Origin of the sequence: Flavobacterium daemonense (assembly GCF_007341385.1) — a bacterium.
In the GTDB taxonomy this organism is placed as follows: Bacteria; Bacteroidota; Bacteroidia; order Flavobacteriales; family Flavobacteriaceae; genus Flavobacterium; species Flavobacterium daemonense.
Genome location: NZ_VJYD01000018.1, coordinates 1 through 94,428, shown reverse-complemented (window position 1 = coordinate 94,428; position 94,428 = coordinate 1). Strand labels below are relative to the sequence as shown.

Genomic DNA, 94,428 nt, shown 5'->3' with positions numbered 1-94,428 from the left:
GTTTTTGCAGTAATAAAAAACCAAACCTTTTATGAAAAAGATTTGGTTTTATCATAGAAATCGGAATGACAAGATTGCGGGTTAACTTCTATGCTATTAAACGTTTTTTACAAAAAAAATCAGCGTAAACCAGTTCAACCCGTAAAATCCGTGGGCCAACAAAACCACCAATAATACAATCCAAAAAAATGAAAAAAATACTGCTATTAATCTTTTCGATTTCATCCATAAATGTTTTCTGCCAAAGCAAAAACACAAGTGATTTTGTAATCGCAGATTCGAATCACGCAGTAAACATTTTCATCGATAAAAATACAGATCCTTTAATTATTTGGGCAGTAAATGAATTGGCAGATGACGTCAAAGAATTAACCGGAAAACGGCCAGAAATAATTCAGACAACTGCATTTTCTAAAAGCGGAATTTATATTGGAGAAGTTTCAAATGCACTTTTTAAAGCCAGAAAAGAGCAAAAAGAACTTTTAAATCAATGGGAGAAATTCTCCATTAAAAAAGAAAAAGAAAGTCTTATAATCGCCGGTTCTGATGTTCGCGGAACTGTTTATGCGATTTTTGAAATGTCAGATCGTCTCGGAATTTCCCCTTGGAAATGGTGGGCAGATGTGCATCCGATAAAACAAGAAAAACTTGTTTTAAAACTTTCGGAGCAACAAATAATTTCTTCGCCATCGGTTCAATATCGAGGTATTTTTTTGAATGATGAAGATTGGGCACTACAACCTTGGGCTGCCAAAACTTTTGAACCAGAAACAGGTGATATTGGTCCGAAAACGTACGAGAAAATCTTCCAATTATTATTGCGTTTGAAAGCCAACACGATTTGGCCAGCGATGCATCCGTCAACAAAAGGATTTTTCACCATTGCGGGAAATAAAGAAATGGCTCAAAAATATCATATCGTAATTGGTTCTTCGCATGCGGAACCGATGCTTCGAAATAATGTTGATGAATGGAAGCCAAAAATTTACGGCGATTACAATTATTTTACGAATAAAACGCAGGTTGATAAATATTGGCAAGATCGTTTAGATGAATTGAAATTCGCTCAAAATGAAACGATTATGACACTTGGAATGCGAGGCGTTCACGACAGTAAAATGGAAGGGGCAAAGGATCTGAACGAATCTATCTCGATGGTGGAGAAGATTATTGTGAACCAGCGTGAAATGCTTGCAAATACCTTCAAAAAACCTTTAGCAGAGATTCCACAAGCTTTTGTCCCATACAAAGAAGTTTTGGAATTATACGACAACGGACTAAAAGTTCCGAGTGATATTACCTTAATTTGGCCCGATGATAATTACGGATACATTCGCCGTCTAAGCAATGAAGAGGAGCAAAAAAGAGTAGGAGGAAGCGGTGTTTACTATCACATTAGTTATTGGGGAAGACCACACGATTATCTTTGGCTGAGTACAATGCAACCGGGTTTGATTTGGTACGAAATGAACAAAGCCTATCAAAACGGAGCTAAAAAAATGTGGATTGTAAATGTAGGCGATATTAAACCTGCCGAATTTGATACGGAACTTTTTCTAGACATGGCTTGGAACATCAATTCGATTAAATCGGACGGACTTAATCAATATTTGAGAGAGTGGGCTTCAAGAGAATTTTCGCCAAAAATTAGTACCGAAGTAGGTACTGTTTTTGAAGAATATTATCGTTTGGCTTTTCTTAGAAAACCGGAATATATGGGCTGGAGCCAAACGGAACCAACAACGCAAGTAAAACTATCTGATTTTTCGGAAAAGGAAATTTGGAACAGAATAAAAGCATATAATTCTTTAGTTGAAAAAATAGACAGTCTTTCAGCATTTATTCCGCAGGAGCGAAAAGACGCTTGGTTTCAATTGGCGGTTTATCCTGTAAAAGGAGCGGCTTATATGAATGGTAAGTTTTTATATTGGAATTTAGCTGCAATGACTTCAGATGAAAAAGAAAAAGCAAAATACGAGCTTTTGGCATCAGAATCTTTCCATAAAATTGAAGCGCTGACGGATTTCTACAATACTAAATTAAGCGGCGGAAAATGGAATAAAATGATGTCGATGCATCCTAGAAACCTGCCCGTTTTTGATTCGGTTAAAGAACCGGAAACGGTTTTGAAAGAGCAAAAACAAACAGCAAACAGAATTGCAATTCAAGCCAAGGATTTTACTTATCAAAAAGGATTTAAAAATTACTCTTGGAAAACAATAAACGGTTTAGGATACAGCAATAATGCAGTTACTTTGTTTCCTTTAAAACAACAGTATTTTAAAACTGAAAAACCTTTTGTAACTTATGAATTCGAAATTAAAACTTCGGGCGAATATGAAGTTGAATTAAGAATATTGCCAACACATTCCAACAATTTTGATCATGAAGTTGGAATCCAAATCGATCAAAACAGCGCTCAATTTTTGAAAACAAATACAAAAGACCGTGAAAAAACATGGAAAGAAAATGTTTTAAGAAACAGCGCAATTGTAAGAATTCCTGTCTTGCATTTAGAGATAGGAAAACATAAAATCAAGATAGAAGTAAACCAGACAGGCATTGTTCTGGATCAGTTGGCAGTTTATCCTTCAAGTGAAGGAAGTTCGTACGAAATTCCCTTGAAATAAACATTAAATAATGATTATGAAGCCTGTAACGACGGTCGAAAGGAAAAATATTTTAAAAAAAAAAATTTATTTTATTTTTGTAATTCATTGATTTGCAGATTTAAAGAAATCAGATTAAATAATTATTAACTTAAATCGCAAAAAGAGTTATAATTTTAACATTAAACGTGCGTTATAGTTCGTGCAAACATTTATTTTTGCGCCTTAATTTAACAAGTATAAGCATGAAAGATCTATTAGTAAAAATCAACGCCGAAATTGACACATTTAAAGCAGAAGCTGAATCTTTAACTGAAAAAGGTATCAAAGCTGCTGGACCAAGAGCTAGAAAAGCTACTTTAGAAATTGAAAAACTTTTGAAAGAATTCAGAAAAGTTTCTATCGAAGAATCAAAAAAATAATACATTTTGTATTTCAAAAACAAAAACCTCGCTTATGTAATGTAAGCGAGGTTTTTTTTAATTATAAATTGTTAATTATAAATTATAAATTTTGAAAAGCCTATACATTCGACATTTATAATTAATAATTTACAATTAACAATTAACAATTACTTCGGGGTTTCTATATAATCTTTCAGATTACAATCTTTCAATTTCTTAAGACTTTCTGCGACTGAGAGTGCATTAAATGCTGCGCCTTCAGCTCCTGTATGCGTGTGATCTTTTGGGAAAAATGCTTTTACTTTTTCTTTTCCTAAAGCTTCATATTTTGTTGCCACAATATCATTTAAATCGATAAACGGAACTTTTTCTTTTTCGGCAGCAATTTTCGACCAAATTACGTAGCTATCCGTTCTTCGTTCCGCTTTGTCGTTTGGCCATTCGTTTCTTGGCGTCAAGCTTATAACAATCGGAATGGCGCCTTTTTCTTTTGCTTCTCTGATGAATTTCGACATATACCACCCAAATGTATGTACGATTTCTTTTGAGCCGTCAGGACGCGTTACTTCTTGTGTTTCGTCGCCATTTCCTTTTAACGAACCTCTGAATTTTTCTTTGTCAATATCACCAGCATCATTATGTCCGAATTGGATAATGACAAAATTCCCAGGCTGTAATTGATTTTTTACTTCGTCCCAAAGACCTTCATAAACGTAAGTTCTGGTGCTTCGTCCGCCACGTGCTTTATTGATGACTTCAATCCGAGTTGTGTCGCAATATTGCGGAAAAGGAACTCCCCAGCCAACAGCGTCAGGATTATTGTTATTATTTGCCATTGTCGAATCGCCAATTAAAAACAATTTTTTCTTTGGAGGAAGCACAATTTTTGGATTTGGCAAAATGTAATTTTTCAATGAATTTTTACTCGTTTTCAGTTCATTGATAATTACCGAAGCCGAAAGCACAGCACCTTTTGCAGAAGTATGCGTATGGTCTTTTTTATAGAAATAAGTTCCGGTTACATTTGCTTCGCCGAGTTTTTCCATTTCTACAGCCATTTTTTCATTCAAATTGATGAAAGTAACTTTTTCCTTTTCAGCAATTTGTTTGGCCCATAAACCGTATGATTTATCGTTTCTCGGAACTTTTCCTTCTTTCCAGTCGTTTCTTGGAATTGGCGAACAAATTATTGGAATAGCTCCTTTTGATTTAGCTTCGCGAACTACTTTCTGAATGTACCAACCGTAACTGTGAACCGTTTCATGTTTTTTGGTAATTAAATTGTCAATTTCCTGACTTTCATTTCCAATTCCTTTGATCGTCCCGCGTGCGCGTAGCGTATCATTCAAAGGTCCGTCGTCATTGTGTCCAAACTGAATCAGGACATAATCACCCTTTTTAAGTTTGTTTAAAACCTCAATCCATAAACCTTTGTCCTGAAAAGTTCTGCTGCTGGTTCCGCCCAAAGCATGATTTTCGATATTGACTTTTGTAGTATCTAAAAACTGCCCAATATAATCGCCCCAGCCCCAAAGTCCGCCATCGCCTTTGCCACTTCCGTTTTTTACTGTTGAATCACCAATCATGTAAACAGTTGGTTTATTGTTTTTAGTAGATGTAAAATTGAAAAATAATACTGCTAATAGTAAGGCAAAGAGTATTTTTAGTGATTTCATAATTTGTGAAATGTAAAATGTGAAATGTGAAATGTAAAACGAGGCTTTTCCTAAAGCTTTTTTTCGTCTAGTTTGTCATTTCGACGGAGGAGAAATCTTCACAAGCAGTTCTACAAAGATTGGTTTCTCGTTGCGGAGTTACTTGTGGAGATTTCTCCTCCGTCGAAATGACAAGGTTGGGGACAAACCTGAAACTTTAAACCTGAAACAAAAATTTAATTTCTAAAATCAAACCACAAATTCATCTTAATTCCGTCGTCACCGCTTTTGATTCTGATGTTTGTTGGCTGACTTTGTGGTCCTTGTTGTTCTAAAGGTTTGAAATCTCTCATCGCCGGAATTTCATACATAAACGAAATATCGCCTTCTGGAAACGCCGGTTGCGGATTACTTCCTGGGAAAGCATTTTTAGGCAAATCAGGTGTAAATAATCTCAAGAATAAATTATCAGATTCACTGAAAACTTTAAACGAAGAAGTGCCTGCTTTTAAATTTGCACCCATTAAATTCGCGTGATAACCTTTGAATTCTGGGTAAATCAAGTTCTCAAAACTTTCGCCTGTAATCGTATTGTTATAGTCTTTCTCCCAAATACCGTATGTGGTTCCTTTAATTCTGTTCTTCCAAACATGGTAAGGACCTCTTCCAAACCATTTAATTCCGGTAACTTCTTTCTCTGGAAAACTGAACGTAATTCCGAAAGAGTTGATTTTATCTTCGAAGAAAGCGCCGTCAAAACCGTCAAAACCGCTTGGCGCTTTTTCATTTTTAAGAACGACCATTTCCATTTTGAATCTTCCGTCAGCTTCCATAGTCCATTTGATAGAAGAAATTCCACCAATGTATGTCACGTTGCAAACCGCTTTATCGCCTTCTTGAGAAACCTGAATGTCTTTCAATTTAGCTTTCATCCCGATAGGACGCGGACCATTTGTTAACGGAATTGTCGAAGTCGCATTTTTAACCGATGTAATTTCTCCGCTTGCCGAATTTAAAATAACCATAACATCGCCTCCTTTTAAAGTAACATCAGTTCCTGTTTTTACAGCCGATGCTTTTCCTTTTGTGTTTTGAACGGCTAAAAATTTATTGGCATAAAATACAGCTTTATGAATAGGCCAAGTCCAAGTATAAATTTCTTTTCCAAACTGATCAAAAGCCGAAATCGACAACACATCGCCCTCAACAAAATTACTCGGAACAGCAAATTGAATTTTGCGTGTTTCTCCCGGTTCTACACTCGGAATTTCGATTTTTCCACCGCTTATTTCTTTTGCAGTTCCAGTAGTATAAAGCACATTTTTATCCGATTGCAATACTTTGAATTCCATTTTGCAAGTATTCAAGTTACTGAAAAGATAATCGTTTTTGATTAGAAACGAGCCGTCAAAACCTTCTGTAACTTGTTTTGGCGTGAACTGAATTGGCGCCCAAACTTCTTTTACTGTATAATAACTTCCTTCCCTTTCACGGTGCGGACCTAAAATTCCGTCAGCCGCTAAAGAACCTTTTGAGTCAAATTTTGCATCTCCTTTCCAATCAGAGCGAAAAACAGCTTCGTCCAACATCGCCCACATAAATCCTCCTGCAAAAAGCGGACTTTCTTTATAGCGGTTCCAGAAATCTTCTAGCGCCGCGCCATGTCCATTATCATACGTTCCGTGCATAAATTCGGTTGGGAAAAATACATTTTCGCCGGCATTAAAACGGTGCATACCAGTTAAGTAAGTCGGGTAATGGTGTGTGTTCCAGCCATTGAAATCAGACCAAGGATGAATCACAATTCTTTTCTGTGGATCAAGATCTGCGAAGACTTTATCAGTGTCATAATTCCATCCGCCTTCATTTCCATTATCCCAAATAATTACCGAAGGATGGTTGATATCGCGCGTGATCATTTCAGTCGCTAATTTCTTTCCGGTTTCCGTATCATAAGAGTTTTGCCAACCTGCTAATTCGTTCAAAACAAAAAGACCAAGCGAATCACAAACTTCCAAAAAGTGTGTATCTGGCGGATAATGACCACGAACGGCATTCATATTCATATCTTTAATTAACTTTCCGTCCAACTCGCTAATGCGTTTGCTTGTACTTCTTCCGCCTTCTGGCCAAAACGAGTGACGGTTGATACCTTTCATGAGAATTTTAGTTCCATTAAGATAAATTCCGTCTTGTTTTTTGAATTCTAAAGTCCTGAAACCAATTCGTTTGTCATATTGATGAACAACATTTCCGTTTTGTTTTAAAACAAGCTCTAAGTTGTATAAATTAGGATTTTCAGGATTCCACGGTTTTATGTTTTTCCATTGTGCTGCAATAGTTTCTTTGGTAGATTTAGCTTTAAGCGGAAAAGTAAAAGTTTGGAAATTTTCTCCGTTTAAACCTTTTAAAGTGGCTTCTAAAGTTGTGTTTTTAGAAACATTTTTTAAATTGACATCTACCGTAATTGAACCGTCCATTTTCGGATTTACAGCAATATTTTCGATATGCGTTTTTGGCGAAACTTCCAACCAAACTGGACGATAAATACCACCAAATAACCACCAATCTGCTCTTCTTTCTGCCGCATTTACCGATTTATTTGCTGATTGTTTCCAAACATGAACTTCTAAAGTATTTTTCTCACCATATTTAAGCAAAGATGAAATATCATATTTGAACTCATAAAAACCACCTTGATGAATTGCTCCAGCAAGTTTTCCGTTTACTTTTACTTCGGTATCCGTCATCGCACCGCCAAAAGCAATTAAAACATCTTTACCTTTATAATCTGCAGGAACTTCAAATTCATATTTGTACAAACCTTCTTCTTTGCTTGGTTCTTTTTGGTTCAATTCTTTGTACCAACGGCCGTATGTATATTCGCCAAAACCTTCCAATTCCCATTGTGAAGGAACATTTATTTTTGACCAAGTTTTGCTGTTGTTCCCGTCCGTACAATAAAAATCCCATTGCACAGGATGTTCAAAATCTTTTCCAGACAAATAGACTTTGTCGGTTTGTTGTGCATGGCTATTTTGGGTCAGAAAAAGCGAAAATGCAAGAATAGAGAGGTTTTGAATAGTGTTTTTTAGTAGCATAGTAAAGTGATTCTTTGATGGTTATACCAATTGTAAATGTTGTTTCGTCCAATAAATTCTGGTATAATGCCGATGGAACAAAATAATAGTTCAATTTTTTTGGACTATATATTTTGTCCAATCGGTATTAATTACCATCTGGTTTAACAATTTCAAATCGGGCGCTCATAGGCAAAGTCCAGCTTGAAATGAAATTTGGTTTCTTCGGATTATAGTCTGGTGTTTCTTTTTTGATGTGTTTTTTTAGTCCCGAAGCTTCGGGATCAAGTTCGCGAATCCCTTTCAAAACACAAAGTGCAATTTCGTTGGCTCCAAATCCATTAAAATGAGTATTGTCGTCCAATGCTTTTTCCTGTCCCGGAAAAGTATTCGCAGGATATTGTACAAAAGCTTTTCTTGAAGGTTCGTCACCCCAAGTTTCATACAATTCCGTTGTCATTTTTGTAACGTCGATTAAAGCAATATTATTTTTTTGTGCAACCGCTGTCATCGCAGCAGGAAAATCGCCATGTGTTTCTTTTAGAGTTCCATTTTCATTGAAAAAACGGCGCTGTGTTGGTGTTACCAAAACCGGAATCGCACCTTTTTCTTTTGCCGAATTTACAAATTCAGCCAATAAAGTCGAATAAGAACCAAAAGCGCCATTTCCTTCGCCTTTTATTTTTTCGTCATTATGTCCAAATTCCACAAACAAATAATCTCCTTTTTTGATTTCCGAAAGTATTTTTTTCAAACGATTTGAACCTTTAAATGAACTCAAAGAAGAACCAGAATACGCATAATTTGCAACCACAATATTGCTGTCGAAATAATTCGTAATAAATTGTCCCCACGATGCCCAAGGTTCAACATCTTGATCGGTTACGGTTGAATCTCCGGCCAAATAAACCACAGTCAAATTGTCTTTTCGTGTTATTTTGATGCTTTGGATCGAAGCTTCGCCAAGAAATTCAAGCGTCAATTTATGATCCCAGTTTAAAATTTCTTTTTCGCGGTCTTTCAAACTGATATTAGTTTGATCATCAATTTTGATATTTCGAACATTGACATTAAAAGTCTGCGTTACTTTTTGTCCTTTTTTTACAACAAATTCATTCAGCATTAATCGTCTCGATTCTGCTTTTATGGTCACTTTCGAGTCTTTTTCAGCACCTCCAATTGTTACTTCAACTTCATAATTTCCTTCAGAAACTGCCGTCGAAAAGTAAGTTGGTTTTGTTGTAGAAAAAGAATTGGCATTGATTTTTACATTCGAAGCCGAATTAAAATCAAAGCCATAACCTTTTGTATCTGTGTAAACTAATGCGTTATTTATTAAAGTGTTTTTTTTGTCTTTTACAGAAGTTCCAAAAACAAAAAGCTGTGATTCTGTATTGCTTTTTACGCTGTCATTTTTGTTTTCTGAAGAAGAATAAACAACGTTATTGATAGGCAAATTAGAAGGCATAGCAAAGAACTGATTCGGCATTGCCAAACAAATAACCATCGATAAGAAAGTACTGATTTTTACCAATTTTTTGAGATTTTAATTTTTTTATTTTCAAACTTAATGGTTCGTTTTTGATATAGTATCCTGTACTATGATGTTAAAAAGAATTTAAAAACGCTAAAAATTAATATACTTTTTATATTTCGCAAATCAGGAAGGTACAGGATAGTATACCACAAAAAAACAAAGAAATTGCATCATAATTATTGAATTAGCTCATTGGGTGCAATTTTTTAACACATAGAAACATAGAATAAGAATCCTAAAAAAAAAAGGCGTTTCACTTGTTTAAATAAACATAGTTCTATGTGTGGAAACTAGTTTCTTTTGATCTCTTTTTTTCGATATAAAAACCTATGTTCCTATGTGTTAAATCATGATTTTTTGAATTACACATGATGAGTTTAATTATTATTTAGATTGCACCATTTCATTGCTTTATGAGAACAAAAAAATATTCTTTTGCAACGCTTTTCGGTTTGCTTTTTTTATTTCCTGTCTTGATTTTTGGACAAAATAAAGAAGCTCGCAAATTGCATTATGTGCCAGAAGAAAATAGTTTTGTTTTGAAAAATGGAACCCGAAAATTCAATCGCGCGTTGTACGGTTCTAATACCGGATTTCGAGTTGAAACGGGAGATTTGCCAGAATTTGCCATGTACATGCCCGGAATGGGAGGGAACTTCAAACTCGGAATTGCAAACGGAAAGGACAGTAAATGGATTACTGAAGCATCTAAAATTGATACCCGATATGTTTTAGGAACAATGCATTATACAATTGAAGATGCTATTTTAGGAACCGGAAAATTATTTGTTGATGTTGTCGCTCTAAAAGAAAAGGAAGGTTTTATTGTAAAAGTTTATGGAAATTCAGTTTCTAAAAAAACGAATATTATCTGGGCTTTTGGTGGCGCAACTGGAAAGAAATTCAGTCGTGACGGCGATATTGGCGCTGATCCGGAATCGGTATTTTATTTACAGCCTGATTATTGTCTTGGCAATAAATACAGTTTGCAGAAAGAGTCTTTTTTGCTCGAATATGGTTCTGAAAGCAACAAGCAGAAAACAGGAAATAATAAAAGTTTAACTGGATTTTTCCCCGAATCGAAAGTGCTTTTGGCGAATGCAAAAAATCAAAAATCGCCTTTAGAATTGTTTTCTTCAAAAGCAGAAAATCTATCGGTTATTTCGGGTAAAACAAATACTATTTCTGAAAAAGCGATGTATTGGTTTTTTTCTCCAGAAGAAATAAAAACGACTTCTTCGCAGAAAGAAATTACAGAGCTTTATGAAAAAGCAGTTCAAGAAACACAGGTTTTAGCGAATCGTGTTAAAGTAAAAACTCCAGATCCTTATATCAATAATTTAGGTTTTGCACTTTCAATTGCTTCTGACGGAATTTGGGAAAATCCAGCCTATCTTCATGGGGCAGTTGCATGGAGAATGTATCTGAATGCTTGGCGCGGTGCTTATACAGCAGATCCGTTAGGTTGGCACGACAGAGCAAAAACACATTTTACAAGTTACAGCAATTCGCAGGTAACGTCTCCAGAAAGCGGTCCGATTGTTTTTGATGAAGAAAGAAATTTGGCGCGACAAAAAGAAGAAATGGGAACTTCAATGTTCAGCAGTGGCTATATTTCCCGAAATCCAAATAAAAATACGGTAGCACATCATTATGACATGAATTTGGTTTTTATTGATCAGATGTTGCGTCATTTTAAATGGACAGGCGATATTGCTTTTTTAAAAGAAATGTGGCCGACAATTGAACGACATTTGAATTGGGAAAAACGAAACTTTGATCCTGACAACGACGGACTTTATGATGCATACGCCACAATTTGGGCGAGTGACGCATTGCAATACAGCGGTGGCGCAGTGATTCATTCTTCGGCATATAATTATTATGCGAATAAAACGGTTGCTGAATTGGCACGAAAAATTCAAAAAGATCCAACGCCATATGAAAAAGAAGCGGAGAAAATTTTAAAAGCTTCAAATGAACAGCTTTGGCTTTCAAAAAAAGGAATTTTTGCCGAATATAAAGATGCTTTAGGAAACCGATTATTACACGATTCGCCAGGAGTTTGGGGTATTTATCACACGATAGATTCGGAATTGTCGAATCCGTTTGAGAGTTATCAAATGTTGAATTATGTCAATAATCAAATTCCGCATATTCCTGTTACGGCTGATGGATTGGATAAAAAAGATCTTTATGTAATCAGTACAACAAATTGGCAACCTTATACTTGGTCTATTAATAATGTGGCTTTAGCGGAGCAATTACATACTTCGTTGGCTTTTTGGCAAGGTGGACAATCGGATAAAGCATTTAAAATGTGGGAAAGTGCTTTGGTTGAAAGTATGTATTTGGGTGCTTCTCCGGGAGGTTTTGAACAGCTTTTGTATCAGGACAAAATGCGTGGTGAATTGTATCGTGATTTTGCAGACCCAATCGGGATGACGTCAAGAACTTTGGTCGAAGGACTTTTCGGAATTAAGCCTGATGCCGTTTCGGAAGTTTTAACCATTCAGCCCGGTTTTCCTAAAGAATGGGACGAAGCATCTTTAGAAGTTCCAGATATTTCTATTTCTTATAATAGAGATAATAGAAAAGATAGTTATCATATTGAAAATCGATTTGCATCAAAAATGAATTTGAATTTGATTCTGAATGCGTACTATGACGGAATTGAAAGCATCAAAGTAAACGACAAAAATGTATCGTGGAAAGTGATTGCAGAAAGCATTGGAAATCCGAAAATTAGTATTGAAGTTCCGTACAATAAAGTTTATGATGTAGTGATAAATTGGAAAAACAGCACTTTAGAAACAATAAATACTCAAGTTTCATATAATTCTGGCGATGTATTAAATATAAGTATTGATAAAGGAGAAATTGTTTCGGTTTATGATCCGCAGTCAGTTTTGGGTGAAAATCAAAAATCTGAAAAAATATTTCAAACAACTATAAATGGCGAAGGAAATAAAACCTTTTTTATACAATTAAAACAGGGAGATTTTTCTTGGTGGCAACCCATTGAATTTACTTTAAAAAGCAAGAAAGAATCTGAGAAAGTTACAAACTGGGATATTCCTTTGGAGAAATCGGAACGAGCTGAAACCATTTCGCTTTCTTCGTATTTCAATGCAAAAGTTACTGATATTTTTACAAATGAATATCTGTCTCCAAGACCGCAGACGGTGACTTTACAGCTTCCAAAACAAGGAATTGGAAATTGGTGTTATCCTAATATTTCGGTCAAAATTGATGATAAAGGTTTGCGTGAAAAAGCAAAGCAAAATGGAGAAATTAAAACCCCAAATGGGATTCCGTTTAAAACACCTTCAGAGGAAAATCAGAAGAATATTATCTTTACTTCGATGTGGGATAATTACCCAAAAAGCGTTGATATTCCGCTTGACGGAAAAGCTTCGCACGCTTATTTTATGCTGGTTGGAACGACAAACCCAATGCAAAGCCGAATCACAAACGGAGAAATTACAGTAAATTATACAGACGGAACTTCTGAAATTTTAGCATTGAAAAATCCAGAAAACTGGTGGCCAATTGAACAGGATTATTTCGTTGACGGACTCGCTTTTACAACCGATGCGCCAAAACCGCCAAGAGTTTATTTGAAAACAGGAGAAATTTCGAGAGATTTTAAAGATTTCACGATCATAAAAGGATTCACAAATTATGGTGTTGACGGCGGCGCAGGAACAATTTTAGATTTGCCATTGGATAAAAATAAAATATTAAAAAGTTTAACACTGAAATCAATTGCGAACGATGTGGTGATTGGTTTGATGAGTGTGACTTTAATTAGATAATGAGATAATGCGTCAATTTGATAATTTCTAGAACGTGAAACTTTGTCAAAGTTTTCGAGAACCTGAAACCTGAAACCTGAAACCAAAAAATAACCAGATGAAAAAATATCAATTAATTACTTTATTCCTGTTTGCGATTTCGTTGTCAGCACAACAGAAAATCGATCGAAAAGCATTAGTAAACCGCCATAACGTCCAAATTACAGCTATTGATACTTTAGCTTCTTTGACGGTTGGGAACGGTGCTTTCGCTTTTACTGTTGATGCAACCGGATTACAGACTTTTCCGAAGACTTATCAAAACGGGATTCCGTTAGGAACTGAATCGGAGTGGGGATGGGACAGTTATAAAAATACGGAGAATTTCAAGTTTTCTGAAACCTTAAAAGAGTATCAACAATACGGCAGAAATATTTCTTATACTGTTCAGATTAAAGAGCCGAAAAGAAAAGTCGATGCCATAAATTGGTTCAGACAGAATCCGCATTTAGTGCAATTGGGGAATTTAGGTTTTGAAATTTTGAAGAAAGATGGAAGTCAGGCGAAAGCATCAGACATTAAATCAATTTCTCAAAAACTGAATTTATGGACAGGAGAAATCGAAAGTTATTTTGAAGTTGAAGGAACTCCGGTTACAGTTTTGACAGCTTCACACCAAGAAAAAGATGCAATTGGCGTAAAAGTAAAATCAGATTTATTATTGCAAAAACGCTTAAAAATCAGTTTAAGAATTCCATTTCCAACTGGAGATTGGGCAGATTTCGGAACCAAATATGATGGAACGCAAAAGTATACAAGTACACTGACGCAAAAATCAAAAACAGAAGCTGTTGTAACACATGTTATGGACAGTATTTCATACAACGTTGATTTGATGTGGAAAGGAAATGCACAAATTAAAAAATCGGCAGATCATTATTTTGTGGTTGAAGCGTCAAATTCAAATATTTTAGAATTGAGTTGTCTTTTTGCTTTGACAGCTAATAAAACTCAAAATTCATCTTTTGCAGAAATAGAAAACAGCAGTGTAAAAGGTTGGGAGAATTTCTGGAAAAGTGGTGCAGCAGTTGATTTTTCTGGAAGTACAGATCCGCGTGCAAAAGAGTTGGAACGAAGAGTAATTCTTTCGCAGTATTTAACTAAAGTACAATGTACAGGAAAAGTTCCACCACAGGAAACGGGTTTGACTTACAATAGCTGGTACGGAAAACCACACTTAGAAATGCATTGGTGGCATGGCGTTCATTTCGCACTTTGGAACCGTGCAGAATTGTTGGAGAAAAGTCTTCCTTGGTATCAAAAAGTTTTTGATAAAGCCAAAAATATTGCCAAAAGACAAGGTTTTGAAGGCGCAAGATGGCAAAAAATGACGGATCCTGATGGGAATGAAAGTCCGTCATCTGTAGGTTCATTTTTGATTTGGCAACAACCACATTTTATTACATATGCTGATTTGATTTATCGTTCGAAACCAACAACCGAAACATTGAATTTATACAGCGAACGTGTTTTTGCAACTGCTGATTTTATGGCTTCTTTTGCTAATTATGATGCAAAAACGGATCGTTATATTTTAGGCCCGGGCGTTATTCCGGCGCAAGAACGTTTTAAAGCGATGGAAACTTTTAACCCAACTTATGAATTGGCATATTGGAACTGGGCATTGAAAACGGCAATTTCTTGGAAGAAAAAATTAAACCAAAAAGTACCAGAAAAATGGGAAACGGTTTTGGCAAAATTATCTAAACTTCCGGTTTCTGGAGATGTTTATTTAGCGACAGAAAGTGCTACAGATTCATACACAAATCCAGAATTCAAAACCGATCACCCATCAGTTTTAGGAACTTTCGGAATGCTTCCTGAAACTTCTTTATTGGATAAAAAAATCATGAAAAACACTTTTGACTTGGTTTGGAAAACGTGGTCTTGGGACAAAACCTGGGGCTGGGATTTCCCAATGACAGCAATGTCGGCGGCACGATTAAATATGCCAGAAAAAGCTATTGACGCTTTATTTATGAATGTGACCACAAATACATATTTAAAAAACGGACATAATTATCAAGCTGAAAGACTAACGCTTTACCTTCCTGGAAATGGTGGATTATTAACTGCCGTTGCCATGATGTGCGCCGGTTGGGACGGAACGACAGAATCCAATCCGGGCTTCCCAAAAGATGGAACTTGGAAAGTGCAAAGTGAGGGATTTAAGCAAATGTTTTGATTTTTAAAGATGCTAAGGTTCTAAGATACTAAGGCGCTAAGTTTTTTAGTCTTATTGTTAAGTACTGTTTGTCATTCTATGATAAAACGAAATGCATACTCGTTTAGTTTGTCATTCCGAGGAACGAGGAATCTCCGCAAGTAGCTCTACAAAGATTGTCGATTTAGTTTGCGGAGCCACTTGCGGAGATTTGCTTCGCCTGTTCGCTATCGCTCGAGTCTCCTTCGTCGAAATGACAAGAAGACGAGAAAATCAGTATCAGCCCGTCAAAACCCGTGTCATCAGTGTGCCAACAACAATCCAAAATAAAAATAACCAATCATGAAAAATAAAATTCTATTACTATTATTGCTTTTATCGGTTTCCATTTTTGCACAAAGGCAAATGGAAAATCTGGATAGAGGTGTTATTGCGGTCAAAAATAACGGTCAGTTTTTTATTGGCTGGCGTGTTTTAGGAAACGATTCTGATAATCTTGCTTTTAATTTATACCGAAAAAGCGGTACTAAAAAAGCAGTCAAATTAAACGATAAACCAATTTTGGGTGCGACTAATTTTGTTGATGTAAAAGCAAATTCGCAAGAAGAAAATACTTGGTTTGTAAAAACGGTTTTAAAAGGAAAAGAGTCCGATGCAAAAGGAAGTTTTACGATTCCGCCTTCAAGTCCCGACAAAGATTACTTGTCAATTGAATTAAAACAAATTGAAGGTTATACTGCAAATGATCTTTCGGTTGGCGATTTGGACGGCGACGGAAAATATGATTTAATCGTACACATGACCGGAAAAGCGCATGACAATTCGCATACTGGGATTACAGATCCGCCTATATTTCAAGCTTATACTTTGGAAGGGAAATTTTTATGGCAGATTAATTTAGGCAAAAACATTCGCGAAGGCGCACACTACACACAGTTTATGGTGTATGATTTAGACGGTGATGGAATTGCAGAATTGGTTTGCAAAACGGCTGATGGAACTACGGATAGTCAAAATAATGTTGTGGGAGACGCTTCAAAAGATTGGGTGGATCGCGATCCGAATTTGGGGACTTATGGGAAAATTTTGAAAGGCCCAGAATATCTTTCTGTTTTTGATGGAAGAACCGGAAAGCTCGTTACAACTGTTGATTATATTGCCGAAAGAGGTGATCTTGCCGGCTGGGGAGGACATGGCGGAAGCGGTGGAAATGATACAAAAGGAAACAGAATTGATCGTTTTACGGCTTGTATTGCATATTTAGATGGAATTCATCCGAGTGTTGTAATGTGTCGAGGCTATTACGGAAGAACGGTTTTAGCAGCTTGGGATTTTAAAAATGGTAAACTGACTTCAAGATGGGTTTTTGACAGTAAAGATTCCGAAAATCCATATTCTGGAATGGGAAATCATAATTTAACTGTTGCCGATGTTGATAATGACGGCAAAGACGAAATTATTTACGGATCGATGTGTGTAGATCATGATGGAAAAGGATTATACACAACTGGTTTTAGACACGGAGATGCGATTCATGTTTCAGATTTAGATCCTGATCTTCCAGGTCTTGAAGTTTTTGGAATTCATGAAATCGAAAACGGAACAACAGGGCCTGGCGCAACTATTTTTGCTGCAAAAGATGGAAAAGTATTATTTACTGGTTCTATAAATGAAGATGTTGGAAGAGGCGTTGCAGATAATATTGATCCAGAGCTGAAAGGAGCACAATTTTGGTATTCAGGTTCACCGGATTTATACGATATGAAAGGAAAAGTGGTTGGAAAAGCACCAAATTCAATCAATTTTTTAATTTATTGGGATGGCGATACTTCTAGAGAATTATTAGATTCTAATCATATCGATAAATACAATAAAGGAAGATTGTTTACTGCAACGGGAGCAGTTTCTAATAATGGAACAAAACAAACTCCAGGACTTTCTGCCGACATTCTAGGAGATTGGCGAGAAGAACTGATTTTAAGATCTGAAGACAATAAAGAATTGAGAATTTATTCGACTACAATTCCGACGGATGTTCGTCAATATACTTTAATGCACGATCCACAATATAGATTGAGTATTGCTTGGCAAAATGTAGGTTATAATCAGCCTCCACATACGAGTTTTTATATGGGAAAAGATATGAAACCGGCACCAAAACCGAGTATTTCTTTGGTAGTTAAGAAATAGTTTTCTTTTAGGTGCTATCCCGAGGCTTCGGGACTAAGGGACTGAGGTTCTAAGGTTTTTTTACGCACTGTTTGTCATTTCGAGGAACGAGAAATCTCCGCAAGAAACTCCGCAAAGAAAATCAAGTCTTTGTCGAGCTACTCGTGGAGATTTCTCGTTCGAAATGACAAATCATATGTTCATAATATGCGAAAGACGCACTGCTGTGCGCCTTTACGATAAAACCTTTTGAAAAAAAAACTTAGAACCTTAGCATCTTAGATAGAATTTCTATCAATAAAATTAAAAGGTACTTTAACGTCTCCTTTTTCTTTATTTAAAATCATTCGGGCTGCTGTTTCACCCATTACATTAAAGTCGGTTGACATAACGGTGATGCCTAATAATTCTTTTAGTGGTGTATCGTTGTATGAGATTACGCCAATTTCTTTTCCTAAAATAAACTCTTCATCGCGAATTTGTTTCATTAAATTCACCAAGTCTGATTCTTCGATGGTAATAAATAAATCACCTTTTTTCAGAATCATATCATCGTAAACTTCGCTCAGAATCTCAAAATTGATTTCGTGCTCTACACAAAATTTCCTGAAACCGTGAAGAATTCTTCTCGGATACGGATAAACCGCTTTTTCAGGATAAACCAAAATCAGTCTTTTGTATTTGCTGATTTTCGAAAGACCTTCTTTTAAAGCATTATAAATATCATTCTCAAAATCCTGATAAATCTTAATAATTTCGCCTTCCATTCCGAGTTTGATATTGTCCATAATTACCAATTTCTCTTTCGGAATGCGTTCGATTGCTTTTACAACATCATCGGTAAAACTCAAATGTTTCAATTCATCAGTTTTGAAATGTGTTGTGATAACATAATAATCATAAGCGCCTTCAAATTTGTCAAGAAGATTTAGAAATAAAGTTTCATCGCAATGATAAATATGCAGATCAGTATGCGCATTTGCACCAACAGTATTAATAAAAGAACTGTAGGTTTTCATTTTATAAGCGCTTAGTTTATTGAATAAAAACAGCACATTTACCTTCGATTCCAGTTTTGTTCGGGTAATATAATAGCCTTTTCCTCGAATAGAAGAAATGATTTTTCGCTCTTTTAAGATGTTGTAAGCCTTTTCGACAGTATCACGAGACATATAAAACTCTTCGCTGAAACTGTTTATAGAAGGTATTTTTTGATTTATTTTTAGATTTCCGTTGGCAATATTCTGTAAAATTGAATCTACAATTTGCTTGTATTTTGGAACCCTTGAATCTTCATCAATTTTAATAAGTTTAATCATTTTGCAGGTATTGAAAATTATGCCGAAAAAATTAGAAGCATAATTCTGAATTAAAATTTGGATAAAAAGCTTTATTCAAAATTCAAGCAAACACTTGTATTTGCTACTTTTCTCACAAAGAAGAAAAAATAAATAAGGCGAATTTTATATTTCTTAAGATTTGCTTAATTATTGTAAAATTGAGGATGCAATAATTACGAAATCGATTGCTAAAATAGAAATTTTAAATTTATTTATTGCCTTAAAAACCATTCTTCTTCCTAATATTCTTTGGTTTTAACATAATTCCTAAAATCATAAAGGATAGTACAGGACAGTTTTCTTTTTTACATTCTCTTATTTTACACAACCAGATTAACTATCAATAACCACAAACTAAAATTATTAAATGGAATCATTACTTGGTATTATTTTTCACTCCATTGGAGGTTTCTCTTCGGGCAGTTTTTACATGCCTTTCAAGAAAGTAAAAAATTGGGCTTGGGAAAGCTACTGGCTAGTTGGAGGTTTTTTTTCTTGGCTTATTGTGCCACCGGTTGCTGCTTATTTGACGATTCCAAATTTTACCGAAATTATTGCAAATGCTGCGCCACAAGTTAAAGCATTGGCATTTACAATGGGACTGATTTGGGGAGTAGGCGGACTTACTTATGGTCTTGGCGTTCGTTATTTAGGAATGTCGTTAGGAAACTCAATTACTTTAGGATTCTGTTCTGCTTTTGGCGCTTTAATTCCGCCAATTTATTACAATTTCAATGCTGTAGAAGGCAAAGAATCAATTAGTGACATGTTTGCGAATTCTGGCGGACAAATGGTTTTGGCCGGAGTATTAATATGTATTCTGGGAATTGCTATTTTAGGAAAGGCTGGAATGCTGAAAGAAAAGGATTTTGCTACTGGTCATGAAGATAAAGACAAAGATTTTAATCTGACAAAAGGATTAATCATTGCTATCGTTTCAGGTATTTTGAGTTCATTCTTTAACTTCGGAATTGAAGCGGCTAAGCCAATGGCTCATGTTGCAAATGAGGCTTGGAAATTAGCAAACCCAAATCAAGGCGAATTTTTATTCCAAAATAATGTTAGCTATATCATTATTCTTTGGGGCGGTTTGACAACTAATTTTATCTGGTGTCTGTACCTTAATTTCAAAAACAAAACTTTTTCAGATTATACAAATACAAATACGCCAATTGCTAAAAACGTTCTGTTTTCTGCAATTGCGGGTACAATGTGGTTTTTGCAGTTCTTCTTTTATGGTATGGGAGAAAGCAAATTAGGAAATGGCGCGAGTTCTTGGATCTTGCACATGTCGACCATTATTTTGACTGCCAATTTCTGGGGATTCTATCTAAAAGAATGGACGGGAGTTTCTAGGAAAACAATGCGAACTTTTGTGTGGGGAATTGCATTAATGATGCTTTCGATTGTTTTAGTCGGAATCGGGAATTCATTATAAATATCAACTAAAATCAAAACAACCAAATGTCGAATATAAATACAACTAATATGAATTTTAAGCACGTAAGCTATCTTTGGGATGAAGCTAAAGCAAAAGAATTAGCTGGTGATGAAGTAGCGCTTTTTATTTATCGCTCGAATCTGCTTGGAGCCGATTTAAGATTGACAAACTACGGAGGTGGAAACACTTCTGTAAAAATAACAGATAAAGACCCATTAACAGGCGAGAGCTCTGAAGTAATGTGGATCAAAGGTTCTGGTGGAGATATTGGAACATTAACAAAATCAGGATGTGCAGCCCTTTATTTAGACAGATTGCGCAATCTTGAAAATGTGTACAGAGGAATTGAGTTTGAAGATGAAATGGTAGAATTATTCAACCACTGTATTTTTGATTTGGCATCAAAAGCGCCTTCAATCGATACTGCTTTACATGGTTTCTTGCCTTTCAAACACATCGATCACTTGCATCCAGATGCGGCAATTGCAATCGCTGCTGCAAAAGATGGAAAGCAAATTACAGAAGAATTGTTTGATGGTGAAATTGGATGGGTTGGATGGCAACGCCCTGGTTTTGACCTTGGGCTTCAATTAAGAAGCTGTTTGGAAGAAGCTGAGAAAAAAGGGAAAAAACTTCGTGGTATCATGTTAGGTTCTCATGGTTTATTCACTTGGGGCGATACTGCATACGAAAGTTATATTAATACGCTGGAAGTAATCGAAAAATGTGCTGAATATCTTGAAAGTAATTACGGAAAAAAACGCCCAGTTTTTGGAGGTAAAAAAATTGATAGTCTTCCAGAAGCGGATCGTAAATTAAAAGCGGCAAAAGTAGCTCCAATCTTAAGAGGTTTCTGTTCGTCTGAGCGTCAAATGATTGGACATTATACAGATGATGCGAGAGTTTTGGAATTCATTAATTCTAATGATCTTTCAAAATTAGCGCCGCTTGGAACTTCTTGTCCGGATCACTTTTTAAGAACAAAAATCAGTCCGCTGGTTTTAGAATTAGATCCAAACGAAGATTTATCTGATGTTGATGCAATTAAAGCAAAATTAACACCAGCATTTGAAGCGTATCGTGCAATGTACAAAGACTATTACAATGCATGCAAAAAATCAAATTCACCTGCAATGCGTGACCCAAATCCAGTTGTGATTTTATATCCAGGAGTTGGAATGTTCACTTTTGCAAAAGATAAAACAATGGCGCGTTTGGCATCTGAATATTATATCAATGCCGTAAACGTAATGAAAGGTGCTGAAGCAGTTTCAGAATATACATCATTGCCTCACCAAGAAGCATTTGACATTGAATATTGGTTATTGGAAGAAGCTAAATTACAGCGTATGCCAAAACCAAAAGCATTATCTGGCAGAGTGGCTGTAATTACAGGTTCTGCTGGCGGAATTGGTAAAGCTATCGCTAAGAAATTTGCTCAAGAAGGTGCTTGTGTGGTTATCAATGATATCAACGAAGAGCGTTTAGAATCGGCTACTGCTGAGTTTGTGAAATTGTTTGGTAAAGATGCTGTTTCAAGTACTTTATTGAATGTTACGGATCCTGATAGTACGGAAAAAGCGTTTGATCAGGCGTCTCTAGCTTTTGGAGGTGCTGATATTATTGTAAACAATGCCGGAATCAGTATTTCAAAATCTATTGCAGAACATACTTTAGAAGAGTGGGACAGATTATACGATATTTTGGTGAAAGGACAATTTATTGTTTCTAAAGCCGGAATCGAAGTAATGCGCAAACAAGGTTTTGGCGGAGACATTGTAAATATCGTTTCTAAAAATGCAGTAGTTGCAGGTCCAAATAATCCTGGTTACGGTTCTGCAAAAGCAGCTCAAGCGCATTTGACACGTTTAATGGCGGCTGAACTTGGAGCGGATAAAATTCGTGTGAATACGGTAAATCCAGATGCTGTGATTTCAGATTCAAATATCTGGTCTGGCGGATGGGCAGAAGGACGTGCAAAAGCATACGGAATCACAGTTGAAGAATTGCCGGCTTACTATGCAAAACGTACCTTATTAAATGAAATTATATTGCCAGATGATATCGCAAATGCGTGTTTTGCTTTCGTTGGCGGTTTATTAGGTAAATCTACAGGAAACGCTCTAAACGTTGATGGCGGTGTCGGAATGGGCTTTTACAGATAGATTGTAAGTTTTTTTAAGTTTGTTTAAAACAAAGGTGGTTTTTTGTAATCTAACGTTCGGAGATTTTCGAACGTTAGATTTTTTTAAAATTTAAAAGTCAAGATTTAAATAAAAATCTTTTGATTGTGGTTATTTCTAACACATAGAAACATAGTTTCTGTAAATGCAAAAAAAGGCGTTTCACTTATTTAAATTCACATAGTTGGCTATGTGAAAGAAATTGGTTTCTCTTTGGAATCTTTAAATAGGGAATAAAATCTATGTTTCTATGTGTTAAAATTAATTTGCAAATCAAATTTGCCCAATGGCAAAATAAAATAATTAAGATTAACCAAGAGCGCAATCGATATAATGTGTTACATTGTGCGCTATTAAAATAAAATGCTATGTTAATTGAATCAAACAATATTGCATCTCATAATGAGGGATTGCTGAAAAAACATCAAAATAAATTTGCTTTTACAGCATCAGAAATAGAAAATGCAGAATCAATCATTCAAAAATTAATTGATTTTCAAATTGCAATTCCATCTTGGGCTTTAGGAACTGGAGGAACTAGATTTGGACGTTTTGCAGGTGGAGGAGAACCTCGTTCATTAGAGGAAAAAATTGAAGATGTAGGTTTGCTTCATAAATTAAACAATGCTTCGGGCGCGATTTCGCTTCATATTCCGTGGGATATTCCAACTGATTATAAAGCTATCAAAACGCTTGCAGCACAGCACGGATTAAAGTTTGATGCCATGAACTCGAACACGTTTCAGGATCAGGCAAATGCAGAACATACGTATAGATATGGTTCATTGCAAAACGTAAATAAAGCAGTTCGCAAACAAGCAATTGCTCACAATATCGAGGTTATCAAACACGGAATTGAATTAGGTTCTGATTCGCTAACAGTTTGGTTGGCAGACGGATCTAACTTTCCGGGACAATTAAACTTCCGTAAAGCGTATCAAAATACATTAGAAAGTTTAGAGGAAATCTACGACGCATTGCCTTCAAACTGGAAATTATTCTTAGAATACAAATGTGCTGAACCAAATTTTTACTCTACAACAGTTGCCGATTGGGGACAATCGTATTCATACGTTCAAAAATTAGGAGACAAAGCAAAAACACTGGTTGATTTAGGACACCATTTGCCAAATGCAAACATTGAGCAAATTGTTTCTATTTTATTGATGGACAATAAATTAGGAGGTTTTCACTTTAACGATTCAAAATACGGAGATGACGATTTAACTGCTGGAGCTTTAAAACCTTATCAATTATTCTTGATTTTCAATGAATTGGTTGAAGGAATGGATGCAAGAGGAATGAATCACGCCAAAGATTTAGGTTGGATGATTGATGCTTCTCACAATATTAAAGATCCTTTAGAAGATTTATTGCAATCTGTTGAAGCGATTATGATTGCGTATGCACAAGCACTTTCTGTTGACAGAAAAGCATTGGAACAAGCTCAAGAAGAAAATGATGTGGTTAAAGCACAGGAAATTCTTCAAAATGCTTTCCGTACAGATGTTCGCGCATTAGTTGCAGAAGCTCGTTTGCGTTCTGGAGCAGCTTTAAATCCAGTTGAATTATATCGTTCTCTTGCAGTTAGAAATAATTTGATTGGCGAAAGAGGATTAAAAACAATGGCAACAGGACTATAATTATAGATTATTAATTGTTAATTATAAATTATGAATCTAAAATTAACAATTGATAATTAACAATTTACAATTAAAAAAAAAAATGAATGTAGTTGCAATTTTTGATATTGGTAAAACAAACAAAAAAGTTTTTTTATTTGACGAAAATTATAAGATTGTTTGGGAAAAATCAGTAAATCTTGATGAAACCACAGATGAAGATGGTTTTCCTTGTGAAGATATTGATGTCCTGAAAAACTGGATACTCGATCGATTATCAGAAATAAAAGAGTTGACCAACTATGTTTTAAAAGCAATCAATTTTAGTACATACGGCGCTAGTTTTGTGTATATTGATGAAAACGGAAAAGTTTTGACTCCTCTGTATAATTATTTAAAAGATTATCCAGAGGAATTAAAAAAAGAATTTTACGCCAAGTATAAAGGTGAAGAAAAATTTGCTGTCAAAACGGCTTCTCCGGTTTTAGGAAGTCTGAATTCTGGAATGCAGATTTACCGACTTAAGGAAGAAGAACCAGAGTTGTTTGAAAAAGTAAAATATTGCCTTCATTTACCGCAATATTTGAGTTTTCTGTTGACAAATGAGGCTTTCGCCGATATTACAAGCATTGGCTGTCATACGAATTTGTGGAATTTTAAAAAGATGAAATATCACAAATGGCTTCAAAACGAAGGCATTTCAGCTAAAATTCCGCCGTTGCATTACGGAAAAGATGTCTTAAAAAAAGAGAATGATTTGGCAATTGGAGTTGGCCTTCATGACAGTTCATCGGCAATAATTCCTTATACCATTAATTTTACGGAGCCTTTTGTTTTATTATCGACAGGAACTTGGAGCATTTCGCTGAATCCTTTCAATAATAAACCTTTGACTTTTGAGGAGTTGCAGCAGGATTGTTTGTGTTACATGCAATACACTGAAAAACCGGTAAAAGCAGCGCGATTATTTTCGGGCAATGAACATGAAATTCAGGCTAAAAGATTAGCCGCACATTTTAATGTTCCGTTTGACAGTTTTAAAGATGTTTATTTTGATAAAAAGATTGTAGCGACTTTGCGATCACTCAATTTTCAGATTATTTATCCAAAGAAATACGATTTTGATATTCTGAAAGAATGTCCATTCCAAAAGAGAGATCTTTCAACTTTTAAAAGCTACGAGATCGCGTATCATCAATTGATGTTGGATTTGGTTGAACAACAAGTTTTTTCGACTAACTTAGTGATACACAATAGTCCTGTAAAGAAAATTTTTGTAGATGGAGGTTTCAGCAAGAATTCGATTTTTATGAATTTGCTTGCAGAGGCCTATCCAGATATTGAAGTATATGCAGCGTCGATGGCACAGGCGAGTGCTTTAGGCGCGGCGCTGGCGATCCATGAAAACTGGAACCCGAAACCAATTCAGAATGATTTAATCGATTTGAAGTTTTATAAGCATTAGGTTTTTAAACACATAGAAACATAGCTTTTATGTGTTAAATAAGAATATAAAAAGAAATACATTTCTTCACATAGTACTATGAGTTTTATTTAAAGTGAAACTTCTTTTACAGGCTATGAAAACTATGTTTCTATGTGTTTAAAAGAATTACCAAGAATATGAAAATCGGACTTTTTATACCGTGTTATGTCGATCAATTTTACCCAAAAGTGGGAATCGCAACCTATGAACTTTTGCAGAAATTGGGCTGTGATGTTCATTTTCCAATGGGTCAAACTTGCTGTGGCCAACCAATGGCAAACAGCGGGTACGAACATTTAACGAAAGGCTGTAATGCAAATTTCATCTCTAATTTTGCCGGATTTGATTACATTGTTTGTCCTTCTGGTAGTTGTGTTTTGCATGTAAAAGAGCATCTGCACGATGAAAAATTGGAAGTTGTAGCTTCAGAAATGCGCAAAAAAGTTTTTGAACTGACCGAGTTTATTACCGATATTCTGGACATTCATGAAATAAATGGTAATTTTCCATATAGAGTCGGAATGCATCAAAGTTGTCACGGTCAGCGTGGTTTGAAGCTTTCGCAGATGACCGAATTAAACGCACCATTTTTCTCAAAACCACAACAATTGCTTTATAAAATAAAAGGCCTGGATTTAGTTTCTTTATCCAGAAAAGACGAATGTTGCGGTTTTGGAGGAACATTTTGTGTTACTGAAGAAGCGGTTTCTGTAAAAATGGGTCAAGACCGAATCAAAGATCATGAAAACCATAATGTCGATTATATTACTGGCGGTGATATGTCATGTTTAATGCATTTAGAAGGAATTCTAAAAAGACAAAACAGCCAAGTAAAAACCATTCATATTGCTGAAATATTAAATACAATGGCATAAATTAAAATTTAAAACACATAGAAACATAGATTTTCTTTGTGTAAAAAGATTAAAATAAATGATCATATCATTTACACATAGCTATGTTTGTTTAAAAAAGTGAAACGCCTTTTTTAAAGCTGTAAAAACTATGTTTCTATGTGTTTAAATAAAATATACAACATGAAAAAAATTACACTTTTTTCTATTCTATTACTCTCAATCCTTTTTTTATCATTTAAAAAAGACCCATCTACAGTGATGCAAACAGAAGTTGTGATAAAAGCGCCTTTTGAAATGCCAGCAATTAAAATTCCAGATTTCAGCAATTGCAAAGAATTCTCGATTGTTGATTTTGGTGCTGTAAAAGGCGATAAAAACAAAACTTCTGAAGCCATTTCAAAAGCCATTTCCAAGGCAAATAAAGCAGGAGGAGGAACTGTTGTAATTCCGGAAGGAGAATGGCTGACAAAGAAAATTCATTTTAAGAGCAACGTAAATCTGCATTTGAATAAAGGTGCGGTTTTGCTTTTTTCTGAAGATCCAAAAGATTATCTGCCTGCAGTTCGTTCTACTTGGGAAGGTTATGAGTGCTACAATTATTCACCATTGATTTATGCCTACCAATGTAAAAATATTGCCATTACAGGCGAAGGCGAACTAAAAGCAAAAATGGACGTTTGGACAAAATGGTTTGCACGCCCAAAAGCCCATATGGAAAGTCTGAAAAGATTATACTATCTAGCTTCGTATGAAAAGCCAATGAAAGAAAGACAAATGGTAAATGATACGGCAAATTTGCGTCCGCATTTTATTCAGTTCAATCGTTGCCAAAATGTATTGATGGATGGCGTTAAGATAACAAATAGTCCGTTTTGGACGATTCATCCATTTTTATCAAAAGATGTTGTATTAAGAAATCTTCAAGTTTATGCACACGGACATAATAATGATGGTGTTGATCCCGAGATGTCTCAAAATGTATTGATCGAAAATTGTGTTTTTGATCAAGGCGATGATGCAATTGCGATTAAATCAGGATGTGGGAAAGATGCTTGGAATTTGCACACGCCTTCAAAAAATATTGTTATGCGCAATTGTACCGTGAAAAATGGTCATCAATTAGTTGCAATTGGAAGCGAACTTTCGGGCGGTATCGAAAATGTTTTTATTGATAATTGCACGGTCGTGGATGGTGCAAAACTGAATCATCTTTTGTACATCAAAACTAACGAAAGACGAGGCGGTTTTGTCAATAATATTTATATGACAAACATTACAGCGGGTAAAATTGACGCTGGAATTTTAGGGATAGAAACTGATGTTTTGTACCAATGGCGTGATTTGGTTCCAACTATTGAACGACGTTTGACGCCAATAAAAAATGTGCATTTAGAAAATATAAAAGCGACCGATGTAAAATTCATTTCGAGAATTCAGGCTCAAAAAGAACTTCCTGTAGAAAATATTTTCTTGACAAATGTGAGTGCTGATAATGTTCAGGGAGAGAAAGCAATTCACGAAAATGTAGTGAATTTTGTCAGTAAAAATTAAAAAAAAAAAAACATTGGGAATATTTATAAAAATAGTATCTAATACATAGAAACATAGATTTTTCTTTTTCCTAAAGATTGAAATAAACGACATATCTATTTACACATAGCCTATGTTTATTAATGCAAATGAAATGCCTTTCAACAGTATTATAACCTATGTTTCTATGTGTTTAAATTAACCAACAGGATTAAATGATTAAAAAGATGTCTTCAAAAAAAACAATAGAACATAGTGAAGCTGCGGCGCGTTTTAATAAAGATGTGGAGCGTGTAAACTGGCATGATGAAACGCTTTGGTTTGTACGTGAAAAACGTGATAAATCGGCGCATCAGATTCAGGATTGGGAATTGCTGCGTGAAACAGCTTCTAAAATCAAGAATAATGTCCTTTCAAATATTCATGATTATTTGATTGAATTTGAAGCAAATGCCCAGAAAAACGGAATAAAAGTGCATTGGGCAGCTGATGCAAAAGAACATAATGAAATTGTGCATTCTATTTTGGTAAAACACGATGTCAAGCAAATGGTAAAATCAAAATCCATGCTTACAGAAGAATGCCATTTGAATGAATATTTAGCTGAAAATGGCGTCGAAGTTATCGATTCTGATTTAGGAGAATATATTGTACAGCTTCGCAAAGAACCGCCAAGCCATATTGTTTTGCCGGCAATTCACCTTAAAAAAGAAGATGTAAGCGAAACTTTCCATGAACATTTAGGTACAGAAAAAGGAAATTTTGATCCGCAATATTTAACTGAGTCGGCGCGCCAACAACTTCGAGATACATTTTTAACCCGAAAAGCAGCTTTGACTGGAGTTAATTTTGCGATTGCAGAAACGGGCGAATTTGTGGTTTGTACCAATGAAGGAAATGCTGATATGGGTGCGCATTTAGCCGATGTTCATATTGCCTGTATGGGTTTTGAAAAACTGATTCCGAAAAGAGAACATTTAGGTGTTTTCTTAAGATTGTTAGCCAGAAGCGCCACAGGACAGCCGATTACCACTTTTTCAAGCCATTTTAAAAAACCAAGAGACGGCAAGGAAATTCATATTGTAATTGTCGATAATGGACGAAGTACACAATTAGGAAGAGAAGATTTTAGAAATTCGCTGAAATGCATTCGTTGTGGCGCATGTATGAATACATGCCCGGTGTACAGAAGAAGCGGTGGACACAGTTATCATAATGCGGTTGCGGGACCAATTGGCTCTATTTTGGCACCAAATCTCGATATGAGCAAAAATGCCGATTTGCCTTTTGCTAGTACGCTTTGTGGTTCGTGTACTAATGTTTGTCCGGTAAAAATTGACATTCATGATCAATTGTATAAATGGCGTCAGGTTTTGGTGAAAGAAGGATATACGCCAACTTCAAAAACCATTGCAATGAAAACAATGGCAACGGTTTTAGCGAATCCGACGGTTTTTAATATCGCCGGAAAATCAGGCCGATTTGTAATGAAAAATGCTCCCGGTTTAGTCAATAATAAAATGAATAAATGGTACGATCAGCGCGAAATGCCTGCCGTTCCAGAAGAATCATTCAGAGAGTGGTACAAGAAAAATTCAAGAGAAGCAAAAGGAAAAAACAATGAGCAGTAAAGCTGAAATATTAAATAAAATAAAACAGAATCAACCTGCTTCTGTTACCGCTTTGCCAGACTTAAAAGTTTTAGGTTCTGAAACATTTGATGTTTTAGAAACGTATAAAACAGTGCTGAAAAACATTGGAGGAAACACAGTAGAAGTTTCTAGTTATGATGATATAATTTCATACATCAAAGAACATTATAATATTGAAAAGCGCATTGTAACAACGCTCCCAGAACTTTCAGAAATTGCAAGTTTAGATTGGACAAATGACGATCCGCATTCGCTTAAAAATGTGGAATTGACGATTGTAAAAGCGCATTTTGGCGTGGCAGAAAACAGTGCGCTTTGGGTAACCGATGATATTTTAGGACAACGTGTTGCTCCTTTCATAGCACAATATTTGGCTATTATTGTAAATAAAGAAAACATATATCCAACGATGCATCAAGCGTATGAAAAAATAGAAAATCAAGATTATGGTTTCGGAACTTTCATCGCTGGGCCTTCAAAAACGGCTGATATTGAACAATCTTTAGTTTTGGGTGCGCACGGGGCTAGGGGATTGGTTGTTTATGTGATGGGATAAAATTTTAGTTTAAAAATATACTAAACTGTATAAAGACTTTTGTGGTTTTTATGCAGTTTTTTTTGTTTCTTGAATTATCTATGTTTCAAAGACATTATCGTTAGCGCAGATTTGCAATCTGTGCCCTCAAAGATTGGACATAATTTTTTTATTAAAGTAAGAGCTTTACTTTACGGCACGGATTGTAAATCTGCGCTAACGATTGTGGGTCGAATAAATTTTTCTTAGAATAAGAAGCGCTGCGCAAATGTCACTGATTTTGCGCTTTTTTTAATTATATACATCTCAAAAACCACCTTTTCTTAAATTTTAAATCAATCTTTCTGTTTTTTTGATTAACACTGAGGTTAATGTGTATTATGTCAAAAAGTTTTATATATTTACAAGTGTAATATTCACATTTATTTATATTAAAATGAAAGTAAAAAACAGAATTACCCTTACTTTAGGAATTGTTTTGGCATCAATCTCTTCTAATGCACAGACCAAAACAGTTGGAAAAGAAGAATTTAAAGAATGGGCGCAAACACCGCCAATGGGCTGGAACAGCTGGGATTGTTACGGACCAACTGTAGAAGAACACGAAGTAAAAGCCAATGCCGATTATATGGCAAAAGAGCTTAAAAAATATGGTTGGGAATATGTTGTTGTGGATATTAGATGGTTTGTAGAAAATGACAAAGCGGGCGGTTACAACCAGAAAGACCCACGTTATGTGATGGATAAATTTGGAAGATATTTGCCAGCTGTCAACCGATTTCCTTCTGCAAAAGACGGGCAAGGTTTTAAGCCTTTAGCCGATTATATTCATAAAAAAGAATTGAAATTTGGAATTCACATTATGCGTGGCGTTCCTAAAAAAGCAGTTGAAGATAAACTGCCAATTAAAGGTGCAAACGGAATCACGGCAGACCAAATTTATTCAACAGCTCTCCAATGCGAATGGCTGAAAGATAATTATACCGTTGTTGCAGACAAGCCTGGAGCTCAGGAATATTACAATTCTATATTTGAATTATACGCACAATGGGGTGTTGATTTTATCAAAATTGATGATTTGTCAAGACCTTATCATGAGGGAGAAATCAACTTGATCAGAAATGCGATCGACAAATGCGGACGTAAAATTGTATTGAGTACCTCTCCGGGGGAAACGCCAATTTCGGCTGCGCCACATGTGAGCACGCATGCCAATATGTGGAGAATGGTTGACGATGTTTGGGACACTTGGCCGCACATCACACATTTAATGGATGTGGCTCAAAAATGGTATCCTTACATTGCGCCGGGAACGTGGCCAGACTGCGATATGATTCCGCTTGGACGTATTTCAGTGCGTGGAGAACGTGGTGTAGACCGCATGACGCGTTTGACAAAAGACGAGCAATACACATTAATTACGTTTTTCAATATTTTCAAATCACCTTTATTTTTTGGTGGCGATTTGCCGAGCAATGATGCTTTTACGCTTTCGTTATTAACGAATAAAGAAGTTGTAAAAATGCACAACGAGAGCACGGCTGTAAAACAGCTTTTCCAAAAAGATGGAAAAATTGCGGTGACTTCAAAAAATGCAAAAGACGGCAGTGTTTATCTGGCTTTATTTAATATTTCAGATGCTTCAGAAAAAGTTTCAGTAAATCTTTCAGACCTTGGACTTTCTGGTTCAATTGAGGTTTTGAATATGTGGACGAGTGAAAAATCTAAATTGTCTTCAAAAGAAATTTCGGCAGATTTAAAAGCGCATGCTTCCGTTTTATATCAATTAAAAGGTAAAAAATAATGAGAACATTTTTGCTGCGCTGTCTTTTTAGCTTGATTTTACTTTTTACGATTATTTTTATAACGTCCGGATTTGGCATAAAGCCAATGGAAAAGCCAGATAAAGTCTATCTATTTGCCTATTCGACCTTGAAGAATAATGGCAAAAACGGACTTCATTTTGCATGGAGTACCGATCAGAAAAACTGGTTTCCGATTGGGCCCGAATTCAGTTTTCTGAAATCAGATTTTGGAAGCTGGGGACCAACAGGAAAAAGCATGTCTGAACCTTTTTTGATTCGTGATAATGCTGGAATTTTTCACTGTTTCTGGAGCGTAAAAGACAATGTTTTTGCACATTCCGAAAGTAAGGATTTAGTGAATTGGGGAAGACAAAATTACATTCAAGGAATGAAAAGTTTTGTTGGAAAAGCCCAAGATAAATCGATTATTCAAAATGTTCAGGTGAGTCAAAAAGAAGGTCAATATTTAGTGCACTTCAGCGAAAGCGGAAAAAATTATGCTACAGCAACAAAAGATTTCAAAAATTACAGTCCGACAACAATTGACGCCGATGATTCTTCGATCAAACAGAAAAAAGAAATCACAATTCAAGGCGTAGTTGTGCAAGGGACTTTGCATCAAGTAGATTGGAGTTTGGTCGATTCTATGATTAAAAATATGGAATCGGTTAAATTTAGAGACAAAAAAGACAATACGTCTCCAAAAAGTGACAGTTTATTATTTGCAGGTTTGAAACCGGTAAAGGCCGAAATTAAAATAAATGGCGAGCAGTCCAAAAAAATCAGTAATATGCTTACCGGCGTTTTCTTTGAAGATATTAATTATGCCGCTGACGGAGGTTTGTATGGCGAATTGATTCAAAATCGTGACTTCGAATATGCCTTGCACGATAAAAAAGAAAGAGACGAAAAATGGAACGCAACAATGGCGTGGAGCGGTGATTTTAAAATTGCCAAAGAAAATCCAATTCACGCTAACAATCCAAATTATGCAATAATTTCAAAAGGCAGCATCAGCAATTCTGGTTTTGACGGAATTGCTTTGAAAGCTAATGAAAAGTACGATTTTAGTGTTTTTGCAAAAGGTTCAAAAGCAATAGTTCGATTAAAATCTTCAAACGGAGAAATTTTAGCCGAAACATCTTTTACGCCAACGTCTTCTTGGAAGAAAATCAACTTGATTTTAAAGGTTTCAAAAACAGTAAACGATGCGCATTTAGAAATTAGTACAAATGGAGAAACTGAAGTTGATATGGTTTCGCTTTTTCCTCAAAAAACTTTCAAAAATCGCAAAAACGGACTTCGTTTGGATCTTGCTGAAGCAATTGCGGACATGCATCCAAAATTTGTTCGTTTCCCTGGCGGATGCGTGGCGCATGGCGATGGATTACACAATATTTACAAATGGAAAAACACAATTGGTCCGCTTGAAGGCCGAATCCCAATGCGAAATATCTGGGGTTATCATCAATCAATGGGATTAGGATATTTTGAATATTTTCAGTTTTGCGAAGATTTAGGTGCCGAGGCGGTTCCGGTTTTAGCGGCCGGAGTTCCGTGTCAAAATTCATCTGACGGAGGTTCGGGACAGCAATTCGGAATCCCGATGGAAGATATGGACGAATACGTTCAGGATGTTTTGGATTTAATCGAATATGCCAACGGAAGCGTGAATACCGTTTGGGGTAAAAAACGCGCCGAAGCGGGACATCCAAAACCTTTCAATTTAAAATATATTGGAATTGGAAATGAAGATTTGATCAGTGATGTTTTTGAAGAAAGATACCGAATGATCGTAAAAGCCGTTCAGCAGAAATATCCCGAAATTACTATAATAGGAACCGTTGGACCCTTTTTTGAAGGAACAGATTACAATGAAGGCTGGAAAATTGCCGATGATTTGAAATTGCCAATGGTTGATGAGCATTATTATCAAACGCCGGGCTGGTTTATCAATAATCAGGATTTCTATGACAGCTATGACCGCTCAAAATCAAAAGTATATTTGGGCGAATATGCTTCACGCGGGAATAAATTTTATAATGCTTTGGCGGAAGCTTTATATTTAACGGGAGTAGAACGAAATGGTGATGTGGTCGCAATGGCTTCGTATGCACCTTTATTAGCAAGAGAAAAACACACACAATGGAATCCCGATTTGATTTATTTTACAGGAAGTGAAGTGAAGCCAACCGTAAATTATTTTGTGCAAAAATTGTATGGGCAAAATCCGGGCGATATTTATATTGAAAGTTCGGTTAAAGTTTCAGATAATGACGAAGTAAATAAACGCATTGGACTTTCTGTTGTAAAAGATCAAGCTTCTGGAGATTTGATTATCAAGTTGGTCAACGTGCTTCCGGTTGCTGTAACGCCGTCAATTGAATTATCGAATTTTTCATTGTTGGAAAATGCTGATTACACGATATTATCGGGTTCGCCAGAGAATACAACAGCAAGACCAGTTACTCAGAAAATTGGAATTAAAGAAGCTTTTTCAAGAGAATTGCCTCCGTATTCCTTCGTTGTAATACATGCCAAAACAAAATAAATTGCTTTTAGAAGTAGTTTTAAGGACAATAAAAAAGCTGTTTCTAAAATAATTAGAAACAGCTTTTTTTATTTATAAATAATAAGCCTTAAGCCGTCTGATCGTCAGTTTCAGCATCAGGAGCATTTTTCTTTACAGATTCGATTCCGTTTTCTCTAGCGGCAACACTTTCGTACATTTCGCTTGATCCAATAATTTGTCCGTTGCTGGCTTTTAAATTGAAATACGGTTTGCCATTGCTTGACTCTTTTCTGTCAAAACGGCCATCATCTTGCGAATTTGTTTTCACAGATTCGATTCCGTTCGTGCAAGCAGCTTTAGTAGTATAACCTTCACTTGTTAAAATCGTTTGTCCATTTCCGGCTTTTAAATTGAATTGAAATTCTCCGTTGGCTCTTTTAGTAATTACAAATTTTCCCATGCAGTTTATTTTTAAGTTAACTAATTTATTTTGCTACAGATAAAAATACAAAACTTCGAGATATAAATGATATTGCTAGAAAAAATAATTGTTTCGATATTGTTAAATACGCACTCATTTTTTAAACTTAAATGATTTTCCAACGCTTAATTTTATAATATTTTTTAATTTTAGACAGTCAAAGAATCATCAGAAGTTTGTTTTGCTGGTTAATTATTATTTTATGAAGGAAATCAGCCAAATTCTACAAGCATATTCAGAAGCAAAAACAGCAGGTAAAAAGACAGCTCTGGCAACAGTTGTCAAAGTCGAAGGCTCTTCATACAGACAGCCCGGCGCGCGAATGCTCGTGACCGAAGACGGTTTGCTGACTGGAGCAATAAGTGGAGGGTGTCTTGAAGGCGATGCGCTCCGAAAAGCGCTTCTTTCCATCAATCAAAAACAAAATAAATTAGTTACTTATAATACCAGCAATGAAGACGACGCCGAAATTGGTCTTCAGCTGGGATGTAACGGAATTGTTCATATTTTGTTTGAATACATTGACAATGAATTAGAAAATAATCCTATTCAGCTTTTAAAACAATTAAAAGCAGATAGAAAAGAAGCCGTAATTATTACGATTTTTTCTTTAAAAAGAGGAGCGCCACAAATAGGAACGAGCTTGTTTTTTAGAAAAGACAGTCCGGTTTTACATCATAACAATAATGCTTTGAATTTAATTTCGGATGCTAAAGAAGTGCTTCTGACCAAAAAATCGGCTGTAAAAAAACTTCAGGAAAATCCAGAAGACGAAGCCTTGATTGAATATGTAAATCCGCCGATTTCGTTAGTCATTGCGGGAGCTGGAAATGACGTTCAGCCAATCGTAAAAATGAGCGCTTTGCTTGGCTGGGAAGTTACTATTGGCGAAGGCCGAAGCACACACGCAACTAAAAAACGTTTTCCAGAAGCGAGTCAGGTTTTGGCCGTAAAACAAGAAGATTTTTTGAATTCGATTACGATTGACGATCAAACGTATTTTGTTTTAATGACGCACAATTATAAATATGATTTGGCTGTTTTGAAATTATTATTGGATACAGATTGCCGTTACATCGGAATTCTAGGTCCAAAATCAAAATTTAATAGAATGCTGGATGATCTTCAAATGGAGGGAATTACGTTGAATGAAGAGCAGTTAAATAGAATTCACAGTCCGGTTGGGCTTGATATTGGCTCCGAAACTTCAGAAGAAATTGCGTTATCAATTGTTGCGGAAATAAAGGCTTTTGAATCGGCTAAAACAGGAACTTCTTTAAAATACAAGTCGGGAAAAATTCACGACGAAATTCATTATGGAATCTAAAAATAAAACCGGCATTGTAATCTTGGCGGCAGGAAATTCATCTCGATTAGGACAGCCCAAACAACTTTTGGGTTATAAAGATTCAACGCTTCTTAAAAATACAATTGCTGAAGCTTCCTTGGTTCATGACTTAAAAATAATTGTCGTTACTGGTGCAAATAATCAATTGATAGAAGAAGAACTTGATCCGTCAAGAATTAAGATTGTTTTTAATCCAGAATGGGAATCCGGAATGTCGTCTTCTATTGTTTACGGACTTAAAAAACTAATAGACTTATATCCAGAAACCGAAAATTGCATTTTTGCAGTCTGCGACCAGCCGTATGTTTCAAGTTTAATTTTTGAAAACCTGATTGAAGAACATTATAAAACCGGAAAAGGAATTGTTGCTTCTGCTTATTCTGAAACGCTTGGAACTCCAGTGCTTTTCAATAAAAAATATTTCACCGAATTATTGGAATTAAAAGGTCAAGAAGGAGCAAAAAAAATAATCAATAGATTTTCTGATGATGTTGCTTCGGTTTTATTCGAAAAAGGAAATATTGATATTGATACTGAAGAGGATTACAATAAATTGATGTCTGAGTTTTAAGTTGCTAAGATTCTAAGTTGCTAAGGCTCTAAGTTGCTAAGGCTCTAAGTTTTTCATCTTTGTAAAAAAAAACTTTGTGGCAATAAATCTATTGACGTAATTGTCGAACTAAAGCCAGAACGCGCTCAATAGTTTCTTCGATTTCTTCAGAAGTTGTAAATTTTCCCAAGCTAAAACGAATCGAACTCAAAGCATTTTCATCAGACAATCCTAAAGCTTTTAAAACATGTGAAGGTTCAGAAGTTACCGCTGAACAAGACGAGCCATTTGAAACTGCAATATGCTGTAAAGCAATAATCAATGTTTCAGAATTAACACCCGGAAAACAGATATTTGTAGTATTGTAAATTCTTTCAGAAATTGCTCCGTTTACAAAAGAACCTTCAAATTGAAGCAAACCTTTTTCGAGTTGATCTCTCAATTTTGAAATCTCTTCTTCGTCGCTTTTCATTTCGTTAAGCGCAATTTCACTCGCTTTGCCTAAACCAATAATTCCGGGAACATTGAGCGTGCCGCTTCGTAATTTTCGCTGTTGGTTGCCTCCATGAATTTGCGGAGTCAGTTTGATTTTGGCTTTCGCCGAAATATAAAGCGCGCCAATGCCTTTTGGACCATAAAATTTATGTGCCGAAAAAGGCAAAAGATCAATTCCAAGCGAAGTAACATCAACTGGAATTTTCCCGACAGACTGCGTTGCATCACTCATGAAAAGTGCATTTTTAGCGTGAGCAATTTCAGAAATCGCTGTTATATTTTGTTGAACGCCTGTTTCATTATTCGTCATCATAACGCAAACTAAGAGCGTTTCATCAGTTATTGCTTTTTTTAAAACAGAAAGATCTAAAAATCCACTTGAAGTGACAGGCAAATACGTAACCTCAAAATCAAAAGATTCCATGAATTCACAGGTTTTTAAAACTGCTTTATGTTCGGTTGAAATCGTGATGATATGTTTGCGTTCTTGATTTGCTAAACCTTTAATGGCGAGATTAATAGATTCTGTCGCGCCTGATGTAAAAATGATTTCGTCTTCCTTCGCGCCAATGAGATTTGCGGTTTGCCAAGCAGCATTTTCAACTGCTTCATTTACCGTCAAACCAGCAATATGACTACTTGAAGCATTTGCATAAATATCCGAAAAATATGGAAGCATAGCATTCAAAACTCGTTCATCAACACGGGTTGTGGCGTTATTATCGAGATAAATGATTTGTTGTTGAGACATACTTTTGAGTTGATTTTGTAAAAATAAAAAAATAAACCTGCTATATCTTTTTTTTAACCGCAAAGCACGCAAGTTTTTTTGATCTTCGTTATGCTAAATAAACGCAATTCGCAAAGCTGGAATTGATAAAGCTTTGCGTTCTTTGCGCTTGCTTTACACATGAAAGATAAAAAAAACTTGCGTTCTTTGCGTTTAAAAAAGTGGTATGGTTTTTTTAACGCAAAGCGCACAAAGATTTTTTTTAAAGTTAGTAATCTAGATTACCGCAAAGAACGCAAAGCTAGAATTGATAAAGCTTTGTGTTCTTTGCGTTTGCTATACACAACGAATATAAAAAAACCTTGCGTCCTTTGCGTTAAAATAGAAATTGTAATTATTCTAAATAAAGCTAATGTTTGAATTTTATAATTTTTTGTTCTCTAAGATTGTTAAATTTGTTAGGATGATAAGGGTGTTTTCCTAATTTAAAAATAGACTGAATGGCTTCTAAAAAAACAAATGAGAATAAGGCAGCGAATGAAGATGCAAATTCTCGTCGGGACTTTATAAAAAAATCGGGGCTTTTTACCGCTCTTGCTTTGGCGCCGCCCTCATTGGTAATGGCTTCAGAGAAAAAATGGGATGAAAAAATCGCCGAATATTTAGAGACAGTACCACTTTCTATTGAAGTAAACGGAAAAAAACACAATCTTAACATCGAACCAAGAACTACGCTTCTTGATTTATTGCGAGAACAATTGCAGCTCACAGGAACTAAAAAAGGCTGTGATCACGGGCAATGCGGCGCGTGTACCGTTCATGTAAACGGAACCCGAATTTTGTCTTGCCTGACTTTAGCTACCATGCAGCAAAATGCGCAGGTAACAACAATCGAAGGACTTTCGAAAGGAAAAAAACTGCACCCAATGCAGGAAGCTTTTATCAAAAATGATGGTTTTCAATGTGGTTATTGCACTCCGGGACAAATCATATCCGGAATTGCCTGCATAAAAGAAGGCCATGCCAACAGCAGAGAAGAAATTAGAGAATACATGAGCGGCAATATCTGCAGGTGTGGCGCTTATCACAATATAGTCGATGCAATTACTGAAGTTAAGGAAGGAGGGAAGGAAATATGAAAAACTTTCAGATAATTAGAGCCTTGTCATCGGCCTCGGCGGTTACAAGCATTAGTAAAGAATCATCTGCTAAATTTATTGCCGGCGGAACCAATCTGGTTGATTTAATGAAAAAAAATGTCGTGGCTCCAGATAAATTGGTTGACATTACTGCTTTAGATTTAAAGAAAATCGAATTTTTAAACGGAAAAGTTTCGATTGGCGCTTTGGCAAAAAACAGTCAAGTTGCCGAAGATACTTCTATAAAAGAAAAACATCCTTTGTTGGCATTGGCTTTAGCGGCTGGCGCCTCTCAACAAATACGACATATGGCAACTGTTGGCGGTAATATGCTGCAAAAAACGCGTTGCTCTTATTTTTATAATACCGATATGCCTTGCAACAAAAGAGCTCCTAAAAGCGGTTGCGGCGCTATTGGCGGTTCAAACAGAATGCACGCAATTTTTGGGGCTTCTGAAAGCTGTATTGCTGTTCACCCGAGCGATATGTGTGTGGCTTTGGCGGCGTTAGACGCTACAGTTTTGGTTGAAGGGCCAAAAGGAAAAAGACAAATTAAATTTTCTGATTTTCATCGTCTGCCTGGAAATACGCCAGAAAAAGACAATACACTTCTGGATAAAGAATTAATTACTTCTGTTGAAATTCCGGACAATAATTTCACAAAAAATGTGCATTATTTAAAAGTTCGTGACCGAAGTAGTTATGCTTTTGCATTGGTTTCTGTTGCTGCCGCTTTGGATATTCAAAATAATACAATCGTGAATGCACGCCTTGCAATGGGCGGTGTAGCACACAAACCTTGGCGATTAACTGAATCTGAGGATTTTTTGAAAGGAAAAACCATTTCTGAAACTACTTTTAAGGAAGCTGCTAATTTGGCTATGAAAGGGGCAAAAAGTTATGGAGATAATGATTTTAAATTGACTTTGGCACCAAATGCCATTGTTGAAGCATTAACTATAGCATCATCTAAATAAATTGAATTATGAGCAAGACAAGTAATATAAATAGAGTAGATGGATTTGCTAAAGTAACAGGAACAGCAACGTATTCGGCGGAATATAAAACACCTGGAGTAGTTTATGCCTGTTTGGTTGGAAGCACGATTGCAAAAGGAAAAATTAAGGCTATCGACACTAAAAAAGCAGAGTGGGCGCCGGGAGTCTTGGCGGTTATTACGCATTTAAATGTTGATAAACCTGTTGGCTATCAAAAAGCAAAAGACAAACATAATTTTGGTCAGCCGTTGCAGATTTTTAAAGATGATTCAATTTTATATTATGATCAGCCGATTGCATTAGTTATTGCCGATACTTTTGAACGTATGCAATATGCGAAAAGTTTAATTAAGGCCGAATATATAAAAGAAGAACATTCGACTGAACTTAAAAAAGCGGCCGATAAAGAGAAAAAAGTAGAAACCGATAAAGGAAATGATTACCATCGTGGTGAACATGACGGTTATAAAAATGCTGAGGTTGTTTTTGAAGCCGAATATACGATTCCGACCGAGGTTCATAATCCAATGGAGTTGGCTAATATTATTGCCAAATGGGAAGGAAATAAACCAATTTTATATACTAAAAGTCAAGGTGTTGAGGGAACAAGAAGAAGCGTTGGTGAAGTTTTCGGAATTCCGCCAGCAGATGTTGAAGTAACTTCGGAATATCTTGGAGGTGCATTCGGAATGGGATTGCATACTTGGCCTTATGAAATTGCAGCATTAATTGGGGCAAAAAAGTTAAATCGTCCTGTAAAATTAGTTTTGCATCGTGAACAAATGTTTACCAATGTTGGTTTCAGACCTTATACAATTCAGAAAATGGGGCTTGGTGCCACAAAAGCTGGAAAATTAACCGGATTGACGCATGAAGCGGTTGCAATGACTTCAAGTTATGAAGATTTCATGGAAGGAACCGTAAATATGTCCCGATTTATTTATGATTGTTCCAATGTTTCAACACGATATAGAATTGTGCCTTTGGATACCTGCACGCCAATTTGGATGCGCGGTCCCGGGGAAGCAACGGGTTCATTTGCATTAGAAAGTGCAATGGATGAAATGGCGTATAAATTAAATCTGGATCCAATTGAATTCAGAAAAATAAATTACGCCGAAAAAGATTTGGAACAAAACAAACCTTGGAGCAGTAAATATCTTTTAGAATGCTATGAGGGCGGAATGGAGCGCATTGGCTGGAAAAACCGTAAAAATGAACCGGGTTCTGTTAAAGAAGGAAACTGGCTTGTGGGTTACGGAATGGGAACAGGAACTTTTGGCTGTTACCGAAGCGCGACAGCTGTAAAAGCAAAATTTTTGCCAGACGGTAATTTGGTTTTGCAATGCAGTGTAAATGATATGGGGCCAGGAACGGCAACAATGATGACGGCTATTGGTGCTGAAATTACAGGCTTGCCAGCTGAGAATGTGATTATCGAAATGGGAAAAAGCGGATTGCCAAAAGGACCTACGCAAGGAGGATCGGCTACAACATCGTCTGTTGGCTCTGCTGTTCATGATTCTTGTAATTTGCTGGTAAGTAAAGTGATTGGATTGGCTGCTGAAAATCCTGTTTTTAAAGGTATTCCAATTACAGATCTGACTTTTGGAAATGGTGTAATATCTTCTACAAAAGACAGTTCAAAAACAGTTTCATTAGCAACATTAATGAGTGCCAATAAACCGGAAAATTTTGAAGTCGAAAATCAGTCAAAAGCAAATGACGAAGCAAAAAAATATTCGATTTATTCGTTTTCAGTCCACTTTGTAAAAGTATTGGTAAATCCGAATTTAGGAAAAATACGATTGGCTCACGTGGTTTCTTGTGCCGATATCGGAACAGTTATCAATCAAAAAACATCGGCTGGACAAATGTATGGCGGTGCAGTAGGAGGCATCGGAATGGGATTGATGGAAGCGTTGGAAATTGACCATCGTTTTGGGCGTCCAATAAATAATAATTTCGCTGATTATCATGTTCCAGTAAATGCGGATATTGAAAAACAAGAGGTTTTCTTCGTTAATAAAAAAGATCCTGTCAGCAACCCAATGGGAACAAAAGGTCTTGGCGAAACGGCTTTGGTTGGAATGGCGCCTGCAATTGCAAATGCTGTTTTTAACGCAACCGGAAAACGAGTTAGAGATTTACCAATTACCTTGGATAAGATTATAGAAACTGTGAAAGTTTAAGAAATAATATATTATAAAATTTAAAAATCCATCTAAATAAAACAGATGGATTTTTTTTATGCAACAAAATAAATTGAAAGAAAAATATTATAATTGTAATTTTGTAAGAAAATTGTATTAATTTGGATAAAAAATTATGAGTAGAAAACATGTAGTAGTTCAAGGTGCAACGCTAAAATGCAAATTCAACGAAGAAGCTGATAAAACAGATATTTTGCAGGTAAAATCGCAAAACAAACACTTTGCAAACGATAAAGATGCCGAAAAAAAACTTATTGCCACCACTAAAGAATTAGGGCAAACACTGGAGAAAAACACCTTTGGGAACTGTAAACTACAGCCTACAGGAAGTAGTTACAAACCATGACAGGCTGTAATAAATCAATGGAGTGCTTTAAAAATGCAAGAGAGCTCGCTCTTGCATAATCAAATCAATCCCTTGGTTAATATGGCTGAATTTAAAGAGAGTTTAGAAGATCACGATTCAATTTGTAAGTAAATGTATTATGTCAAATTTTAAAATAATAGGAAATCCAAACCCCGTAGTTGGTGTTCTTGAGTTATATACTGTAAGTGACTTTTTTGAGAAAGCTCCAAGTAGTCCTTTCAACAAAGAAAATAGCTTTTCTTATGATCCTGTTTATTGGGAAGTTTATGTATTAGAATGGGGTAGATGGCGAAAAACAAAAGAGAATGATAAGAGTGGAAATAAAGTTTCTTATACTTTTTTGGAAAAAAGTCTTACGAGAAATGGCATTCGAATTCTAGTTAAAAAAGGCGAGAAAGTGGCGCGATTAGATATTAAACCACTATCTGCAAAACCAAAAATTGATCATATCGAATTACTAGATAAAAACGGAGCCCAAATAAACGGACGTTTATCATACGGACAAACTGTTAAAGCAAGGGTATTTTGTCTGAACATGGAAAAACGAAGAATATGTGTTACAATGTGGGAAGATGATGTAAAAGGCGCCGGACATAATAAAGCCAATGAAAAAAACTATATAGAAACACTTTCAGGAATTGTAAAATTTGGGAAGGCAGATATTAATTTTTTATTAAAACCAAGTTTTGCAAAAATTGCTGAAAGAGGAGGTCACGAAAAAGATAAAATTCATGAGTTTTATGTAACCGCAGAGTACAATGATGGCAAAATAGCCAGCAATAATATCAATATCAATGCGCTTGAAACGCCAGTAGCTCCGTACAAAGGAAAAACAACTCCGCAACAGCCGGTTAAAAACAAACCTGCGGAGCAGAAACCTAAAAATGATTCACATGAGCCTACTTCCTCAAAAGCAGTAAAAGGTAAAATTAGCGCTGTACATATTACAGATACTGCCGGAAATCAGATTAAAGGCATATTTAAGGAAAAACAGATTAAAGTCTGGATAAGTTCAACAGGATTACCAGGAAAAGAAGTTTGCCTCAAATTGTATGATGAAGATTTGGTAAGCAATGATCTGCTGTTTACTGAAAACTTCACGATAAAATCGGATCTTCATGCAATAGTTGTCCCATTAGATGCAATACCTAGAAGTCTAGGCGGAAGCAATTGGGCTGAAGGAAACGAGCAGGAATTATTTGCTGAAATCGAAGTTTTGCAAACACATGATTTTGTTAAAAGTGCAGTTGTTGATGTTGATGCTACTGTTTTCAAGCAGGATCCTGTTGAAACAACTAATAAGGTTTTGACAGTTAATGTGCCTAAAGTTGAAAAGAATGAAAAAGAAAATATTTGTGAATGCAAGAGTAATGATTTGATATGGGGAAATAAAGTTTCATGTGAGTTTAGGAAAAAAGTTGTAGAGATTTCCAAAAGATTAGGAAAAGATCCAAATTTATTGATGGCAGCTATGGCTCTTGAAACAGGAAGAACATTCTCTCCAACTGCAGGAAAAGGATCAAGTTATGTGGGTTTAATTCAGTTTGGAGACGACGCTGCTGAATCAATTGGAACTTCGCGAGATGCACTTCTAAAAATGACCGCAATTCAACAATTAGATTATGTTGAAAAATATTTAGAAAAAAAGAAATCTAAATTAGTGACATTAACAGATTTCTATTTATCAATTTTAATGCCGGTAGATATAGGAAAAGGAAGTACACCAAATCATGTTGTGTTTGATAACGAATATGCTTTAGTATATAAGAATGATGGTAAAACTTTAACTGATTTAAGTAAATCCAGACATTTTGGTTACAGACAAAATCCCGGCTTTTTTTACGAAGAAGGAGAAAAGGAAAAAGTTAAAAAAGGCGGTAATAAAAAATATGATGGTGAAGGGAAAACTTATATATGGGAAATAGAAGAATATGTAAAAGATTACTTCAATAATGGTAAAAATAACAAAACAAATATTTTTACCTGTAATAAAGATGAAGTTTCTAAACCAAATATAGAATCAGGGACTTGGAATGTAATCATAACAGAAAAATATACTGGAAAAAAATGTACACATGATAAAAAACAGAGGAAAAATTGTCGAAGGGGAACAATTGAAATTTTTGATCATAATAAAAATTTAGTTTTGACAATATCAGATTGTTTGATGGAAGGTTGGAAAGGAGAAGACAGAACTAAAAACAGTAACGATACTCCCTTTGGAATGTATAATATTAGTAGTTCTCCTTTTAAAAGTGGAGGAGACAGAATCGCATATGGGCCAAATCCTAGATTAGTATTCGAACCAATAAAAGGTTCTGGAGATGAAATTGACAAAAGTGGTAGGTCTGAAATTAGGATACATGGAGGACGACAAGAAGAAAAAGGTACTTATTTACCTCTTGAGAATCCTAAATTATTAAGAACTAGTGGATGTATAAGGGTCTTCGATGCTGATGCAAAACGTATTTATGACTGGTGGCTAGAATATCATAAAATAAACCCGACCATAAAACCAGGTAAAGTAAAAATTATAAAGTAATTAAATTATGAAACAGATTTTTTTAATATTGGCTTCGTTAGCCATAATATCATGTAATAAAAAAAGTAGCACTGAAGAACATAATATCGAGTCAAAAAAAACAATAGAAAATATGCCCTTAACAATTAACTCTAATAGTGAAACCTTGTCAAGCAACATTAATCTTGATAATTCTTTATTTGATAAAAAGGATATTGAATTTAAAAAGTATAAATACAAAAATGTTTTTATAGAGGATATTAAAATTAAAGATTTATTAGATAAGAATTATAGAGAAGCTTTTCAAAATTATTTAGAAAACAATAATGACAGTCGTGATGATGATCATCTTGAAGATCCAAAACCAACACTATTTACTCAATTATTACTAATTCGTATCCAACAATTAGAAGATAAAAATGCTTATTTTCTATTACAAGAAAGTTCTAAATTACCAGGTATTTCACATGGAGGGGTCGAGTTGCTTAATCAATCATTATGGCAGTTATTTATAGACAAATCGTTATTCTTTATTAATGAATCTTCTCATTATAATGATATAGAACTTTTGGACTATATTTTAAAAAGTTTTGCTGAACAGTATGTAGTTGAATCAAGTTCGGAAGAGAATGAAATCTCATTCTGCAATTGTGAGGGGATTAAAAAAGGAATGCTTTTAGTAAATAAAAAACATATTGAAACAAATATTCTATTTAAAAAATTTCAAGAAATTTTCAAAAAGGAGACTTTAATAGAAATTGAGTGTGCTCCAAGTTTAGACAATGGTTGGAAAAGTACAACAAAAGAGTTTTATGATATAAAACCATTAATTGATAAAGAAATGGGAAAAAAATTAGGTGTCAAAGAGAAGATTTTTTATAAAGTTAGAATTGTTCCTATTTTAAAGGAATATTATACTAAATAATTTTTTTATTCCGCTCTTAAATTCGCCGAGATAGATAAGAAGATAAAATAATATTTGTCATAATTATGAAATATATCATTTTAGTAATATTAACAGCACTATTATGTCATGTAACAAACAAAAGAGTTAGTGACAATAATCGTCTTTATTTAGATATTTCGGATAAAGAGCAATACTATATAAAAGTAAGAGGTTTTATAATTATGAATGACAATTACTTATCAAGAAATGAGTAATTATAGTAGAATTAAAATATAAATAAACAATAAATGAAAAAAATGAAATGATTATTTTGAAATATCTTATATAAAGATAAAATTATCAAAATGAAATAGTTTTTGAAATAAAGATTTTTTGACATTAAAACAAAAAAAGAGACATCGAAAAAATGTCTCTTTTTTTTATATCTAAAAGCGATTAATTATTTAACCGTAATTGGCAATTCAACAGTTGTTTTGTCCCAACCGATAACCAAATTAGCAACATTTCCTTGAGTTGTGAAAGCAATAGATAACGCTTCGATTACATCAGAAACTGGCTTAACAGGAACTGAAACCCTCACAACATCTTTGCTTTCATCATAAGCATATCCGCCCCACATATCAAGTTCTTTGTTGATAATGATTGTCCATTTGTCTTTTTCAGGAATAGCAAATAAACTATAATATCCAGCAGGAATTTTTTTACCACCGATTGTTACTGCTTTGTAGAATTTAACTTCAGTATTTTCGTTTGCACCAACTCTCCAAACTTCACCAAACTTAACAACATCACCAAAAATAGTTCTTCCTTTTACCGAAGGTCTTGAGTAAACAACTTTGACAACCGGACTTGGGTTATCTGTTTTTTTGAATTTAACTGATTTGTTTGGGAAATAAGAAATATCAGCCGGACTTGCATCTAAAGGAGGAAATTTAACCACATCCTGAGCCTGAACCGAAAGGGCAGTGAACAATACAACTGCCATTAAATAAATTTTTTTCATAAGATTACAATTTTTAGATTACTACAAAGTAAGTTAATAATTAAGAAAAATCATGAAATTACAGTTTGTTTTTTGTTAATGAATTGATAATGGTTTTTAACCGCTTTATGGTTTGCATAGTCATAAGTTGTCACCCTGAGCGAAGTCGAAGGGCAGCAAGTGACTCTACAAAGATTGGCAATTTTGATTGTGGAGCTTCGTGCTGCCCTTCGACTTCGCTCAGGGTGACAGGCGGTGCCTTAAAAAAACAAAATCTTAATTAACTGGAATCTTTAAATATTCTCCTTTAAAACTTTGGTTCAATGCCGTCATTTCGATTGGATCATTTGAACCATCTGGAATAACTTCTATAGAAGCTTTTCCGTTTGCCATTTTGATCGATTCGCTTCCTGTTGGCGTACCTTGATTTTTCATGGTTTTTCCGCCTTTCAGACATTGGAAATAGACACTTGCTTCATAATCCAAACAACGTAAATTGTGATTGTCAATTGCAATTGCTGTTACCAGATAATGACCGTTTTTCATTTTTTCGGCAGATAATTGCAATGATGAAGCAGCATCATTTTTAGTAAAACGATAATTGACTTTTATAGTGTCAGAAACCGTTTTGCCGTCTTTGCTTTTTCCGACAGCAACCAATGTATTATCTCCTTTTTTGAAATTAATATCCCAAGTCAAGCCACATGCAGGATAAACCGTAACATTTCGTTGTTTTTCACCAAGATTTTTTCCGTCGTGGAATAAAGTCACTTTTTCGCAATTGCTGAAAACACTGATTGTTCTTGGCATATTTTCAGGACCTTGGCGTTCTGTCCAAGTGTGTGATTCAATATACGTGAAAGGTTCTTTTGCCCAATAACTTTTAAAAACATAATAGGCATCTTTCGGATTCCCATTTCGGTCGGTTAGGCCTTTTTGATTCATATACGGAATATCATCTTCAGGGCGTAATGGCGTTGCAAAATCCTTAAATGCCCATTGAATATTTCCCACAAACGATGAATCATTCTCGGATATATGCAAATGCCAATCAAATAAATCAACGATATAATTTTCGCTCCAATCACCAATTTGAGCGATGTTTGCTACTTTAGTCTGAACAATCGCTTCTTCCCAGCCTTCAGATTTTATGACATTTTCTCCCGTAACCGGATTTTCGCTGTGACGCCCAACATGACTGTCGCCACCATATTCTGCATGAATAAAATGGTTGTATTCTTTTTTGTAAACATCAATTGCTTTTTGGTAGCTTTTGTAACTTCCAGAATACCAGCCAGACCAGATAGATGGCGAGAAGACATCGACAATATGCGAACCTTCATAATATTTTCTAATTGCCGTTTTTCTTGTTGGATCAAGTTTATGCGCAAGATCATTTAATTCGGTCAAAAAAGCATTCGTTTTCTCGGCATTATCTCCATCAGGAAAATCTGGAAGCCAGTTAATTTCGTTCCCTAATGACCAAAGAATAATGCTTGGATGATTGTAATTTTGATTGATGATTTCCTGAAGCATATTTTTGGTGTTTGTTTTCCAAAGCTCATCTCCAATTCCGCCTCGACACCACGGCAATTCATCCCAAACCAAAATTCCTAATTCATCGCAGGCTTTATATATCTCAGGATCTTGTGGATAATGCGCCAAACGAACAAAATTTGCTCCCATAGCTTTTATCGATTTCATATCTGCCCAATGCATTTCATTTGTCATTGCAGCGCCAACTCCGGCTTGCTCTTCATGGCGATGTGTTCCGCGAAGCAATAAACGTTTTCCATTTAAATAAAACGGACCGTGATCTTTAAATTCAAACCATCTGAAACCTACTTTTTCTGAAACGCTGTCTTTAATCTGATTTTTTTCTGATAAAACGGCTGTCAGCGAATATAAATTAGGGTTGTCTGTATCCCAAAGTTCTGGGTTTTTGATGTTTTCGAAAGTAATTGTCGAAGTTTTGTCTGCAACTGAAATCGTTTTGCTTGCTACTTTTTTTCCTTTCGGATTTTTTAAAGTCACCGTTAACGACAAATCTTTTGAACTTGATACATTTACAATTGAAGAAACAACTTGAACCGAAGCTTTTTTAGCCGAAACTTCAGGAGTTGTGATTTTTAAATTGTCAATATGATTTTTGTATTTTGAAACCAACCAAACATCGCGCGTGATTCCTCCATAAATGTAAAAATCACTTTTTTGAGACGGAATAATTTCAATGTCATAGCTATTGTCAACACGAACAAAAATGTCATTATTTCCTTCTTTGATGAGGTTTGTAATATCGATGGAAAAACCAATATAACCGCCAATATGGCCACCGGCTTCTTTACCATTCACATATACTTTTGTGGTAATATTTGAGCCTTCAAAATATAAAGAATACACTTTGTTTTGATCAATTTGCGGAATTGAAAGTTTTTTTTGATACCAGCTTGCATCGCGTCTGTAGCCTGGGTACAAGTCGGTTGCATCTTCGGCGTTCCAAGTATGTGGCAAGTTTAGCGCAACCCAATTTTGATTTTTTTGGGCTTCGCTGAGGTTTGAAGTGTGGTTTTCTAAATAAAGCCAATCGTTATTAATATTCAGCTTTGCCTGAGCAAAACTGCTGCTCAGACAAATCTGAAAAAAAACAAAAAGCGTAAAAAATTGAAATGTATTATATTGGTTTGGTCGGTTAATCATAAATTATTTTTTTTAGGTTCAAAGGGGCAAAGGCTCATAGGTTCAAAGGCGAAAACCTTTGTCACTTTGTACCTCTGTCTCTTTGCTACTTTCTTCTTAATAATGCCTCAAGGAAATAATAATCGGCGTAAATTATTGGTTCGTCAATTTCATCGTGTTTTGGCCAGTTTCCAGTGCTGTGATCCAAAATAAATGGGCCCTTGATGTTTTCATTTAAAATGTATTTATCAGTTTGAACCGAAGCCATCATTTTATCGGCGAAAGCCAAATAACTTTTGTTTTTTGTGTAGCCATATAATTCATACAATCCAGAAGCCATAACCATTGCGGCAGAAACGTCACGAGGCGAATTTGGAATACTAGGATCTTTAAAATCCCAATACGGAATTCCGTCTTTTGGCAGATTTTTATTGGTCATAAAAAATTTTGCAGTGGCTTTAGCCTGTTTTAAATACGCTGGATCTTTTGTGTAACGATAGCACATGGTAAAACCATAAACCGCCCAAGCTTGACCACGGGCCCAAACCGAATCATCATTATAACCTTGAAGCGTTGTTTTCTTTCTTACATCGCCCGTTTTTTGGTCATAATCGATAACATGATAACAGCTGTTGTCTTCTCTAAATTGATTTTTTAAAGTAGTGTTGGCATGTTTGATGGCGATCTCGCGGTATTTTGGATTTCCGGATAATTTTGAAGCCTCAAAAAGCAATTCGAGATTCATCATATTATCGATAATTACAGGAAAATCCCAAATTTCTTTGTTGAAATCCCAAGAACGGATCGAACCTACTTTTTCGTTAAAACGAGTGCACAAAGTTTCGGCGCCTTTAATAATTACGGCTTCGTATTCTTTCTTGTTTTCGGCTTTTAAAGCTTCGCCATAACTGCAATATACTTTAAAACCTACGTCATGTGAGTTTCTGTTTACGCTTTCTTTTTTGCTGAAGGGCGTCCATTTTTCAGCCTGTTCTTTGTATTGCGGATCGTTTTTTAGTCGGTACAATTGCCAAAGATTTCCTGCAAAAAAACCGCTTGTCCAATCTCTTGACGGAACTTTGTGAATTTCTAAGGTTTTTGTATTCATGCTTCTCGGCATCGACAGCGAATCGACGGGGTAATCGAGCAGCATTTTATAACGCGTTTCCAGAAGTGTATTGGTTGCTGAGGTTGTTTTTTTTGATTGTGCATTAATTCCGGATTTGCATGCTGTTGCCAGCGATGCAAACCCTAGAATTAAAGAAATGAAACTAACTTTATTCATATTACTAATTAATCTTTTTTAAAAAACCAAAATTGCTTGGCTTTAAATTTGGGTTTGGAATCATTTCTGTTTTTTTTATTAAATGTAATTAAACTATCTAAGTTCTTATGCGTCTATGTGTCAAAAACACACATATCAAAAACACATCATTTATGTGATTTTATTTTTTTATTCGTAAACATTCATTTTTGGTTTTAAAGTTAGTGTTAGATAAAATAGAAAATCAAAAGGCTCATTCCTATAATTAGGATGACAAAAAAAAATTGAAGCAATGTCAAGTTTCTTTTTTTAATTTTCATAGGGCAAATGTAGAAGCCGAAAACGATATAGAAATACAAAAAAGGGTATCTAAAAATACAGATACCCTTTTAAAGCCCTTAAAACACAGGATTTTTTTAAATTACGACAGTAGATTTGTAAAATTTGTCTGCGTAATGTGATGGAGTTTCGCCATACTTTTTCTGGAAACATTTGCTGAAATATTTCGGATTATTGAAGCCAACTTTGTAGCTCACTTCTGAAACGGTCAGTTTATTTTGTTCCAATAATTGCGCGGCGCGTTTTAATCGTATTTCATGAATGAACTCGTTTGGTGTGCAATTTGTCCACGCTTTTATTTTTAAAAACAGCATGGTTCGACTCACGCCTAATTCGGAACAGAAATACGGAATATCAAATTGTTCATTCGAAATATTTTCTTCGACAATTTTAAACGCTTTTTTCAAGAGTTCTTCGTCTAAAGAAGAAACCGTAATTTCTGACGGAATAAAACTGTCTTCGGTTGAGAATTTGATTTTTAAACGCTCCTGCGTATTCAATAAGTTTTTAACTCGAAGCTTAAATTCCATCAAATTAAACGGTTTGCTTATGTAATCATCGGCGCCGCTTTCTAATCCTTCGAATTTGTAAACTAATGACGATCTAGATGTCAATAAAATAACAGGAATATGACTTGTTTTGATGTTTTCTTTTATTTTGGCACAAAGTTCTGTACCAACCATTTCTGGCATGATAACATCGCTGATTATCAAATTTGGGGTGTATTTTAGTGCTTTCTCAAAGGCAATTTTTCCATTTTCGGCTTCTATGATGTTGTAGTCTTTTTTGAGTAAATTTTTCATGAATTTTCTCAACACTTTATGATCTTCAACAATCAGGATCGTCTGTTTTTCTTCGTTTACAATTAAATCTTCAATATCTTCATTTTCAATTGTTTCCGATGTTTCTAATTGTGCCTGATATTGCCCGATGTCATCACTGATTTTGAAATCTGGGATAATTTCATTCTCTGAAAGATGTTCGCGACCAAGCGGCAACGCAACTGTAAATACAACGCCGCCCGAAGTTTTGTTGGTAACATCAATTTTTCCTTTATGAAGTTCAACAATATTTTTCACTATCGAAAGCCCAATTCCGGTGCCTTTGTTGTAGTTTTTCTGAACTTGGTTGTGCATCGGAATTTCAAAAAACAAATCAAAAATTTTATGAATATGTTCTTTCGCAATTCCGACACCTGAATCTTCAACGGCGATAAAGAGATTTTCTTGGTCGTGCGTGATTTTGACATTGATTGCACCGCCTTTTGGAGTATATCTAAAAGCGTTCGAAATCAAATTATAAAAAACGCGCTCGAGTTTATATCGGTCAAAATAAACCAGAATTTCTTCATCTGAAGTTTCAAACGTATAATTATAACCGCCGTCTTTCGCATATTCAATAAACGATAAGAAGATTTCTTTGGTGAATTTTACAATATTTCCGTTTGCTGATTCAAGTGTAACTTGATGATTTTCAAGTTTTCTGAAATCCATTAGACGATTAATCAAACTCAACAAATGATTGGCACTTCCTTCAATAACCAAAAGCTTTTTGTACATTTCATTGGTTCCGTTATAATCGGCTAAAATTTGCTGTAACGGACCTAGAATCAAAGTTAATGGTGTTCTGAATTCATGCGAAATATTCGTAAAAAAGTCCAGTTTCAGTTTGTTGTTTTCTTCTATACGTTTGGTTTCTAGATATTCCAGTTCTAATTTTTGTTTCAGTCTGGCTTTCGATTTCATAATCCAGATTAAACCGTATAATCCCAAACCAATTATAATTCCGTACAATAAAAATGCCCAAATACTACGCCAAGGAGCCGGTTTTACAATTACAGTCAAAGTGGTTGGATATTTGTTCCAAACTCCATCATTATTTGCACCCCTAACTTCAAAAACATAAGTCCCCGGATTTTGAATCGCAAAATTGGCTTCGCTGTTTTTGGTTGTTGTCCAGTTATTTTCTAGTCCCGTTAAACGGTAGCTGTATTGATTTTTCTTTGATCGGATGAAATTCGGAATTGCAAAATTGATCGAGAAATTAGCCTTGTCATAATCCAAAGTAATGGTTTTGGTATAACCAATACTTTTTTCTAAAATATCTAAAGAATCATTTGGATTTGTTGTTTTATTCTTGATTTTCAAATCTGTAATCAAAACCTGTGGCGCATATTGATTTTTGGAAATATTTCGGGAATCAAAATAAGTTGCTCCAGAAGGGCTTCCAAAATAAAATTTATTTCCATCAAGTTTTAACGCTGCATTATCATTGAACTCATTATTTGTAATTCCGTCCTTTTGATCATAATTCACAACTGTTTTTGCTGTGGTGCTATATTTTATAATTCCTTGATTGGTAGTAATCCACAAATTTTTATGATCATCTTCTAAAATTGAATGGATCGATGTCACCACCATATTTCCAATTTTCAGGTTGATTCTGTTGAATTTCTTTCCATCAAAATAATGTAGCCCTTTTGCTTTTGTTCCTACCCAGATTTTATTTTGAGAATCTTGAAACAATGTCAAAATATCATCCCCAGAAAATGAAGCATCATCAAAAAAGAAATGTTTTACCGCATATTTGTTCGGTTGAAAATTTTGAAGCCCAATAAGATTTAGTCCGCTTAATGTTCCCACCCAAAGCCTTTTTTGCTTGTCGACTAAAACCGTTCGCACATAATTATTTGTTAGATAATTTGCCTTTGTAGTGTCATTTCTAATAAATTGAAAATCTTTGGAAATTGTATTATAACGAATTAACCCTTTACTGAAAGTTCCCATCCATAATACCCCATTTCCTTCTGTTTTAATGGAATAAACACCAACATCTTTTATTGAATCTTTTAATTGCTGTGAAATTTTGTCGCTTTCAATTCTTTTGGTCAGCGTGTTATAAGCTGAAATTCCTTTGGAGAAAGTTCCCATCCACAACGTATTATTCTCAGCAACACACATCGATTTGATGTCGTTTATAGGCGTTTGTCCGCTTTTATTGGTAAGATAGCTTGTCGTTTCGGTGTTTTTATTGTAGATGGTTATGCCACCACCTTCGCTTCCAAAATAAATATTCTGATTTTTGTCGGCCACAATCGAGCTGACAACATCATAACTCATCGGAATCTTTTTCGAATTTTGATCATAATTAAAGAAATTCACATTCGAAATATCCCACATGTTTACGCCTTTGTAATAACAGCCAATCCAAACAGAACCTTTTCTATCTATAAAAATTGATTTTACTTTTTCGATGCCGCTGTTATGATTATTGCTGCTGTAACTATTGTTATTGTTTATTTTTTGAATACTCTTGTCTTCGCCTAAAATGTAAATTCCGTCATAGGCGCCAATCCAGATCGAGCCTTTTCGGTCAATTGCCAAAGCACGGATTTCACTGTGAATTTCCTTGCGTTTTTCATCAGATAAAAAAGGAACGTAGCTTTTTGCTGCTGAATCAAATTTTAGTAATCCTTTGTTTTTTGTTCCAACCCAAATGTTGCTGAAGCGGTCTTCAGCAATTGCTGATACATTTAGTAAATCGATATTATTTAAGGGATAATTTTTAAACGAAAATTTCTCGTTTTTTCTGCTTGTCAAGACACATAATCCTTTCGTGGTTCCAATATAAATCTGACCTTTTTTAGTTTTAAAAATGCTCATGATATTGTTGCTCGGAATCGTCGTATTGTCTGTAGCCGAATGAATTGCAGACGAAAACTGCCCCGTTTTTTGGTTATAAACAGACAATCCTTTTGAAGTTCCAAACCACATTTCATCTCCAACTTTTTTGATGCACCAAATCGTATTGCTGTTTATGGTGTGATTGGTTTTATCATTTAAATAACGCTTGAAAGTATTGCTTACAGGGTCATAACAATTCAGACCATTGTAAGTTCCAATCCATAATTTCCCTGAATTATCTTCTTCAATAGCCAAGATATCATTGCTGATAGACATTTTATTGGCAACATCATTTCTAAAAACAGTGAATCGGCTACCGTCATATTTATTAAGTCCGTCGCGTGTACCAAACCACATTTGGCCAAATTTATCCTGATGTATGGCAATAACAGAATTCTGCGAAAGTCCGTCAGTGGTTGAGAAATTTTTAAGGCGGTATTTATTTTGGGAAAACAAATTTCCCCAAATAAGAAGTAAAACTAGAAAGACGCTCGTGTATTTCATAGCATTTATTTTTTGGTTAGAGTTGTATATGGTTTCAGAGGTTTTGTCAGATTGATTAATGCCGCTGAATTTTTAAACACATAGAAACATAGGTTTTTCTTTTTTAAAGTTGATTGAAAAAAACTAGTTTTCCACACATAGCTTCCATGCAAAATCTATGATTATTTATGCAAGTGAAACGCCTTTTTTCGCGTATCTAAAAGCTATGTTTCTATGTGTTTAAATTGTTTTTATTTGGCTCAAATTGGCAAAGGTTCAGAGGTTCAAAGCTCAAACAAAGAAACCTTTGCCTCTCTGTACCTTTGAGTCTATTTTCCTATTTTAACCTTTTTTTTAATTGATAATCATATAGCGACGGAATCTTCTCTATCGGCATGTTTAAAAATTCAATATAAGGATCGACGTCGTATTTGATTTCAAATTTTGTATTTCCGTGTACGCCAATGATTCGGGCAAAAGCACCGTCTTTCATTCCGTATAATAACACTGGTTTTGATGCATCGGGATTTTCGACTTGAACATTTAAATTCCAAAAAGTACTGAAAGGTCCGTGGGATGGTTTCCAGTATTCAGCGCCGCCACCTCCAAATAAAGCATAGCTGTTATTTTTGGCTGTTTTTAAATGCACTGTGATATTGTCAAATAAATTTTGATGATTAGCTCCCGAATGTTGATCTAAAACCGGATCTGTAAAAATCTCACAGTTTTGATACACGTTTTTAGTCGAAAAAGTGTTAAAACTCAAAGGATGAACCGACGAATTATATATTTTCAGATTCTTTACCAATACATTATGAACACCGCCTAAAGTCACTGTATAATGTGCCAAATGCGTTCCATCTGTTGTAATATCCTGAATCGTAACATTTGAAACTTCTTCGGCTAAAATACCGCTGTCGGCATTTGTGATTTTTACATCTTCAACCCAACTGTTGAAAAGACGAGTTAAAAATATTCCGTTATTTCCAGGTTCAACGTGATGGGCCACACGCGGAATATCAGGAAAAGTAAAACGAAGATGCTCAATTCCGACTTCGTTCAAATGTTTCCATTCAACTAATTGCGCCTGATAACTTGGCTTTATTGCAATGGTTAAAGGTGTTTTTAAAGTGATTTTAGAGCCAGATATTTTTACGATTTCAACTTGTTGGCGAACAATTGGAAGTTTTGGAAAATTCCAATGATGTGAGCCCGGTTTTACATTGGCACCTTGGTATAAATCTTTTATGATTTCGCCATTTTCACCGTCTTTATTGAATAATTGCAATTCGACAATATCTCCAACTTTTAAGTTTTTAACTTCAGAAACGTTGATGTTAAAATCACCCATTTTTCCAGAACTGACTTTAGCTAAATATGCTGGTTCTGGTTCATATTTATCCAAATACGATTTTACACGTTCACCCGAAACTTGCGTCCAAATGAACCCTCCAGACCAAGCATATTGTGAAAAAGGCAAGTCGATGTTGTTTTCAGATTCGCGTTGTCTTTTGTCAAAAGTGGTTAGGTATTCTCGCAATTCAGCCAAAGATTCAGGATCTTTAAGATACATCATTGGTCTTGGGCAATAAATTTCTGTTCCTTTTTCACCAGAACCCGCACCACGAAGTACAAAATTGCTTCTCTCGATGTAGAGAATATCACTCAGAATAATTCGGCCTTCTGGCAATTGCAGGATCACATTTCCATCAACGGCATTGGCAGCTTTTAAAGCTTTTAAAAGTGCTTTTGAGTCGTCTAGATTATCATTTGCTTTTACACCAAAATCAGTTGCATTGATGATTTTTCCTTGAAATTCAGGAAGCGCGCTTTCGCCAAAATGATAGCCGGCAAAACTAAAATCGGGAAGATAGTTGGTTTTTGAAGTAATGATTTTCGGCAATTCCTGCGCCATTGCAATATTCACAACCAGACTGCAAAAGGTAAATATGGCTGAACGAATCATGGTGGTTTGTGGTTTTTTGGTTAGTTATTTTTTTTTTTTGCCACGAAGGCGCAAAGACGGAAAGATTTTTTTAAGCTTTATGTTTTTAATCACGCAAAGTCGCAAAGTTCTTTTTGTCATTCCGAGGAACGAGGAATCTCCGCAAGTAGCTCGACAAAGATTGTCGATTTAGTTTGCAGAGTTTCTTGTGGAGATTCCTCGTTCCTCGGAATGACAAACTAAACTTTAGATCTGCGTGAAAAAAAAAATTTCGCGTCGTGGCCAAATCCCTTTATAAAGATCTTTTAATCCCTAATTCCAGTCCGCGCAACTCTGCTAAACCTCTTAAACGTCCAATTGCAGAATATCCCGGATTTGTTTTTTTCTTTAAATCATCCAGCATTTGATGACCATGGTCAGGACGCATTGGCAATTTGCTGTTGTTTCTTTTTTCAACTTCTAAAATCGCTTTTACTACTTCATACATATCAACATCACCTTCAAGATGGTTCGCTTCATAGAAACTTCCTTCTTCATCACGCTGCGTGCTTCTTAAGTGAATAAAATTCATTTTATCGCCGTGACGTCGCACCATTCCAGGTAAATCATTGTCAGCGCGAACGCCGTAAGAACCCGTACACATTGTAAATCCGTTTGATTTTGAAGGTGCTGCATTCATTAAATCAACCAAATCTTCTTCTGTGCTTACCACTCTCGGCAAACCTAAAATAGGGTAGGGAGGATCGTCTGGATGAATCGCCATCAAAACGCCTTTACTTTCGGCTACCGGAATAATTTCTTTCAAAAAAGAAAAAAGATTATTTTTTAAAGCTTGTCTGTCAACATGATTATAAGCACTTAAAGTCACCAAGAAATCTTCAACTGTATAAGCTTCTTCAGCACCCGGAAGTCCCGCCAAAATATTTTGCTGTAATTTTACTTTATCCTCAGCAGTCATGGCTTCAAAATAGGCTTTGGCTTTCTGAATTTGCTCTGCCGAATATTCTTTTTCTGCACCTGGTCTTTTCAAAATATACAATTCAAAAGCAGCAAAAGCGTTAATGTCAAAACGAAGCGCTTTTGAACCATCTTCAACCGTATAAGATAAATCGGTTCTTGACCAATCTAAAACAGGCATAAAGTTGTAGCAAATGCATTTAATGCCGCACAAAGCTAAATTTCGAATGCTTTCTTTGTAGTTTTCAATGTATTGAAGATAATTTCCGGTTTTCTTTTTAATGTCTTCATGCACCGGAACACTTTCAACAACCGACCAAGTCAAGCCCGAAGCGCCTTTTTTAGGGTCGCCGTCTTGGTGCTCAATTTCGACTTTTCGTTTAATGATTTCTTCAATGCTCCAAACTTCTCCGTTTGGAATATGGTGTAAAGCGGTTACAATCCCGGTTGCTCCAGTTTGAGCAATATCTTGTAAAGAAACAGGGTCATTTGGTCCGAACCAGCGTAATGTTTGTTCCATTTTATATTATTTATTTCCTGCAAGGTTTTTAAAACCTTGTAGGTATTTTGGTTTGTTGTTTTTTAATCTAAATACTCGTTGCTGCAAAACCGCCGTCAACTTTTAATACCGTTCCAGTTACGAATTTTGACATGTCGCTGCATAAATATAAAAGTGCACCGTCAATATCTTCAGGAGTTCCAAATCTTCCCATAGGAGTTTGGCCAATGATTTTTTCGCCTCTTGGCGTCAATTTTCCGTCTGGAGTCAGTAGTAAAGCACGGTTTTGTTCACCAATGAAAAATCCTGGCGAAATAGCATTTACACGAATTCCCTCGCCATATTTTGTAGCTAGTTCAACCGCCATCCATTGTGTGAAATTATCAATTGCCGCTTTTGAAGCCGAATATCCAACTACTCTCGTTAATGGTCTTTGTGCTGATGCTGATGAAATATTGATAATGTTTCCTGATTTTTGTTTTGCAAAAAGTGCTGCAAATACCTGAGAAGGAAGCATTGTTCCAATGATATTCAAGTCGATTACTTGCTGTAAATCTTCGGTTTTCATGTCGTAAACCGATTGATCTGGCTGAATTGTAGCGCCGGGCATATTTCCGCCGGCTGCATTGATCAGAATATCCAGACGTCCGTATTTCTCAACAATAAAATCTCTTGCTTTTTCTACCTCTTCTTTCTTTAAAACATTGGCTTGAACAGCAAAAGCTTGTCCACCGTTTTCTTCGATAGTTTTTACGGTTTTTTCTGCTTTTTCAAGCGATTGAGAAACGATCCCGACAATCACGCCTTGTTTTGCCAAAACGTTTGCAAAGTTGCTGCCAAGTACGCCGGCACCGCCTGTAATAAGTGCAATTTTTCCTTTTAAATTAAATAGTGAATCCATGTAAATAGTTATTGTTTTCGCAAAGTCTCAATTGCCTCGAGCACTTTTTTTGTTTCAATTTCGATTGTCGCATAATCTGCTTCGTTCATGCGTTTTTTGGTAATGAGTTTGCTGCCCATTCCAACTGCCGATACACCTGCAGAAAACCAGCTTTGTATGCTGGCATGTGTGGTATCAACACCTCCGGTCACCATAAAAGTCAGCTGCGGAAAAACATCTTTAATACTGCTCATAAATTCTGGGCCAAGAATGTTTCCCGGAAATAGTTTTATGAAAGTTACTCCCGAATTTTCTGCCGCTATAATTTCTGTAGGCGTCATGCAGCCAGGAGTATAAAGTGCGTTTTTATCTTTTAGAAAAGCATTAACTTCTGGAACAAAACCGGGACTAATAAAGAAATCTGCGCCTGCCTCATGAAAATCTTTTGCTTGTGATTCGTTTTTAATAGTGCCAATTCCTAAAAGCATTTCTGGCATTTCTGCATTTCTGACTTCCACCATTTTTTTGAAATTCACTAAAGCTTCTGCACCGCGGTTTGTGTATTCAACCGCTCTGATTCCTGCTTTGTATAAAGCACGAAGTACTTCAATACTCACAGTTTCACTAGTATTGAAATACAAAGGAAGCATGCCTTGCTTTGCAATAATTTCTGCTGTGTTTTTAATCGAGTTCATGTCTAGATTTTTACTTTAAAAACCAATTTTTTCAACGATCCTTCGCCAATCATTGCGGCATGGACATCTTCTGGATATAAAATCGCAAATTGTTTTTCCTGCAATTGAAAAAACATATCTGGTTGATCATGAAAAAAACGAACGTCTTTTTCATCGCTGTAATCACCATTTGGGCTCACACATTTTTCTCTCGGTTTCCACGCGTAGGTTTCTGGACCTTGAATCACAATTTGAATGTCAATGTTTTTGTCGTGGCATTCAAAACCTTTAATGCTTTGTTCTTTGGTTGTTCCTTCGCCTGCAATTACGATCAGTTTTAATCCTTTTGCAATTTCCAAAACTCCTTCTTCAAGTTTCGTAACGTCATTCTGACTCACATAATCAAAAGCTGTTTTGAAATTAGGATGCAACCCGAAATATTTTGCTGCATTGTGCAATGAATCTACTATCATTTTATTTGGTTTATTTGAAATGTTTTTTGTTTAATATTTTGTTTAAATAAACTATTGTATTTTATTGGTTTTTAGTTATTTAGTTTTATAATGTCATGTTTTTGACATTAATTGCATTTTCTGTTTCTTTAAATACTTGAAAATGTATGTTTTATAATTTAAAATTATTTAAAGTTTTACTTTTGATAATACATTAAAAAATATTGAATATTAATTATTTGAGTTTATTTTTTATAATTATTTGAAACTAAGGTTTTAAACTATTTTAAAGAATAAAAAAACAACTTAATACTCTTTTGTTTTAATCGTTTGTGTATTTTTGCGTGTACGCACACGGTATTTTACAAATGTATATAAAAAGTTATGTAAAACAACTTATATTTGATGAAAATAATAATATTTTTACGTGGGTAATTAATTTTTTTAACTTAAAAATCAGCGATATCATAACGATCAAAGAAATAGCAGCACTAGCAAATGTCTCGCCTGGAACGGTTGACAGAATCATTCATAACCGCGGACAAGTAGCTCAAGAAAATGTTGATAAGGTAAATGCCATTATTGAAGAATATGGTTACAAACGAAATATTCTCGCAAGTAATTTGGCACTGAATAAAAAGTTTCGCATCGCGGTTTTTTTACCCAAATATGAAAATTTGGAATACTGGAAAAGCCAGATTTCTGGAGTCGAAAAAGCGGCTGCCGAGTTTGCGAAATTTGGTATTGTGCTGGATTATTTTTTCTACGATTTTAATAAAGAATCTTTTCAGAAGCAGATTGAAAAAGTCATCGATTTTGATTGTGACGGACTGCTTTTTGCACCAATTTTTTACGAAGATTCGGTTCGGTTTTTAAAGGAATATGAAAAGAAAAATATTCCGGTTGTGATGATCGATTCAAATATCTCTGAGGAAAATGGACATGCGTATGTGGGTCAAGATGCTTTTCAGAGTGGTTATTTGGCTGGAAGACTAATTAGTTTTGCAGTTAAAAATGAAAGACAGGTTTTGATTTTCAAAATTGCAAGAGAAATCGAAAGCACATCGGTGTATCTGCAGCGAATTGACGGATTCTATTCTTATTTTAAGGATCACGACGAATTGACAAATTTCAAGTTTTCTGAAATTACCATTAAAGATTCCGGTATCGATCAGCTTTGTGTGGAAATGTTTAAAGGTATCAACAGTATTTTTGTACCAAATTCTAGGGCATATATTGTAGCTCGATTTCTAGAAAAAAACAATATAAACGGCATCCGAATTATTGGTTTCGATTTGCTAAACGAAAATATTGAATATTTGAACAAAGGAATAATCGATTTTTTAATCAACCAAAGACCAGAAGAGCAGGGTTATATGGGGATTAATTATTTGTATAAAAAATTAGTGCTTCAGGAAGAGACGGAGCAAACAAATTATATCCCGCTTGAAATTATTTTAAAAGAAAATTATTCTCCTGCGAAAGTAAGGTAAAACACAAAGATTGTCATTTCGACCGAAGGGAGAAATCACACTAGTGAGTCGACAAAGATTGGTGATTTTCTTTGCGGAGTTTCTAGTGTGATTTCTCCCTTCGGTCGAAATGACAAAAATGAGAAGATTACTTCTTCACCTTAACAACAAGCGGATTATTTATTTTCTCTGCAAAAGAAGTCAAATACGTTTCCCATTCTTGTTTGGTTTGAAATGGACTTCCTTTTTTCCATCCAAAACCGGTATAATAAATTGCTTTTTCGTTTTTAACCGAGATATTCCCGTACAAATTGCTTAATTCTTTTTCGTTTGTAACGTGATTATCAAAGCTTGTCAGAGTATTTTTTGGTGCAACTATTCCCATTCCAATTTCAGAATCATCAAGTGGTTCCCAATAACTCAGCCATCCCTTTTTTAAATCAGTTCCAATAGTTCCTTTTTTATCATGAAGCGTTATCCCGACAGCAATAGTTTTAGTTCCAGTAATTGATGTTTCATAACGTGAAAGATAGCTTCCGTAATCCAGACTAATCAATTTTGATTCAGTTATTTTGTTTCCCTTTGCATCCCAGTCTGCATAAGTTAAAATAAAACTCGTTCTGATTGGTCCTGTTGTAATGGTTTTCCAGCTGACAAAATTCTTTGAAAAATAATATTTTCCATCAATATTTACAGCAATTCCGCCAATTCCTCGGCTGTCGCCAACCTGAAAATTGTCTAGACCTTCACCCGTATCTTTATGATAAGTTCCCTTTCCGGTAGTCATTTTATCATACCATTTGTTGATGATTGGATACTCGACTCTTTTTAACCAAGCATCAATTCCGCTCGTCAAGGCACCTCCGGGAACTTTATCTTCGACCATTTTTTGCGCCACTGGTCCATATGCTCTAAAAGCGACCTTGTTGTTTTCCCATGCATAATCATCAATTCTTTCGGGTACAAATCTAGAATAGCAGCTTGCAACTTGCGATGCATTCGGATTAGTTCCAACTAAAACTTCAAATTCCTCTTTTGATTTTGCTTTAATTTTTGGTTGAAACAAAAGGACATCCATATTTCCGTCGCCATCATTATCAACAGTTTGGGTTTCTAAAATTGAATTGTTGTTTTTAATGATATAATTATCAAGTTTTGCCGCTGTTGGCAAACCCAGTATTTTTTTAGTTAATTCGACTGTTTCAAATTCTCTGTCGGTCGCTAAAGTATTGGTGATTGTTATGGTTTTGTTTTGAGAATGTATCGCAAAATTACTTGCTAGAATTACAGTCAGTAAAAGATTTTTTTTCACAATTTATAATTTTAATTGTTGCTCTGTTAAATAAAGTTTGAGGTCATAAAGATACGTTGCAAATCAGAATTGGAGATACATTATTAGGTATAAAAATGTACAAATTTCTGTTAATTTGTTATTGGTTGTGCTTTCAGGATTTATTTTAATTTGTACTTTACAATTCCTGAGACGCCAGTTAAGTCTCTACATTATTAAAAGTTTAAAAATGAATATGGAAGTTAAGTGCATTATTTTCGATTGTGACGGAGTTTTAGTTGATACAGAAAAAATAGGAAATGGAATTTTGCTTGAAATGGCATCAGAATATGGGTTTAAAATGGATATTGAAGATGCTTACCGCGATTTCAACGGGAGGAATTTGAAAGATTGTTTCCGATATATTGAAGAAGCAATACATCAAAAATTACCTGAAAATTTTGAAGAAGAATACCGCCAAAAAAGTTTTGAAGCTTTTAAAACGCAAGTAAAACCAATGGAAGGTGTTGTAGATTTTATCGAAAAATTGAAAATTCCGTATTGTGTGGCTTCAAGTGGTCCGGTCGAAAAAATTAGACTGAATCTTGAAGTGGCTGGTTTACTTGATAAATTTGAAAATAAAATATTCAGTTCGTACCAAATAAACAGTTGGAAACCAGAACCGGAAATATTTTTGCATGCCGCAAAAGAAATGGGTTTTGAGGTAAAAGATTGCATTGTGCTGGAAGACAGCAAAGCAGGAATAAAGGCAGGAATTTCTGGCGGATTTAAAGTGTACGGTTTTGCAAATGGCTACAATAATTCAGATTTGGAAGAAGAGGGTGCGATACTTTTTAGTAGTTATGAAGAACTGAGTAAAATGCTTCAGATTTAGATTTTTTCTTAACCGCAATGTACGCAAAGGTTTACGCAAAGCACGCAAAGATTAAAATATAATGCAACAGATTAAAAAGATTTACACAGATTTTAAAAATCATTTTTAATCCTTTCAATCTGTGGCAAAAAAACTTGCGAACCTTGCGTAAACCTTTGCGCACTTTGCGGTTAAACTCAAAACAAAGCAATAAAAATTATTATTCCGTAACAATACGGTAAAGAGAGTTCAGGTTTTAATGGCTAAAATTGCGCAGTTATTTTAAACGCCTCAAAATCTGCATTTCAACATGAATATTAATTTTTTTTCTAACGGTAAGCTGTGGTTTGCAACATTGTTTTTTATTCTTTCCAATTATACCATTTCGGCACAAAAATTGAAGAATCTCGATGGCCTTCAAGTCGCATTTTTGTCTGATGTTCACTTGCAGGATTTGTTCGGAACATTCTCAGATAACGATTTTAAAGGAGTTTTGAATACCAAAACCGGAAAATATGCGTTAATAAGAACGATGGCCTCGCAGTTGCACTCTACGAGAATTTTCAATGAAAATTATTTTGCCTTCATCGCCGCTCTTGAAGATATTGCAAAACGAAAGATAAAATACGTGGCACTTCCGGGCGATTATACCGATGACGGTCAGCCAATTCACGTGAGTGGATTACAGAGAATTTTAGATCAATACCAAAAAAAATATGGTATTGAGTTTTTTATAACCACCGGAAATCATGATCCGGTTGGACCATTTGCTCAGGAATCGGGTAAAGAAGATTTTTTAGGAGAAGAAGGAAAAAGCCAACCCATTTTTAGCAAAGACGGCATGTATAAGCCAAACATGAATATCGAACAGCCAGTTGTCATAACAGCCGATATTGCTAAAATGGGTTATTTTGGCATCACAGAAGATCTTAAAAACTTCGGATTTTATCCCAACAAAAAATACAAGTTCTGGTCAACTCCTTTCGCCAGTTATACTTCCCAAAATTACGACTTTAAAAAAGCTATCGAAGCTTCTCAATTATCTAAAAGAGTGTATAATGTTGCGCCTGGATTTGAAGTTCCAGATGTGAGTTATGTCGTTGAACCAATTGACGGACTCTGGTTAATGGCTATTGACGGAAATGTTTATATTCCGAAGAAAACAGACGGCGATCCTAAAGATCCTAAAAATTATTCTGAAGCAAGTACAGGTTACAATAATGTACTTTCAAACAAAAAACATCTTATAAAATGGGTTCAGGATATGTCGGCGGAAGCCAAACTTCGCGGTAAAACTTTAGTTGCTTTCAGTCATTTTCCTATGATTGATTTTAATGATGACGCTTCCGCGGAAATTAAAGAATTATTAGGTCCAAATAAATGGCAATTGAACCGAGTTCCTGTTGAAGAAGTGGCGCAGGTTTTTGCCGATGCTGGTTTGAAAATTCATTTTGCTGGACATATGCATATCAATGATACTGGAATACGAACGACTGCAAAAGGCAATACTTTGGTAAATATCCAAACGCCTTCACTTGCCGCTTATATTCCGGCGTATAAAGTATTGACGATTCAGAAAGATAATTTGGTGGATATTCAAACCATTACAATTGATGATGTTCCGAGATTTGATGAGCTTTTTGATTTGTATAAAATGGAATATCAGTTTTTACAAAGTCAAAACACAAAAGATATTTGGAATAAAGATATTTTAGAAACCAAAAATTACCACGATTTTACCGATTTTCATTTAAAGGAATTAGTACGTCTTCGTTTTTTAAAAGACGATTGGCCCTCTGATTTTGCTGCTTTTATTCAAAATGTTTCAGCTCAGGATTTGTTGGTTTTGGCGAATATTAAATCTGATAAAGATTTTGATTTTATTCTGAAAAACAAAGCGCAGTTTCAAAAAGAATGGGAGGAAGCAGAAACGAAATCGGAACAAATGTTGGCACAAAACAATCTTAAAAAAGAAGATTTTACTTGGACAGGAAATGATCTTTTAATTGATTTTTATCGTTTTAGAAGTGCCGATGAATTGGCTTTCGCCGATGTTGGAGAGAAAAGAGCAAGAGAATATAAAATTTTATCGAAAATGGTTTTAGAAAATTCTGATGAAAAACTTTTGCAAAAACAGGTGAAATTATTCTTTACAATTTTAAATAAATTCATGCACGAAGTTCCTGCAGATCATTTTATGGTTGATTTGAAAAGTGGTGAAGTTAAAAGTTTGAAGTGATTCTTTTAACGCAAAGATAAACCCGACAGGTTTTTAAAACCTGTCGGGTTTGTTATTTTGTGTATATTTTTAACGCAAAACGCGCAAAGGTTTTTCACAAAGTTTGCAAAGGTTTTTGTTAGCGTTTATTAATAAACGAAAAGTTCACAAAGCTTTAGAAATACAGCTTTGTGAACTTTGATTTTTATAAAATCTTCTTTAAAAAACTTTGTGCCCTTTGCGAAAAACCTTTGCGCGCTTTGCGTTAAAAAAAAAATCACAGTCACAATCTTGAAAGCTGTGACCGTGATTGAAAAAAAAATTACTGCACATTTACAGGATTTGTTCTCACATAAGTTCCGTCATCATATTTGATTTGGTACGGAGAATCAAAGAAAGTGCTTGGCAAATAATAATCTGTTGAGATGATTTGTGCGCCTGATTTTTTTGCAGCTTCAAAATGCGAATAATCATTTTTGCGGGCTTCCTTCGTATCAGAGTCGGCACGGGTTCTTATTAAGTAGCCTTTTTTAACCAAATCTGTAATTGATGAATCTTCAGAATTATTTCTAAATAACCACGCCGCTTCTGGTTTTCCCGGTTCAGCATTAATAAAAACGGCGCGTCCCTTAAGGGACGGATGATTCAATGCGTACAAATCTCTTTTTACGCCGTTATTATCTAAAAGGAATAAAAATTTTCCTTTTGCTTCTTTCAAAGTCGGCCAATTATTGTTTAAAACCGCTTCTTCAAGTGTTTTATATTTTCCGCGAACCATATCGGGCGTGATTATTTTATTTCCTAAACCTTTACGAAGTTCTTTGTCTAAAGCATCAAAAAGCTCTGGTGTAAATTTCTCTGCTTTTGTGCCCAAGAAACTATCATCGTCTTTTGGCTCTAAAGTGATGAAAACTGGAACATGATCAGGATTTGCGTCTGACCATTTTTTTAATTCCGCAAGACAACTTTGAAGCGTGTAGCAAGATGTTCTAAAATCAATATCAATCATATGAAAAACTTTAAAACCCGGTTTTTTCATTTCTCCATTTGGGTCATAAGCTTCTTGTGATTTTGCAATGTCAAGACCTTTTGGATGCGCAAATTTTCCGCCTTTCGGATCAGCTTGAACATCAATTTCTAAGTTTCGCAAACCTTTATTTAATTGTTCCGTAAGACTTATATGTGTGTATTGAAGCCCTTTCAGCGAACGCGTAGTATCTTTTGCCTGAATCGTATTGTACAAATCAGTTTCGATGGCGTGGCGGTAACTGTTGTGCGAACCGATAACTTGTATCTGGTTGATTTTTAGATTGTCGTTTTGCGCATGACTCCATTGAAAAGCTCCTGCAAATAATAATGTAAACAAAATTTGTTTCATGATTTTGAATGAAATTAGGATTATTGAATTAAGGAGACGCAGCAACAGAGAATTGCTTTTTTTAGAGGTTACTAAAGTAAACGTGGCACTTGATTTTTGTGTTAGCTAAAGTAAAAGAAAACGCAAATGGAATGTCATTTTTGTTTAAAAATAGTAGTATTAATAAAACAATTGTTTTCGAAATTTAATTTAAAGATAACTTTCAGGCAAAAAGTATTGGTATTGTATTTTATTATTTTACACCACCAAATACTACCAAAAACTGCCATGAAGAATCCAGAAATTTTTGAACAAACGTATACCCAATACTGGAAAAAGCTCAGCGCTTTTTCGTATACGATGACTCAGGATAAAGATTTGGCACAGAACATTGTGCAGGATGTTTTTGTCGATTTATGGGAGCGCAAAGACGATTTGAACATCAATGCCATTGAACCGTATTTATTTCGCGCGGTAAAAAATCAGGTTTTTAAACATTACCAAAATAATAGGTTTGATAAAACTATTCTGGAAGATCAGTTTGAGGATTATATTATTGACAATTTTGCGTCGATTGATCCCGAATTAATGGATTTGCTTTATGCCTTATTAGATAAACTTCCGGAGAAAAGGAAAGAAGTTTTATTGATGTATAAATTTCAGGATATGTCGATCGATCAGATTGCAGATGAACTTGGAATTTCGAAACAAACGGTGAAAAACCAAATTTCATCGGCAATAAAACAGTTGCGCGAAGGCTTGAAAGACTTGGCTTGGCTGGCACCTTTTATCATTTTTCATAAAAACTTTTAAGATAACTTTCTGTTGATGTTTTCATAATATTTCCGGATAGTACGATTTCAAGATTCTGGTACTTACTTGTAATAAAAGGCCTTTTTAAATTGAATAGGTTTTTTAAACACATAGAAACATAGTTTTCTTTTGAGATAAAGAGATTAAAAAAAACTAGTTTTTACACATAGCAAAACGCTATGATTATTAATGCAAGTGAAACGACTTTAATAAGTAGGTAAAACTATGTTTCTATGTGTTGAAATAATTACACAAAGTAACATGATAAAAAGAATCAAACATAGTTTAGAACATTTAATTGATAAAAGTTCAAGAAATAAAACTTCAATTGCAGAGGAAAATCTGCTAAATGATTTTGCTTTTACTCAATATCAAAAATCGAAATGGGACGACCTTTCGATGGGAAATTCTGAAGAAGTTTCTCAAGATATCTATGATAATATTCAGCTTCGAATAGGAAAAAAGAAAACTTTTACTCCTTATTTAAAATATATAGCTGCTGCCAGTATTCTTATTCTTGCCGGTTTAGGCTTTTTGTTTAAACCAGAAATTGCTGTCGAAAAGCAATTATCGTTTAAAACGTCATCGATTCCCAAATCTATCCAATTAAGTGACGGCTCGAAAATTTATCTGGCAGCTAATTCATTATTTCAATATCCTGAAAAATTCGAGGGAGAGGAAAGAAAAGTTTCTCTGTTGAAAGGAAATGCATTTTTTGAAATCGCCAAGGACAAAAAACATCCTTTTATCATCACTTCTAGAGAAATTAAAACCAGAGTAGTAGGAACATCATTTCACATTCAGTTGTCAAAATCTAAGTGTGAAGTGATTGTTGTTACCGGAAAAGTCAACGTGAGTTCGAAAGGGCAGAGCGTTGACTTAGTTCCGAATGACGAAGCTTTATTCGAATCAAATAAATTGACTAAACAATTGGCAGATAAATCGTTTTTGGTGAATTGGTACACGACCGATATTACGCTGAACCAAACGACTCTTAAACAAGTTATTGCCATTTTACAATATAAATACGGCGTTTCATTTCAATATGATAATGAGCGCGTATTAGCAGCACCGTTAACGGTATTCATCAAGAAAGACGCAACATTAGAGAATGTTTTAGAGCAAATAAATTATATCACAAACGTAAAATTCAAAGTTTATGGCGAAATAGTAAAAGTGGATTAAAACAAAAAAGCAGTTGCTGAGAACAACTGCCTTTGAATAAATTAAGTATCGTAAAAAACCAATAACTTAAATCATGTATTTTAAAACTTCTTATTTAAATCTAAAGAGTCTTTTCTTTTTAGTTCTGGCTTTACTGACCTTACAGGCAGGTTACAGTAAAACAGCTTTAGTAAAAAAATCAAAATTAGAAAATAAAATAGAAAAAGCAACTCTTGTTTCTATATTTTCAAAATTAAGTCAACAAACCGATTATAAATTCAGCTACGGACAGGCTGTAATTGCTGATAATACAACGTATACAGTAAATTTTGGAGGAGAATCAATTTCGTCAATTTTGAATGATCTTTCAAAAAAAGCAAATTTCAATTACAACATCAACGGAAAATTAGTTTTGATTCAGAAAACAGCTGCGCCAAAAACGGCAACAACTAAAGCTGCAGATCGAGTTAAAGTAAAAGGAAAAGTAATTGATGAAAATAAATTGCCAATTCCTGGAGCAACAATTACAGAAACAAGTTCATCAAACAGTGCAGTTTCTAATTTTGATGGTGAATTTGAAATTACTGTTGGAGAAGGAAAAACAATTGAAGTATCTTATTTAGGTTATAAAACTAAAGTTGTTGCTGTACAAAAAGGTTTTATGACAATTCAGCTAGAGCCAAATACGTCTGAATTAAGTGAAGTTTTAGTTGTTGGTTATGGAAAACAATCTAAAAAAGATGTTACAGGAGCCGTTACACAGCTTGAAGCAGCAAATTTTAAGCAAGGTGTAAATATTTCTGTAGATAATTTAATGCAAGGGAAAATCGCCGGAGTTCGTGTTGTTAATACAAGCGGTGAGCCTGGAGCGGGTGTAAACGTGACCATTAGAGGTGTTGGGTCCATTAGAAGCGGAAGTACGCCTTTGTTTGTAGTTGATGGCGTGCCTTTGTCAAATGATGATGTGAGCCCTTCAGGAAGTAATGTTGGTTTCGGAAATTCATCTGCAAAAAATCCTTTGAACTTTTTGAATACAAGTGATATTGAATCGATTACCGTTTTGAAAGATGCTTCGGCTGCGGCAATTTATGGTGCGAGAGGATCAAACGGAGTTGTTTTGGTTACAACTAAAAAAGGCTCAAAAGGAGAGGGAACTTTAACTTTTGATTCGTACACAGGATTTTCTACTGTCGCTCATAAATTAGACGTTTTAAATGCTGATCAATATAGAAAAGCTATTAAAGATCCAGCTTTTGATCACGGCGGAAATACAGATTGGCAGGATGTAATTTACAGAACGGCAATTACTACAAATAACTCTCTTGCGTTTTCAAAACAAACAGAATCAGGTAACTATTATGCTTCGATTGCGCAAATGAATCAGGAAGGGATTATTAAAACAAGTAATTTCAAACGTATGTCGGGTAGAATTAATGCTGCTGAATCGTTTTTGGACAACAAACGTTTGAAAGTAAAAATGAACCTGACGGCAAGTGAAACTAAAGATGACGGAGTTCCTACAAGTGACGACGGAGGTTCTAACGGTCAGCTTATTGTGCATACTTTGATGGCAAACCCAACAAGACCAGTTTTTGATTCAAAAGGAAATTACACAAACTTTAATATGAATGCGCATTATAATCCAGCTTATTTATTGAGCATTTATGATGATGTGACGCGTACACTGAGAGTTTTAGGAAATTTAGAAGCTTCATTGCGAATTGTTGACGGACTGGAATATAAAATAAACATTGGTTTTGATCGTTCTGCAGCAGAAAGAAACACGACAATTTATCCAAACTTAACCGATTTGAATCCGAAAGGGAAATATGTTCAGAATAATTTAGATTCTAGAAACTCTCTAGTTGAACATTATTTGACGTATAATTTGAATTTGGATAAACATAAATTAGAAGCTTTAGGCGGATTTTCATACCAAAAATTTGAAAGATCGGGAACAAGTTTCAGCATTGACGGAATTACAAATCAAGGAGTTGGTGTTCCGCCGGCAATCAATCCTGGTTTTGCAGGAACACAGTCTGGAGTTTCTGGATATGCGCAGGAAAATGAGCTTCAATCTTATTTTGGAAGGGTAAATTACACTTTCAATAACAAATATCTTTTGACAGCTTCGATGAGAGCAGACGGTTCGACTCGTTTTGGAAAAAACAACAAATACGGTTATTTCCCATCAGCAGCTTTGGGATGGAATATCTCTAAAGAAAAATTCTTAGAAAATGTAACTGCAGTTGACAATTTAAAATTAAGAGCAAGCTGGGGACAAACAGGAAATCAGGAAGTTGAGAACAAAATTACACAAGCAAGTTATTCACTTTCTGGTGCTGACGGATATTACTTGTACAACGATTTGAACTTAGTAAACGGAGTTTCGGTAAACAGAACGCCAAATCCTGACTTGAAATGGGAGGTTGTAACGCAATATAATTTAGGTTTAGATTTCAATTTATGGAAAGATAAATTGTACGGAACTTTTGATTATTTCAACAAAACTACAACCGATGCGATTTTGAATGTTCCCTCTCAAGCTTTGAGTCCGACACCTACAATTTGGACAAATATCGACGGAAAAATCATCAATAAAGGTTTTGAATTCATGCTAGGTTCAAAATTGATCGACAAAAAAGATTTTTCTTGGAATATTGATATGAACGGTGCAACGCTGAATAATAAAATTGAAGATTTGCCAGTATCAGAAATTTTGACTGGAACAATTTCAGGACCTGGACAATCTGGAGTTAATGCCAATATTTACAAAAGCGGTTATGCTGCGGGATCTTTCTATTTATTGCAGCACATTGGTTTTGATGCAAATGGAGGTAATATTTTTAAAGATCAAAATGGAGACGGTAAAATTGACAACAGCGACAGAATTATTATTGAAGGCGCGCTTCCAACTTTTTACTACGGATTTAATAGTGATATGAGATACAAAAACTTTACGTTCTCTTTCTCTATTATTGGACAAACAGGTGGTTATTTATTGAATAATACAGGATTGAACGCTTTAAACATCAATAACTTGGCTTCTGATAGAAACGTAGCAACAGGTTATTATGAATCAGGAGCAAATCCAACAAATTCACCAATTTTATCGACACTTTTCTTAGAGAAATCTGATTTTATCCGATTAAATACAGCTCGTATCGGTTACAATTTTGACCTAAAAGGAATCAATTGGTTAAACGGATTGACATTGTATGTAACGGGACAAAACTTGCTTACAATCACAAATTATTCAGGTTATGATCCATTAATCAACAGTCCAAAATCAAACGGAGGAAATCAGTCAATTGGTATCGATTATGCGGCTTACCCAACTTCTAGAACGTTCAGTTTTGGAGCAACTTTAAAATTATAATATTATGAAAACAAATACATTTTTTAGTATAAAATTAATCGCATTCTTCACGTTTATATGGCTTTTTGCTAGCTGTACAAATCTTGACGAAGTTGTTTTAGACGAGGTTTTGGGAGACAATGCATCAAATCCTGCCGGAGCACTTGCGGCAGCTTATGATCGTTTAGGAGACGGAACTTTTACAGATCACGGATGCATGTTTTCGTTGCAGGAATACACAACTGACGAAGCTATTTTGCCAACGCGAGGAAGTGACTGGGGAGACGGTGGAAAATGGAGAGATATGCATGAGTTTACATGGAAATCTGACAACGCTGTTGTGGGTGATAACTGGAATAAATTAACAAACGGAATTACGCGTTCGTTGACTGCAATCCAATCTATTGAAGAAAGTTCTATTCCGGAGAAAAAATTGTTTTTGGCTGAAGCTAAAGGGCTTTTAGACTATTATTTATACACGACTTTAGATGTATTTGGACAAGCGCCTTACAGAGATCCAATGAATCCAAATGCGCCTTTACAGATTTTAAAAGCGGATACTCAAATTGATAAATTAATTACTGATGTTGAATCATTAATTCCAGATTTGGCTAGTATGGGAGAACAACAAACGCATCACGGACGTTTTACTAAGGAAGCAGCTTATGGTTTCTTGGCAACAATGTATTTGAATCGTGCTGTTTTTAAAGATCGTTTTAATGCAGCTTCAAATTTTAATTTCAGTGAAGCTGCGGTTTCTGGTGGCGGAACTGATATGGATCGTGTAATTTATTATACTTCGTTATTGATCAATTCTGGTAAATATTCTTTGGAAAGTGATTATTTCAAAAACTTCGCAAGAGATAATGATAATGGAAAAGAGCTGATTTTTGCGATTTCTCAAAAGATAGATTACATCCGCAACGGTTCAAACAGTTTTGCTTATGTGTGTATGGAGCGTAACCAGAGAACTTCTGCAGCAAACAGAGGAACGAACGCTGCGTGTACAACGCCAGAATTCTTCGCAACTTGGGACGGAAATCATGATGACCCGAGATTTCAGCAGAAATACCAATATTCTGACGGAACTTGGTTTAAAAATGACGGTACTGATGTAAGTGTTCCAGCAACAGATATTGTTCCGAAAAGTGCTAATTTACCTTGGTTTCATTTTAATAGAGGAATCGAATTTGGACCTCAATACGGACCTATTTTATTGTCTTCAGGTTCTTTGGAAATGATTAATGGCCGTATTAAAGTTTCTCCATTATATATGGAAAAAAGTACTACAACTAGAATGGATTTCACTCCGTCATTAACTTTTAAAAATCCTGCTCAGGCTGTTTTTGCTCAAAACGAAATCAATCAAGGTGCTCGTATTTTTAAATATGAATTTGATCCAGAAGGAGGAAATGGAAACAGTAATGTTGATATTCCGTTATATCGTTTAGGCGGAATTTATACAATGAGAGCTGAAGCTTATTTCAGAAAAGGAAGTGTAGGACTAGCAATGGATGATTTAAACAAATTACGTACAAGCAGAAAGAGAGAGGCTTTGTTTGGAAGTGTCCCAGGAAAAGCACTTACTTCACTTGATGCCACGCAATTGTACAACGAAATAGGTTTCGAATTGTATTGGGAATTATACAGAAGACCACAAATGATTCGTTTCGGGAAATTTGATTTGCCGGGAACTGCAAAATCGGCTTCACAACCGTTTAGAAGAGTATTTCCAATTCCGCAATCAACAATTGATGTTACGAAACAATTCACGCAAAATCAAGGTTATAACTAAGTTGTGTTAGTTTATTTTTATTTATTTTTTTAGAAAAGCCTGTCTTGAAAGAGACGGGCTTTTGTTTTTGTTTCAAGTTTTTTAGTTTCAAGTTTCAGGTTTGCCATACGTTGTAGTTTAACCGCAAAGGTCGCAAGGTTTTTTGCACAGATTGTGTTTACAAACGCAAAGAACGCAAAGCTTTGCGAACTTTGCGTTTATTGTAGACAAACAGAGATAAAAAACCTTGCGACCTTTGCGGTTAAATTCAGCCCAAACTAAGCCGCATTTCAACCTGAAACAAAATTTAAAGATTAAAAAAACTTTGTTCGTATAAATCCCAAAGACTGTTGCCGGCGACAGCTTCTTTCATTTGTGCCATGATAATATTATCGCCGTCGCAGCGCATATTGATCATTCCGTATTTGATTTTGGTACTTCCTTCGGCGGTTGAGCGCGCGAGTTCTGTGGAGAAAACCAAAGGCCTTTTTGATTTTGTATATTTTCCAGCACAACCAATGGCATCGGCTCTTGGATGCGAATAGGTTTCATTATCGCCCGAAGAAATTACAGTTGCATACGGATTTACCTTTGCCATAAAATCCGTCGTAAATTCTGATGCGCCGTGATGACATGCTTTTGCAACATCAACCTCAAACGGATTTCCGGTGCTGTAATGTTCCAATAAATGATCTTCGGCAGGAATATTCAAATCACCTCCATATAAAAAAGAACGGTTTCCGTAGGTAATTTTCAAAACAATACTATGTCCGTTTATAGTGTGCGCTTCGTCATCAAAATATTTATAAACGGTTTTATTGTCTATTTTTGAAGTTACTGGTCCTAAAACTTGAATAGAGAAATTCTTGTTATTAATAAGCTTTGACGGAATTACACTGTTGTGATCCAAACGCTCAAAATTAGCAAGTCGTCCTTGACTTGTAGCTGTATTAATAGCATTTAAAAATTTTTCCTGTAAATCCAGCATCCCGCCTTTTGCTTGCAACGCATTATATTCGGCAATGGTATTGAAAGAAGTTTCGAGATAATAGGTTGTGCCGTGTTTCGACTTTTTGCCCAATTCGGTATTGTATTCCGTTTTTGGGAAATTGGCTTTTTCATTATTGAATTTCGCAATTCCGTTATGGTAAATGGTTCCAATAGTGTAATGATTGTCATTAATAATATCAATTAATCCCTGATAATGATCTTTATCAAAATGACTGATGAAAATATAATCCAGATGTACTTTTGTGTTTTTGTCAAAATAATATTTGTACTGCCATTTGCTCAAGTAATGACTTAAATTATCATTTGGGCCTCCGTCAATAATTATTTTGAGTCCGTTTTCGTCATTTCCAACTTCAATTAAAGCACCATCGCCCTGACCAACATCTACATAAAAACATTTGAAAGCAGGCGAAAGCCCAATACATGTTTTGTCAATCCAGCTTTCTTTTCCAAAAGCGAAAATCTTTTGCCAGTTTGTAGTTTCTTCAGGTAAAATTTTCACAAATGAGCCCATCAGGATGGTATTGTTTTTTCCTTTAGGCTTTCCGTCGGTGCCAATACTTTTATAAACATCGGCATAAAGACTGACTACTACTTTATAAATATCTGCCATAGTGTTATAATTTGATTAAGATTTAAAGACTTAAGCGTATTTTATGATTATTAGTGTTTTTTTATGTAGATTTACATGTAAATATATGTAAATCAGATAGATAAAAATTTATTTTTGATTTTTTTTTCGCTGCGTTAATTCATTTTTGTAGTAGTTTTTGGTTTCAAATTATAATTTGAAACCATTATAACCCCATATTTTAAGGGTCGCCGTTATCAATTTGGATAATTTTGATCTAAATCAATAAAACGGTTTATACTGTTGATAAATAAGAAGATACTCTTGACAAGGAGAGATAGTGCAGGACTTTTTATTTTATCTGAAAGCTATTAGTTAAGAAACCAAATTACAAACAAATTAAAAGAATCAAATTATGAAAAAGTATCACTTATTATTCGTTGTTTTTTTATTTTCTCTGACTATGTCAGCGCAAAGTCATGGCTCATTTTTACTTAATTTGTATGGAGGTTATACCTTTTCAGACAAAGTAGATTTTGATTCCTCTTACGCACGTGTAGAAGATGGATTTGAGTATGGAGCAGGTTTGGAATATTTTATAATGGATAACGCTTCCATCGAATTAAAATATAACAGACTTGACACGAGAATGCCTTTATACACAAAAGTACCACTGCCTAATTATGGTATTCCGGCGGGAGGTCAAGTAAATGCAGGAGATGATAAAGGGGCTATAAATTATGTATTAGTAGATTATACGTATTATTTTGGACCAAGTTCTCAAAAAGCGCTGCCTTATTTAGGAGCAGGTGCGGGGATTGCGATTCTTGAATCACCAAAGAGTGGAAGCGGTACTTATTTTGGATGGGAAATTAAAGCCGGTGTTAAAGTAAAAACCGATTCGGCTTTCTCAGTTAATATTAATGCTTATTTGCAATCAATGTCGGCAGCAGTTGGATATGACTACTACTGGGATTACTACTGGGGACCTATTGCTGTAACTGATTATGCCTCTACTTTTCAATTTGGTCTAGGAGCTGTTTTAAGTTATGATTTTAAAAAATAAATCGCTGTAAAGCATCTTCACCCTTAAAAATCAGATCATGAAAAAAGTAATTTTATTAGCGCTTATTGTTTTTTCTGTAAATTCATTTGCTCAATCGAGCTTAAAAGAAGATGTAGAAGTTATTCAGTCTATTTATGGTAAATCCAAAGCAGATTTGGTACGCCAATACATGAATTTATCAGAACCTCAGGCGACAGAGTTTCAAAAAATCTACGATGAATATGAGACTTCGCGAAAAGCACTAGGACAGCAAAAAGTGCAGATAATAAATGATTACGGAAATAACTATGCTACACTTGATGATGCAAAAGCCGCATCATTGACCGAAGCAAGTTTAAAAAATGTCAACGATTATGACAAACTGCTGAGCAAAACATACAGCAAAGTCAAAAAAGCAATTGGCGGACGAAATGCAGCAAAATTTGTTCAGCTTGAGCAATATCTGCAAGTAACGATAAGAGGCGAAATTCAAAATTCAATTCCTTTTATTGATGAAATTGATAAAACAAAAGTCAGTAGCAAAATATAAAAAGTAAAAGCGATAATGCGAAAACGTATTATCGCTTTCTTGTCTTTGTCAGTTTCAATTAATTTATTTTTAGGGAAGTACATTGTTATTTTGTAAAAATAGAAGAAGAAGCTATAATACTTAAACGGTATTCGAGAAGTATTTTTGATTGGAGTTTTATGCATTATAATCTCATCAGTAAATAACATTCAAAATTAATACTATCATGATACATCAGATTGACACAACAGATAATGTAGTTGCATTTAGAGCATTGGCAGAAGTAACAAAAGATGATTTTTTAAAAGTGGTTGCGCCAGCCGTTGAGCACTTGGCAAACCAAATCCACGAAATCAATTTTTTGCTGGTTATCGATACAGATATCGAAAACTTTACTGCAGGCGCATGGCTTGAAGATGCGCTTCTTGGATTAAAACATTTAGGAAAATGGAATCGCGCTGCGATAATTACGGATTCTGAAGATATTATTTCATTCACAAACGGATTCAGCTTCGTAGTTCCAGGAGAATTCCACGGATTCAAAAAAGAAAACTTCAACAAAGCCCTGAATTGGGTCGAAGGGAATATTAATCTTTCTTGATTATTGTTTTAGGATTAAAATTTAAAGTTTCAGGTTTAAAGTTTCAAGTTTCAAGTTTGAAATAGCTGGGAATTTAACCGCAAAGTTCGCAAAGTTTTTTGGTTCAGATTGTGTTTTCAAACGCAAAAGAACGCAAAAGCTTTGCGAACTTTGCGTTAAAAGATCAGCTTCAAGTCTAAGTAGCGTTGTGAATTTAACCGCAAAGTTCGCAAAGTTTTTTTGTCAAGTTTTTATGTCTATAAACACAAAGTTCGCAAAGCTTTGCGTCCTTATAGTTTATGTAAACATAACGGGAGCAAAAAACCTTAGCGAACTTTGCGTTAAAAATTACCAAGTCCCGGTTCAACCTGAAACCTGAAACTTGAAACAAAAAAAACTTTTCTAGTGGTTATATTCAATCCCGCTGCTTTCTGTTTCTTCTTTTTTTTCTTTATATATTTTTGAGATTTTTTTGTAGCATGCTGAGGTTAATAAAGGCAAAGCTATACTTCCAAGAAGCGCTGCCGATTTGTTATGCCCAGTTTTTTTCAAAACCGCACCAACCAATAAGGCACTCAGTCCTGCACAAGCTAAATTTTTAACTGATAATTTTGATGGTGGATTTGGCGTTATTCCGTGTAATAAAGGATCTATAAAATTCAAATTTTCCATAATTCTAATAATTTATTTGTTTAAACGTGTTTGTATCTAATTTGATAATTTTTCATTTTCGGTATCAATCTCGATTTTCTCAATTTCTGCTTTTTCTTTTTTAATGGCCTGTCTCAGCAAAGCAAAAAGGCTCATGTAAATATTTGCCATAAAAACCAGCGAGAATCCTGCCAAAAAATAGCCTCTCCAGTCATTTAACAAAAGTTTATAATCACAGAGCACCAAAAATGCAATTGTGACATAGTGGCTGAAACAATATTCGCAGGTAAAGAGATAAAAAACTTTTCGTGACATAATTGTCCTGTCAAATTTTGAATGCTTGATACACCATTCTCGAGGTTCTCGAAAAATTTCTTCGTGCGTAACTGTCCAGCTGATGCACGCAATAGGAACAGCTAGAACAAAAAGCCAGATAATTTGTGTCGTCAAATCCATGAAAAGGAAAATTGATTATTCTCTAGGATGATTTTCAGGAAAATGTTCAGCGTCAAAATCATCTAAATCTTTTGTATCATCATCATCGAGATCGCCATCTTTTTCCAAATCTAAATCGGGATCATAATCTTCGTCAAAATCGTTTTTTCGTTCGTCGTTCGTAATGGCATCATCTTCGTTTACAATGCGTTCCTGATTCGGAATATTTTCAAGTCGTAAACTAGTGTCTTCAAAATCCGCGACAAAATGCTGCGAATCGCCAATAAATTCTTCCTGATATTGGTACGGATTTTCTTCTCTCGCATAATTGTCGGGATCAACTGGTGTATTTTGATCGAGATAATCAGGATCGCTTTCGCCAAATTCATAGTTGTCCTCTGCTTTTAAATCTTGTTTGTATTGGTCTTCTACAGAAGTACCATCAACAAGTATATTTTGTTCGATATAATCAGGATCGTTCTGATGATAATCAAAGTTGTGGTCTGTTTTCATAACATTTCTCTTTTAAGTTATTCGGTTAAAAGTTTGTGTTTTACAAATTTACCTAGCAAACCAGTGGAAAGTCTTACATGAAATGAATTTATCGTTGCATAATTAACAGATACAGAAAATTAGAGGCAAACAGAATTGTTTTTTCCCTTAAATAATCAGAGAAAAAATAAAAGTAGAAGTAATAAAGTAATTTGGAAAACTAGAATTGCTTTTGTTGCATTTCTAATTCTGAAATAATCAATCCTTTCATTGTAGTATTGACGTAATCTTTTACCTCGGCATAAGAAAGATTGTATTTTCGTGGAATATCCTGCAAATGAATCGGAAAAGCGTTTAAAATATTGTCGTAATACAGATCCAATTGATTTTCGTTTGGCATTTCAAACTTAAGCTTGATTTGAAATCTTCTCAGCAAAGCGGTATCAATACTATTAAAAAAATTAGTAGCAGAAATCAAAAGGCAATTCGTTGGAAAATAATCGATTAATTGAATAATAGTATTGACAAGACGCTTCATTTCGGCAACATCTTTATCGTCATTTTCACGGCTTTTGGCAATTTGGTCAAACTCATCTAAGAATAAAACAGCATTTTCACGCGAAGCTTTATCAAATAAAGCTTTAACATTTTTAGAAGTTTCGCCAATTCGGGCATTTATAATCGTGCTGAGGTTTACAATGATAATTTCTTTATTCAGAGCTGTTGCAATTGCTTTTGCAGTAGTTGTTTTACCGCAGCCAGAATGACCATGAAGCAATATTTTATTATCTATAGGAAGATTGTATTTTTTTAATTCCTCAAAATATTTGTGCTCTTTGATAACTTGTTGCAAAACAGCTTTATTCTCTTCGCTGAAAAACAAGTTTTCGATAGCAACTTTTTCGGTGTCATTTATGGTAAGCTCGTGCAAATTCATCTGAAAAATAATTTAGCGCAAAATTAAAGCTTATTCTTCAATATTTTGCACCAAATTTCTTTCCGATAAATTGACTCAGAGATTTATAAAATTATTTTTTCCTAAGCTTTAGTTTGAAAAAATCAATAGTTCGTGTCCACGATAACGTTGCGGCAGCTTCATCATAGCGAGGCGTTGTATTGTTATGAAAACCATGATTGACTCCGGCATAAAAATAAGCAGTATGTTCTACTTTATTTTTTGTAAGCACTTCTTCAAAAGCGGGCCATCCGTCATTTACACGCGTATCGAGTCCGGCATAATGCAGCATTAACGGAGTAACGATTTGTTCAGCTTCTTCCTTAGTTGGCTGTCCTCCATAATAAGGAACTGCTGCTGATAGAGTTGGTATTTTTACTGCCATCATATTGGCAATCCATCCTCCAAAACAAAATCCGACAACGCCAATATAACCATTGCAGTCTTTATGTGATTTTAAATAGTCATAAGCGGCAATAAAATCTTCGAGCATTTCCTCGCGAGTACGTTTTTTTTGAAGTTCTCGTCCCGCATCATCATTTCCTGGATAACCTCCTAATGGCGAAAGTGCGTCTGGAGCAAGTGTGATGAATCCTTCAAGAGCAGCTCTTCTTCCAACATCTTCAATATAAGGGTTTAAGCCTCGGTTTTCATGTACGACAATTATTCCCGGAAGTTTCTTTTTAGCATCGGCAGGTTGTGACAGAAGACCTTTGATGCTTCCGCCACCTTTTGGAGAATCATAATTTATATAGCCTGATTTCAAACGAGGATCTGTTGGCTGAACCAAAATACTGTCAACATAATTAGGTGTCATAAAACTTAAAAGCGATGGAAGTGTCAGTGTTCCAACTGCAAAAATGGATAGTTTTTCAATAAATATCCGACGGTCAATTTTATTGTGTGCATAATCGTCATACAAATCAAATACTTCCTGACTTATATCTTCCTTGGTTATTTTTTTCATAGCTTTTAATTTTAATCTAATTTAAAAAATAAAACAATTCCTTTTAAATGTTTTTAAAATACAATACACATTTTCAACGTTATAAAAGATAATTCTATAAGTTCTGACAGAAATTATATAACTCAAAATATTTTCTATTTAAGAACTTTGACAACCTTAACCCAAACTGTTTTTTAATTTTAAATAATCAAATAAGATGAAAAATATAACCTGCTTTTTCGCATTTTTCACAGTAGTTTTAATGTCATGCGGTTGTTCGAATGATAAAGATTCTCCTGCAGATCCGGGCACAGTTACGGATCCTGTGGAAACAAATGCTCCAAATAGCGCTTACAAGCCTGCTTTCGAAGGACAGACCCGAATTAGTGGCATTAAAACAAATACGGCTTTTGCAAGTGCTGTAATTACAAGTTCTTTAGCAAGTCCGTGGGGCGTAAAAATGCTTCCTGACGGCCGACTTTTAATTACTGAAAAAGCCGGACAAATGCGTATTGTTACTACGGCCGGAGTTGTCAGCAGTCCAATTACTGGAATTCCAGCTGTTAATCCATCTGGCCAGGGCGGTTTGCTTGGCTTGTGCCTTGATCCTGAATTTGCATCAAATAAAATGATTTATTGGGTATTTTCTGAAGCGACAACAGGCGGAAATAATACGGCTGTAGCCAAAGGAAAACTTTCTGCCGATGAAAAAACAATTGAAGGCGCAACGGTGATTTATCGTGCGAAACCTGCAAATCCAAGCGATCTGCATTACGGAGGCCGAATCCTTTTTGACAAAACAGGGAATCTTGTTGTAAGTACGGGAGAGCGTTCGGTTCTAGAAACCCGACCATTGGCACAATCTGTTTCTTCTGGTCTTGGAAAAGTGGTAAGATTGACAAAAGAAGGTCAGCCTGCAGCCGGGAATCCTGTTTTTACAGGAAGTGGCGCTTTGGCAGAATTATATACAATTGGACATAGAAATCCGCAAGGACTAGCAATGCATCCTGTGACTGGTGAGGTTTGGGAAAGTGAGCATGGTCCAAGAGGTGGAGACGAAATAAACCGATTAAAAGAAGGCGCAAACTTTGGCTGGCCAACTATTACATACGGAATTGAATATAGCGGTGAAAAAGTTGGTGCTGGAATTCAGCAACAAACCGGAATGGAACAGCCTGTTTATTATTGGGATCCTGTGGTTTCTCCAAGCGGAATGACTTTTTATGCTGGTAATCGCGTTCCAGAATGGGAAAATAATCTATTTATTGGGGCTTTGACCGGTATGCACATTGTGCGACTTGCAATTGAAAATAATAAAGTTGTTGGAGAAGAAAGACTTCTTGCTTCTGAAAATCAACGTTTCAGAGATATTACGCAAGGCAATGACGGTGCACTTTATGCCGTTACAGATCAAGGCCGACTCTATAAAATTGACAAGAAATAAAATACTAAAAACGCCACCGAAAATAAAAATTCAGTGGCGTTTTTTTTTTTCGTTAAAACAAAATTTAAATAGTCAGTTTAATTATTTCTTCTTTTCACTTCGTTTGTGTCGGGAATTTTTTATTAAACACATAGAGACATAGATTTTATTTGTTTAAAAAAAGAAGCCAAAAGGAAACCAAAAGGAAACATGTTTCTTCACATAGCTAACCATGTTTGTTTTAAAATAAATGAAATGCCTTTTTTAAGCATCCTAATCTATCTTTCTATGTGTTAGAATTAATTACGTTCAACGGAGTAAAGTTTAGTATTGTTTTATAAATTTACATCACACAGAAAGTTTTATTTATCCAAGTTTTTACAATTAAGCCATGACAAATCGCAGGAATTTTTTAAAAACCGCGGCAATCGCTTCAGTTGCTGTTGCTTTACAATCTTTTCAGTCTAAATCAGAAAAAGAAGAAGAAAAGGTAATGTCTAAAAAAGGGAAGAAGCCAATTGTGCTTTCGACATGGCGATTTGGAATACCTGCAAATGAAGCTGCTTGGGAAATTTTAAAGAAAAACGGAAAAGCTTTAGATGCTGTTGAAGCAGGTGTAAAAATTCCGGAAGGCGACCCAAAAGAAAGAAGCGTTGGTTACGGTGGACGCCCAGACAGAGACGGACGCGTAACATTGGACGCTTGCATTATGGACGAAAATGCAAATATTGGTTCGGTTGCTTGTTTGGAATATATAAAACATCCTATTTCAGTCGCGAGAGCCGTGATGGAAAAAACGCCTCACGTAATGCTTGTTGGCGATGGCGCTTTTCAATTTGCATTGGAACAAGGCTTTAAAAAAGAAAATCTGCTATTAGAAGAATCGGAAAAAGAGTGGAAAGAATGGCTGAAAGACAGCAAATACAAACCAATTGCAAATATTGAAAATCACGATACAATAGGAATGATTGCATTAGATGCAGACGGAAATCTTTCAGGAGCTTGTACAACGAGCGGTATGGCATTTAAAATGCACGGACGTGTTGGTGATTCGCCAATTATTGGTGCAGGTTTGTATGTTGATAACGAAATTGGAGCTGCAACTGCAACAGGACATGGAGAAGAAGTTATCAGAATTACTGGTTGTCATTTGGTTGTCGAATTAATGCGCCACGGGAAATCTCCTCAAAAAGCGTGTGAAGAGGCAGTTGCGCGAATTGTGAAATTGACCAAAAACAGAAACAAAGATTTAAAAGATATTCAAGTCGGATTTATTGCTTTAAATAAAAATGGCGAATATGGTTCTTATTGCATTCAAGGTGGTTTCAATTATGCCGTTTATGATGAAACTGGAAATCGCTTGCTTGATGCCGATTATTTCTTAAAATAAACCTTTGCGTATAATTTTTTAACACATAGAAACATAGATTTTGAACGCTTACAAAAGGCGTTTCACTTGTTTAAAATAAACATAGTTGTTTTTGACAGGCTATGTGTGAAAACTAGTTTTTTTAACCTTCCTTGATTTTAGTCTATTGGAACTATGTTTCTATGTGTTAAATAAAAATTTCAATCATATTAAAAACAATAATTATTCATCGCCAGAAGTTTCAGTTGTTGAAGGCGCTTTTTTCCGAATACTTGTACTGAGATAAAAAAACAGTCTAATAGTGTGATTCATATCATATTGATAACCGGAATATTTTTGCTGATACACATTCATATACCCAAAATCATAACTCCATTTTGGGTTTATTGCTTTTTTGATTCCGATGAAAAATCGGTTTTGGTCAAAGGTATTATAGACGGCTTCTTCGCCAAAATGCAAAAGAATTTCATCTGAAAGAACCATAGATGGCCATGATTTTTTATCAGAAATTCGGAAAGTAAAACTCATTAAATAACGAATTCTGTTAGTAAAACGCCAGTCTCCGCTAGGTTTGTCATCGACTATTTTTTCTTGCCATCGCTGTTCATTTCGCAAACGCTGCAAAATGCTCACGTTTCCCGCTTTTGAATTTAATTGGGCTTGCTGATAAATTCTGTTTTCGTCGGCAAATGTACTCCAATCAGGATTTGAGGGCGCCAGCCACATATGCGCATATCCAAGGTTTACAGAAACGCTTGAATTCGGGATATAACTTATTCCGCCTCTTATAAAATAAAAACTGGGATCAGCGACAAAATCGTTTCGTCGGATATGAAAATCGCCAACAACGCCCCAATGATCTGCAAATTTTGTAACTGTATTTATAGAAACCCAGGTTTGAAGTTGCTGGTTGATTTCTTTTTTTTGGTCAGTTTGCGCTACTACAACAATTGGAAACAAGAGGATAAAAATCCAAATAAAATTGTTCTTCATACAATACAATAGAAATTAGCTTAAACAATAAATTTCTGTAGAATCGATAAAATGCAATAATTCAAAACAATGTAGTGTAAAGATACTATTTTTCAGTTAATTAACTATTAATCAAAATATTTAATCATTTGATTAAAATTTTTGTTTAAGATATTTTAAAATATTTTATATTTGTATGTAAATTATTAGAAATGAGTGTTTCAGAGTCCAAAAAGAAGGACACAACTACAGAAGAAAAAATAAAAGCTGCCGCAAAAACAGTTTTTTATAAAAAAGGATTTACGGCAACTAGAACAAGAGACATTGCCGAGGAAGCCGGTTTGAATCTTGCTTTGCTCAACTATTATTTTAGAAGTAAGGCAAAGCTTTTTGAAATCATAATGGTGGAAACTTTTGCAGGTTTTGTTGGCAGTGTGAAAATTATATTGAATGACGATAAAACTTCGTTGCAGCAAAAAGTCGAAATTATTGCCGATCGTTATATCGATTTTATTATTGCCGAACCAGAAATCCCCACCTTTATTTTGACTGAAATTCGGAACAATCCTGATGGTCTTTTAAAAAGGCTTCCAATCAGAGAAATTTTAAATGATTCGGTCTTTATAAAGCAGTTTCAGGAATCGGTACAGAAAAAAATAATATCAGAACCAAATCCACTTCATTTTTTGATGAATCTTTTAGGATTGGTTATTTTTCCATTTATAGCAAAACCTATTGTTATGGGAAGCAGAAATTTAAAAACAGAGGAATTTCATCTGTTAATGCAAGAGCGCAAAAAGAAAATTCCAATTTGGATCAATACAATGTTTATGACTGTGTAAAATTTTAGAAGTTAATTTATTTATACAAAATGAGGAAATTAAACTTACTTAAATATGTTGGAATTCTGTGTTTTATAAATGTAGGAGCACAGACGCTGACCGTTGATCAGAGTTATCAGCTCGCGGTCGAAAATTATCCTTTAATCAAACAATATGAACTGATTGATAAAAGCAAAGAATATACATTGAGCAATGCCAATAAAGCCTATTTGCCTCAAATAAGTCTCACTGCGATTGAAGGTTATGTTTTTGGAGATTTTCCGAGTTTGGGAAGTTCTGGAAGCGACAGTAAGTTCAAGTTTATTGGTTTGGGACAAGTAAATCAGATGATTTGGGATGGTGGTGCTACAAAAACTCAAAAAAAAATTATCGAAGCATCTTCAAATGTCGATAAGACTTCTGTCGAAGTTTCACTTTATGATTTGCGTTCACGAGTGAATCAGCTTTATTTCGGAATGCTTTTGATTGATGAACAGTTGAAACAATTGGAAATTCAAAACGCCATTCTTGCCAATAATATTGATAAAGTAAAAAAACTCTATGACAACGGACTCGCCTATAAAACCGATGTTGACGAAATGAAAGCGGAACAGCTAAATCTCAGCAGGCAAAAAACAGATTTTCAATATACCAGAAACGGTTATCAAACGATGCTTTCGTATTTAACAGGCAAGAATATCAGTCAGGCAAAACTGGAAAAACCTATAAATGTTATTGGAATTGATACTTTGATCAATCGTCCAGAGCAAAAACGTTTTGAGAGTCAGCGAAATCTTATCAACGCACAATCAGATATGCAGAAAGTGAATTTAATGCCAAAAGTTGGATTACTTGGTGCTGGCGTTGTCCTGGCGCCTGGAGTCAATTTGGGACCAAACAAAATTTCTACAGTAGGAGTTGCAGGTTTGAGTGTTGGCTGGGATATAAAAGGCTTGTATAAAAATTCAAATGAAAAACAGCTGACACAACAGGAATTGAAAAAAATAGAAGTCCAGGAAGAAACCTTTTTATTCAATACCAGATTTCAGATGAATCAAAAAAAGACAGATATCGAAAGACAGGCGGCCATTTTAAAAGATGATGATGAGCTTGTAAAACTTCGCCAAAAAATTCGTGAAGGATATCAGTTGAAATACGATACCGGTGCCGGTCCCTTAGTAGATTTGCTTAATGCGACTGAAAAAGAAGGAACTGCACGTGCCGAGAAAGCATTGCATGAAATTCAATTGCTCATGAGTGCTTATGAGTATCAAACAATCAAAGGAAATTAATACCATAATATTATGAAAAAGATAAAGCTTTTATTTTTTCTTGTACCAATGATCTGCCTAGTTTCATGCCATAACAAAGAAAATGATTTTGATGCTTCGGGCTCTTTTGAAGCTGTTGAAACTATTCTTGCAGCCGAATCAAATGGTCAAATTTTACAATTGAATGTTGAAGAAGGACAACAATTAGAAGCCGGTCAAAAAGTGGGATATATTGATAGTACCCAATTAGCAATCAATAAAATGCAGTTGAAACAGAATAAAAAAGCAATTTTAAGCGGAAGACCACAAGAGCAAATTCAGACAGACGCTTTAAGAAAACAGCTTGCAAATGCAGTACTTGACCGCAACCGAATTGAAAAACTAGTTAAAGGAGGCGTGTCTTCACAAAAACAATTGGACGATGCAAATGCTAAAGTAGCTACGCTTCAATCGCAAATTAGTGCACAGAAAAATTCTTTAGAAATAACAAACGAAAACCTGACCGAGCAGGGAAATACTGTTGGTGTTCAACTAAAAGGAGTTCAGGATCAATTGAATAAAAGCATTATTGTAAACCCAGTGAAAGGAACGGTTTTGACCAAATATGCAGAACAATATGAAATGGCAGTCGTTGGTAAACCACTTTATAAAATTGCGAATCTTGAATCGTTGAATCTAAGGGCTTATATTACAGGATCACAATTGCCTCAAATTAAAATTGGACAGCAAGTTAAAGTGCGAATTGATCAGGGGGAAAAGAAATACAAAGAATATTCAGGGACAATAAGTTGGATTTCAGATAAATCGGAGTTTTCACCAAAAACAATCCCGACGAAAGATGAAAGAGCAAATTTAGTTTACGCTATAAAAGTGAAAGTAAAGAATGACGGATTTTTGAAAATTGGAATGTACGGAGAAGTGCTTTGGTCAAAATAAACAATGTTATGCCGGCAGTTACGTTAAAAAATATCAGTAAAAAATATGGTGATTTTGTTGCCGTAGATGACGTGTCTTTTGAGGTGCAAAAAGGGGAGCTTTTCGGATTAATTGGTCCCGATGGAGCTGGAAAAACTTCTATTTTCCGTATTTTGACAACATTGCTGCTTTCTGATGGCGGTTCTGCTACTGTTCAAGGGCATGATGTGGTAAAAGATTTTCAGGAAATTAGAAACAAAGTAGGGTATATGCCTGGGAAATTTTCGCTGTATCAGGATTTGACGGTGAAAGAAAATCTTAATTTTTTTGCAACGATTTTTGGAACTACAATCGACGAAAATTATGAATTGATTAAAGATATCTACGATCAAATAAAACCTTTTAATGATAGACGCGCCGGAAAACTTTCGGGCGGAATGAAACAGAAATTAGCGCTGTGTTGTGCTTTGATTCATAAACCCGAAGTTTTATTTTTAGACGAACCAACAACAGGTGTTGACGTGGTTTCTAGAAGTGAGTTTTGGGAAATGTTGGGCAAATTAAAAGAACAACAAATTACCATAGTCGTTTCGACACCTTATATGGACGAAGCGAAATTATGTGATCGAATTGCTTTGATGCAAAATGGCAAAATAATGTCTGTTGATACGCCAAAGCAAATTATTAAAAGTTTTCCGAAACCGCTTTTTGCTGTCAAAGCGAAAAATATTTACAAGCTTCTCCAGGATCTCAGAAATGACCAAGAAATAGAAAGCTGTGATGCTTTTGGTGAATTTCTTCATATAACACTTGTGGCAGAAAATGCAAATGAGGAAGCAATTCATTCGATTGCTGAAAAATACAATCCTGAAAATTTTGAAGTAAAAAAAATAGAGCCTACGATTGAAGATAGTTTTATTCGCTTAATGCGCGAACAAAGTGATTTAAAATAATTAAAAGAAATGCCAAATGCAGGATAAAGCGATAATTTGTAAAGATTTGACCAAACAGTTTGGTGATTTCAAAGCCGTTGATAAAATCAGTTTTGAGGTCAGCGAAGGTGAAATATTTGGCTTTTTAGGCGCAAACGGAGCAGGAAAAACAACTGCAATGCGAATTCTCTGCGGACTATCTTATCCAACTTCGGGAGAAGCCAGCGTTGCGGGATTTGATGTCTATAAACAGCAAGAAAAAATCAAAAAGAATATTGGTTATATGAGTCAGAAGTTTTCATTGTACGATAACTTGACGATTCTTGAAAATATTGAATTTTATGGTGGCGTTTATGGTGTTTCTCGTCCTGAAATCAAGGAAAGAAGCGCTGTATTGATTAAGACTTTAGGTTTAGAAAAAGAAGCTAAAAAATTGGTGGGGGGACTTCCTTTGGGCTGGAAACAGAAATTGGCTTTTTCGGTTGCAGTTTTTCATCGTCCAAAAATTGTTTTTTTAGATGAACCCACAGGAGGCGTCGATCCAATAACAAGAAGGCAATTTTGGGATATGATTTATGAGGCTGCCGCCAATGGAATTACGGTATTTGTGACTACGCATTATATGGATGAAGCCGAATATTGTAACCGAATCAGTATTATGGTCGATGGAAAAATTGAGGCGATTGATTCTCCTTCTGCATTGAAAAATCGCTTCAATACTACTTCAATGGACGAAGTTTTTTATGAACTGGCACGAAATGCCACAAGAGCTGCTGATTAATATGAAAAGATTATTGGTTTTCATTCGGAAAGAATTTTATCACGTTTTCAGGGATCAAAGAACCTTGCTGATTCTCTTTGGACTTCCTGTGGCACAGATTATTCTTTTTGGCTACGCTTTGAGCAGTGAAGTCAAAAATATCGGAATTGCCATGCAGGACAATTCACATGATATTCACACCGAAAAGATTATCAGAAAAATTCAATCAAGTTCTTATTTTAAAACCGAATCCCCAATTTTGGATTATAAAGACATTGAGAATAGGTTTAAAGACGGAAGCATAAAATGTGCTGTGGTTTTTCCAGCAAATTTTGGTTCGGATTTACAACGCATTGGCGGAGCAAAAATCCAAGTGATTGCTGATGCTTCCGATCCTAATACGGCAACAATTGTGACGAATTATTTAAATGCAATTGTAAATGATTATCAGCGCGACTTAAATTCATCTGCAAAAATTAATTACCAAATTGTACCAGAATTAAGACAACTATATAATGAACAACAAAATGGTTCGCTCAATTTTATTCCGGGCGTCATTGCGTTAATATTTATGATCGTTTGTACGGCATTGACTTCTGTTTCTGTCGTACGCGAAAAAGAGCTTGGCACTATGGAAATTTTGTTAGTGTCGCCTTTCAAGCCTATAATGGTTTTGATTGCAAAAGCAATTCCATACTTGGTGCTTTCACTTATTAATTTTATGATTATTATGTTTCTTTCGGTATATCTTCTTAATGTCGAAATAAAAGGAAGTTTTTTATTGCTTTTAGCCGAAAGTATTCTGTTTATAATTACGTGCCTTTCTCTAGGATTATTGATCTCAAATGTCACCGATTCACAACAAACCGCAATGCTGATTTCAATGATGGGAATGATGCTGCCAACTTTATTGCTCACCGGATTTATGTTTCCGTTAGAAAATATGCCATGGATTTTTCAAGCAATTTCACATTTAATACCGTCACACTATTATTATATTATAGTGAAATCAGTAATGTTAAAAGGTTTGGGGTTTTCATATGTTTGGAAAGAAACACTGATTTTGATCGGTATGGCACTGTTTTTATTAACGATTGCTTTGAAAAAATTTAAAATCAGATTGTCATGAAAGTGCTTCGTTTTATATTGCAGAAAGAATTTCGCCAGATATTTCGAGACAAAACCATATTGGCAATGATGTTTATGGTTCCAACTATACAGCTTATTATTTTGCCTTTGGCGGCCAATTTTGAAGTTAAAAATGTGAACATTGTTTATGTTGACCATGATCACAGCTCGTATTCGCAAAAACTGATTAATAAAATTAATTCGTCAGGATATTTTCATCTTGTCGCGGCCCCAGCTTCTTATTTGGAAGGTCTGAAACTTATCGAAACAGGTGATGCCGATTTGATTTTAGAAATTCCATCCGGATTTGAACGAAATTTGGTTCGAGAAGGAAGCCAGAAAGTAAATATTGCTGCAGATGCTATTAATGGAACAAAATCAAATATTGGAAATGCTTATTTGAGCGTTGTATTAGCTGATTTCAGCAAAGATCTTGATATACGATTCAAACTGCCGCCGCAGTCGGCTTCGATTTCCCCTTCTTTAATTACGCTCACAAGTACAAATTGGTACAACCCTCGAGCCGAATATAAATATTATATGGTTCCAGGAATTTTAGTATTGTTGTTGACATTGATCGGCGGTTTTATTTCGGCTCTTAATATTGTAAAAGAGAAAGAAATTGGAACTATTGAGCAAATTAATGTAACGCCTATTCAAAAATGGCAGTTCATTTTAGGGAAACTGATACCGTTTTGGATTGTTGGGACAATTGTTTTTACAGTTGGGCTTATTATAATGTATGTCATTTACGGGATATTCCCAGCAGGTAGCCTTTTAGTGCTTTATATTTTTGCCGGAGTTTACTTGATTGCAGTGTTAGGATTAGGGCTTTTGATTTCGACTTTTGCTGACACACAATTGCAGGCTATGTTTATCGCCTTTTTCTTTATGATGATTTTCACGCTAATGAGCGGGCTTTTTACAAGTACCGATAGTATGCCAAATTGGGCAAGAGTTATGTCTCAGTTTACTCCCGTGACGCATTTCATAAAAGTTGTCCGTCTTATTGTTTTAAAAGGAAGCGGATTGAATGAAGTAGGGAAAGAGTTATTGTATCTGATTATTTTTGCGATTGTCTTAAATGCGCTTGCAATTTATAATTACAGAAAAACAAGTTGATTAATTGAGTTTTTCAGTTGTTTCTACTCGAAGACAATGCTCTGTTCCTAGAAAAAGAGGATTGCCGTGTTTTTCAGACCAGAATCCGTCCAGAAAATCTTTGGTCAAACAACGATAAACAGCTACTCCTTTGTAGATTTTATGATCATCTCCCTTATATCTAAAGTTAATCACAAGAATGTTGTCTTTAAAAAATCCAGTACCTTTTTGTTTCTGTGTACCATTTATAAGCCAATCAGCTATAATTCGGTTATTGTTATCCAATGACAAAGTCAAAACCCCTTTATAACTGATTTCATTGTTCTCTTCTTGATTGCTTCCAGAAATGGCATATTCGCCTATTAAATCTTGTATAGTCATTAAATATTTCGAAAATTTGATAATTCAGATCGTTGATTTGTATGATAGATTGTCGAAGCAAATATATAAAGATATAGCTGAATCACTTTGCAAATAAATGAATTCTCGAACGTTGAGAAAACAAGAAGATCAAAAATATCCCAGTTTATATACAATGGCCCCACAGTTTTGCAAAAATCAATCGTTTTTTTTTATACATATATATGTATAGGAATAATCAAGTCCCAATTTTCCGTAGAGGCGCACAGCAGTGCGTCTTGTGCGCAACGGAAACCATACATATATATAATAGGTGTACTTGCCAGGCAGAGCGGAGTAGAAGTCCTTGGGTTTTAAAAGGTGATATGATTTTGACAAGTAGCTGTTTCCCGCTATCCGCTACACACGAGCGATAGCGAACTGACGAAGTAATCTTTTGTGCCTCCCGAAGCCTCTGGGCCGCCACAAAAGGATTTTCGCTTCTATCGGGGCTAGGAAACCCCTTTCCAGAAGAAAAACTTTGCGCCTCTGCGACTCTGCGTGATAAAAAGCGCCGTAAACTCCGCCTTAAAATATTGTTTTCTCTTCGAAAAAGCAGAAAAAATCTGAAAACTTCCCAAAACGGACGACCGGAAAGCGCACAAATTGCCCAAACCGCGCCTTGATTCAGAAAAGCCCTACAATATCTCAAAAAAATCGCAAATGTAAAGAAACGGTTTCCAGCGAGTTAGGAAAAAGATTGAAAAAAGAAGAAAAAAAGTGCCGAAAAAGTCTTGTATAACTGAATAAAGGTTCTACTTTTGCACCCGCAACAGCGAAGGCGTTCATCGAAATACTGGC

The 94,428-nt window shown here is 35.1% G+C and carries 67 protein-coding genes; 42 read left to right on the top strand and 25 right to left on the bottom strand.

Going from position 1 to position 94,428, the window contains the following annotated elements:
• The first annotated feature begins 188 nt into the window (after nt 1-188).
• Together FND99_RS18420 and FND99_RS18415 are read left to right on the top strand one after the other, a co-directional pair.
• Nucleotides 189-2,630 carry a glycosyl hydrolase 115 family protein gene (locus tag FND99_RS18420; RefSeq protein WP_144339403.1) on the top strand — a complete coding sequence of 814 codons (2,442 nt, stop codon included), beginning with the start codon at nt 189-191 and terminating at the stop codon, nt 2,628-2,630.
• Between the two features lie 224 nt (nt 2,631-2,854).
• Nucleotides 2,855-3,031, top strand: a complete 177-nt coding sequence (locus FND99_RS18415) for a histone H1 (protein ID WP_026729959.1) — start codon at nt 2,855-2,857, stop codon at nt 3,029-3,031.
• Between the two features lie 149 nt (nt 3,032-3,180).
• Here FND99_RS18415 and FND99_RS18410 read toward each other — a convergent pair whose 3' ends face one another.
• The 3 genes from FND99_RS18410 to FND99_RS18400 form a co-directional block, all read right to left on the bottom strand.
• Entirely contained in the window at nt 3,181-4,689 is a 1,509-nt protein-coding gene (locus FND99_RS18410) for a rhamnogalacturonan acetylesterase (RefSeq protein ID WP_144339402.1), read from the bottom strand.
• 215 nt (nt 4,690-4,904) lie between these two features.
• Nucleotides 4,905-7,769 (bottom strand): glycoside hydrolase family 2 protein, encoded by a 2,865-nt coding sequence (locus FND99_RS18405; RefSeq protein ID WP_144339401.1) that lies wholly within the window; start codon nt 7,767-7,769, stop codon nt 4,905-4,907.
• Between the two features lie 127 nt (nt 7,770-7,896).
• A complete protein-coding gene (locus FND99_RS18400; protein WP_144339400.1) occupies nt 7,897-9,282 on the bottom strand; it encodes a rhamnogalacturonan acetylesterase in 1,386 nt (461 codons plus the stop codon).
• Between the two features lie 416 nt (nt 9,283-9,698).
• On the opposite strand from FND99_RS18400, the gene FND99_RS18395 reads away from it, so the two are divergent.
• The 3 genes from FND99_RS18395 to FND99_RS18385 all read left to right on the top strand — a co-directional run bounded on the left by FND99_RS18395 (nt 9,699) and on the right by FND99_RS18385 (nt 17,496).
• Nucleotides 9,699-13,103: a DUF4450 domain-containing protein gene (locus FND99_RS18395; protein ID WP_144339399.1), complete on the top strand. Its 3,405-nt coding sequence runs from the start codon at nt 9,699-9,701 to the stop codon at nt 13,101-13,103.
• Nucleotides 13,104-13,200: 97 nt separating this feature from the next.
• Nucleotides 13,201-15,327, top strand: coding sequence for a hypothetical protein (locus FND99_RS18390; RefSeq protein WP_144339398.1), 2,127 nt, complete (start codon nt 13,201-13,203; stop codon nt 15,325-15,327).
• A 321-nt stretch (nt 15,328-15,648) separates the two neighbouring features.
• Nucleotides 15,649-17,496 carry a rhamnogalacturonan lyase gene (locus tag FND99_RS18385; protein ID WP_144339397.1) on the top strand — a complete coding sequence of 616 codons (1,848 nt, stop codon included), beginning with the start codon at nt 15,649-15,651 and terminating at the stop codon, nt 17,494-17,496.
• Between the two features lie 257 nt (nt 17,497-17,753).
• Here the strand turns inward: FND99_RS18385 and FND99_RS18380 are convergent, their stop codons facing one another.
• Nucleotides 17,754-18,794, bottom strand: a complete 1,041-nt coding sequence (locus FND99_RS18380; RefSeq protein WP_144339396.1) for a GntR family transcriptional regulator — start codon at nt 18,792-18,794, stop codon at nt 17,754-17,756.
• 388 nt (nt 18,795-19,182) lie between these two features.
• Between FND99_RS18380 and rhaT the strand changes: the two genes are divergently transcribed.
• The 10 genes from rhaT (at nt 19,183) to FND99_RS18330 (ending at nt 34,477) form a co-directional block, all read left to right on the top strand.
• A complete protein-coding gene (rhaT, locus tag FND99_RS18375) occupies nt 19,183-20,253 on the top strand; it encodes an L-rhamnose/proton symporter RhaT (protein WP_144339395.1) in 1,071 nt (356 codons plus the stop codon).
• A gap of 26 nt (nt 20,254-20,279) precedes the next feature.
• Entirely contained in the window at nt 20,280-22,421 is a 2,142-nt protein-coding gene (locus tag FND99_RS18370) for a bifunctional aldolase/short-chain dehydrogenase (protein WP_144339394.1), read from the top strand.
• Nucleotides 22,422-22,807: 386 nt separating this feature from the next.
• Nucleotides 22,808-24,082 carry a TIM barrel protein gene (locus FND99_RS18365; RefSeq protein ID WP_144339393.1) on the top strand — a complete coding sequence of 425 codons (1,275 nt, stop codon included), beginning with the start codon at nt 22,808-22,810 and terminating at the stop codon, nt 24,080-24,082.
• Between the two features lie 82 nt (nt 24,083-24,164).
• A complete protein-coding gene (locus tag FND99_RS18360; protein WP_144339392.1) occupies nt 24,165-25,526 on the top strand; it encodes an FGGY-family carbohydrate kinase in 1,362 nt (453 codons plus the stop codon).
• Between the two features lie 158 nt (nt 25,527-25,684).
• Nucleotides 25,685-26,422: a (Fe-S)-binding protein gene (locus FND99_RS18355; protein ID WP_144339391.1), complete on the top strand. Its 738-nt coding sequence runs from the start codon at nt 25,685-25,687 to the stop codon at nt 26,420-26,422.
• 162 nt (nt 26,423-26,584) lie between these two features.
• Nucleotides 26,585-27,955 (top strand): glycoside hydrolase family 28 protein, encoded by a 1,371-nt coding sequence (locus FND99_RS18350; RefSeq protein ID WP_144339390.1) that lies wholly within the window; start codon nt 26,585-26,587, stop codon nt 27,953-27,955.
• A gap of 206 nt (nt 27,956-28,161) precedes the next feature.
• Nucleotides 28,162-29,565 carry a lactate utilization protein B gene (locus FND99_RS18345; protein WP_144339389.1) on the top strand — a complete coding sequence of 468 codons (1,404 nt, stop codon included), beginning with the start codon at nt 28,162-28,164 and terminating at the stop codon, nt 29,563-29,565.
• On the top strand, nt 29,555-30,142 hold the full coding sequence (locus FND99_RS18340; RefSeq protein WP_144339388.1) for a LutC/YkgG family protein: 588 nt from the start codon (nt 29,555-29,557) through the stop codon (nt 30,140-30,142). The genes FND99_RS18345 and FND99_RS18340 overlap by 11 nt, the downstream gene beginning before the upstream one ends.
• Nucleotides 30,143-30,557: 415 nt before the next feature.
• Nucleotides 30,558-31,925, top strand: a complete 1,368-nt coding sequence (locus FND99_RS18335; RefSeq protein ID WP_144339387.1) for a glycoside hydrolase family 27 protein — start codon at nt 30,558-30,560, stop codon at nt 31,923-31,925.
• Between the two features lie 86 nt (nt 31,926-32,011).
• Nucleotides 32,012-34,477, top strand: a complete 2,466-nt coding sequence (locus tag FND99_RS18330; protein WP_246074244.1) for an alpha-L-arabinofuranosidase C-terminal domain-containing protein — start codon at nt 32,012-32,014, stop codon at nt 34,475-34,477.
• 88 nt (nt 34,478-34,565) lie between these two features.
• Here the strand turns inward: FND99_RS18330 and FND99_RS18325 are convergent, their stop codons facing one another.
• Nucleotides 34,566-34,898, bottom strand: a complete 333-nt coding sequence (locus FND99_RS18325; RefSeq protein WP_144339385.1) for a YegP family protein — start codon at nt 34,896-34,898, stop codon at nt 34,566-34,568.
• 223 nt (nt 34,899-35,121) lie between these two features.
• Here FND99_RS18325 and FND99_RS18320 point away from each other — a divergent pair, with 223 nt between their 5' ends.
• Nucleotides 35,122-36,246, top strand: coding sequence for an XdhC family protein (locus FND99_RS18320; protein ID WP_144339384.1), 1,125 nt, complete (start codon nt 35,122-35,124; stop codon nt 36,244-36,246).
• Nucleotides 36,236-36,838 (top strand): nucleotidyltransferase family protein, encoded by a 603-nt coding sequence (locus tag FND99_RS18315; protein WP_144339383.1) that lies wholly within the window; start codon nt 36,236-36,238, stop codon nt 36,836-36,838. Before FND99_RS18320 ends, FND99_RS18315 begins: the two co-directional genes overlap by 11 nt.
• A gap of 88 nt (nt 36,839-36,926) precedes the next feature.
• Here the strand turns inward: FND99_RS18315 and FND99_RS18310 are convergent, their stop codons facing one another.
• Nucleotides 36,927-38,063 (bottom strand): cysteine desulfurase family protein, encoded by a 1,137-nt coding sequence (locus FND99_RS18310; protein WP_144339382.1) that lies wholly within the window; start codon nt 38,061-38,063, stop codon nt 36,927-36,929.
• A 479-nt stretch (nt 38,064-38,542) separates the two neighbouring features.
• Here FND99_RS18310 and FND99_RS18305 point away from each other — a divergent pair, with 479 nt between their 5' ends.
• The 6 genes from FND99_RS18305 to FND99_RS18280 all read left to right on the top strand — a co-directional run bounded on the left by FND99_RS18305 (nt 38,543) and on the right by FND99_RS18280 (nt 46,205).
• Nucleotides 38,543-39,181 carry a 2Fe-2S iron-sulfur cluster-binding protein gene (locus FND99_RS18305; protein ID WP_144339381.1) on the top strand — a complete coding sequence of 213 codons (639 nt, stop codon included), beginning with the start codon at nt 38,543-38,545 and terminating at the stop codon, nt 39,179-39,181.
• Nucleotides 39,178-40,158: an FAD binding domain-containing protein gene (locus FND99_RS18300; protein WP_144339380.1), complete on the top strand. Its 981-nt coding sequence runs from the start codon at nt 39,178-39,180 to the stop codon at nt 40,156-40,158. The genes FND99_RS18305 and FND99_RS18300 overlap by 4 nt, the downstream gene beginning before the upstream one ends.
• An 8-nt stretch (nt 40,159-40,166) precedes the next feature.
• Complete coding sequence (locus tag FND99_RS18295; RefSeq protein ID WP_144339379.1) at nt 40,167-42,371, top strand: xanthine dehydrogenase family protein molybdopterin-binding subunit; 2,205 nt, start codon at nt 40,167-40,169, stop codon at nt 42,369-42,371.
• Nucleotides 42,372-42,507: 136 nt separating this feature from the next.
• Entirely contained in the window at nt 42,508-42,738 is a 231-nt protein-coding gene (locus FND99_RS20310; RefSeq protein WP_342777800.1) for a hypothetical protein, read from the top strand.
• A 139-nt stretch (nt 42,739-42,877) separates the two neighbouring features.
• Nucleotides 42,878-45,301, top strand: a complete 2,424-nt coding sequence (locus FND99_RS18285; RefSeq protein ID WP_144339378.1) for a L,D-transpeptidase — start codon at nt 42,878-42,880, stop codon at nt 45,299-45,301.
• Nucleotides 45,302-45,308: 7 nt separating this feature from the next.
• A complete protein-coding gene (locus FND99_RS18280) occupies nt 45,309-46,205 on the top strand; it encodes a hypothetical protein (RefSeq protein ID WP_144339377.1) in 897 nt (298 codons plus the stop codon).
• 421 nt (nt 46,206-46,626) lie between these two features.
• Here FND99_RS18280 and FND99_RS18275 read toward each other — a convergent pair whose 3' ends face one another.
• From FND99_RS18275 to FND99_RS18235, 9 genes are all read right to left on the bottom strand, one after another.
• On the bottom strand, nt 46,627-47,190 hold the full coding sequence (locus tag FND99_RS18275) for a DUF2911 domain-containing protein (RefSeq protein ID WP_144339376.1): 564 nt from the start codon (nt 47,188-47,190) through the stop codon (nt 46,627-46,629).
• A 255-nt stretch (nt 47,191-47,445) separates the two neighbouring features.
• Complete coding sequence (locus tag FND99_RS18270) at nt 47,446-49,866, bottom strand: glycoside hydrolase family 2 protein (RefSeq protein WP_144339375.1); 2,421 nt, start codon at nt 49,864-49,866, stop codon at nt 47,446-47,448.
• Between the two features lie 85 nt (nt 49,867-49,951).
• Entirely contained in the window at nt 49,952-51,130 is a 1,179-nt protein-coding gene (locus tag FND99_RS18265) for a glycoside hydrolase family 88 protein (protein WP_144339374.1), read from the bottom strand.
• A gap of 395 nt (nt 51,131-51,525) precedes the next feature.
• Nucleotides 51,526-55,635, bottom strand: coding sequence for a hybrid sensor histidine kinase/response regulator transcription factor (locus FND99_RS18260; protein ID WP_144339373.1), 4,110 nt, complete (start codon nt 55,633-55,635; stop codon nt 51,526-51,528).
• A gap of 316 nt (nt 55,636-55,951) precedes the next feature.
• Complete coding sequence (locus FND99_RS18255) at nt 55,952-57,580, bottom strand: DUF4955 domain-containing protein (RefSeq protein WP_144339372.1); 1,629 nt, start codon at nt 57,578-57,580, stop codon at nt 55,952-55,954.
• 271 nt (nt 57,581-57,851) lie between these two features.
• Nucleotides 57,852-59,036: a mannonate dehydratase gene (uxuA, locus tag FND99_RS18250; RefSeq protein ID WP_144339371.1), complete on the bottom strand. Its 1,185-nt coding sequence runs from the start codon at nt 59,034-59,036 to the stop codon at nt 57,852-57,854.
• Nucleotides 59,037-59,103: 67 nt separating this feature from the next.
• Nucleotides 59,104-59,916 (bottom strand): SDR family oxidoreductase, encoded by an 813-nt coding sequence (locus FND99_RS18245; protein ID WP_144339370.1) that lies wholly within the window; start codon nt 59,914-59,916, stop codon nt 59,104-59,106.
• Nucleotides 59,917-59,924: 8 nt separating this feature from the next.
• Nucleotides 59,925-60,590 (bottom strand): bifunctional 4-hydroxy-2-oxoglutarate aldolase/2-dehydro-3-deoxy-phosphogluconate aldolase, encoded by a 666-nt coding sequence (locus tag FND99_RS18240; RefSeq protein WP_144339369.1) that lies wholly within the window; start codon nt 60,588-60,590, stop codon nt 59,925-59,927.
• Nucleotides 60,591-60,592: 2 nt separating this feature from the next.
• Nucleotides 60,593-61,042: a YhcH/YjgK/YiaL family protein gene (locus FND99_RS18235; RefSeq protein WP_144339368.1), complete on the bottom strand. Its 450-nt coding sequence runs from the start codon at nt 61,040-61,042 to the stop codon at nt 60,593-60,595.
• Between the two features lie 347 nt (nt 61,043-61,389).
• Here FND99_RS18235 and FND99_RS18230 point away from each other — a divergent pair, with 347 nt between their 5' ends.
• Entirely contained in the window at nt 61,390-62,514 is a 1,125-nt protein-coding gene (locus tag FND99_RS18230; protein ID WP_144339367.1) for a LacI family DNA-binding transcriptional regulator, read from the top strand.
• A gap of 127 nt (nt 62,515-62,641) precedes the next feature.
• On the opposite strand, the gene FND99_RS18225 is transcribed toward FND99_RS18230, so the two are convergent.
• Entirely contained in the window at nt 62,642-63,805 is a 1,164-nt protein-coding gene (locus FND99_RS18225; RefSeq protein ID WP_144339366.1) for a DUF4861 family protein, read from the bottom strand.
• 208 nt (nt 63,806-64,013) lie between these two features.
• Between FND99_RS18225 and FND99_RS18220 the strand changes: the two genes are divergently transcribed.
• Together FND99_RS18220 and FND99_RS18215 are read left to right on the top strand one after the other, a co-directional pair.
• Nucleotides 64,014-64,658 carry an HAD family hydrolase gene (locus FND99_RS18220; RefSeq protein ID WP_246074243.1) on the top strand — a complete coding sequence of 215 codons (645 nt, stop codon included), beginning with the start codon at nt 64,014-64,016 and terminating at the stop codon, nt 64,656-64,658.
• Nucleotides 64,659-64,947: 289 nt separating this feature from the next.
• Nucleotides 64,948-66,876 (top strand): metallophosphoesterase family protein, encoded by a 1,929-nt coding sequence (locus FND99_RS18215; RefSeq protein WP_144339365.1) that lies wholly within the window; start codon nt 64,948-64,950, stop codon nt 66,874-66,876.
• Nucleotides 66,877-67,177: 301 nt separating this feature from the next.
• Here FND99_RS18215 and FND99_RS18210 read toward each other — a convergent pair whose 3' ends face one another.
• Nucleotides 67,178-68,233, bottom strand: coding sequence for a phosphatidylinositol-specific phospholipase C1-like protein (locus FND99_RS18210; RefSeq protein ID WP_144339364.1), 1,056 nt, complete (start codon nt 68,231-68,233; stop codon nt 67,178-67,180).
• Between the two features lie 267 nt (nt 68,234-68,500).
• On the opposite strand from FND99_RS18210, the gene FND99_RS18205 reads away from it, so the two are divergent.
• From FND99_RS18205 to FND99_RS18190, 4 genes are all read left to right on the top strand, one after another.
• Nucleotides 68,501-69,025 (top strand): RNA polymerase sigma-70 factor, encoded by a 525-nt coding sequence (locus tag FND99_RS18205; protein WP_144339363.1) that lies wholly within the window; start codon nt 68,501-68,503, stop codon nt 69,023-69,025.
• Nucleotides 69,026-69,286: 261 nt separating this feature from the next.
• Nucleotides 69,287-70,210, top strand: a complete 924-nt coding sequence (locus tag FND99_RS18200) for a FecR family protein (protein WP_144339362.1) — start codon at nt 69,287-69,289, stop codon at nt 70,208-70,210.
• Between the two features lie 73 nt (nt 70,211-70,283).
• The gene (locus FND99_RS18195) at nt 70,284-73,568 is read left to right on the top strand and encodes a SusC/RagA family TonB-linked outer membrane protein (RefSeq protein ID WP_144339361.1); all 3,285 of its coding nucleotides are present in this window, start codon (nt 70,284-70,286) and stop codon (nt 73,566-73,568) included.
• Nucleotides 73,569-73,572: 4 nt separating this feature from the next.
• Nucleotides 73,573-75,342 carry a RagB/SusD family nutrient uptake outer membrane protein gene (locus tag FND99_RS18190; RefSeq protein ID WP_144339360.1) on the top strand — a complete coding sequence of 590 codons (1,770 nt, stop codon included), beginning with the start codon at nt 73,573-73,575 and terminating at the stop codon, nt 75,340-75,342.
• A 286-nt stretch (nt 75,343-75,628) separates the two neighbouring features.
• On the opposite strand, the gene FND99_RS18185 is transcribed toward FND99_RS18190, so the two are convergent.
• On the bottom strand, nt 75,629-76,945 hold the full coding sequence (locus FND99_RS18185) for a ComEC/Rec2 family competence protein (protein WP_144339359.1): 1,317 nt from the start codon (nt 76,943-76,945) through the stop codon (nt 75,629-75,631).
• Between the two features lie 373 nt (nt 76,946-77,318).
• Between FND99_RS18185 and FND99_RS18180 the strand changes: the two genes are divergently transcribed.
• From FND99_RS18180 to FND99_RS18170, 3 genes are all read left to right on the top strand, one after another.
• Nucleotides 77,319-77,969, top strand: coding sequence for an outer membrane beta-barrel protein (locus tag FND99_RS18180; protein WP_144339358.1), 651 nt, complete (start codon nt 77,319-77,321; stop codon nt 77,967-77,969).
• Between the two features lie 37 nt (nt 77,970-78,006).
• Nucleotides 78,007-78,498, top strand: coding sequence for a hypothetical protein (locus FND99_RS18175; RefSeq protein WP_144339357.1), 492 nt, complete (start codon nt 78,007-78,009; stop codon nt 78,496-78,498).
• 205 nt (nt 78,499-78,703) lie between these two features.
• Complete coding sequence (locus FND99_RS18170; RefSeq protein WP_144339356.1) at nt 78,704-79,078, top strand: SpoIIAA family protein; 375 nt, start codon at nt 78,704-78,706, stop codon at nt 79,076-79,078.
• 381 nt (nt 79,079-79,459) lie between these two features.
• Here FND99_RS18170 and FND99_RS18165 read toward each other — a convergent pair whose 3' ends face one another.
• The 5 genes from FND99_RS18165 to FND99_RS18145 form a co-directional block, all read right to left on the bottom strand.
• Nucleotides 79,460-79,729 carry a PrgI family protein gene (locus tag FND99_RS18165; protein WP_144339355.1) on the bottom strand — a complete coding sequence of 90 codons (270 nt, stop codon included), beginning with the start codon at nt 79,727-79,729 and terminating at the stop codon, nt 79,460-79,462.
• 36 nt (nt 79,730-79,765) lie between these two features.
• Nucleotides 79,766-80,164: a hypothetical protein gene (locus FND99_RS18160; RefSeq protein WP_144339354.1), complete on the bottom strand. Its 399-nt coding sequence runs from the start codon at nt 80,162-80,164 to the stop codon at nt 79,766-79,768.
• Between the two features lie 15 nt (nt 80,165-80,179).
• A complete protein-coding gene (locus FND99_RS18155; RefSeq protein WP_144339353.1) occupies nt 80,180-80,656 on the bottom strand; it encodes a hypothetical protein in 477 nt (158 codons plus the stop codon).
• A 199-nt stretch (nt 80,657-80,855) separates the two neighbouring features.
• Complete coding sequence (locus FND99_RS18150; protein WP_144339352.1) at nt 80,856-81,572, bottom strand: AAA family ATPase; 717 nt, start codon at nt 81,570-81,572, stop codon at nt 80,856-80,858.
• A gap of 91 nt (nt 81,573-81,663) precedes the next feature.
• The gene (locus FND99_RS18145) at nt 81,664-82,557 is read right to left on the bottom strand and encodes a dienelactone hydrolase family protein (protein WP_144339351.1); all 894 of its coding nucleotides are present in this window, start codon (nt 82,555-82,557) and stop codon (nt 81,664-81,666) included.
• A 196-nt stretch (nt 82,558-82,753) separates the two neighbouring features.
• Between FND99_RS18145 and FND99_RS18140 the strand changes: the two genes are divergently transcribed.
• Together FND99_RS18140 and FND99_RS18135 are read left to right on the top strand one after the other, a co-directional pair.
• On the top strand, nt 82,754-83,980 hold the full coding sequence (locus FND99_RS18140; protein ID WP_144339350.1) for a PQQ-dependent sugar dehydrogenase: 1,227 nt from the start codon (nt 82,754-82,756) through the stop codon (nt 83,978-83,980).
• 370 nt (nt 83,981-84,350) lie between these two features.
• Nucleotides 84,351-85,349 carry an isoaspartyl peptidase/L-asparaginase family protein gene (locus tag FND99_RS18135; protein WP_144339349.1) on the top strand — a complete coding sequence of 333 codons (999 nt, stop codon included), beginning with the start codon at nt 84,351-84,353 and terminating at the stop codon, nt 85,347-85,349.
• A gap of 201 nt (nt 85,350-85,550) precedes the next feature.
• Here FND99_RS18135 and FND99_RS18130 read toward each other — a convergent pair whose 3' ends face one another.
• On the bottom strand, nt 85,551-86,321 hold the full coding sequence (locus FND99_RS18130) for a DUF2490 domain-containing protein (RefSeq protein WP_144339348.1): 771 nt from the start codon (nt 86,319-86,321) through the stop codon (nt 85,551-85,553).
• Nucleotides 86,322-86,512: 191 nt separating this feature from the next.
• On the opposite strand from FND99_RS18130, the gene FND99_RS18125 reads away from it, so the two are divergent.
• Genes FND99_RS18125 through FND99_RS18095 form a run of 7 tightly spaced genes read left to right on the top strand, consistent with a single transcriptional unit; the run spans nt 86,513 to nt 93,249 of the window.
• Nucleotides 86,513-87,142: a TetR/AcrR family transcriptional regulator gene (locus FND99_RS18125; RefSeq protein WP_144339347.1), complete on the top strand. Its 630-nt coding sequence runs from the start codon at nt 86,513-86,515 to the stop codon at nt 87,140-87,142.
• Nucleotides 87,143-87,171: 29 nt separating this feature from the next.
• Nucleotides 87,172-88,413 carry a TolC family protein gene (locus tag FND99_RS18120; RefSeq protein WP_144339346.1) on the top strand — a complete coding sequence of 414 codons (1,242 nt, stop codon included), beginning with the start codon at nt 87,172-87,174 and terminating at the stop codon, nt 88,411-88,413.
• A gap of 12 nt (nt 88,414-88,425) precedes the next feature.
• A complete protein-coding gene (locus FND99_RS18115; protein ID WP_144339345.1) occupies nt 88,426-89,328 on the top strand; it encodes an HlyD family secretion protein in 903 nt (300 codons plus the stop codon).
• Nucleotides 89,329-89,336: 8 nt separating this feature from the next.
• On the top strand, nt 89,337-90,260 hold the full coding sequence (locus FND99_RS18110) for an ABC transporter ATP-binding protein (RefSeq protein ID WP_144339344.1): 924 nt from the start codon (nt 89,337-89,339) through the stop codon (nt 90,258-90,260).
• A gap of 16 nt (nt 90,261-90,276) precedes the next feature.
• Entirely contained in the window at nt 90,277-91,020 is a 744-nt protein-coding gene (locus tag FND99_RS18105; protein WP_144339343.1) for an ABC transporter ATP-binding protein, read from the top strand.
• 1 nt (nt 91,021) lies between these two features.
• Complete coding sequence (locus FND99_RS18100; protein WP_144339342.1) at nt 91,022-92,128, top strand: ABC transporter permease; 1,107 nt, start codon at nt 91,022-91,024, stop codon at nt 92,126-92,128.
• The gene (locus FND99_RS18095; RefSeq protein WP_144339341.1) at nt 92,125-93,249 is read left to right on the top strand and encodes an ABC transporter permease; all 1,125 of its coding nucleotides are present in this window, start codon (nt 92,125-92,127) and stop codon (nt 93,247-93,249) included. The genes FND99_RS18100 and FND99_RS18095 overlap by 4 nt, the downstream gene beginning before the upstream one ends.
• On the opposite strand, the gene FND99_RS18090 is transcribed toward FND99_RS18095, so the two are convergent.
• On the bottom strand, nt 93,250-93,609 hold the full coding sequence (locus FND99_RS18090; protein WP_144339340.1) for a hypothetical protein: 360 nt from the start codon (nt 93,607-93,609) through the stop codon (nt 93,250-93,252).
• Nucleotides 93,610-94,428: the final 819 nt, after the last annotated feature.

What these genes read in the sequence shown, in the direction of transcription:
- FND99_RS18095 (WP_144339341.1), top strand. Translation starts at nt 92,125, where the DNA reads ATGAAAGTGCTTCGTTTTATATTGCAGAAAGAATTTCGCCAGATATTT.
- FND99_RS18090 (WP_144339340.1), bottom strand. Translation starts at nt 93,609, where the DNA reads ATGACTATACAAGATTTAATAGGCGAATATGCCATTTCTGGAAGCAAT.
- FND99_RS18385 (WP_144339397.1), top strand. Translation starts at nt 15,649, where the DNA reads ATGAAAAATAAAATTCTATTACTATTATTGCTTTTATCGGTTTCCATT.
- FND99_RS18390 (WP_144339398.1), top strand. Translation starts at nt 13,201, where the DNA reads ATGAAAAAATATCAATTAATTACTTTATTCCTGTTTGCGATTTCGTTG.
- FND99_RS18240 (WP_144339369.1), bottom strand. Translation starts at nt 60,590, where the DNA reads ATGAACTCGATTAAAAACACAGCAGAAATTATTGCAAAGCAAGGCATG.
- FND99_RS18125 (WP_144339347.1), top strand. Translation starts at nt 86,513, where the DNA reads ATGAGTGTTTCAGAGTCCAAAAAGAAGGACACAACTACAGAAGAAAAA.
- FND99_RS18350 (WP_144339390.1), top strand. Translation starts at nt 26,585, where the DNA reads ATGAAAAAAATTACACTTTTTTCTATTCTATTACTCTCAATCCTTTTT.
- FND99_RS18360 (WP_144339392.1), top strand. Translation starts at nt 24,165, where the DNA reads ATGAATGTAGTTGCAATTTTTGATATTGGTAAAACAAACAAAAAAGTT.
- FND99_RS18115 (WP_144339345.1), top strand. Translation starts at nt 88,426, where the DNA reads ATGAAAAAGATAAAGCTTTTATTTTTTCTTGTACCAATGATCTGCCTA.
- rhaT (WP_144339395.1), top strand. Translation starts at nt 19,183, where the DNA reads ATGGAATCATTACTTGGTATTATTTTTCACTCCATTGGAGGTTTCTCT.
- FND99_RS18280 (WP_144339377.1), top strand. Translation starts at nt 45,309, where the DNA reads ATGAAACAGATTTTTTTAATATTGGCTTCGTTAGCCATAATATCATGT.
- FND99_RS18380 (WP_144339396.1), bottom strand. Translation starts at nt 18,794, where the DNA reads ATGATTAAACTTATTAAAATTGATGAAGATTCAAGGGTTCCAAAATAC.
- FND99_RS18195 (WP_144339361.1), top strand. Translation starts at nt 70,284, where the DNA reads ATGTATTTTAAAACTTCTTATTTAAATCTAAAGAGTCTTTTCTTTTTA.
- FND99_RS18370 (WP_144339394.1), top strand. Translation starts at nt 20,280, where the DNA reads ATGTCGAATATAAATACAACTAATATGAATTTTAAGCACGTAAGCTAT.
- FND99_RS18270 (WP_144339375.1), bottom strand. Translation starts at nt 49,866, where the DNA reads ATGATTAACCGACCAAACCAATATAATACATTTCAATTTTTTACGCTT.
- FND99_RS18315 (WP_144339383.1), top strand. Translation starts at nt 36,236, where the DNA reads ATGGAATCTAAAAATAAAACCGGCATTGTAATCTTGGCGGCAGGAAAT.
- FND99_RS18145 (WP_144339351.1), bottom strand. Translation starts at nt 82,557, where the DNA reads ATGAAAAAAATAACCAAGGAAGATATAAGTCAGGAAGTATTTGATTTG.
- FND99_RS18345 (WP_144339389.1), top strand. Translation starts at nt 28,162, where the DNA reads ATGTCTTCAAAAAAAACAATAGAACATAGTGAAGCTGCGGCGCGTTTT.
- FND99_RS18140 (WP_144339350.1), top strand. Translation starts at nt 82,754, where the DNA reads ATGAAAAATATAACCTGCTTTTTCGCATTTTTCACAGTAGTTTTAATG.
- FND99_RS18325 (WP_144339385.1), bottom strand. Translation starts at nt 34,898, where the DNA reads ATGGGAAAATTTGTAATTACTAAAAGAGCCAACGGAGAATTTCAATTC.
- FND99_RS18275 (WP_144339376.1), bottom strand. Translation starts at nt 47,190, where the DNA reads ATGAAAAAAATTTATTTAATGGCAGTTGTATTGTTCACTGCCCTTTCG.
- FND99_RS18245 (WP_144339370.1), bottom strand. Translation starts at nt 59,916, where the DNA reads ATGGATTCACTATTTAATTTAAAAGGAAAAATTGCACTTATTACAGGC.
- FND99_RS18230 (WP_144339367.1), top strand. Translation starts at nt 61,390, where the DNA reads ATGTATATAAAAAGTTATGTAAAACAACTTATATTTGATGAAAATAAT.
- FND99_RS18100 (WP_144339342.1), top strand. Translation starts at nt 91,022, where the DNA reads ATGAAAAGATTATTGGTTTTCATTCGGAAAGAATTTTATCACGTTTTC.
- FND99_RS18210 (WP_144339364.1), bottom strand. Translation starts at nt 68,233, where the DNA reads ATGAAACAAATTTTGTTTACATTATTATTTGCAGGAGCTTTTCAATGG.
- FND99_RS18120 (WP_144339346.1), top strand. Translation starts at nt 87,172, where the DNA reads ATGAGGAAATTAAACTTACTTAAATATGTTGGAATTCTGTGTTTTATA.
- FND99_RS18185 (WP_144339359.1), bottom strand. Translation starts at nt 76,945, where the DNA reads ATGGCAGATATTTATAAAGTAGTAGTCAGTCTTTATGCCGATGTTTAT.
- FND99_RS18365 (WP_144339393.1), top strand. Translation starts at nt 22,808, where the DNA reads ATGTTAATTGAATCAAACAATATTGCATCTCATAATGAGGGATTGCTG.
- FND99_RS18255 (WP_144339372.1), bottom strand. Translation starts at nt 57,580, where the DNA reads ATGATTCGTTCAGCCATATTTACCTTTTGCAGTCTGGTTGTGAATATT.
- FND99_RS18310 (WP_144339382.1), bottom strand. Translation starts at nt 38,063, where the DNA reads ATGTCTCAACAACAAATCATTTATCTCGATAATAACGCCACAACCCGT.
- FND99_RS18405 (WP_144339401.1), bottom strand. Translation starts at nt 7,769, where the DNA reads ATGCTACTAAAAAACACTATTCAAAACCTCTCTATTCTTGCATTTTCG.
- FND99_RS18285 (WP_144339378.1), top strand. Translation starts at nt 42,878, where the DNA reads ATGTCAAATTTTAAAATAATAGGAAATCCAAACCCCGTAGTTGGTGTT.
- FND99_RS18260 (WP_144339373.1), bottom strand. Translation starts at nt 55,635, where the DNA reads ATGAAATACACGAGCGTCTTTCTAGTTTTACTTCTTATTTGGGGAAAT.
- uxuA (WP_144339371.1), bottom strand. Translation starts at nt 59,036, where the DNA reads ATGGAACAAACATTACGCTGGTTCGGACCAAATGACCCTGTTTCTTTA.
- FND99_RS18105 (WP_144339343.1), top strand. Translation starts at nt 90,277, where the DNA reads ATGCAGGATAAAGCGATAATTTGTAAAGATTTGACCAAACAGTTTGGT.
- FND99_RS18340 (WP_144339388.1), top strand. Translation starts at nt 29,555, where the DNA reads ATGAGCAGTAAAGCTGAAATATTAAATAAAATAAAACAGAATCAACCT.
- FND99_RS18410 (WP_144339402.1), bottom strand. Translation starts at nt 4,689, where the DNA reads ATGAAATCACTAAAAATACTCTTTGCCTTACTATTAGCAGTATTATTT.
- FND99_RS18330 (WP_246074244.1), top strand. Translation starts at nt 32,012, where the DNA reads ATGGAAAAGCCAGATAAAGTCTATCTATTTGCCTATTCGACCTTGAAG.
- FND99_RS18135 (WP_144339349.1), top strand. Translation starts at nt 84,351, where the DNA reads ATGACAAATCGCAGGAATTTTTTAAAAACCGCGGCAATCGCTTCAGTT.
- FND99_RS18355 (WP_144339391.1), top strand. Translation starts at nt 25,685, where the DNA reads ATGAAAATCGGACTTTTTATACCGTGTTATGTCGATCAATTTTACCCA.
- FND99_RS18130 (WP_144339348.1), bottom strand. Translation starts at nt 86,321, where the DNA reads ATGAAGAACAATTTTATTTGGATTTTTATCCTCTTGTTTCCAATTGTT.
- FND99_RS18165 (WP_144339355.1), bottom strand. Translation starts at nt 79,729, where the DNA reads ATGGAAAATTTGAATTTTATAGATCCTTTATTACACGGAATAACGCCA.
- FND99_RS18180 (WP_144339358.1), top strand. Translation starts at nt 77,319, where the DNA reads ATGAAAAAGTATCACTTATTATTCGTTGTTTTTTTATTTTCTCTGACT.
- FND99_RS18205 (WP_144339363.1), top strand. Translation starts at nt 68,501, where the DNA reads ATGAAGAATCCAGAAATTTTTGAACAAACGTATACCCAATACTGGAAA.
- FND99_RS18160 (WP_144339354.1), bottom strand. Translation starts at nt 80,164, where the DNA reads ATGGATTTGACGACACAAATTATCTGGCTTTTTGTTCTAGCTGTTCCT.
- FND99_RS18305 (WP_144339381.1), top strand. Translation starts at nt 38,543, where the DNA reads ATGGCTTCTAAAAAAACAAATGAGAATAAGGCAGCGAATGAAGATGCA.
- FND99_RS18220 (WP_246074243.1), top strand. Translation starts at nt 64,014, where the DNA reads ATGAATATGGAAGTTAAGTGCATTATTTTCGATTGTGACGGAGTTTTA.
- FND99_RS18150 (WP_144339352.1), bottom strand. Translation starts at nt 81,572, where the DNA reads ATGAATTTGCACGAGCTTACCATAAATGACACCGAAAAAGTTGCTATC.
- FND99_RS18395 (WP_144339399.1), top strand. Translation starts at nt 9,699, where the DNA reads ATGAGAACAAAAAAATATTCTTTTGCAACGCTTTTCGGTTTGCTTTTT.
- FND99_RS20310 (WP_342777800.1), top strand. Translation starts at nt 42,508, where the DNA reads ATGAGTAGAAAACATGTAGTAGTTCAAGGTGCAACGCTAAAATGCAAA.
- FND99_RS18295 (WP_144339379.1), top strand. Translation starts at nt 40,167, where the DNA reads ATGAGCAAGACAAGTAATATAAATAGAGTAGATGGATTTGCTAAAGTA.
- FND99_RS18300 (WP_144339380.1), top strand. Translation starts at nt 39,178, where the DNA reads ATGAAAAACTTTCAGATAATTAGAGCCTTGTCATCGGCCTCGGCGGTT.
- FND99_RS18235 (WP_144339368.1), bottom strand. Translation starts at nt 61,042, where the DNA reads ATGATAGTAGATTCATTGCACAATGCAGCAAAATATTTCGGGTTGCAT.
- FND99_RS18415 (WP_026729959.1), top strand. Translation starts at nt 2,855, where the DNA reads ATGAAAGATCTATTAGTAAAAATCAACGCCGAAATTGACACATTTAAA.
- FND99_RS18110 (WP_144339344.1), top strand. Translation starts at nt 89,337, where the DNA reads ATGCCGGCAGTTACGTTAAAAAATATCAGTAAAAAATATGGTGATTTT.
- FND99_RS18200 (WP_144339362.1), top strand. Translation starts at nt 69,287, where the DNA reads ATGATAAAAAGAATCAAACATAGTTTAGAACATTTAATTGATAAAAGT.
- FND99_RS18420 (WP_144339403.1), top strand. Translation starts at nt 189, where the DNA reads ATGAAAAAAATACTGCTATTAATCTTTTCGATTTCATCCATAAATGTT.
- FND99_RS18320 (WP_144339384.1), top strand. Translation starts at nt 35,122, where the DNA reads ATGAAGGAAATCAGCCAAATTCTACAAGCATATTCAGAAGCAAAAACA.
- FND99_RS18215 (WP_144339365.1), top strand. Translation starts at nt 64,948, where the DNA reads ATGAATATTAATTTTTTTTCTAACGGTAAGCTGTGGTTTGCAACATTG.
- FND99_RS18190 (WP_144339360.1), top strand. Translation starts at nt 73,573, where the DNA reads ATGAAAACAAATACATTTTTTAGTATAAAATTAATCGCATTCTTCACG.
- FND99_RS18155 (WP_144339353.1), bottom strand. Translation starts at nt 80,656, where the DNA reads ATGAAAACAGACCACAACTTTGATTATCATCAGAACGATCCTGATTAT.
- FND99_RS18170 (WP_144339356.1), top strand. Translation starts at nt 78,704, where the DNA reads ATGATACATCAGATTGACACAACAGATAATGTAGTTGCATTTAGAGCA.
- FND99_RS18335 (WP_144339387.1), top strand. Translation starts at nt 30,558, where the DNA reads ATGAAAGTAAAAAACAGAATTACCCTTACTTTAGGAATTGTTTTGGCA.
- FND99_RS18175 (WP_144339357.1), top strand. Translation starts at nt 78,007, where the DNA reads ATGAAAAAAGTAATTTTATTAGCGCTTATTGTTTTTTCTGTAAATTCA.
- FND99_RS18265 (WP_144339374.1), bottom strand. Translation starts at nt 51,130, where the DNA reads ATGAATAAAGTTAGTTTCATTTCTTTAATTCTAGGGTTTGCATCGCTG.